Below are 115,343 nucleotides of genomic sequence, written 5' to 3' on the forward strand. Positions count from 1 at the left end.
GTACAGCCTGCCCCATATGACACAATCGTTGATTACATTGTCACAACAACAAAAGTGATTAAAACAGAAAAAACCCAAGAAAAGCCGACACTCGGCATTTTATGGGACAAGCTCGAAAAAGGCATGTTCGAAAACATCCCGCCATTACAAGAAGTTTATCAAGCAACAAAAGCATAAAAATGCAGACGGCGGGACAAAGGCTTGTCCTTTTCCACGCGGACACAGGGACAGGTTCATCGTCCTTTTCTGCGCGGACATAGGTTCCTTGTCCCGCGTTCTGTTACCAAGCGCTGAATGATCTTCGAGCATTTCAACAATTTCTACTTAATAAATCCACTTAGGTATTGATATAGTTCTTCTAACTCTTGCTCTTTTGCTACAATACAATTCGGGTACTGTTTAATCTCAGCTATACTTGATATCTTAAAATCATTTGGGGTAGGAAGCCCAGATGCACAAATTACCAAATAGTCTGCATTGAAAATTATTCCGGTCATTGCTGAAGTTTTAATAGACATTTGCCCCATCGTTCTTCCCGCAAATAATCCTTTTACTGCACTTTTTCCACCCGTTCTTTCAATGATAATTTTACTCTCATCAACCATTACCTTTGTTCCTGATTTTAATTCGAATGTTTTCACACCTCATACCTCCCAATGATATGTCCTTTGGTGTCTTTCCTATAGCAAAAAATAGGCGGGACTTAGGGTTTCTCATCTTTTTCCGGCAGACACAGCAACTGCCCTGGTCCCGCTTCTGAATGGATGATTTTTTTTATTCAGGAATATAAGGCAGCTCTAAGTTTTTCGGAATATTGATCACATGTGTTTCTACATATGATTGCAGTCCTTCTTTGCCGTATTCACGCCCCACGCCTGACTGCTTCACACCCCCAAATGGAAAACGGACATCCAGGCCTTGAACAGCAGCTGTATTGATCATGGTTGTACCCGCTTCAATCCGGCGGGCAACTTTTATGGCATGCTCTTCTTCTCCCCAAACCGAACTAGTCAATCCATAAATGCTTTCATTATGCAATTCGATGACTTGTTCTTCATCATCAAATGGCAAAATTGGCACTGTTGGTCCAAACTGTTCTTCAACCACAATCGGATCATGGAAATCAGCCCCTAACACTAAGGTCGGCTGTAAGAAATATCCATTATCCATAAGCTCAGGATTGAGAATTTTCCCCAGTTTAATCACTTTCGCCCCTTTGCTTTCTGCGTCTTTCACAAGACCTTGGACATACTTTACCTGATTTTTATTATTTACAGGACCTACTGTTACATCTGGATGAAATGGATCGCCTACCCTAATCCATTTATTTGCTGCTTCAATATATTTTTCGACGAATGCATCATAGATAGAGCGATGTACATAAATCCGCTTGGCAATCATACAAATTTGTCCGGCAGTCAGAAAGTTGGAGATGACCATTCTTCGCAGCGCCCGTTCATCATTCACATCAAAGTCATCAAGAACAATAGCGGCATCATTCCCGCCAAGCTCCAAAGTCATTTTCTTAATGGTTTCAGAAGCTGCTTTCATAATACTTTTGGCTGTCTTGGTTCCGCCGGTAAAGGCTATTTTTGCCACCTTCGGATTAGAAGTAAGCTCAACCCCCACATCCGCTTCCCCGTGAACAAGATTAAGCACGCCAGGCGGAAATTCATTGGCAATGATTTCGATGACACGGCTGACCGCTAGCGGAGCAAATGGGCTCGGTTTGAGTACCATTGTATTTCCAGTCAGCAAAGCCGGCGCAACCTTAATCGTCGACAGCGATATCGGATAATTCCAAGGGGTAATCGCTGAAACGACTCCTATCGGGTCATATGTAATGATGGTTCTCCCGTTGTCGTGCTCTTTTATTTGCGGCGTAACAACGTCCTTAACTGTATTACATGCAAACTCCATCCACATAATCGATATGGCTATTTCGCCCTCAGCATCGTATAAGGCTTTCCCGTGTTCTCGCGATAATAACCTGGCTATTTCAGGAGTTGCATCCTTTAATTTTTGAATGGCACGCTGCATTCTATTAATTCGATCATCTACATCACTCCAAGCCCAATCTTTTTGCACTGTGTATGCTGCATCAATCGCCTGTACAGCTTCTTCTTTCGTATTGATTGGTGCATATCCCACCACCTCATCAGGATGAGTTGGATTTTCACGGGGAAAATTATTTTCGGTTTTTACTTGTTTCCCATTGATTATGGCATGTACTGTAATAGGTTCATTGTTCATAATAAAGTGCCCCCAGCATATTATTTTCTACTTAGCTTAGTATGGTGCTGGAGACACGCCGGTATTCTTTGAACCAAGATCTATCTTCTTTTTAATAACCCTTAAAATCCGGGACTCTTTTTTCAGCAAAAGCAGATAGGCCTTCTTTAAAATCATGCGACCGGGTATGGTTTTTGATTGCTAACAGTTCTTGTCTTAATGCGATATCTAACGGCTGTTCTAAGCCATCATAGGCTAATCGCTTCATTTCTCTTAAGACCAATGGGCTTTTTAGAGAAATTTTATCAGTGATTGCCTGTACAGCCTCCTCCAGTTTTTCAGGCTCTGCCACTTCATGCACTAGCCCATATTCCATCATCTTTTGGGCAGAAATAAAATCACCGGTGAATAATAGGTACATCGCCCTGTTCAGCCCTATTTTCCGCGGCAAGCGTACAGCTCCGCCTCCTCCAGGAATGACGCCGAAGTTGGAATGGGCATCTCCTATCTTTGCTTTTTCAGATGCAATAACGATATCAGCCGTCATGGCAAGCTCCAGCCCGCCTGCTAATGTATATCCGTTTAAAGCAGCAATTAGCGGCTTAGATAAATGGTTTAGCGTTGTAAATAGTTCCTCTACCATGTCTAGCAGCCCTTTTTGTCCATCCGGTTCTTTTTCCGTATCTGCCAGCAGCTCTTTTAGATCAGCCCCAGCACAAAACGCCCGGCCTTTTCCAGTCAAAACAGCTGCTCTCACTGATGGATCCTGATCAATCTCTTGAAAAGCGTGAATAAGCTCTTTCATTAAATTACATGATAAAGCATTCATATCCTCCGGCCGATTTAAATAGATCCAAGCCGTTTGGTTTCTTTTTTCGCAGATGATATGTTGATAGGTCATGATTAAACCCCTCTCATATTAATAGATATTTTTTAACTATTATGACAAATTTCTAGGGCTTATTACAGACTATATCTGATTTAATCCATTTTTTTATCAACTCTATCATTTTATATTATCTAATTAAAAATAAGGCTCTGTTAAATTTGACCGTTGATTTCCGATCACAGTGAAACAGTTATAACAAAGGCAAAAATTAAACATCTAATCTGTAACCAGGCCTTATTCTGTAAATTCCCAAGCTGGGTTCCAAACTACTTCCCACAAATGTCCGTCTGGGTCCTGGAAGTATCCAGAGTATCCTCCCCAAAAGGTATCGTGTGCTGGAACTGAAATAATTGCACCTGCCTTCTCTGCTTGTACCATTACCATATCGACCTCTTCTTTACTCCTCACATTATGACCAATCGTAAATTCCGTTGGACTTTTTGGCGTTTGGTTAATGCTTGTGTCATGTGCTATATCTTTTCGATTCCAAATGGCGAGTTTTAATCCTGATTGTAAATCAAAGAAGGCAACAGCACCATGCTCAAATTCTTGACCTACTATTCCTTCTGTTGGCAGCCCAAGTCCATCCTTGTAAAATTTTAAAGACCTCTCCAAGTCATCTACACCCAAGGTTATGACTGAAATTCGCGGTTTCATCTAATACCTCCTAAAGTTTACTCTTTATTTTAATATATTGGGGCTATATACCGATTTATTGAAGATGAATACTATCTTCCTTGGAATTTCTAGAATCAAATTTAGGGCACTTCCTAAAATGGGAAGCACCCTTTAAATATTTTCCTTTTTAATTCTTACTTCTTTACTACAGGAATCCACATCTCACCAAATACTAAGCCGTTTCGCTGTCCCATCTCAACCGAAGCATTCGGCCCGCCAACATAGGCAAAATTCTTTTCCTGTGGTAAGGCTTGACCAAAGGCAATCCCAGTAAGCATATTACTCAACTCTTCAGCCGAATTCGCTTCTCCTTTAACAACCAGGTATTCTCCCTTAGGAAATTGGATCACTCTTGATTCTTCTTCTGGTAATGTCGCCTTTGTCATCACGCCAGCATAATGCATCATCTTGTTATTCACCGCTTCGTTCACTGCAAAAATATAGTCATTTTCAGCCAGGGCTTTTAATGTGTCAAGCCTTCCATCTTGTTTCACAGCTTGCCAAAAGTCTGACTTTTCTTTGTTTATCCCAGCATAGTCCGTATAATCGCTCTTAAGTTCAATTCCCAAGCCTAAAACGGTAAAACTGTCTTTTACTTCTATTGTATAATCTGCCATATTCAAAACCTTCCTTTTTTAAAAAATTAATCAAATGATTTGTCTTTTCACTTGATAGATTTATAATAGCCTTAAATCATGTCAAAAAATGATACTGTTTTGGAGACCACGATGAAAAAAGTTGAACGGATTAATATCATCATGCGGTATATCAATAACCGCGCCCACTTTACAATTTCTGAAATCATGCGTGAATTTAATATTTCTCGTTCAACAGCAATTAGAGATATTAGAGAAATTGAAGCCATGGGGATGCCGCTTGTCGCTGAAGTTGGAAGGGATGGGGGTTATTTTGTCATGAACAATTCTGTCCTTCCCACTGTCCGTTTTACCGATAATGAGATTAAAGCTCTTTTTATTGCCTTTATGGCCACTAGAAATCAGCAGCTCCCTTTTTTAAAAAGCCGCCAGTCTTTAGCTGAAAAATTATTAGGCCTCATCTCAGAAAACCAGCAAGAGGACCTTGTCCTTTTGAATCAACTCTTGCTTTTTGAAGGGACCAATCCTAATAATCCCGATCTGCTAGATCTTTCAGACCTTCCTCATCCCATGTTAGAAAAACTCATCCAACTTCTGCTTTTGGATCGCTTTTTATTGATTACCATTAAAGAAGACAAGGAAATTAAGGCTTATCCCATTTATCTTTTGCACCTTTATCGTGAAAAAAGCCTGTGGCTAATCGAGGGATTTGACCTAAAGGAGGAAAAGAAGAAGATCTTTCCTGTCGACCACCTCACCAATATTGAGCCATATCTTACGGAAAAAAGCGTAAGCAGGAAAAAGATTTTAGAAAAGATCAGTAAGCAGGAAGAAGAAATCAACCTAGTCATTGAATTTGGTCCAAAGGCCATTGCCCAGTTCAAAAAATACCATCCTTTAAAATTTTCCATTTCCTATACAAGTCCTTACCAAACCACAGCCATCCTAAAGACATTTATCAATGTTAATATGCCCGAAGAATTGACCGAAATTACAAATTGGCTGCTTTTTCTAGGTGAGGATATCATGTTAAGGGAAGTTCCAGAAGAGGTTTTAAAAAGTTTGCAAAAGAGATTAAACTTATACTGCCAATAAGCTTTAAATATATATTATTTCTTAACACAAGCTCTAATAAAAGAGAACCATCCGAAAATGGTTCTTTTAAAATGCGGTTGTTTATTATGCGGTATATCCACCGTCAACAAGTATAGTCGCTCCTGTTGTGAAGTCATTTTCAGCTAAGAAAACAAAAGCATGAGCGATCTCTTCAGGTTTCCCAAGTCTTTTGATGGGGTGTCTCGCTACAAGTCCATCATAGAACCCACCTAAGGCTTCTTTGTTGACAAGAGCCGTTTCAATATAACCAGGAGCTACAGCGTTCACTCGCTAAAGTATTCTTGGATATCTTTCCACTTTCATAGGCTTCTTTATCCATTGCATAGAGTATAGCTTTAAACAGTAATTGAGTTGAGAGGTTGGGAATCATGCTTAAACCTATTAATATCCCCCTAATTTTTTTCTTGATAATTTAGCATCATTTATTTCTTGGATCATTTTTTCTCGGTCTGTAGTTGTCATTTTCAGCCTCCAAATCAAAGTGGAAATTAAATGTTAAAGTTATTTCTTTAATGAGCCTTTCAACATAGATAATTTTCCAATCTTATATTTATGTAGTTACCAGATTGCACGACCACATGTATGAGCTGTTTGAGCATGAGTCTCTTCATCTACTAACTGCAAAACACGCGGTTCTTCATGATGATGCCAAGTATATCCTTCTGGTGTTTGTCCATTTGCAAGAGCCTGAATATCACTTTGGGATAAGCCTAATTCTTGTGCAAGAATTGCATCTGCTTGAATGGCTTGATACAGCGTATCATTAGCTATATTAAAATGAACAGCATCACTTTCTAAATACAACTCTTCTGCAATAAAGACTTTAAACATAAAAATGGGATCATTAGAACCACCCGTGAAAACGGGTGGTTTGATCAACGATTTATATCGCACAAACTTTGCTTTTCTATATAGCAGTCCATCCTCCATCAACTTTGATGGTTTCACCTGTGACGAAATTGGCAAGGTCGGAAGCCAAATATAACACAGCACCTGATATATCTTTTGGTTTTGGCATCCCATCCAAAAGAATCCTGCTTTTTACGTCTTTCAGAAACTCTTCATCTTCAAACATTTTGGCAGTCAGATCTGTTTCAACAAATGTTGGAGCGACAGCGTTCACATTTATATGATATTTAGCCCACTCAACAGCTAGCGCCTTTGTCATCTGTACAACTCCCCCTTTGCTTGAGCAATAGGCGGATCTATTTATGTAGCCGACAAATGACATTTGCGAAGCTATATTAATAATTTTCCCCTTATTTTGCTTTACCATATATTTAGCAGCAGCTTGGCTGAAGAAAAAGGACGCTTTTAAATTCGTGTCAAGAATTGTATCCCAATCTTCTTCTGTCACTTCAAGTGCAGGCTTTGGAATATTTACACCTGCATTATTGACCAGCACGTCAATGGTACCGTATTCTCGAACTACTCTATCGGTTAATTCCCTAACTTGATTAATGTGATTCACATCTGCTTGAAATGCTTTATTATTGCTATGGATCGCGTTGAGCTCGGACAGAGTATCATCTAAAGCCTCTTTATTTCGCCCAATAATAATGACGTTAGCTCCTAATCTTGCAAAGGATAAAGCAATATCCTTCCCAATTCCCTTGCTGCCGCCTGTCACAATGATTGTTTTATTTTTCAACTCGGAGAAATACATTTCCATCACCATCCTCGTTATTTGTTTTTATCATTATTTTTTAAAAAGTAAATGAGTGTTTGTTCACGTTCCTTGTTGAGTTTTTCGGAAGTTTCTTTATCCCATTCATAGAATCCTTCCCCGCTTTTATCCCCTAGCTTTCCCTCATCAACTAAACCAGTTAATATTCTTCCGGATCTTTTAGCAGTACTTAGATCTTCAAACAAGTAATTTGAAATAGCTGAAAATACATCCAGTCCACCCATATCTGCTGTCATTAGCGGACCCGTAATTGGCAATCTGCGTCCGATACTATATGTAACCGCTGCATCGATATCTTCTTTTGAAGCCACACCAGTATCGAGTAAAGACTGCGCTTCACGGAACAGCGCATACTGAAGGCGGTTTCCAATGAAGCCTGGAATTTCCTTGTGGATAAGAATTGGCTTTTTATTCATTTGTTTCATTAATTCCATTGAACGATTAACTATCTCTTGATCGGTCTTTTCCCCTTTTACCACTTCAACTAGAGGGATCAAATGTGCTGGGTTCCAAAAATGGGTGACGATAAAACGATTGGGACGAATAGCTCCCTCTGCTAATGATGTTGGAGTAAACCCTGAAGTATTACTTGCTACAATTACCTGATCATCAATTAATGGTTCAAGCTCTTTATACAAATCATGCTTCATGTCAATATCTTCAGGAATCGCTTCGATTATATATGTAGCATCGCTAACAACCTTTTGAAGAGAGGTTTGCAGCGTTATTCGTTCCCGAATTTCCTTTCCTTCAGCTTCATCAAATAAACCATTAGCAGCCATTACGTTTATTTTATTCTTTAATCCAGCGTCCGCATGATCAATATCCCGTGTGGTTACTCCTGACACTTTTACAGATATACCTGCCCAAGCAGCAGATAAAGCAATGGAGTGGCCCATTGTACCACAGCCGATAATTGATAACTTTTCCATTGGTAATCACCCTTTCATTTACCTTTTTTCTGAAAAATTTATATGAAAAATCCCAACAAACGAAAACGAGTTTGTTGGGAAATATCGACTTATAAACCTAAGCCAATTGAAAAAAGAATAACTGCCAAGATTGTACCAAGAGCTGGAACTACTACTGTTAATGCACCAAACATTGGATATGCATCCTTATGTGTTTCTCCAGCAATAGAACGAATCGTAGTTACAACATATCCGCCTTGCGGCATTGAATCAAGAGATCCTGAAGCGATGGCCACAGAACGGTGCAAGGCTTCTGGATTTACACCTAAATCTAGATAGTGTGGAGCAAGCAGTGGCAATGCAATAGCTTGTCCACCTGAAGATGAACCAGTTAATCCCGCAATGACCGCTACGGCGAGGGCCCCGCCAATCAATGGGCTTCCAGGAATATTCGTCATAAAGGCAACAGCTTGTTCAAAGGCAGGTGTGGCTTTTACAACCCCGCCAAAACCAACAACCGCTGATGTATTGGCAATCGCAATAATAGCTCCAACGGTTCCTTCTGAAATCGCTTTCCCGAAGCTCCTGAAATATTTACGATTAATAAGATAAGTAGCAATAATACCACTTGTTAAAGCAATAATTAAGGCAGATGTTCCTAATGAATTATGGAAAATAAATGAAATTACTAATACACAGGCTAATGGGATAAGACTTAGCATTGGATTAGGCAAATCCGCACGTTCTTCAAAATGATCGGATTCTCTTGCAACGAACTTTTCACCATTACTTACAGCTTTCTTAATCACTTTTGTTATCCACCAGTAACCGAAGATCATCATAAATACAGCTACAATTAAACTAACTTCCCAGCCAGCATACGCATTTGTTCCTAAAAATTCAATTGGAATCCAGTTTTGAATTTCCGGTGATCCAGCTGATGTCATCGTAAACGTTGTTGAACCAAAGCCTAATGCTGCTGGAATAAAGCGTCTTGGCAAATTAGCTTCTTTAAATAAGCTTACAGCCATTGGATAAACAGAGAATGCTACAACAAACAAACTTACACCGCCGTATGTCAGCACAGCACAAGCAAGGATAACAGCCAGAACAGCACGCTTCATCCCAAGCTTTCCAACAATCCACTTGGATACGCTGTCGGCAGCTCCACTATCTTCCATTACCTTACCAAAGATAGCTCCAGTTAAAAACATTAAATACCATGAAGCAATAAACCCTGAAAAACCTGTCATATAGTTGGTTAAAAAGTTTGGCGCACCCTCAGCGGCTAACTGTGGAAGCAAAGGCAAACCGCTCAAAACTGCAACGAATAAGGCCGAAAGCGGTGCTGCAATAAGCAAATCCATACCACGCATTGTCAGGTAGATTAGCAATGCTAACCCACCAAACAAGCCTATAAATCCCAGAACCATACCATCACCTTTCCTTTCATGTTTAATTTAGTTATTGTTTATTGCCATATCTGCGAACACGTAAATTAGCTTGTTCCGCATGTCCAGCGAAGTTTTCTAGCATACAAAGGCGAGATGCGTATTCACCCATATGTGCACTTGCCTCAGGAGTAACTATTTTTTGGTAAGTGACTGTTTTGATGAATTTACCAACCCAAAGCCCTCCAGTATAACGAGCAGCACCTTTTGTAGGTAATGTATGGTTTGTACCAATTACTTTGTCTCCATAAGCAACGTTTGTTTCAGGTCCTAAGAATAAGCATCCGTAGTTTGTCATGTTTTGCAGGAAGTAATCAGGATCTTCTGTTAAAACTTCCACATGCTCAAAAGCAAGGCGATCAGCTTCCACAACAGCCTCTTCAATGCTATCTACTAATAAAATTTGACCGTAATCTCTCCAAGATACGCTTGCAACATCTGCAGTAGGCAATACTTCTAGTTGTCTAGCAATCTCGTCAATTGTTTCATGAGCAAGTTTTTCAGAAGTTGTAATTAAAGCACCTGGTGAAGTAGGACCATGTTCTCCCTGGCCTAAAAGGTCAGTTGCAATCATTTCCGCATCTGCCGTTTCATCAGCAATTACTAATGTTTCAGTTGGTCCAGCAAATAAATCGATACCAACACGTCCGTATAATTGGCGTTTCGTTTCAGCAACAAAGGCATTACCAGGTCCAACGATCATATCCACGGAGTCAATGGTTTCCGTACCAATTGCCATGGCAGCCATTGCCTGAATGCCTCCTAGAAGATAAATTTCGTCAGCACCGGCTAAATACATTGCAGCAACCGTTGCATTCGGTACCTCTCCTCTAATTGGCGGGGTGCATGCGATTACACGTTTAACCCCAGCAACTTTTGCAGTTAACACACTCATATGTGCTGATGCAACCATTGGGTAGCGTCCACCTGGAATATAACATCCAACACTATTAACTGGGATATTTTTATGTCCTAGAATTACACCAGGGCTGTTTTCAACTTCTACATCATGCAAGGAAGCAAGCTGTGCTTCTGCAAATCTGCGAATATTTGCTTGTGCAAATTTAATATCCTCAATCACTTCTGCTGGAACATTGGAAACGATTTCTTTTATTTGCTCTTCAGATAAGCGAAAAGATTTTGGCGACCACTTATCAAATTTCTCTGAGAATTCTCGAACTGCTGCATCTCCTCGGGTTTCTATATCCTTAATTGCCTCTGAAACTATTTTTGATACTTCTAAGTCGTTCTTCGATACCTCTTCTTTTGATTTACCTGCTTTAATAACTTTAGCCATTCTTTTTTCCTCCTATGATTGCATACGTATGCAGAAAATAATAAAAAAATAAAAATGAATACGTATGCAGAAAAATTGAAAATAAAATCTATCGTTGAATACGTATGCAAAAAATGTTAAAAATAATAACTTTCATTGAATACGCTTTCAAGATAGTTGGTGAGTATAGAATATTCTAATAAGTATTAAAAGTCAAGTGGTTTTTCTCTCAATTAATTTTCCTTCAATTTCAATATTATCCACTCTGCCTGTGTATTCCTCAACTTCAGCCATAATATATTTTACTGTTTCGGCAACCATTTCCTTGATTGGCTGTTCCCATGTAGTTAAATTATAAGTTGGCCATGCTGACATGACGATATTATCAAATCCAATTACTTTCGTTTGTAAAGGAACATGAATATTATACTCACGCAAGGCATCTAAAACTCCTAAAGCCATGATGTCGTTTGCAGCAAAAAACGCGTGAGGAATATTATTATTATTATTTTTTATAATATCCTTTGCTGTATGATAGCCTCCCTCATAAGAGAAGTCTGAGACATACTTTCTATATGGAATTTGATGCTCCTTTAACACATCGATAAACCCTTTTTCGCGTTCTTTGTTCGTTGAAGTATCGCTGTTTCCTGATATATATGCCATGTTCGAACAGCCTTTTTCTAATAAAAACTGCGCAATATGACGGCTTGCCTTTAGATTATTTGTGCTTACAGAAAATAATTCTTTTTTTTCCAGTTTACGATTAAATAAAACTAGCGGTATGTGATTCTTTCTAAAATCTTCTGATACCTTTAAAGAAAGGGAAGCATCAGTAATAACGACACCAGCTACATTGTAGTTTAACAAAGTTTCAATATCATCTTTTTGAATTTCGTCATTATTTGTATGAACGAATAAAATACTATATCCAAGCTTTTTAAAAGATGAAGTAAATTCCTTTAGAACTTGAGGATAGAACGGGTTATCCACTCTTTTCATGACTAGACCAATAATTTTTGTTTTATTTGTAATTAAACTGCGCGCAAACTCATTTGGCCTGTATCCAATCTGCTTAGCAGCGTTTAAAACCTTCTCTCTTGTTTTTTCGGAGACTCCTGCGCCGCCGAAGAATACTCTTGAAACGGAGGATTGGGAAACTCCCGCCAATTTTGCCACGTCTTTTGCATTTACTCCATTACTCATAATCCACACAACCTTTTTTAAACAATTATCCTAAATATTACTATACATTTGTTCTGCAAATATTGGAATAGCAAGAGAAACCTCTCAGCTTATATTTAAATAATAGGTAATAACCATCCTTGGTTAAATTAGTATGAACAGATAGTGGTGATCTTCCCTATTTTTGCAGGAAGAAATCCTTGTCCTATCTATATTAAAATAATATAATAGACATATTGATACGGGGCCGAGTGGGGTACTGGTGTCCTCCACGGTCTTCAAAACCGCTCGTGACCTGCGTGCCAGGTCAGCTGGGTTCGATTCCCAGGCGGTCCCGCCAAATTTATTATTAATCCGCACGGTCATGCCGTGGGGTTTTTTTAGTCTGTGACCTCGACGTTAATCTTGTCTCTTTTCCCCCAATTCCTTATAATAATGGATGAATGGAATATTGATTTGTAGGTGAGAGAATTGCTTCAAGGCTGGTTTTTATGGTTTATCCTGTTTTGGGTTGTGGTACTTGTAACATTGATGTTTATTGGCGGTTTCTTTATGTTTCGGAAGTTCCTTAAGAAGATGCCGAAAGAAGACGGAAAGTCGGATATGGATTGGGAAGAGTATTATGTTGACCAAACCAAGCATCTTTGGCAACAGGAGGAAAAGGATCTTCTGGAGGATTTAGTTAGCCCGGTACCTGAATTGTTTCGGGATGTGGCGCGCCAAAAGATTGCCGGAAAGATTGGCGAGCTTGCGGTAAAGGAAAAAGCTGCTGCCATTACTCAGGATTTGCTAATTCGCGGATATATCCTTGCAACGCCGAAAAGAGATCATAAATTTTTAAGAAAAAAATTAGAACAAAAAGAAATTAGTGCCGCTCCATATGAGCATTTATTTTAAACCATTCCTGCTTTTTTGGAATGGTTTTTTTATTAGGCGGTGTTAATGTTAAAAAACAAAATAAGGCTGCACCACGGCAGCCTTATAATTAACGTGTTTATGCTGTTTTTTGAAGCTCGTTTTCCAATTTACGAAAGTTCATATACATGGCCACACGCCATGGAACAATCATTGCAAAAGCCAAGAGCCAGAACATGCCGCTCAGCTGGCCAACATCTATCGATGAACTTAAAACAAGCTTGGCAGCTATTCTTATTACAAGCAAGCCAATTAGGATAAATACGAATGCTTTTGAGCGCTTTAGATAGATCTGCTGATCCTTAATTTCGAACTTGGAAGTTTTAATTAACAGGATTGAAAAAAGCATTCCAACAATAATCGCTTCAATAATTTCTAAAGGTGTCAGCCGAAAATATGGGGATACAAACATGAGTGCACCCGTGCTCATAAAAACTGGCGGCAAGATGATCTTTTTTGCATTTGCCGGCTTTTTAGAAGCCTTCATACGGAGGAACATGGCAAATATCGCCATACAAATAGCACCGATGGATGAAGCTATAACTAGGTTCATAACGGTTCAATCCTTTTTTCTAGAATTTTCACATCCATCATTATATATGAAAATAATAAATTTAGAAATGATGATTGTTGGAAAAAATACTAATCTTAACTTAATACCCTATTCACTGCTTCAAGGACGCGCACTTCATCAAAGGGCTTTACAATAAAATCCTTTGCGCCCATTTCGATCGCTTCTAGCACCATCTTCTGCTGCCCCATCGCAGAACACATAATAATCTTTGCATCGGGGTATTTCTTTTTGATTTCTTTTACCGCATCTAGCCCGTTCATTTCAGGCATCGTTATATCCATTGTCACTAAATCAGGCTGAAGCTGTTCATATAACTGAACAGCCTCCAGCCCATTCTCGCCTTCACCGACAATGTCATGTTCTTTTTTTAATATACTGGTTAAGGTAACTCTCATAAACTTTGCATCATCAATAATTAAAATTCTTGCCATATTATTACCTCCAAAAAGCAACAACCTCTGAGCTAAATCAAATTAGAAGCCAGTAAATCCGCCAAATAATGGCGATAGAATAGCAATAATTTTTGTCATCCAGTCAAAGAAGAGCACTACACCCATGACCATCATAATATAGCCGCCAATTTTCATAATTTTTCCGCTGTTTTTGCGGATCCATTTTAATTTTCCAATGAAGAAAGACAAGATAAAGAACGGTACGGCAAACCCAATAATATAGGCGATCATATAAACCATTGCGGAATTTGGGTTAGATACCGCTAGAGAAAATACAGCACCCAGAATTGGACCAGTGCATGGCGTCCACCCCGCAGCAAAGGCCATTCCGATTAAACCAGATCCTAAAAATCCTGACGGACGGTTTTTAAACTCAAATCTTCTTTCTTTCATTAAAAATTCGGGCTTAAGAAACCCAACTACAACTAATCCAAACGCAAAAATAAAAATGGCACCAATCTGCCTAATTAAGTCCTGATAATCCATAAAAAAGTTTCCCAGGAGTGTTGAACCAAACCCTAGGGCGATAAATATGAGTGAGAAGCCTATGAGAAAGAATAAAGTATGCAGCATGCTTCTTTTTTGCAGCATGGCATTCTCTTCTTTCAATTCCCCGACAGACATCCCTGTAATATAAGATAAAAATGCAGGATACAACGGTAAACAGCAAGGAGAGATAAAGCTCAAGAATCCGGCTCCTAATGCTAGGAATACATTTAAATCAGTCATTTTTGCCAACTCCTGTTCAGCGCGATTCACCCTTCATTCTAACAAAGCTTGGATAAAAATGATAATAAATTGTTATGAACACTTTGTGTCTGTTCGATGACAAAACACAACCGGAATCAGAAATAACCTCTGTTAAAAAATTTTTTCCATTAATCGGAATTAGGTAGAAAAACTTAACATTTTTTGATATAATCGTAAAATGTTTTACATTTACTATTTTTGGGTAAACAATATAGTAAATACAGAAATCTGAAAGGGTTACTTGGCTGTGACTAAAAAGGATCTGCTAACATTAATAGAACAGAAAAGGCTAGAATTGATTGAAATAGCTATGAAAAATGGATTATCCTCCTCATCAGCCGTAAAATACAGCCAGGAATTGGATAATTTATTAAATGAGTACCATAATCGTAAAAAAACTAAAAATAAAATAGCTCCATAATCACACCAGCAGGGGTTCTTCCCTGCTGGTATTTTTTTTAATCAGCTGCTCACAGCATCTTCAGCTTTCTCAGCAGCGTTATTTTGCAATAGATACATTTTATGGTAAAGGCCGCGTGCAGCAAGCAATTCTTGATGACTGCCTCTTTCAACAATTTCACCTTGATGGAGGACGAGAATTAATTCCGCATCCTGAATGGTTGACAATCGGTGGGCAATCGCGATCGTTGTTCTCCCTTTGCGCATTTTCTCCAATGCGATTTGGATAGCCTCTTCTGTTTGGGTATCAATGTTAGCTGTTGCTTCATCAAGGACCAATATTTTTGGATTGGCTGCAATCGTCCGGGCAAAGGCGATCAGCTGTCTCTGGCCGCTAGAGAAGGTAGACCCCCTCTCTACCACTTGATGACTGTACCCATCCTCTAATTTATCAATAAAAACATGTGCCTGGACAAATTCAGCAGCCTCTTGAATTTCTTTATCTGTTAACTCCTCATTAAAAAGACGGATATTGTCTTTAATGGTTCCATAAAACAGGAAAGGATCCTGCAGAACCAAGCCCATCTTTCTCCTTAGCTCTTCCTTTGGATAATCTTTAATAGATTTCCCGTCAATGAAAATATCCCCGCGATCAAACTCATAAAAACGCATCATTAGGTTAATAATGGAGCTTTTTCCGCTTCCCGTATGGCCGACAAGGGCTACTGTTTCACCCGGCTTTGCTGTAAAAGAGATGGTTTTCAGCACATCTCTCTTGCCGTCATAAGAAAAACTTACATTTCTAAACTCAATTTCTCCATTATTGATGATAATGTTATCAGCTTCTTTTTGAGAAGGAGCAAGCTCTGTTTCATCCAGCAATTTAAATGCTCTTGAAGCAGCCACAATAGCCTGCTGGTACATCGATAGCCTCATCATAATTTGTGCAATCGGTTCAAATAGGCGATCTAAATAATTTACAAATGCGTAAATGACACCAATTTCGATTGGACTATTAAATGAATGGATTCCAAAAAAGCTAAGCACGATGAGTAAGGCAAAAACATAAACAAGATCAATTGCTGGCCGTAATAGCAGGCCATCCATTTTGATATTCCGCATCCCCGCTTTATAATGCCTATCATTTATATCTTCAAATTCTTTTCTTAGCCGCTTTTCCTGACGAAATACTTGGATAATCGCCATCCCCTGGAGTGATTCACTTAACTTTGCATTGAGCTGGCTAAGCCGTTCTCTTAAGTCCTGATAAAAAATCGAACTATATTTCCGATAGATAGACATGATCATTACGAGCAATGGCAATATAAGCAAGCAAAATAAGGCCAGTTTCACATTAAGGATAAACATGGCAATGAAAATACCAATAAGCAAAAACGCCCCCTGGATAAACGTTGCCAGCACACTGACAAACATGTCCTTAATGGCCTCGGTATCATTCGTCACCCTTGAGACAATGCTCCCAGCAGGTGTCTGATCAAAATACCTAAGTCCCAGAGCCTGTACTTTGGTAAAAACATCAACCCGGAGCTGCTGAATAATCTTTAAAGCAATTTCCTGAAATTTAAGCAGCTGAAAGTAGGAGACAAGCATATTCATAATCTGAATGCCAAGATAGGCTGCTCCCAATGCAAATAATGGCTCAAATAACAGATTTCTAGGTGTCAAATAATCGTCGATAAAAATTTTAATCAAAATTGGCCCAAGTATATCGCCAATCGTAGTTAACAGCAGCAAACTAAACGCCAGCACAATCGTTTTCAAATGCGGTTTTGTATAGGATAGCAGACGAAAAAGAATCTTACGCTGTTCTTTTCCTTTAATGACCTGATTCTTCTCCATCATTCTATCCCCCCTGCTCCACCAATTCTTCAAGCTGCTGTTGTACATACATTTTCCTATACCAGCCAGCTTCCTTCATTAACTGTTCATGGGTACCCCGCTGAATAATTCTTCCTTCATCCAGAACAATAATGAGATTTGCGTGCTGAATCGCACTAAGGCGATGTGCTGTTATGATGGTCGATTTTCCGATGCGATTTTCTCTTAATGAAGCTAAGATTTCTTCCTCTGTTTTTGCATCAACCGCAGAAAGCGAATCGTCTAAAATTAATAATTCAGGATCCATTAATAAGGCTCGGGCAATGGAAATCCGCTGCTTTTGCCCGCCTGAAAGCGAAACTCCTCTTTCGCCAACAACCGTTTGATAGGCGTCCGTGAACTGCAGAATGTCTTCGTGGATGCTCGCCAATTTTGCTGCAGCATAAATATCCTCCGTTTTCGCATCAGCCTTGGCAAAAGCAATATTCTCTGCCACTGTTGCCGAAAATAAAAAGTGATCCTGCGGCACATACCCAATCGCTTCTCTTAATCTTTCAATCTTGTATTGTGTGATGGGTCTGCCGGCAAATAAAATATCCCCTTTATACCCTTCAAATTCACGTATCATCAGTTTTAAAAGCGTTGTTTTTCCCGCACCAGTCTTCCCGACAATGCCAAGAGTTTCCCCTCTTTTTAGGGTAAAATAAATATCCTTTAAGAGAGGGTTCAAATCCCCCGGATAGGTAAAATTTGAGATTTTATACTGTATTTCTCCGCTGGGAATGGTATCAAGGGCATCTGGCGAATCTGTAATTTCAGCTTTTTCTGCTAAAAGCGCTGTTACACGGTCATTCGAGGCGCGCCCGCGTTCCATAATATTAAACAGCCAGCCAAAGGCAAGCATCGGCCAAATGAGAAGTCCTAAATAAGCGGTAAAGGAGACGAGCTGACCAATCGTTAATTCCCCGCTGATGACATATTTCGCCCCAAAGGCAATCGATAAAAAATAGGAAATCCCCACAATAATGGAAATGGTCGGATCAAACAGAGAATCAACCTTGGCAACGGTTACATTTTTCTTCACTACATCCTCAGACAGTTTTCTAAAATCCTCAATATCCTCTTTTTCCTGGCCAAATGTTTTGATTACTTTAATTCCTGTCACACTTTCCTGTGTCTTATCATTCAGTGAGGAAAAAGCTTCCTGTGCCGTATAAAATCGTTTATGAAGCATTGTTCCATACCAGCTGGTCAGGAGCGCCATCAATGGCATCGGAATCAGTGCGATCAGTGTAAGCTTCCAGCTAATAGTAACTGCCATTGTAATAATAACGAAGCCGCCAGTGGCAAGCGAATCGACAAAGGTCAGAACCCCCTGGCCTGCTGTTTGCTGAATAGCCTGCAAATCATTCGTTGCATGTGCCATCAAGTCACCGACACGTTTTTTCTGGTAGAAAGAGGGCGACATATTGGTAAAGTGCTGATATAGCTTCGATCGGAGCTCTCTGGAAAGCTTGACGGCTGAGCCGAAAATCATAATCCGCCAATAATAGCGAAGGATATACATCAATAAAGCAGCAGCTATGATCATTCCAAGCCATTGCAGCATAATCCCCGTGGTTAAGGTATTGTTTTTGATATGATCGACAAAGACCCCAACTGCCTTCGGCGGAATCAGCTGCAGCAAGGCAACTAGAAGCAAAATCAGTATCCCGCCCAGATAAGCCTTTTTCTCTTTCTTAAAAAACCACATTAAATCTAAAAATACCTTCATTAAAAATATCCCCCATGACAGTCATCACAGCCACATTAGTTTATCAAAAATTTCAAAAATAAGGAAGATATTTCTAAAGACAATCACACTAATGTGAAACCTTATTAGTTCTTTGCAAAAATATTATAATATCTCAAGGATCTTAGCTTTTTTAAGCTTCCATATCATTTAAATGTTTCAATCCTATTATAAATAAATTAAAAAAGGCTTATTATTTTTCTTTTCGGTTAGATTTCCTTTATAATGCCACTATGTGAGATTATACTTTTAGTCTCAGGAAGGAGATCGATTATGAAAAAATTAATGCTTATATTTTTAACTGGTATAATGGCCGTTGTTTTAACGGCATGCGGGGGAAATGAAGAAAGTAAAGATGCTAAAAATGATCAAAAAGCAAAAACAGCCCAAACTGATCAGCAGAAGGAACAGCAAAAGCAAATGGAAGAAATACAGAAGAAATTGGACGCTCAGAAAATAGATGAAAAGAAGACTGTTGTCATAGTCAATGATAAAGAAATTGCAGGCAAAGACTATAATAATGTTTTAGCATCTATTCAAGGACAAATGCAGCAAATGGGACAAGATCCTGCTTCTAAAGAAGGGGCTGAGCAGGTGAAAAACCAAACAATTGATATCTTAGTCGGACAAACTCTTCTTCTTCAAGAGGCGGATAAAAAAGGCTATAAAGCTTCAGAGGCAGATATTAATAAGCAGCTTGACGATATGAAAAAACAATTTAAATCAGAAAAAGAATTAAAAGATGCTCTAAAACAAGCGGGCATTGATATCAAAACACTTGAGACTCAAATAGCTGACGATATTAAACTTAATCAGTACATTGAGAAAGAAGTGCCGGTTGATAAAATAACCGATAAGGAAATTCAAAGCATGTATGATCAATATGCTGAACAAGGAAAAAGTTCTGGACAAGAAGTGCCAAAGCTTGACGAAGTGAAATCGCAAATCGAACAATCTCTTCAACAGCAAAAACAGCAGGAAAAACTCGTACAGAAGGTTGATGAATTAAAGAAAAATGCAAAGATTGATATCAAGATTTAAGATATTTCACATAAAAAAGGTCAGCCGGTTTTTACAGGCTGACCTTTTTTCATTAGGCTGATGATGGACAGTCCTAATTAGGACGCCATTCTGACTGGATGAGCTAGGTTTCCCTCTCTCTTGTCAGAATCATAGCGCCATTCTGACTAGATGAACTGGATTCTCCCTTCTCCTGTCAGAATCATAGGGCCATTCTGACTAGATGAACTGAATTCTCCCTTCTCCTGTCAAAATCAAACCGCCTTTTCTGACTAGATAAACTGAATTCTCCCCTCTCCTGTCAGAATCAGACCTCCATTCTGACTGGATGAGCTAGGTTCCCCCATCTCCTGTCAGAATCAATTTTAATTAGCTAGGGCAATAAGATCGTATCATTTATATCAAGGGACAATTTCAAAAATCGTGCCTTGGTTTAAATCAGTCACTTTCATAGAGCCATAAACCCCTAAAAATAGTCTTGTTTGATCCAGATTTGTTCCCAAACTAACATAATAAGCTAATTGGGACCCAAAATCATAATCGGTTTCAATCACACTAAAATCATTTAGTTTACCATCTGTTCTTACCCTTGTGTAAGCCAAAACCCCTTTAACCGGCGTTTGTGATTCCTTTCGGGCAAGATCGGTAAACAAAACGCTTCCCGTTAAAGCGGGGATTCCTTTCCCCATATAGGCTTGCACTCCCGTAAGTGCCGTTCCTCCAAACTTATCGGGTCGAGGATCTTTATGAAAATAACTAGTTAAAGGGTGAATCCGCTTCACTGAAGAACTTATCGCTTCATTGTAATAAGCGATTGTCTTCTCATCTAAAGATGGATTTGCATCGCATCTCCTAATAAAAGAAGTAGGAAAAACACCTTCCCACCCTCGCCAGCCAAAGTTAATAAATCCTTCTTGGTTAGGTTCGGTATTCATTGAAAAGGCTTGAACTAGCCTGGTAACCGGAATTGGCTGATAATGTACGAAAGAAAAAATTGACTCTGCTACGTCCTGTCCGACATTTCCCACATATTTAATATACCCATTATTAAACCTTTGAAATGAAATGCCTGTTATATTGCGAACCCCTTTGGCCATTACCGTAAGCGTTTCTTGAATAGATGCGGAAAGTTCATTAAAACGTGTGACGACGGGTGGATGATTGATAAATGTATTTTTATCTATATCGATTTCAATTATTTTACCGGCGATTTCCATATCATCCTGGCTTAAATTAAATGGATCATAACCAGCTCCGCCATCTCCTGTTGTTAAAATAAGTTTCCCGGTTTCAGGGGAAAAGTTTAAGCTGTTAACACCATTATGATTAAAAAATGGCCTTCTTATGTTAAGCAATGTTCGCCGTTTTTGCGGCTGACCATTTGCCTGTAAAATCCATTCTTCAACGGTATCGATATGATCATATTGAGTTTCTCTATTTCCCCATTTTAGATTTAAAGTTTTGGGATTACACGGTTCAGGGGAAAAAGGTTCAGAAAGGGCACCTGGGCCTTGTGTTCCAGCTGCTGAATAATGAAGATAAAACAGACCGTTATAATAAAACCGGGGATGAAACGCTAGTCCAATCAAACCTCTTTCGTCATATCCGCCTCTAGAAACGCCTGGCTCAGAAGTACCCAGCTTTAAGATTTGGGGACGAATATCCAAAAAAGTTCTTATATATCCGTTTCCTATGTAAAAAATCTCTCCTGCCTGGGTAGCAATAAATAATCTTTCTACGGAGTCTCCCGGAAGTATCGCTGTTTTCAAAACAGTGGGTAAATTTATTTTACTTACAATGGGCAGTAAACGAACCTTAACGTTTGCCAACTAACTTCACACCCCTTTTCATTCTTTTCTTTTATAACAATATGATTAAAAGTGTGCTATTAGTATTCAATTAGGTCCAGAGGTTACGCCCATCCTCTGGGACTGTTATTCCAACTCCTTTGTTATGAAAAAGTATAGATTTTTCTTAATGGTTAAAAATACATAAAAACACATTCATTTAGGGGTGTCTTTATGGAACTCTTTCCAACCATACATACTAATTTTTGGGATGCCGTCATTGCTGTCCCTGTTGTCATGATCCTTACGCAGCTGTTAAAAAAGTTCTTCCACATTAAACCTGTTTGGGTTCCCACAATAGCTTTATTTCTCGGTTTGCTTATTTCTGTTTTTATTAGTCACAAAGGCCATTTACTTGCTGGTTTATTTATGGGATGGTTTTACGGATATGCGGCCATCGGAAGTTTTGCATCTTTAAAAACCACAATTATTGCTTACAAAAAAAGAAAAGCCAAGAAAGGGAAGACTTAATTTCCTTTATTCTCTTTTTCCTAAAATTAGCCTCTCCCCCTAAATCGTAATTATCAATCAAATCAATCAAACCAATCGATATAATTCGTTTTATAGTTTTTGAGTCGTATTATAAAATAGTAATTAGTAAATAACAATCAACTATAAAACGGAGGAATGACTGATGACCATTGCAGTAATTTACGGCGGAACCCGTCCAGACGGGAATACGGAAGCGCTAACAAAGGCAGCGACTCAGGGATTAGTGGCGAAAGAGATATATCTGAAGGATTATTCCATTGAACCTATCTTAGATAAACGGCATGCGGAGGAGGGATTTTCTGAAGTCAATGATGATTATAACCAGATCATTGATCGTATTCTTCCACATGATGTTCTTATTTTTTCTACACCGATTTATTGGTATAGCATGACAGGAATCATGAAAAATTTTATTGATCGTTGGTCCCAGACTTTACGAGACTCAAAGTATCCCGATTTTAAAAAGCAAATATCTCAAAAAAGAGCATATGTGATTGCTGTGGGCGGAGATAATCCATACACGAAAGGTTTACCAATGATTCAGCAGTTTCAGCATATCTTTGACTTTGTAGGGATCACATTTGAAGGATATATTATTGGAGAAGGAAACAGACCGGGTGATATAGATAAAGACTTGAAAGCACTGTTTGCAGCTGAGCAACTTCGAAAAAAATTACAATAAACCATTGTTGAAATAAATCGTTTCACATTCAAATGAACCAGGAATAGCCGAATACATGATGTATCGGCTATTTCTAATTTCAATAGTCCTCACAGTTTTGAAACTTGTTCTTTTGTTTTTCAAAATCCTTGCTGGGATCACTGAAAAATATCTGCATGAAAACAAGTTACCAAACTTTTGCCTACACATACGCTGAATTAAAGTTAAAAATAGCGAGGTTGATTTCATATGAGCAATTTTAATACACTTTGTCAGCAGTATGCTCAGGTGTTCAATAAAAAACCGAAAATGAAAAACGGCGTTTGTTCTGTTGAAATAAGACGCAATCTTCAGGTTACTATTCAAGGGCGCCCGAGTCATGGCGAACTTCATGCTGAATTAATGTTTGAATCACTGGATCATTTAGGTAACGCACTAAATTTGGGAGAAACTGTCCTTCTTGAAGAAGAAGTCCCTTTATTTACAAAGGCTCTTCTCAACAATGGAATAATAGTAAGTGCTGTGCATAATCACTGGCTTTACACGAATCCTACTATCCTATATGTTCATTTTCAATCTATTGAACCCCCGCTAGCATTTGCAAATAAAGTAGCAAACGCTTTTAGATTATTAAAAGAATAGAGTTTTAGTCATTTATATATTTTTGTAAAGGTCAATTTCATCTTTTAAAGAAGGAACTTTATTAACACTGACATAAATGTAAAAAGAACAAATATCGTTGCAGTAAAAATTACAGCCCCGTTAATATTCTCTTTCTTTTGAAGCATTTTATATTCTTTATAAGTGATTTCTCTTTTTGCAAACCTTAGTCCATTATCATTCGGTTCTACAGAATAAAGTTTTCCTTCTGAACTTTCCAAAACGATCTTTGTAATTAAGACAGTCGTATGAGCCATTTCTTTGTTAAAACTATCCCAGTAATTCGGCTGGTTTTTGAGATCAAGACTGGTGCCACCTGCGAATTCAAGCTTAATTGGTTTGTATGCGGAATTTTCCCATATCCTTTTGGACATTTCATAAGCATGTTGTTCAATATAATTATGGGAAGAACACAAAATGTTTCACCCCTTTTTCCATTTGTATTATTTATATTTCTGATATCCCCAAAATTTCTTTTTCAAAAATTTAGTTCTCCTTTATCATATGAAAATATTTTAAACTGTTAATTAATTTATGCTGATAAGGCTAAAAACAGGATATTTAGTGTACTTTGCCGTCAAGTTCGTGGTACATTCAAAGGAAGAATGATAATAAAATATAAATTTTGGAATAAGGCTTCCTTAACAGTATTAAAAAGAGGGAAAAAATGAAGAATTACGATATTATCTTTTTTGATATAGATGACACACTTTTTGATTTTACTAAAGCAGAGCAAGTGGCTTTTAATAAAGTCTTTGATCAATATCATTTATTTAATAGCTTGAAGCTATATAAAAAGAGTTACCAAGAAATTAGCAAAGGGTTATGGACAGATTTAGAAAATGGAAAAATGAACCTAGATGAACTTGGTTCAGAGAGGTTTAGGAGATTATTTTTAAAACATGAGCTTAAACTTGACGCCGTTGTATTCAATGAGGATTATTTAGGCTTTCTTGGAGAGCAAACTCACCTCGTTCAAGGAGCTGAAAAAGTCATTAGTGATCTTTCGCATAAACGCTTAGCCATTATAACGAACGGCTACACAGACGTACAAACAGCACGAATTAATAATTCCCCGTTAGAAGGTATATTTGAACATATTATTATCTCTGAATCTACTGGATTCCAAAAACCACACACAGGAATTTTTGATTATGCTTTTGATAAGCTGCAGATTAAAGATAAATCCACCGTACTAATGGTGGGCGATTCGTTGACTTCTGATATTCAGGGCGGAAATAACTATGGTATTGATACATGCTGGTTCAATCCCAAATACAAGGAGAATAATACATCTTTAAAACCTACTTACGAAATAAGTAAATTAGAAAGCCTGTTAGAGATTATAGAATAAGTGCATGATTCCTTTTTTCCAATTCACTATCGGATAAATAAATTATTGAAGTAAAATTATGAAGTATTTTGGGTTGATGCATTTGCAGAAAAAGTGTTTGAAAGGAATTCTGCTGGAGTTTGCATTATGACTGAATGGCTGGAAAAGCAGCACTCAACTTAATAGGAGTTATTTAGTGACAAGAAAAAGAAAAGCTTGCAATCGATGGAGACACATGATACTGCTCTAAGAAGACAAAATTCGGTACAAATAGCACTCTAATCCACAGTGGAAATCGCACGCTAAATTACGAATAAAACACATATAAAGTTATAGTCCTCTGAGCGTTTTTAATTATTTATTAAATATTTGGTAATCATCAATATAGAAAGCTACATTCCCGCAATTTGGACATACAGCTGCTTTAGTCTTTGCAGAAACATTTTTGAAAAGTCCTTTACGCTTTTGACTAATCGTAATTCCAGACAGGTCATATTCAACATGAACTTTACAATCTTTTATCATTTCAGTTTGGCATTGATTACAAATCCTTTTCATTATATAGCCCCCTTTTAACTTGCATGCCACGAAATATTCAGCAGAAATAGAAATGATTTGCAGTGGTCAAGCTACACAACAAATAGAGAACGTCACCCACATTCTCTTTTGCTGTGTAACAGGCCACAATATGTTACAGCATCTTTTCGTATACTTTTAAATTTTGATAAATAACTTTTAAGATTGGTGCTTCTATTTGAAATTGCTTTGCTAATTCCAACAAATTTCCTTGTAAATGCTCCCCTTCAATAAGTAAACCTTTTTCCATATCCCGCTGCATAGAAGTTTTAAAATCATATGATAGTTTATCTATTGACTTCATTTGTTCTTCTTCAATATTATCAGCAATTGGAGCATTGCACGCTCTCATAATCTTTGTTGCTTCAGTATACAAATCTCTAATAAAGGCTCTGCCGCCCTCGCTATCACGAATCGGTCCCATTGGTGCACGCATAAGTGTCGTAACACCTGACATAACGGTAATAAATAAATATTTATGCCACATGTCTTGCATAATTTTATTACTCAAAACAAATCTGGCTTTTGTTCCACTGAATGTATCAGCAATTTGATGTATTCGATCTGTTTCTTGATGTTCAAGTTCACCAAATACAAGCTGATCAAAAGCACTCGACTGCACAACTTCGCCTGAATTATTTAATGTTGTTTCTATAGTACATAAGCCGCCAATCACTTTTTTACCAAATGCCTCTTTTAGTGGAGAAAGGTGAGATACACCATTTAATAATGGAATAATGACCGTGTTATCACCGACAAATGGGCCCAAATCGTTTATTGCTTCTTCTAAATGATAAGCTTTTGTTGAAAGTAACACGATATCAAATGGATCGGTTTTATCCGATTTTGTTATTAATTTTGGTACAAAAGAGAAATCACCCTTGACACTGTGAATAACTAAACCAGTTTTTTCAAGCTGCTGTTTTCGTTTCGAACGAACGAGAAAAGTAACGTCTTCTCCTTTTTCTGCTAAACGGCCGCCAAAATAGCCGCCAATTCCTCCCGCTCCTAAAACCAAAATACGCATAGACAAAACTCCTCTTAACAGAATTTTAACAATATTATATCACTATTAAATAGTTCTTGGCGGCCATTTCGGACTTGCATGATCAATTAAATGAAATTATTACAAAATGTAAATAGATTAACAATCAGATTAAGGTCAGGTTAATATTTACATAGTCGACAATTTTTTCAAAATAGCTTGTATATAATAGTTTTAGATTTGAAAGGAAGGAGTTGAAAATACTCTCTGTCGTGATCTTAGATGGCGATTCAAAACATATGAAGGAGGAATAGAAATGAATTTTAAAACGATTTTGATCCCAGCGGTTTCAGTACTTTCCCTAATGCTTTTTTCTGCTTGTGGCAATGGTCAAGAGATGAACCCTGAAGAGGAACCGGCAAATATGGAAATGACTCCTGAAGATGAACCAGTGAATAGTGATATGACGCCTGAGGAAGAGCCCATGGATGAAATGAGTCCTGAAGAACCGGCAGATAGTGAAATGACTCCCGAGGAAGAGCCAATGGATGAAATGACTCCCGAAGAACCAGCAGAAAGTGAAATGGCGCCTGATGATGATCCGGCAAGCGGCGATGAGGATACAGAGGAATCTAGTAAATAATATTCAGCTTAACAGGATGTTCAAGTGTACAATCTAAATAAAGATGTTAATTATAAAGGACCTTCACCTAAAAATCGGGTAAAGGTTCTTTATGTTATTTTATCTTGCAGAAACACCTCTTTCTGATTCCCAATAAACTTTACTTAATCTATACACTAAGTTTACTGGTGATTAATATTAAGATGATAGGATTGGGTTAGGCAACAAAAGAGGAGGCAGAATTAATGAATGTGCGTGCAATGTTTATTGATATGGATGGTACACTGTTAAAAGCTTCAAACTCCATTTCCCGCAGAAATATCGTGGCCATTCAAAGACTCATGAATCAAGGTGTTAAGGTTTTTCTAGCCACTGGCCGACACTATGAAGTAACCGCTCCTTACCATAAAGAAATTGGTTTACGAACCCCGATGATCTGTTTGAATGGTGCTGCCATTCACGAAGCAGGGTCAGGAAGACTGTTGCAAATGAAAACCGTCCAAGTAAATGAAGAGCGATTTCATCATCTAACCACTAAAAGTCGTTGTAATGTTTTGATCCATACAGCTAATGGGCTCTATTGTAAGGAAACAAATGAAGAAATTGATTATTGGACAAAAGTTGGGAAAATTCCGCCACGGTATATTGGCGATTTAAGACATGCAAATTATCAAGATGTACTTAAATATAGTGTTCGAACAGGTGTACCAAGCCCTAAACTGTCTGCAATGTTTAAAAAGGAAGCAGAAGTCATCGATTGGGAGGATGGATTTGAGCTAGTTGCACCTTATGTTTCTAAATGGTCTGCCATACAAGGCTTGCTTACCGATATTCGAATGAGTCCTAAAGAAGTCGCAGCCATTGGCGACGGACCTAATGATATAGAGATGCTTCATCATGTCGGTATAGGTGTCGCAATGGGGAACGCCAGCGAAAAGATAAAGGCAGCAGCTGATTTTGTTACAGGACACCACGAAAATGATGGATTAGCTGAGTTTATAGAACGTTATCTTCTTAAATCATATGAATCAAAAGTTATTTAAAGGTTTTTTTATAAACCGATAACAAAAAATAGAAGTTGAAATTATTAAAAGAGTTATTTTAAAACGTTTATTTCTCATTTTTTTCGTTCTTCGTTATAAAGATTTTCTTCTCCTTCTATAATATATTACAAATTAATCAACTAGTATTTTTATTAAATCCCAAGTCAATTAAAATGCAAAAATCCCCTGCTTTCTCTCCTAAAGCTGGGGATATTTTGAGTAAGAAAGAACCTATTGGCCTCTGATTGCTATTTGACGATTACTTTTCCAACCATTCCTTCTTGGTAATGGTACTTGCATATCAGTTCATATGTTCCGGGCTGTTTTGGTTCCACCGTAATAATTTTTTCTTTTCCTGGCTGAACCTCGGTGTCAATTCCCAGCTTACTCACTGTGAAGGTGTGGACTTTCACCCCTTTGTTTTTCAATATCAGCTTTGTAGTTGTTCCAGCCGGGATCGTTATGTCTTTCGGATTAAAGTAATCATCGTTTAATTCAACCTCCGTCGATTTCACCGTCTCCATAGGCGCAGTGACAGCGCCGGATTCAGCAAAGACGTCTAGTGAGCCTGCCGTGCTCACAAATACAATCATCGCTAGAAAAACTGCCAATCCTGTTAAACACTTTTTCACAAACAATCGTAATCCCTCCTTTCTTATACTTTATTTTTTCCAATTCATAAGGTCTTATCACTTAAATGGGAATTTAATGTACCAATTAATATATCTAAATTAACTGTAATATCAGATGAAACCTGATTACTAAATGAATCAACATCTGTTTTTTCTGCGTTCCAAGAAAGAGGTGACATTTGAACTAAATTAATTCGTTCTGCTTTATTCAATCTTTTTGTATAACATAGATTAAGAACATCTATTAACTTGAAATGTCTTTTAAATAGCTCTACCGTATCGTCATTTTTGTAAGTTACTTTTGCTGTGTCTTCGAAAAATACTTCTCGTATTTCTTTCAAATAGCCCGGGCGCGGGACCACCTTGATGACAAGGCCATTCGGTACTAATATTCTTTTAAATTCCTTGTAATTTGATGGCGATAAAATATTTAGAATGAGATGAAACGATTGATCTTCTAATGGTGATTTAGCTAAATCACCTACAAGCCAAATGGGTTCTTGATATTTCTTGGCGGCCATTACAATGCCATCCTTTGAAATATCCAATCCAACCCCTGTTATTGCTGTATTCCTGCATTCATCTAGAATCTTGTGTAAGTGTGAACCTTCACCGCATCCCGCATCAAGAATTAAAAAGGGAAATGTTGGATGCTCATCAAAATATCCCTTTATAACTTTAGAAATTTTGTTATGAAGTAATGTGTATAAGTTACTTTCCATAATGATTTTCTGCCTTGCATCAAATAACTTTTTATCATAGTGACTTTTAGAAGGATGAGTCATTAAGTTTACATATCCTTGCTTAGCAAAATCGAAAGTATGATTTTTTGTACATTTCAAGCTTTTTGAATCAATAACCTGAAGAGGACCCTTACAGTGTGGACATCTAAATGCTTCTACAAATTCTTTAAAAACTTCGATGCTCTTTATTTTTTTAGTCATGTTTTTCTTCCTTTCAGATAATAAAAAAATCACAGGCGATCTGCCTGTGATTTCAGAGTAAAGGGAAGAAGACCCATCCTTATTGGGTTTGAGCTGATAGAAGCCGTCCTCAAATAAACCTTCCTTTTGAGAAACAATAGAAGGTAAATTAGACAAAAATAAAGAAAGGCAGAGTTATCAGCCTTTCTTAACATTACATATTTTTACTATCACTGCACGACGATAGTTTAAGAAAACACATGGTAAATTTGCTGATTAGGCAAAAAATGTGTTTTTATAATATGAAATGAAGATTATTAAAAAAGGACAGACTAATCCCGTTTACTCTGTATACACAAAACAGAGTCTTTGAACGTATTTAATTACTGGTTCAAAGTTGGGAATCGTAGTCTCATATAATGTGTCATTTTTTAATAATCCTCCTATAAATATCAAAGTACAGTGATTATTATAGATTCTCTCTTAAAAAAAGTCAAAGTTAATAATACTAATTAACACATCCTAAAAATAAATATTCATAGAAAAAAGCACCTATATAGGTGCCTTTAAGTTAACTGCATGGTTGTAATACAAGTACCGTCATCCTTAGAAGTTGAGATTTCTGATTCTGATACTTTTCCATCGTACGTAATCTTTACTTGGTATGATTTATCTCTTGGGAGCCATAAATCGAAAAACCCATTAGCTTGTGATTTCACTTTTTCGTCTAAAATCACATTACCTTCCGTATCTTCAATATATACATCAAATTCTTTATCAGCTAATTCACCTTGACAACCTGTCAAGCTATGATTCGTTCAAGGGTGAGTTTGGTCAACATATGGTGCAATAGAAACGAAAAATTCTTCGTCTGATAGGTCATAGACTAATTCGTCTGCATCCTCTTTTTTCACTATCAGTTCATGAGAAGTAATGGAAGCAGTATCACTCTTATTGTTCCCTGCACTGTAATCACTCACTAATTCTTTGATATTATCAATTTCTAACGCGGCCTCGTCATTTGAACCTGTTTGTCCGCAGCCAGCTAATACAATAGAAATAAGTGAAACAGATAAAATCGTTGTTTTTATATTCATCCTTGTTCCACCTCCTTATTTTTAATGACAAACAGAAGTCTATCAAATAAATAAGGAGAAATTATGGAGAAGTAATATGCAAAAACTTAAATTACATTTTTAATAGCCAAAAAGCACCCTAAAGCGCATAATACACCACAGAATCAACTTTTCCCTTTAAAATATACCCTTTTTACCTATTTAACCAACTTATACATTAAGACATCATCTACGTATTCATGATCACTAAATTTAAACTCTTTTACTTTACGCCCTTCTTCGACAAACCCCAGTTTTTTATATAAGTCTATGGCTCTGGAGTTTGTGGAAAATGTGGCTAATGAGACCTTTTCGATTACTGGATGCTGTGTGGCCCATGAAAGGATCTCATTGATTAAAAGCTTGCCGATTCCCTTATTTCGATGGTCTTTCTGAAGCATGATGGCGATGGAACCTGTATGGTGCATCCTCTTCCTCTCTTGTGACAGGAACACAATCCAGCCTGCAACTTTTCCATTTATGTCTGCAACAAACATCGTTTCCCTTTCATGCTCGATTATCTTTTTTATCCATTCCTCGTGCTCTTTTACTGTTTTATTGAACTCTTCTGAAACCGCTATAAAATAATTCTTTTCACGAATGACTTCACGATGAATATCAAGTACCGCTTGGGCATCTTTAATTAGAGCCTTCCGAATCATCACTTTTTCCTGTGCTGACATGCTTTCACCCCTCTACCTTATAGGGTTCATATTATACTACCATTTCACGGATGATAAGAATTTTTTACATTTTTCTCATTCCTAAAAGATAATAATGTTTAAAATCATAACCCCATTAATGCGCAAAAGCTGCCATCAATATGGCAGCTTTCAAAATATATTAATAGTTTTTAGTTTCCTATATATAGACAGAAGGTCTGACAAAAGATTGGTTATTGGGGCCTCAAAAAATGCTCCATTTTTTTAACTACATAGTCACTAATAAAGATTCCTATATTTTTCACTTCTTGTTCGACATATTCATCCTCTATACCAAACATTCGATAGACTTGAACAAGTATGTCGGGCTTTTCAGCTAATTTTTTCCCTTTAGCGATTCCCATTTCGGTCATGGTAATAATGCCATAGCGCTCAAATAGGATCAGGTTTCTTTCATCGAGTCTTTTCGCCATTTTTGACACAGAGGATGCCGTGACATTCATTAATTTAGCTAATTCTAAAATTCGGGCATACCCATTTTTCATCACCGAATGATAAATTTCATATAGGTATCTTTCCTCAACTGGTGAGTTCATCGGTTAAGTCACTCTACCTTCGTATTGATCTTTTCCTTTACAAGGAAGCATTTTTTAATGCGAATATATTCGTCATTATCAATAATCCCAAGAACTTTAAACAGAAAAGAGTAGGTGAGAATTTTCCTTTGGATGCGTATACTTGGCTTCATGTTTTGACCTCCTCTTTCTTAACAACTGATGGCCGAAGCCGATTGGCCAGCATTCCATGTTTGGGGGAAAAGATAAAGCTGAGCAAAAACACAATCCCTGTTGAAAATGCCATCGATCCAGAAATGGAAGAATCAATCCAAAGAGCAAAGTAATAGCCCATGACCGCTGACAATATTCCGAAAAAGCTACTTAATACCAGCATTAGGGAAAGCCGGTCTGTCCAGAGGTAGGCAGAAGCTGCTGGTACAATCAGCATAGCAACCACCATGATGGCCCCTACAGCATCAAACGCAGCGACGGTTGTAACGGAAACAAGCGTCATAAATACATAGTGCAGCAGCAGGACAGGAATCCCAAGACTAGCCGCTAAGGCAGGGTCAAAAGAAGTGATTTTCCATTCCTTATAAAATAGTCCAAGGACCAGAATAACTAAAAGCAGGACAAACAGTAAGATGAAAGTGGCAATAGGGGCCTCTCCAATAACGGGGATAATCATCACATTTAATGGAATAAAAGAAATTTCCCCCATTAAGGCGTGCTGGACATCCAGATGGACATTTCCTGTCTTGGTGGCAATTAAGATGACGCCAATGGCGAAAAGAGTTGTAAATACTACACCAATTGAGGCATCCTGCGGGACATTCCTTGAATGAAACCATTGAACAAGAAATGTAGTCAAAATCCCTGTTAAAACAGCTCCAATCAGCATGTAAATTCCACTTAAAGTATGTGTCAGTAAATAGGCGACTACAATTCCAAGGAGGACAGTATGACTAATAGCATCAGCCATCATGGCCATTTTTCTTAGAATTAAGAAAACACCAGCCAAACCACATGATACGCCAACAAGGGCAGCTGTAAGGAGTATCCATAACGTATAGGTCATTGCTTTCCCTCCTTTGCCACAAAAGGTTCGACCAGTTTTTGATTGATCTCTGTTTTCTTGTTCCGAAGCATCAAATATTCTATGACAAGACCTTTTTTCAAGCCGAAAAACAAGGAAATCAAGAATATGACCGCTGATGTCGTGACAATAAACGGACCCGTTGGCCAGCCTGAACCAAGCGAACTAATCGTGGTGCCAATTGCCCCTGAACCGCCGCCAAATATAGCAGATAGCCACATCATCCTCTTAAACGAATGTGTCCAATAACGGGCACTTACTGGAGGAATAATAATTAAGGCCGACATCAGGATGACACCAGCTGCCTGAATGCCAATCACGATAGTAAGCACAAGAAGACTTAAATAAAGGATATTCATCCCTTTTAGGGGAAGATTTAGCCCTTTAGCAAATTCAGGATCAAACAAAAACAGCTTCCATTCTTTAAATCCCAAAAAGACAATGAAAATGATTAGTAAAGCAAGGAGTGACATCAGTGTTACATCTTTTTCAACCATAGAGGCTGCCTGACCAAAGATAAAACTGTCCAGCCCTGCCTGATTTCCATTGCCGCTTCGATTTACCATCGTCAATAGAACAATGCCGCCTCCAAAAAAAACCGCTAAAATCATGCCCATCGCAGTATCTTCAGTAATTCTTGAAGACGATTTAATCGTTTGAATGAGAAAAGCTCCAAAAAGGGCACTTAGACCGGCTCCAACAATTAAAACAAAGAAGTTTTTTTCCTGAAAAATCATAAAAGCGATAACGATGCCAGGAAGGGCGGCATGGGATAGGGCATCACTCATTAGGCTTTGACGTTTCCAATAGGCCAAGCACCCAATGAATCCTGAAGCCATACCAAGCAGCATCGTACTTAATAATACCCACTGAAAGTTACTGCTTAATAGGATTGGCATATCCGATTCCCTCCTTCAGCCAGCGAATAGTTCCTCCATACGTTTTTTCAATATTTTCGGCTGTAAATTCTGAGTCCGTCTTGCCATGTGCAATAACTGTACGGTTTAAAAATAAGACATGATCAAAATAATCCATTACAGTCTGCAAATCATGGTGCACAACCAATACAGTTTTCCCTTCTGTTTTTAATTGTCTTAATATAGCCATTATGGCACGTTCTGTTGAGGCATCAACACCTGCAAGGGGTTCATCCATGAAATATAAATCTGCCTCCTGGATAAGTGCTCTCGCCAAAAAGACACGCTGCTGCTGTCCACCCGAAAGTTCACTGATTTGCCTTTGAGCATAGGCAGCCATCCCCACTTTTTCAAGCGCCTCCAAAGCTTTTTGCCGATGAATTTTATTCGGCCACTTTAGCCAGCCAATTTGGCCGTACATTCCCATCATGACGACATCTAATGCATTTGTCGGGAAATCCCAATCAACAGACCCTCGCTGCGGAACATATCCTACCCGTGTTTTCACCTGTTTCAAAGGTGAACCAAAGAATGATATCGAACCAGATAAGCTTGGATGTAATCCAAGTAATGCTTTTATTAATGTTGATTTTCCCGCCCCATTAGGTCCAACGATACTCGTAAGCGATCCTGGCTGAATAGAAAACGATACATCATTAAGAACTGTATTTTTCCGATAGGATGCACACATTCCTTTCACATCCAACACATTCATTGTTTTTTAGCCCCTCCTGTCAGTGCCTGATAAACTGTATTGACATTGTGACGGTACATTCCAAGATATGTCCCTTCTTCAGTTCCTTTTGTACCCATAGCATCAGAAAATAGCTCTCCGCCTAAAGTGACCTCGAGTCCTTCTTTAGATGCACCATCAATCACTGCTTGAATCGAATTTTGATTAATACTGCTTTCAACAAACACAGCTGGAACCTGTTTTTCAATAAGTAATTTTACTGTGGATTGAATATCAGAAAGTCCGACTTCATCTTCGGTGCTCAAGCCTTGTAAACCAATCACCTCAATATCATACATCCGGCCAAAATACCCAAATGCATCATGCGCTGTAACAAGCACACGCTGCTTTTCTGGAATACTCGTAATTTTTTCAACAGCTTCGTTTTTCAACTCATCTAACTTAGAAAAATACACCTGTTTGTTTTCATCAAAATAATCAGCATTCTCTGGTGAAAGTTTCTTTAACTCCTCTACTGCAACATTTAGCGCCTCTTTCCATAGATCAATATCAAACCAGATATGCGGATCAATGGCACCATCTTCATCCATCAATAATTTTTCTTTGTCCAAGGACTCACCAAGACCCATTGTTGTCTTGGTTTCACTCATTTTTGCAAAGATCTCCCCCATATTCCCTTCAAGATGAAGACCACTGTAAAGAATGATGTCTGCATTCTGTAATTTGTTAATGTCTCCCTGTGTCGCTTTGTATAAATGAGGATCAACCCCTGGACCCATCAAGCTTTTCACTTCAACCCGGTCTCCACCAATCACTTCAATAGGCTCACCGATTTGGGAAATTGTTGTTACAATTTGTATGCGATCTGAATCAATGTCACTAGTCATCGTATCTGAGCTGCAAGCCCCCAATAAAAATATCGCCGCGGCAATCACCACAATACAAGTTTTTTTAATCCACCTTTTCATTTTCTTCCTCCACTTTTTAAAAATTGGACTAAGGACAACCTTTTTACTTAATATAAAAAAGTTTCCTTAATGCAAATTTAATGGTCTGGGAGAAAATTGTCAAGATAGTTTTCTGTATTTTTAAAATTTTAGGCTTTAAGTCTTTCCAGCTGGTTAATGCCATATGAAACCATGGATAAGCTGGAATATATTGGTCTTGCATTTTCACTTTAAAAAACGATTTTCCGTTTATGAAACAGAAAAAATCCTGCATATTTAATACACAGGATTTTTATTCTGACTTATTTATAAATGTGGAGATTATATTTAAACTCAATTAATTTATTTCCATGCCAGCCCTTCGTATATTGAAATCAGCTTTTACCTTGATCTCCATTTCCTTAAAGACATTTGACCATTGTTCGTCTGTATTGACTTCCCTTTCCCAATAGCCCGCGTATTTTGCTTTTACTCTTGCTCCAAGCCCAAATATATCTGAACCTTTTTCTTGAAGTTTTTTCACTAATTCGCTGCAGATTTCTTCTGCCTTTTTATTAGCCGCTAGTTCGACCTTTTTTAAAGTATCACTATCAAGCTTGCTGTCATTTGTCTTTTCCTCAATGGCCGCTTCCACCTTTATATTAATAAAGGCCATCGGCTTGCCATCTCTAATTTCTACAGCCGTTTTTGACTTTCTTTTTAGAGATTTAATCAAATATACTCCTTCTTCATCTTCTATAGAAACAATAATGGAATAACCGCCTGGACTTTTTTCCTTCATACCCATGTAGGCACCGATCTCACCCGGTGTAGTCCTCCCTACCATCTTATCTCCCTTAAAAAAAGCCATCCCATCGATCAAAAGCCTGTCATTACCCATTACCTTTACCGCTGGGAGCGTTGCATCAACTCCGTCATCCGATAGATCAATCCAAAACTTTCCCATGTATTCTCTTGGCAATTTGCCAAAACGTACAGCGTTATCTAATGTATCCGAAAGATAAAGAGAAGGGACTGTTTCAATAGGTGGGGCTGCTTTTAATACCTTAGAAGCATCTTTATCATCAATAATCATCCACGCTGTTCTTCGCACTTCAGGATCTCGTCTCAGAAAGTCATTAATTTCCGATACACCTTTTTCCGATACCTCTCTGGAAACTACAATAATTTGCAAATGACCTAAATAGAGTTTTTCAGCAAGCTGCTGCTGCAGGTTTGCCATGGCATCATTCATCGTATGTCCGAATGTTTTAATAATCCATGCCGTTTTTTCTGATCCTTCTCCACCCCCGCCCTCGGGCCCTAACTTAATCTTGCCTGGGACGGCAACTTGAGCTGTTATCTTGTAAAATTGGCCTGTTTTCCCCCCAGGAAAGTGGTTTAGCCGATGTGTAACCTCGGGCTCTTTCTCTATCTCATCCTCATCTGCTAAATCAATGGCCAATCCTAAAATATTGGCTCTCTCTTCTAATTCATACCGATCCCAGCAGCCAGTTAATATTAGTGAGGAGATAATCATGTACAAATAAACACAAGATTTTCTCACACTGATACCCCTCCCTTATTGCGGATTTTGGCTACGACCAATAGAAGAACAGGGTAAAAAACGGTTAAGAAAATCCCATAGAACGTTACCTGTAAAATAAAATCATACATCTGGTAAATATCCTGCGGGAATATTGCAATGATAAAAGTTACGGGAAATCCAACTAGGGAGATGATCCGATCATGCCTGAACCGAAAAAGCTCACCAATGCCTCTAACAAATACAAAGTAATAGGACAGAAGGGTAGTGAATACCCCATAAATCCATGATATAAGCAAAAGGGCATCAATTCGGGCTAAAATTTCCAAAGGAACCTGAATCATTCTTCCAAGAACTAAAGTTGGCCAAAACATTTGCTTCATTTCTTCTTCTCCAAAAACGCCTAGGGACATGATGACGATAACTACCACAAAGAAACTGCCAATCCAAAATCCGAAAATGCCACTTTTTATACACTTTTTCGGGTCCTTCATAAAGGGAATGACCATCGAGATGACAAAAAAGTTTAAAATGGCCTGTGTAACCACTAGTCCCCCACTCATAAATTCCTTAAATGAAGAATTATGTCCAATTATCGGAAATAAATGATAGGTCTCAATATCCCAAAAGGCAGAAATCAAGACGATTGTTATAGGAAGCAAAATGAGTGGCATATAGAAAAAATGAATATATGCAAATGTAGCCACATTTTGCAAGCTTGCCGCGGCACAGAGCAAGATCATCATGGAGATAGTTATTTGTATAGGCGTATTCGGAAGAAGCGCACCTGCTACCACTTCTGCGAATTGGCGTGTTTCAAGTCCCATTAGAATAGCAAAAAAGAGGATGATGAGCACATTTATGAATCTTCCCAAAGGCTTTCCTAAAATGGTTTCATTGTACCCGATGATTGTCTTTTCAGGAAATCTCTTTCCTAATAGAACAACTGCCAGCAGCCCAATAAAGGCAATGATTGCTCCAACGAGACTTGCCAGTGGTGAACCTGAGCCGGATCCGTCTACAACAAATTTAGAAAAAGCTAACATGGACACACCAAGCATCGTGCTTATAATAATAGATGCTAGTTGGATAGGTGTTATATGTTCTCTATGTTTATGCATCAGACTTTCCTCCTTCATTATCTTGAAGGGTGTTAGCTGATCCCTTTTTCACCCCGCTAGCTACTCTTGTTACATCTTGTGGATGTAATTGGGCAGGCCGTTCCTTTAACCATCGAAGGGGTGCACGAATGACGGAATCTTTAAATCCCTGCAAGTTCCCCGGTGAAACGGGAGCCAGGTAAGGAATGCCAAAAGAACGCAATGACAGCATGTGATTGATGATAAACATAAGTCCTACAGAAAGACCTAAAAGTCCAAACATCCCTGATAGGATAATAAGAGGGAAGCGTAACATTCGAAAGGCTGTTGCTGCGTTGTAAGAGGGTGTAGCAAATGAGCCTATCGTAGACATCGCAATAATAACCACCGTAATAGGGCTAACAAAACCTGCCATAACCGCGGCTTGACCAATGACTAGGACACCAACGATAGACAAAGCGCCACCAACCTGCTGCGGCATTCGTACGGTTGCTTCCCGTAAGATCTCCATTGAAACTTCCATAACCAATACTTCAACCACAACAGGGAACGGTACGCCCGCCCGTCCACTAGAAGCAGCCACCACAAATTTCGCAGGAATCAGCTCTGGATGAAACGACAAAATGGTTATGTAAAAGGATGAAAAGGTCAAAGCAAAAATAAGGGCAACAAATCGAATGATACGGACTAGTGAAGCTACCAGCCAGCGATCATTATAATCTTCACTTGTATGATAAAACTGATTAAAGATAGCGGGAACAATTAATGCAAAAGGCGAGCCATCGACTAAAATCACGACCCTGCCTTCTAAAAGGTTGCCAACTGCTTTATCAGGCCGTTCCGTGTTTTGTATTTGCGGGAATGGAGAGCGAGGATTATCTTGAATAAGCTGTTCAATGTACCCAGCATCTAAAATACGATCAATGCAGATGTCATTAACTCTTCTTTTAACCTCATTGACCAATTCTTTACTTGCAAGATTATCCAAGTAACAAACCGATATTTTCGTTTTTGTTGTCTTCCCGGCCACCATTGGTTCCACTCTGAATTCAGGCACTGGCAGCCGATAACGAAGAAGGTAGATATTTGTTTGTATTTGTTCGATAAATCCTTCTCTTGGTCCACGAACGACCCGTTCTGTTTCAGGCTGTTCAATTCCCCGTTTTTCCGGCTTGTAGGTATCAAGAAGTAAAGCTTCTTCTGCCCCATCGATGAAAATTACCGTTTTTCCCCGCAGCAGCGCATTTATTACTGATTGCATTTCTTCTGCTGTTTCACCGGCACAATGATATAAGACATCATCAAGCAGCCATTGCAGGAAATCTTTCTTCCTACTTTCTTGTTTTTTATCTAATGTGAGGGGCGTGAAATCTGCTATTGGATCTTGCCTTTTTTCCTGCAAAGGACGAATAATATCCCTATTGATTTTATCTGTATCCACTATAGTACTAATAAATAAAGCCTCAGCAGTGATTGTTCCACAGAGCTGAAACTTTCTTGAAATAAAATCAGAGTCGTTTTGAAAAATATTCTTCACATCAGCTACATTATCATTGATGCCTTTCTTGAGTTTCTTATTGTTTAAGCTGTCCCTGGCATCGTTTAAAGGCCATTTCCCTTTTTGATTTTCATTTTTTATATGCTTTTTCCTGAAAATCAAAGCTCCCCCTCCTTTTTTAGAGTGAATGTCTATTATGTATTTTGAATTTTTTTTACGTGCATTGATTTGTTTGTTAAAAACTAATATTTGCGAAGCTAAGTATTTTTATTTAATACCCGTGCCCAAAATATAGAAAATAGGAAAAAGGATGGTGCGGTGAGTAAAATGGACTATTTTTTAAAGGAAGTCTGCAATTGAGGAGTCTTGCAGAGAATTATTTGTTAAAGGTTATTTAGGGATTTTAGAGGATTGAATTTTGGATTTGTGCTTATGTGCAAGTGTGATAGGAATAGGTGATACTTAATTTTTTTTGTGGGAAGATAACGGGGATTAAGCCTGTGGAAGATCTCATTAAAGTGTCCGAATCAGCCCTCGTTTCTGACTCGATCGAGGGTTTTTCAGCTTGTCCTGTCAGAAGCAATTCTCGATTTAACTACATCCATACATTATTCAAGCCAAGCTGATTCCCTTTCTCTTAGCAATTTACTTTTTAAACTGATTCATAGTAATGTTAATCATCCAAATAATAACAGATAAAACCATGATGTATGTGGTTAAATAACTGACAATCTCCATATCATTTCTCCCCATCCCTTTTTTCTTCAAATCCACTTTGGGATTCATTTCTTTGTTATTGCCATTATAGACAAGCATTTTTTAAAAAGTTGTCGATTTATTGGGGAATGAACCATTCTTAATTAAATTGTTAACTTTCTATTAAAAATGTAATCAAAAATTTTTATAGATTTAGCTAAGATCATTTGCTAGAGAGGAAATTGGCGCAAAGGCATAAAAAAGAAGACAACCCTTTTTTATTTTATTAAAATTGTGATAATATATGCTTTGGGCAAATTTTACGAAAGTAAAAGACGCAAAGCCACGGGCCTAAAACGTTCAAGTCATGGCAGCCGGGTTGCCAAGAGCTATCTTGTATATGGGAACAGCATTCTCTTTCTAATTTGCCTACTATCTAATTAAGAGGGAGAAATAATGATTTATTTACCGACCGTTTTCGATGATGAAACAAAGAAAAGACACATTGTAATGGATCAAAATCGGTGCTTATGCGGAATTAAATATAATGCATTTGCTACATTTACCCGAAATGACCTTAAAAAAATTCGATTTAAACCTGAAGTTGATATTAATTGCCCCACATGCAGATCCATCATTGAATAATTGATGGATCTTTATGTATTTGTACTTACATATTACTAACTGCACTATTGTCTAGTCCCACACCTGTATATATTCTTCTTCTGCCCAAAGTAAGATAGTCAGGCCCCTAATTCTGATTCCTGGAATAAACTGCATTGAAGTTTGATTTCAGGGAGATGAATAGGGATTGGAAAAGATGAGCAGCATGGAGCCAGGGGAGTTATGCCAGGAGTTCGCTGATATTCTTGGGGCCACTCCGGGAGTTGTAAATGGTGTGTGTACAGCAACAAGATCACGGACAAATCTTCACCCAACAGTCTTAGGCAGAAGAGCAGAATCCTTCATGTTTGTCCCGCAGGCGTTTTCTTTTGAGAATCAGGACAAAGATGGGAAAGCCTTATGCCTTGGTGAAACCGTCATTCTGCAGGATGAGATTAACCCATTTCTAACCTGTCTAAGGGAAAATGATATTATTGTGACGGCGATTCATAATCACTGGCTGTTTGATGACCCGCGCCTGATGTACATGCATTTTGAAAAAATAGAAGAACCGCTCGAATTTGCCAGGAAGGTTAAAAGGGCTTTAGACTTGCTGACAACAAGAACCATTGGACGTCCGGGCCGGTCAAATCGTATGGCAAACAGACGCGGCGGGGATGTTTGTGAGGAGTTTAATAGAATACTAGATGGAGAAATGCATACCTTTGATAATGGCGTTTGCACCGTCATGAAATCACGGCATAATATCATGCCCCGTGTACTTGGAAGACGAGGAAAGTCATTTTTGTTAATCCCGCAAATGTTTGTTTTTGAATCGATGACATCAGATGGAAGAGCTCTTTGCAGCGGAGAATCAGTTATATTAGAAGAGGAATTTAACCCATTAGCCAGCAGGCTGCGCGAGCATGATATTTTTGTAACTGCATTCCATAATCACTGGCTATTTGATAAGCCTAAATTAATGTATATACACTTTGTAAAAATAGATCAGCCTCTGCAATTTGCTGAAGATGTGGCTGATTCCTTTCAAGTGCTGCAAAAAAATAAGATCAGACCATAATTCTGCGGGGCTATCCAGAAACAGTTTTGACTATTCTTCTGGAGCCCCTTTTTCATTATATTACCGGAAGTGCAGCGAAATTAAACCTCGTATTCTATCATGGTTGCAGACGGTTTCTTAAGCAGCTCCAGCAGCTGATCGAGCACCTTTCGTCTTGTCTCAAAATCAAATGGTTCCCCGCAAGGTCTGCCCAGCTTAAAGGGGACATGTAAAACTCTTGGGACACCCACCTTTTCTGTAATTTCAGGTAATATGGTAACCATTGCTGTGACAATTCCCGCATTCTCTAAAGCCCGAGCATACAGCCCGAGTACATTGTGGCAGGCTCCTCAGCCAGGCACCAGCAGGGCGGCATCCACATTCTCCATTTTCAATCGTTCGATCACCTTTGGAATAGATTCGGCTTCAACAAGAGCTGTATTCAAAATGCCTCCGTTCAATCCAATGTTCGCGTCTGCAACCGAACCGATAACCCCTTCTTCCGCCAAGGAGTTTAGCTGTTTGAGCGGAAAAACAATAGAAGGGTCGATCTTTGCAGATTTTGTATCATAATAAATATGTGTAACCGTAAGATCCTCTTCCTCCGTGTTAGAAGGAATGATTCGGATCGTATGATCTCCCGCAGGATTATCGACATTAAAGGGTGTATCCGATTTTAAATGAACCCCTGCTGTTGTAAGCAAGGCAACATTACATTCACTGAGGGGCTTTGTTAATGTCGTTTCAGGACAATCTTCATGCTGATTCACATGCTTTAAGGTGAAATGATTATATGCTTTTAGGAAATAACTTGAAAAGGCAACCGCTAGTTTTGACTTTATTCTTGTCGTTCGCTTCATTAAATTCCACCTCCTTTTTGCACGAGTCATTTGGATTCCATCCTTTTTAAATCAAAAGCATTCAACATTTATCGCGCCATACTAATAGGTATTATCGACTTCACTCTGGGATACCTTTTTTAGTTCATGTTCCTTCTTTTATTCTTGTGTGATACAAAAATAAATCAAAGATGCTCCAATAATGGCGGCCAGTACCAAAACCATTACTTAGGGAGTAGCAGACTACAGTTACTTTATCCCCTGTATGCATTCTGTAATTCTGCAAGATTAAGTTTCTTCATTTTAAGTGTGGCCTGACTAACACAAGCAATTTGTTCTGGTGTGCTCTTGCTGCTCATCATATCGTTCATTTCTCTTGGCACAATCTGCCAGGACAAACCATACTTATCCTTCATCCATCCGCATTGCTCGGACTCAGGAACTGCAGAAAGATTATCCCAGTATTCATCAATCTCCTCTTGTGTGTCGCAATATAGCATAAATGAGATGGCTTCATTAAAATCGAACTTATGATCTCTTGCGCTATCCATGGCGGTAAACCACTGATTCTCTAAGCAGAATTCAGAAAACATTATGGTTCCTTCTTTGTCAGGTTCCATGCCTTGAGGGTAACGGGCAATCATACCTAGCTTCGAGTTGTTAAATACGGATACATAAAATTGAATAGCCTCTTCCGCTTTGCCGGATTTATCACCGACAAACATTAGCGACGGTATGATCGCAGGCCGCTCTTCCCCTTCTGGATTGGTCAGAATCAACTGCCACGACAAACCAAATTTATCTTGAATCCACCCGTATTTTTCACTAAAAGGATACTGGCCAAATGGCATGATTACAGTGCCACCCTCAGACAATTTGTTCCAAACCTCTTTTATTTTTTCACTCGCGTCTTTTTCCCGCGATGGGTCAAAATTAACCATGAAAGACACTGATGGATTAAATGTGAAAAAAGGTCCTGCATTGATCGCCATAAACTTCTGACCGCACAATTCAAAAGAAACTAATTCTGCATCACCTGATGGTGTGTTCTGCAGTGTTATTACATCCGTAATTCTTGAATCTGGAAATATGGAAGCATAAAAATCTGCTGCTTCATTAGCTTCCTTATCAAACCATAAGTGTGGAACGATGTTCTGATTGGTTTTTATCACCCTAATTCCTCCTTGGAATACTTTTCATTTATTTTATTGTCTATCCTGCTTTATTCCATTCAACAATTAATTCAAGAATTCCTTTTGCTGTTGCTGCTTAAAATTACAAAAGTATAAGTGCAGCCTGTCCTGATAAAAAAGGGCTGTATTAGAAAGTCATTTTGCTAACTTCCTAAACAGCCCTTTTCATCTTATCTCTACTGTCTTGTTCTTGCTTGCCGTTTATTCTTCATATAAGTGATAATGGCTGGAAGTACAGAAACAAAGATAATCAATAAGATCACAGTTGAAAAATTTTCCTTAATTATTGGGATATTGCCGAACAAATAGCCTAACATTGTACATAGGCCAACCCAAAGAATGGCACCAGCAATATTGTAAGTAAGGAAATATCGATAATGCATTCGACTAGCACCAGCAACAAATGGAACAAACGTCCGAATAAAAGGCATAAAACGAGCTATGACAATTGTTTTAGCTCCATGTTTATTGAAGAAGGCCTCTGCTTTCTCCATTTTTTCTTGATTAATCATTTTGCCAATCCAGCTATTATGCGGAATGGATGTCCCAATCTTCTTCCCAATATGATAATTCACCGTATCACCTAACACGGCAGCTGCAAAAAAAACTACAAGTAATAAAGGTAAATTGAACGCTCCTACTGCAGCAAAGGCACCACTGGCAAATAATAGGGAATCACCTGGTAAAAACGGAAATATGACAACACCAGTTTCTACAAAGACGATTAAAAATAATATCGCATATGACCAGCCGCCAAATTTATCAATAATCTCGGCAAGATGTTCATCAATATGTAGAATAAAGCTAATGAGTCCTTGAATAATGTCCATAGATATACTCCTCTGCTTTCAACGATAAAAAACCGTTTTGATGCGGATTCTTTTTATATGATCCCATTCAGTCATTATAAAAAAGAGCGAATAGGATCATCCCAGAAATATATTTCCTATTTTATTGTAACTAAAGAGATCATATCTTGCTAATTTAAATAGCTTTTATCTGCCATTATCTTTACTTACAATAGGTCTTTCCGATATGCTTTCCATTTATTAAATTGATAAAGTATTAGCTAGTTTATTGTAAGTCCACTGTATGTTTCTTCTGGAAGGAGGGCTTCAATTCGGCTATTAAGATGGCCACCAAAATGAGCGTTGCCCCGATGATCATTCTCCCGGTCAGTAATTCATGCAAGAAGATGACAGATAAAAGCATCCCGAAAAAGGATTCCATTGATAAAATAATGGCTGCCTTTGTTGCCGTTGTATATTGCATAGCTAGATTTTGGAAAACATAGGCAATGGTTGTTGAAAATAATGCTAAATAAATGATAGAATACCATGCTTCTTTTTCTAAAGCTGCTGGTATATCCCCCTGAATGGCTACTGTCAGGACACTCAGCAAGGAGGCTGTTATGAATTGCATAATTGTCAGGGAAAGGGCATCTTCCTTTTTGACAAACTTATTCGTATAAAATATATCAAAAGCAAAAGCGACTGCACACGCTAGTGATAAGGCATCCCCAATATTGATGGTCATAGAGCCCTTTAATGATAAAAATCCGATGCCAATGATAGCCAGTACTGAGCCGATTATTTCATATCGATCAATTCTTCGCTTATAAATAAAATAAGCAATAATAGGAACAATCACCACATTAACCGCGGTCAAAAAGGCATTCTTAGATGGTGTTGTATACTGCAAACCGACTGTCTGCAGGGCAAAACCGATATATAAAAAGGTACCTAGAAGGGCTCCTTTCCAAACAATTGATTTATTAAACTTTTTAAATTTATAGCCAAATAATATGGAAAGCAGAAGTGTAGCCAAAACAAATCTGCCGGCCATTACTTGAAAAGCGGTTAAATACTCGAGCGCAATGGCTGTAACTACAAATCCGCTCCCCCATACAATTGCTGTAATAAGCAGCATGCCATCGCCGATGTAATGTTTCATTTGTTCTCCTCCTGACTCTCTCTCTAACACACAATAAGATGATTATAAGGCACCGAATGATTTTTTGTTAACATTTTTTTGAATATCACCGTTATTTACATACAAAAAACCGCTTTTTCACTATGAAAAAGCGGTTTACTAATCTAATAACCTTTAAAGTAATCATTCTTTTCTTTTCAAAAAAGAAGCACTCAAAATAAGAATGTCTTATTAAGATTAATGTATTTCACCATATTTTCCTGTTTAAATCGTCTATTTCCTTATGCAAGCTTCCAACTTGATCATTAATCTGTGAAGATATTTGCCTTGCCATTTCTTGTTGATATAGCATGTTTTGTTCCAATTGTTCTGAGACTCTGCTTTGTGCCTGCAGCATTTCATTATGCCGCTTTTTCTCTTCTAAAACTTGAATAGCTTCTTTTAAGGTGCTAGCCTGTCCATAATAAGACAGAATAGTTGTTAATTGACCCAAATCCTTTTCATTTACATATGCTTGAGGAATACGTAAATTTTTATAGATATCGTAAGTTGCATGTTGAATAGACAATTGTAATTTTCTTATTTTTTCCTTATTTTCCTCAATCTGATTTAACTGTTTGTTTCTTTTTAATATACTTGATTCAACTTTTCTTTTGTAGGCATTACTATCACTAATCAATATATAAATTATACCAATTGTTGCTAAACAACTCAGAACAAGAGAGATGTATTTAATAATTGAAATACTTTCCACTTGAAATATCCCTAAAATTTCTAATACCAATAAGATAATAAATATTGCAACATACGAAACAAGATATCCCCCTATAAAAGTCCCCACTACAATCATAAAGATAAATAAATAATCCTTTATTCCAGATTGCACTTCTTTGATTTCGGGATCTACATGATTTAAGGAACGTAACTCCGATTCAGTTCTAGATCTTTTCCTGAGAAGGAATAGAATACGTTCAATTTCCCTTAAAGTCTCTTCTTTAGACAAATCCTCTGACATGTGTTCACCTCTTATATGTAATAAATGGATAATAATACTAATATACTATATTTTATAAAATTTTGTTAAGAATTTCTATATTTATTAAACCTTATCCCTAAGTATAATGAACTAAAAGGTATATTTAAAAAGTCTAGTTCGAATACAAATAACTATTTGTTATTACCTTCCAGTTCTGCAACATAAAAAAGCACCCAACTTAATGGATGCCATGTTTTTTCTCAACTAACTGTATGATTTGTAAGTTTTGTCTCTTTGTTTAACTAATTTTAACTCTAATGTTATATTACCTTTGGGATTTAACTTATTACTTCTTAAAACATTAAAAAAGGACCACCTTTACAAGATAGTTCCCATTGTAAAAGTAGCCTTGATTTGAAATGATGAAAGTAGACCAGATTTGATAAATTTTCCGAGAAAAAGATTCACTTTTCTATAAATAGGTCTTATTAGTTTTCATCAAAGAAAATCAATCTAAAAACATTGATAAATCAACGTTTCATTATTTCATCTGCTTATTCATAGCCTGCATCATTTGATTGATTTTCTTTTGCGATGGCTTCATGCCCATTTGCATCATCATCATTTTTAACATTTGTTCATTAATTGGCGGATTTTTCTTTAGGTAGCTCATCATGTATTTACGAGCAATGAAAAATCCTAGTGCTACACCGGCAAGCAAAGCCAGAATACCAACTAGAATATAAGTCCACATTCAATTTTTCCTCCTTCGTGTTGTCTATCATTCAGTGTACTAGACCAAAGGATATTATACAATATTTGCTTTGAAAAAAATCTCTCATTTTTATACGAATTTCCTTTCTTTGATTGGTTTTAGCCACCCGTAGCGATGATGCTTTAAATCAATGGCCAGAAAGGAAGATTCTGCTTTTCTTAAGACCTCAAAAAAGATCGTTTCTGCTTCATAACTGCCCGAGGCCTCTAAGATGAGACATTTATCTTTTATTTCAAGCCTAGCTCTGCTTCTTTTTCCCATTTCTATATAGTATGTCCCATTTTCGTACAAAAAACCTTTTTGATGATATAGCTGCTGATTTATATATTGATGAAGTCTCAATGCTGGTATCGGTTTAGTAATAAATTGAATTTGTTTTAATAGAATGTTTTTCAAATAGCCATTTGATTTTTCAAATTCATCGAATAACTGAAAAAACATTCTTTCCCTGCCAAAGTAATGGGTAGCGAATTCTTCTTCAATTAAGTATAACTGATAGGCCCTCATTCAAACCTCTCCTCTTTGGACAAACCCCTTTCTTCCCATTATAAAGAAGCGGATTTAAAGATTGTGTCTGAAGGTGTCAAAAACTTTCGCTAATTTTGTCGAAAAATAGAAGTATGACCAATAGGAGGATTCAGTTTTATGTTAGCCTAACAAAAGGGAGAGTCCCTTTTTAGACTCTCCCCTGAAAAGTATCTTAGTTATTCAACAATTGTTTTACACGGTTCACTACATTAGCAACGGTAAAGCCGTATTCTTCGATGATTTTTTCGCCTGGAGCAGATGCACCGAATTGATCGATCGCTAACACATCTCCCTCATCTCCGGCATACCGATGCCAGCCAAGGGAAGAACCCATTTCAATAGCCAAGCGTTTTTTCACAGTTTTCGGAAGAACACTTTCTTTATATTCTTTCGATTGTGCCTCAAAACGATCCCATGACGGCATGCTAACAACCGATGCTTGAATACCTTCTGCTTCTAAAGCCTTCTGTGCAGCAACAGCTAAATTAACCTCAGAGCCGGAAGCAATTAATAAAGCATCAGCTTCTCCGCTGCTTGCCGGTGAAACCACATATGCACCTTTTGAAACACCTTCATAGGCTCTTGCATCAGTACCGCTAAGTGTTGGCAAGTTCTGACGTGTTAATACTAAAGCAGTTGGTTTGTCTGTTGATTCAACTGCTAATTTCCAAGCTGCTGCTGTTTCATTTCCGTCAGCCGGACGAATGACGGAAAGATTCGGCATTGCACGAAGAGAGGCAATCTGCTCAATTGGTTCATGTGTCGGTCCGTCTTCACCAACAGCGATACTATCATGTGTAAATACATAAGTAACTGGAAGTCCCATTAACGCAGCAAGTCTTACAGCTGGACGCAAATAATCAGAGAAGACAAAGAATGTTCCGCCAAATACTTTTAACCCGCCATGCAGCGCCATTCCATTAAGGGCTGCTCCCATGGCAAATTCACGCACACCAAACCAAATATTTTTGCCATCAAAGGCTTCAGGTGAATAATCTCCCCCGCCTTTAATGGTTGTTTTGTTGGAGCCAGCAAGATCTGCAGATCCCCCAATGAAGAAAGGAAGATTCTTGGCGATTGCATTTAGTGCTTCACCGGAAGATGCACGGGAAGCAAGGCTTTTTCCTTCTTCATATACTGGAATGTCCTTATCCCAGCCTTCTGGAAGGCTGCCATTGATTGCAAGTTCTAGCTGGGAAGCAAGTTCCGGGTGCTTATCCTTATATTGCGAGAATAAGTCGTTCCACTCTTGTTCCGTCTTAGCACCTTTTTCTGCCACATGTTTCCTAAATTGCTCGTATACTTCTTCAGGCACATGGAAGTCTTGATCGAAGGTCCAATTATAAGATTCCTTGGTTAACTTTAATTCGTCTGCACCAAGCGGAGCACCGTGTACATCAGATTTACCAGATTTATTCGGTGAGCCATAGCCAATAATCGTTCTTACTTCAATCATCGCAGGACGATTTTCATCTGCTTTGGCCTCTTCAATGGCTTTTGAGATTTCGGATAGATCATTTCCATCCTCAACACGCAAGTATTGCCATCCGTAAGACTTAAAACGCTGTTCAACACTTTCAGAGAAGGATTTATTTAAATCGCCATCAAGTGAGATATCATTTGAATCATATAGAACGATTAATCTGCCAAGCTTTAAATGCCCTGCAAGTGATGCAGCTTCTGCAGATACCCCTTCCATCAAATCTCCATCTCCGCAAATGCTGTATGTATAGTGGTCAACTAGCGGAAAGCCTTCTTTATTATAAACGGCTGCTAAATGACGTTCAGCCATCGCCATTCCCACTGACATGGCAATGCCTTGTCCAAGGGGACCTGTTGTAGCATCAACGCCTGGTGTATGGCCGTACTCTGGGTGTCCCGGTGTTTTGCTTCCCCACTGTCTGAATTCCTTAATATCTTCCATTGAAACATCATAACCAGAAAGATGAAGAAGGCTGTATAATAGCATGGAACCATGACCAGCTGAAAGTACAAAACGATCACGGTTAAACCACTTAGGATTTTTCGGATTATGGTTCATAAACCTTGTCCAAAGTGCATATGCCATCGGCGCTGCACCCATAGGCATTCCAGGATGACCGGAATTTGCCTTTTCAATTGCATCAATAGATAATGTCCTAATAGAACTTATCGATAAAGCATCATTTTGATCAAACATTTTGTCCAATCCCTCCGCGAGTAATAATTACTCTTTAATATTATAGGCAGCCTTTGCCTAATACAACAAATTGTATCAAATTTTGCAAAAAAAGTCGGTTTGTCTAGTAATATTATCTAAAAGGTATCTAAATATGTAAAAAGGGCATACAAATGCATGTATCCCTTCTATTAATTAATGTAAATTTTTCTTTTGGATATTTTTTAACTTTTGAGGTGTAACATCTTGTCCATTTGGATCAATTATGGTTACCCCTTTTAAGGTGGTTAGCATGGAGGAACGAAATGTTTCTAAATATTCTCTGCGCAGGGCAGATTGCTCTTTCGCTTCTTCTTTTGTTAGCCCTGATTCCTTAGCCTTCTTTGCCAGAAAATTAATACGATCAAGTTTGGTTTTTGGCAGCATTTTCAAGCTCCTTATTCTAGAATTACTTAGAGCAAATCGTTCTCGCAGATTTACTCAAGGTCATGTTACTAGAAAAGAGTGATATTTACAAGAAACTTAACCTGATTTGAAGAGAATGATCTGCTTTTATTCTATAGATGAAGCTGTATATTCCTGATATCTTCTATGTACAGTTGCTTTGGATATCACATATCCAAAACCTCTTAGTGTAGCGGCTATTTCAGCGAATGTCAGACCATTCTGCCGGAGCCTGATGATTTCTTCGATAGGTGCTTCAATCCTTTCACGTCCAGAGTGAATACCTAAATTGGAAAGGTTTCTTTCAGGTTTATAGCCATTTCTGACAGCTCTTTTCATCCCTCGTTTAATTTTTATATTATGCAGCTTTCTTTGATACTCCTCTACCATACTAACTATATTTAATACCATGGAATCAGAATCGGAAAGCAGCAGCTCGCCATGATGAGAAATGGTATATAGCTGTACACCTTCTTTTAAAATACAGTGGAGAATGGCGATTTTTGCATTTCCCCTGCCAAGTCTCGTTTCATCTTGTATTAGTACTGCATTAATTTTCTGTTCCTTTATTATCGAGAGAAGCTCAAGTATTCCTTCCCGTTCTAAATCATAGCCGCTTGCCTGTTCGCGGATAATTTTAATGATTTGAAAGTCCATTTGGCTGGCCAATTTGTTTAACTCTTCTTCCTGCCTAGCTAATGATGTTTCTTGTGATTCTTTTGTTGTGCTGACACGGCAGTAAATAATTGCTTTCATGTAGTCCCCTTCTATAAATTATTATTTTAAGCTTGCCAGTTCTGTCCGGGTCTCATTTACTTGAATTACCGGTATAATGATCTCTTCGCCTGGATAAATTCTTCCATCTGCAATACCATTATTGTTTTGAACCCAGTGAATAAAGTCATTAATGGCTAATGTATGTTCATTTGAATATTCTTCAGCAATTTTCCAAAGAGAATCGCCTTCGTTAACAGTAATTTTAATATAATTTTCACTCTCCGGGCTATCTATTTGAAGGGAAAGCATAAATGCAGCTAATAGACTGATGGCAAATAAAACAATAGTATAAGAGTATTTGTTCCATAAATATTTCATTATCTTCACCTCATACGGAATATACGTTCGCTTTTTATATTTTTATTTTAACCAGAACATTTGTTTTGTGTCAAGAAAAATTCGAACTTATGTTTGTACTGTTTGGTAAAAGATGCTATACTTATGGTAAGAAAAACAGCCGAGGTGTAATGCGATGGTTAAGTTATCTAAAAGGCAGCAGGATATATTAGATTTTATTAAAGAAGAGGTTAAGCTAAAGGGCTATCCGCCTTCTGTCAGAGAAATTGGGGAAGCTGTCGGACTTGCCTCTAGCTCCACGGTTCACGGTCATCTTTCAAGACTTGAAAGCAAAGGATTAATCCGCAGGGACCCCACGAAGCCGCGGGCAATTGAAATACTAGATTTAGAAGATCCTCAGCAAATACCAGATTATCGTGTAATTAATGTCCCGATCGTAGGAAAAGTAACAGCTGGACAGCCTATTACAGCAATTGAAAATGTCGAGGAGTACTTCCCGCTTCCGGAAAGATTCGCTCCATCGGACGAACAAATTTTCATGCTTGAAGTCATGGGTGAAAGTATGATTGAAGCAGGAATACTAGATGGAGATTATGTTATAGTCAAGCAGCAAAGCACGGCCAATAACGGAGAAATCATCGTTGCAATGACCGAGGACGATGAAGCTACGGTCAAGCGTTTTTTCAAAGAAAAGGAGTGGATCAGACTTCAGCCTGAAAACTCCACAATGGAACCTATTATTCTTCGGAATGTCTCCATTTTAGGGAAGGTTATCGGGGTATATCGTCATATTCACTAGAAAAAAGGGATGCATCTAGCATCCCTTTTTTTATATCCAATTTTACAAAAGGCTTGCTTATCATGCTAATCCTTCCACCTGGAGTATAGGTATTATTACTGCCGTTTAATGAATTATATGCCCCTCTATTAAAGCAAAAGCAAAATAGTCCTATTCTATTCAGATCCCTTTTATATGTAAATGACATGGATGAACTTGATTATCTTAATCAAACTTTAACAAACCATTTTTAAAATAACTATAGAAGGAGTGAGGACTATGAATGATATTGGAATATATTTTGCATTAGCTGGCGGAGTGCTGTCTTTTTTCTCTCCCTGTGTGTTTCCCCTCTTGCCTGCCTATATCACCCATTTAACAGGCGGAAAAATTGAGGACTCAAAGCTTGAAATCAACCGTTCAAAACTTTATTTTCGATCTATGGGCTTTATCATTGGTTTTAGTATTATTTTTATTGCACTTGGAGCTTCTGCCAGTTTTATTGGAAAGTTATTAATGGAGTATCGGTTAATAATTATGCAGATTGCGGGTTTACTAATTATCGTATTTGGTCTGCAGATGGCTGGATTGCTGAAATTTAAGTTTCTCATGAAAGAAAAAAGATTTCAGCCTAAACAAAAATCCAAAAGCATATTTAGTTCAATATTACTTGGGATGGCTTTTGCCAGCGGGTGGTCTCCTTGTGTGGGACTTGCTTTATCATCCATACTATTATTAGCAAGTTCATCGGATACTCTTACTCAAGGGATCTTTCTTTTAGCTGCCTATTCAATTGGAATGGCTATTCCATTTCTTATCATATCAGTTGTTATATCCTATTCTTTAAAGACAATGAGAAAAATTAATAAATTACTATCAAAATTAGCTTTTATTAATGGGATGGTCATGATTATGCTTGGTTTCCTAGTGTTAAGCGGGCAAATGCAAAAAATAAGTGCTTGGTTATCAGCTTATAGTTTATTTCAGCTTTAGAAAAGGGTGATTACTTGATTAACACTAACCTTATCGGCAAATCAGTATTAGTAGTTGAAGACGATGCAAAAATCCGTAATCTCGTTAGAATCTACCTAGAAAAGGAAGGATACGAAGTCATTGAAGCTAAAGATGGGTATGAGGCAAAAGAAAAAATTGAAATACTTGATCCCTGTATTTTAATATTAGATCTTATGTTACCTGGTATTAGCGGTGAAGAAATTTGCACTTGGGTGCGTGAAGATTTAAAAAGTCTAATGCCAATCATTATGCTCACTGCTAAAGTAACGGAAAAAGACCGTATAAAAGGGTTTAAATTAGGCGCAGATGATTACGTAGTCAAACCATTTAGTCCTGCTGAATTGATGGTACGCATTGAAGCAGTATTGAGAAGAACTGCCAGCCGATGCGGAAAGCTTACTTTTACAGGTTTCACTATTAAGCCTGCAAAAGGAGAAGCTTTGATTAATGGTGAACAAATAAACTTAACTCAGTTTGAGTTTAAACTTCTTCACACCTTCATGCAGCATGCAAATCAGATCTTATCAAGGGAACAAATTTTGCAGTATATTTACGAAAATAATGAAAAAGCCGTATCTGACCGCACCATTGATGTTCATATTAAGCATCTACGTGAAAAAATTAAGGAAAAGACACCTAAAGATTATATTCAAACTGTAAGAGGAATGGGGTATAAATTTGTGGGCCATTAAAAAAGTTTCCAAGTCAAACCTTCTATTAAAGTTAGTGTTTTTAAATAGTATTGTAATCCTTCTCGTGATCCTTTTTGCCGGCTTATCAGTTAAAAATTATGCCTGTTTTTTGGTTAATTCAGAAGATATGACTGGACAGGTCCTTGTTCATACCTTAGATGGCTATTTATTTAAAGTTAGTGTCCTTGCATTTTTTATCGCGGGTTTATTTCACTATATTACCGTAAAAAAAATCATCAAGCCGATTAAGCAATTGTCCTCAGCAGCCAAAGAAATTAAAGAAAGAAATCACCCCACAAAAGTCCATATAGCTGCCTCAGGTGAAATGAAGGACCTTATTGAGAACTTTAATTCCATGGCCGATACACTCCATAAGGTACAAGAACAGCGAGAAGAAATGCTTCGAGATATTGCCCATGAGCTTCGCACACCATTAACAAATATAAATGGCTATCTCGAAGCTCTCCAAAATAAGGTGATTGAAGGAAACTCAGAATTATTTGGCTCACTTTTAGAGGAATCTCGGCGAATTACAGGAATTGTTGAACTAATTACTGAACTCAATTCTTGGAATAATGGCGTCTATTTTTTAGAAAAACCCTTTGAACATGTCGAAATCGATAAAACACTATCAGAATCAATAAAAGTTTTTCATTTGAGAATGGAAGATAAGTTTTCAGAAACAAGCTTTCAGATAGAATCTGGAATTATTGAGGGTAATAAAAACGGCCTGATGCAAGTTTTTACAAATATTTTTCAAAATATCCTTGATTATAACGCTGGAGATAAACTTGAAGTTACCGGTCAAATTAATAATGATCAATATTTAATTACCTTTTCTCATATCGGTCAATCCATAGATCCTGAGAAAAAGGATCTAATCTTTGAACGTTTTTACCGCCTCGACGAATCCAGAAGTACAAGGTCAAGTGGCGCTGGCCTTGGACTTGCCATTGCCAAAAGCATAATAAGTGCTCACAGAGGACATTTAGGACTGGACACAGATGGAACCTCCCATACTTTTTGGATCAAGCTTCCCTTAATAAAAAAATAACTCGCAAGTTACTTTTCTAAATTAATTCTTAATCATTCCTTAACATACTGGATTCATAATCCAATTGAAAGGGAGTGTTTATATGAGGTTCACAATTGATAAAGATGGTGTCATTGGCCATTTAGACTTTGACCAGCTGCAAATTTCTACTAATGAAAAAGTGGGGTTTCGTCCATTTGAGCTTTTTGTCTCCTCTTTAATTGGATGCAGCGGGATGTTGCTAGAAAAGATTCTCGTAAAAAAAAGGCATGCTTACATGAATATAGAGATGGAAGTTTCCGCTGTCAGAAACCCTGATCAGACCAATCGAATCGAACAAATAACTATTATTGCTTATGTTCAATCAGAAAAGATCATTTCTCCTCAGCAAGGCGAACAATTAGCTGCGCTGGTAGTTCGAAATTGCGGAATGATTCAGTCAGTCATTGAATCCATTGATATCACTTTTACGATTAAACATTCAACACCGAATGACGATCAATGACCTATCTGAATGTTGGCAGCATTACCATTCCTGCCGTTTGGATAGCCATATTTATTACACTTTTTATTACTCCACTCATTTATAGAATTTTATATAAAAAAAAGGTTGAAGATTGGTATTGGAATGGGTTTTTCTTTTATATTCTTGTTTGGAAATTAAGCTATATCGTGTTTAATCTAAAAATGTTTTTAGACATGCCCCTGTCCATTATCTATTTTAATGGAGGGACAAAAGGCAATATTCTTGGCTTGGCCGTTCTTTCATTTTATCTGTTTTTTATTGCAGCAAAAAAATACCGTTCATTTTATGAACACTCGGCTCAAATATTCCTCCTTTACTATATCATCTATGAAGCTGTTGTTTCTTTACTAGAACAAAAAGCCATTGAAGGGTTATGCCACTCCATTCTATTAATAGGGTATTTGCTCTTACTCTATTATTTAAAAAAGAACAAGCTGCGTCTATCAGCTCAGCTCTTTATAGTCGTTTTCTTATCAGAACTAATGATTATGAGCATATTCAGTTCTTTTTCCTCAAAGGTGGTATTAACCTTTTCATGGATCGGCTGCACCATTCTAATTGCATTTATAAAAAGTAATGAGGAGGACACTAAACTTGATTAAAAATCTATTATCCATCGTTATTATTATCCTAGCAGCAGCGATTTTCATCCTGAACATATGGAATCCGTTTCAAGAAGAAACAAATAATAATGATCCTGTTAATCCTGCAGAAGACATTTCTGCCAATGAAAACATTCCAGGGGCTGATCTTTCTGAGGTACAGGAAGGAAAAGCTGCTCCAGACTTTAAATTAGGATCTTTAAATGGTGAGACAGTAAGCCTTTCTGATTATAGAGGAAAAAAAGTAATTTTAAATTTTTGGGCTACATGGTGTCCGCCGTGTAAAGCCGAGATGCCGCATATGCAAAACTTCTATGAAAAAAATGCAAATGAAGGTATTGAGATTGTTGCTGTAAACCTTACTAATATTGATAATGGTCAGGAGGCCATTGAGTCCTTTGTCGCCGATTACGGGCTTACCTTCCCTATTCTTCTTGACAAGGAAGGTATGATTGGCCCACAATACCAAGCGTTCACGATTCCTACCAGCTATATCATCGACTCTAATGGAATCATTACAAAGAAAGTAGTTGGCCCAATGAATGAAGACACGATGATCAATTTAACGAAGGATATTGAATAAAAAAGAAAAATATAAAAAGAAGAAGACGTATTCCAGTCTTCTTCTTTTTTCTACCTTTGCTATGTTGTTATACATTGTTGATTTTCGTGAAGGTATGAGATTTCAATTAAAACGGAATTTTACCGTTTATTTTTCCGAACACAGTGTAAATCAGGATTCAGTAATACCAGATCCTATAATTTAAACTAATAGAACTTCCATTAGCCCTTTTTAATCCAAAATTTTAAAACTCCATTTTCTTCTTCATGTTTGATAAGTTCATGGCCGCCAGATTTTGCCCATGCAGCCAGGTCATTTTTTGCCCCTTTATCTGTCGCATAAATTTCTAGAACATCACCTGAAGCTAATTCATTTATTGCCTTTTTTGTTCTCACGATTGGCATTGGACATGCTAAGCCTTTTGCATCTAAAATTTTTGCTGCTTCCATTATTTCTATTCCTCCTTAAATATGTTAATTATCTAACAGCGCAACGGTTTGGTCCGATTTCCATTTCCCGTTGTTTTTCCTCATCCGGGCTGATTTTCCCCATATTCGTTTGGCGAATTTCTTGGTATGCATTTGGCTGTGGCGGCAGATTCTCAGTCACCAATTTTCTAAATTCGTTTTCATCTTCAATATTTAAACCGTGATTTTTAGCAAATAATGTACCTAATTTTTCTGATACACTGCCATCATCGTTTAATTCATCGATGATCATAAAGTGAGCAGGAAGAACCACTAGTTCTTCTGAAAGCTCTCTGTAACGAGAATAAAGGCTTTCACGCAGATCCGCTACCCAGTCTTCAGCCATTCCTGCTAAATCAGGTCTTCCAATCGAATCGATAAATAAGATATCTCCTGAAAGAAGAAACTTGCCATCCACAACAAATGATGTAGAACCAATTGTGTGTCCTGGTGAGTATAAAGCGTGAATATCAATGGCTGTATTGCCGATAGTTACCACGTTACCACCCTCTAATGGGCTATATTCGAATGTTACCTCAGTTGCATCCTTTGGCGGCAGCCAATATGTTGCCCCAGTATTCTCAGCAATAACTCTTCCGCCAGAAATGTGGTCAGCATGCAGGTGAGTATCAAATACATGGGTAATTTGCGCCCCAATTTCTTTTGCAAAATCAACATAAATATCAGTCATTCGAGTGGCATCAATGATAGCTGCCTCGCCGTTGGAAACCACCATATAGGATAGACATCCTTTTCCGATTCGGACGAATTGATAAATTTCACCGCCATCAGTTAACTCTCCTACTTTTACAGGCTCAAGGTGTTCACTCCATGCTTTCATGCCGCCTTGTAAATAGGACACTGTTAAGTCTTGTTCAGATAGCATTTCTGCCACCATGACAGAAGATCCTTCCTTTGCACATACCACTAATATTTCCTTATCGGCTGGAAGCTTATCCAATATGCCTTCTACCCCATCCAGCAATTCAAAATATGGGATATTTAAGTAATCAAAATTTTCCCCTTCAATTTTCCAATCATTAAAATCACTTTCATTACGAACATCAAGAATAAATAATTTTTCTTTATTAAAAACTTTTTTTGTCACTTGTTTTGAAGTCATTACTTTTACAGTCATCAACTTTTACCCCCTATGGTATATTTTAAATTAAAAAAATAATGTTTTTACTTGTTCAAAGAAACCGTTTTTCCTGTCCACTCACTCATACCTGGTACGACATTTATTACTTTAGCAAAACCTTTATCTGCTAGTTTTTGAGCCGCAAGGTCGCTGCGGTTTCCTGTTCGGCACACCACATAGATCTCATCATTTTTGTTTAATTCATCTAAGCGATCTTCTAATTCTCCTAAAGGAATGGAAATAGCGTTAGGTATATGGTTAAAGGCGTATTCTGCTGCTTCTCTTACATCTATAAGCACAATGTTAGTATTCGTTTCTAACTTTTGATTAAGTTCTTCATTATCGATGACATTAAGATGTTTTCTTTCCACTGAACCATCATTGGAAGATTTTCTTAGGTAATGCTTTAGGACTTCTCCCTCTTCGATGGTCCCAAGATACTGATGACCTGAACTTTTTGCCCAAGCCTGAATATCAGCTTTTGATCCCTTATCTGTTGCCTGAACTTCCAAAACCTGACCAGATTCAAGATTATTCATTGCCTTTTTTGTTTTAACAATCGGCATTGGGCAGGCAAGCCCTTTTGCGTCCAATAAAAAGTCTGTTTTTAATGATTCCATTTTTTAAAAAACCTCCTATTATTACTCATACAGGTATTAAAAGCTTCCCAGCAGCAAAAATTACTCCTTGTTTCCTTCCCAATGAAGCATCCCGCCAGCCATATTAATGACATTAAACCCATGACTTTCAAGAAGCTGACATGCGCGGCCGCTTCTTCCTCCAGAACGGCAAACCATGATGTATTCTTTAGATTTATCTAATTCATGCATACGGAATTCTAATAATCCAAGTGGAATATGAATGGCTCCTGGAATTTTTCCTGTTTCTACCTCATCCACTTCTCTAACATCGATAAGATTTAAGTTTTTTCCTTCCTTTAAAAAATTTTCAACTTCCTTAGCTGTAAATTGTTTCATTTTAAATTCCTCCCTTTATGATCTCCAGGCGCTCAATCCGCCCTTTACATTTGTCACTTTTGAAAACCCTAATTTTTTTAATATTTTAGTGGCCTTTTGACTTCTCATGCCGCTTTGACAAATAACAATGACTTCTTTGTCTTTTGACAGTTCCTTTTCTGCCTTTTGCGAAAGATGATGGAGCGGAAGATTTTTAAATCCTCCAATGCTATTTCCCTTGAATTCTCCCGGAGTTCTAACATCAATAAATTGCTTGCTGTGATCTTTCAGTTCACTTTTTAATTCTGCTGTTGAAATCTGTCTGACTCCTTTAGTAGGAACCATCCGTTTTATGATGAGAAATAGGAAAAGAGCGATGATTATATAATTTAGATATTCCAAACCTAGACCCTCCTTATTTAGGGGAAATTCTGTATTTAGATAAACAGGTTCACATTGCCTTCTTCAGCATCGGCTAAATAGGCTGCGACACCGGCGTATTCTATATTATCCAGCAGTTCTTCTTGCTGAAGGCCTAACAAATCCATTGTCATTGTACATGCCACTAATTTAATTTCCTGTTCTTGCGCCATTTCAATTAATTGCGGCAGCGGCACAGCATTATGCTTTTTCATCACATCTTTAATCATTTTAGGACCGAAGCCCGCAAAGTTCATTTTGGAAAGCCCCATTTTATCTGCACCCTTAGGCATCATTTTTCCAAACATTTTTTCCATGAAACTTTTTTTCACTTGGATATTCTCATCTTTTCGCAAAGCATTTAATCCCCAAAATGTATGGAAAATCGTTACTTCATGGTCATAAGCAGCTGCACCATTTGCAATAATGTAAGCCGCCATTGCTTTGTCATAATCCCCGCTAAATAAAATGATTGTTGTCTTTTTCTTTTCCGACATTTTATGCCTCCTGTTTTTACCCTGTAGGGTATGTTAAATTCTAAAAAAATTATCCTTTTTTGATCCAAAACCTTAATACATCATTTTCTTCTTCATAATTCAAAAGCTCATGCCCGCTTGATTTAGCCCATGCAGCAAGGTCATTTTTTGCACCTTTATCTGTTGTAAGAATCTCTAGCACTTGACCAGATTCAAGTTCATTCATGGCTTTTTTTGTTTTTACGATTGGCATTGGACATGCTAATCCTTTTGCGTCTAATATTTTATCAGAAGTCATTTATATTACCTCCACGTTTTTATTTCTTACCATTACCCCTATGGGTATATTACTAAATAAAAAAAAGAATGTCAACCGTTATTTTTATCTGCTTTTTACAAGCAAATTAACAGCTTCTTTAATCAATTCATCCGCTTGTTCTCCCTTTTTTTCCGCATCAAGGACACATTCAACCAAATTTGAACTTACGACCACGCCTACAGTTCGATCAACCGCCGATCGAACGGCTGACAACTGTGTGATCACCTCTTTACAATCTTTATTTTCTTCCATCATTTTCAAAATTCCTCTGAGCTGGCCTTCCATTCGCTTTACCCTATTTTTAATTTGATCATTATATTCCATGAGAATACTCCTCTCCATTCCTCGTTTGCTCTTTACATTTTTTACAGTCTGTTAACATATAGCCTGTTACTTGAAATCCTTTTTTTCTAAGGAATCGAATGCTTATATTTTTTTCGAGATTGTCGGAAGCTACAACAAATATTTTCACACGGGATATTTCCTGATAATATCTTTTCATATATCCTACTGGAATGTTCATCGCCTTTAATACCGGGTCCTTATATGACTGGTTGTAATCTCTAACATCTACAATTTGTATAGAATCGTCGTTGACCTTTAATGTGTTAAAACACTGAACTCCCCTGACAGGAAAATATCTATAATATGTTAATACAATAATGATGATTAGTGCTATAATAAAAAATATCATTTTTATACCTCATTTAATTTTTGATAAGAAAATTACTGACAAGCACAATGTTATACCCTTATAGGTATATTGTCAACACCTTTCCTTCCGATTCACAGGAGTAAGTTTACTCTTAAGTTTCAGTTAATTTTATAATTGCAACAAAAAAACCCTCAACACCATTGGTATTGAGGGTTTTCATTTTAGTACATGCTCATATATTGTTCTCTTTCCCAAGGATGGACTTGGGTACGGAACATGTCCCATTCGATTTCTTTTGCTTCAACAAAGTGTTCGAAAATATGCTCCCCTAATGCAGAAACAATGACTTCATTTTGTTTTAGTAATTCTAAAGCTTCTGCTAATGTGGAAGGAAGATCAATAATTCCTTCTGCCATTCTTTCAGCCTTACTCATCACGTAGATATTGCGGTCAACAGATGCTGGCGGCGTTGATTGGTTCTTAATGCCATCTAATCCTGCTTTTAGCAGAACAGCCAGTGCTAAGTATGGATTTGCTGCTGGATCTACACTTCTTACTTCCACGCGTGTGCTGACTCCTCTAGATGAAGGAATACGGACAAGCGGTGAGCGGTTTTGTCCAGACCATGCTACATAGCAAGGGGCTTCGTACCCTGGAACTAACCGTTTATAGGAGTTAACTGTCGGATTGGTTACAGCTGTAAAACTAGTTGCATGCTTTAGAATCCCAGCAATAAACTGGCGGGCAGTGTCACTCATCTGCAGATCCCCTGTTTCATCAAAGAACGCATTTTTTCCATTTTTGAATAAGGACACATTGCAGTGCATCCCAGATCCAGCTACACCGAATAATGGCTTAGGCATAAATGTCGCATGCAGGCCATGCTTGCGGGCAATTGTTTTAACCACTAATTTGAATGTCTGAATTTGGTCACATGCTGTTACTGCATCAGCATATTTGAAATCAATTTCATGCTGGCCTGGTGCCACTTCATGGTGTGAAGCTTCAATTTCAAAACCCATTTCCTCAAGCTCTAACACGATATCACGGCGGCAGTTCTCACCTAAGTCTGTTGGGGCAAGGTCAAAGTATCCTCCATTATCATTCAGATCAAGCGTTGGCTCTCCATATTGATCTAATTTGAAAAGGAAGAATTCTGGTTCAGGTCCAAGATTGAAATCAGTGAATCCCATGTCTTCCATTTCTTTTAAAACTCTTTTCAAATTGCTGCGCGGATCGCCTTGGAAAGGTGTGCCGTCTGCATTATAAACATCACAGATCAAGCGGGCAACTTTGCCCTTTTCAGCTGTCCATGGAAAAACAACCCATGTATCTAGATCAGGAAATAAGTACATATCTGATTCTTCAATGCGGACAAACCCTTCAATGGAGGAGCCGTCAAACATCATTTTATTGTCTAATGCTTTTTCAAGCTGACTGATCGGAATTTCCACATTCTTAATCGTTCCTAAAATATCAGTAAACTGTAAACGAATGAATTTTACATTTTCTTCTTCCGAAATTCGTATAATATCGTCTTTTGTATACTTTGACATATCTTATGCCCTCCTAGGATGAAAGTTTTAATGATAAAAACGGCTGATTCCTGATTGCTGCTGGGAATGCAAGTTGAACCTCCCAGCCTGTACCAATTCTTTCCTTAGAATTTTCCTAAGTTTGTCATTGGTTACTTCCTTAAATTCTTTTTCTTCTTCCTGTATACTTGCTAGCTCATGTGAATATTTTTCGGCAAAGATCTGTTTGATGCCGGCTATATTCACACCCTGGTCCAGCAAGTCTTTAATCTCAAGAAGCTTATCAATATCATTTAAGGAAAACATTCGACGATTACCTTCTGTTCTTGCTGGTGAAATTAGTTGATGCTCTTCGTAATATCGAATTTGTCTTGCTGACAGTTCTGTTAACTGCATAACCGGTCCAATTGGAAAAAGCGGCATGGAACGCCTAATGTTGCTCCCAGTCACTTATTTCCCCCCTTAAACCAATCTTTCTTTTTATTTTTCTACTATAAAGCAATGTTAGGTTTGTTGTCAACCTCATGTTAGGTTTTCTGACATAGGATTTTTAAACAAGTTTTAATTAAGGTTTAAATACGATGTATCTCCACATAATATTAAAAACTCCATTATACAGAGGGGATTTATGCGATGATATTCAGAAAAAGGATATCGAAAAAGGAACATGAAAATTTGCCATTGAACAATTGGGAAAATCTGCAGCCCTTTTCTATCGAAAATATTAAAAAACAAATGAATCATACTGAAGATTTAAAAGATCGGGAAATTCATATCAATGGTGTTTCTTATATTATTCTTTACCTGTCTCCTTTGGTGGATCAAGAAAAGTTGGAATCAAAAGTAATTAAGCCACTTATAAAAATGGAGAACAATGATATTTTGAACGAATTATACAGCAAGGATATCAAGAATATTTCTAATAATGAGAAAGCGGTAAGAGGGTTATTAGATGGGAATTGTTTGCTCATTAAAAAAGAAGACTCTCAGGAAGGTTTCTTATTGGATGTAAAAGCATCAATGGGAAGAGAAGTTTCCGAAGCTCTTATAGAAAAAGCGATGCTTGGCGCACATGAAGGGTTTGTTGAAAGCCTTAACAAGAACATCTATTTGCTGCGGAACCGGGTTAAAATGCCCGGGTTTACAGTTAAAAAGTATAGCTTAGGCACAAAATCCCCTACGGATGCATGCTTATTGTATGTGGATCAATTGGTGGATCCTGAAATTTTAAATACAGTTGAAAAACGATTAACAAGCATAAGTCTTGATTTTATCCGGTCGCCAGGTGATATACAGGACTGTATTGAAGAACAAACATTCTCTCCATTCCCCCAACTTTTAGACACGGAGCTTCCGGAACGCGCTGCTTGCAATCTGAAGGATGGGAAAATAGCCATAGTGATCGATGGAAGTCCCAAAGCATATATTTTACCAGCTACTTTTACTATATTTTTCCAATCCCCCGATGATTATGCAAGCCGATGGGAATTAGGTTCTTTTTTCAGGCTCCTTCGATTAACTGGTTATATTAACGCTTTAATATTGCCAGCTCTTTATGTAGCGATTGTTACATTTCATTACGAGGTCATTCCTACAGAGCTTGTTTATTCATTTCAATCAACTTTAAGCTTTGTACCTGTAAAGCCAATCATAGAATTGCTGGGCATGCAATTCACCTTCGAATTATTAAGAGAGGCATCCATCCGTTTACCGGCTTCTATTGCCTCTACATTTGGAATTGTTGGTGCTTTAGTTGTTGGAACATCAATGGTTGAAGCAGGATTTGTTTCCTATGGAGGCTTAATTGTTGTAGCATTAACTGCCGTCTCTTCTTTTGTTCAGCCTAATATAGAGATGAGCAGTTCTATACGTGTCCTTGGATTTCCTTTAATGATCTTAGCAGGAATCTTCGGCTTTCTCGGAATTATGGTGGGCGTTTTATTAATCTTAATCCATCTTTCCCGTCTCACTTCTTTTGGTGTTCCCTATTTTTCGCCTTTTGCCCCCCTTAATGTACATGAATTGAAAGATACAATCATCCGTGCCCCTGTATGGATGAAGGGGGATCGGCCAAAAAGCTCATCTCGAATTCATAAGGTGAAAATGGAAAGAGAGTGGAAATTAAATGATGGTGAAGACCCGTATTAATCAATCGGAATTATTTTTTTTATTGGTGCAAACTATGGTGGGGATAGGGATATTATCCTTACCCTTCCATACCTATAAAAGTGCACAACATGATGGCTGGATCGCTGTTTTGATTTCAGGATTTGCTTTTCAGCTAGTTATATTGCTTTTGTGGCTTTTATGTAAACGCTTCCCCCATCTTACTTTATTTGATTTTAGCAAAATTATTTTGGGCAGGACATTCGGTAACTTCATTAATATCCTTTATATTGTCTATCTGCTTATCATTGTTAGTTATACCTTTATCGTCATTGATGATATTTTCGTTCGATGGATTTTCCCCGGTACACCAAAGATTGTATTGCTTTTCTTAGGTATGGTTGTTCTCATTTATGGATGTATTGGGTCGATAAGAAGCATGGTGTATTTATTTTCTTTCCTGTTTATATTCATTTTATTTTTATTTTTTATTACCCTTCTTACTTTTCAGGATCCACACTTTGATTTTCGTTATCTTTTTCCTATTGGATCAAGTGGCGTCTGGAAGATTCTTAAGGGCATGAGAGAAACCTTTCCAGCCTTTACAGGATATGAAACATTGCTTATTTATTTTGCTTTTGTCAAACACCCTAAAAGCTTCTCAGCAATGAAAGGAGCACTTTTTGCTATTTTTTTTGTAACCGTGCTTTATACCTATATTGTTATTATCGCTACGATCATGTTTAGCCCTGCCGAAATAAAAATTATTCCCGAACCTGTTCTCTACATGCTTAGAACGATTGATATACATGTATTACAACGTTTAGATTTAATATTTTTATCGATTTGGGGGATCATCATTGCAACTACTTTTCTAAGTTACGCCTATTTGGGAAGTATGGGAATTAGCAAATTATTATGCGTGAAACATAGTATTGCTGTTATTTTTTCTAGCGCAGTGGTTCTTATCGTATCTATTACTTTTCATTATTACATAGAAATTATCAATTTTAGAAAATGGGCGGAGATATTAAACTTGACCTTTGGCATTCTAATTCCTGCACTTCTTCTTCTCATTGCTATTATCTTTAAACGGGAGGCATCATACGGCTATGAAGAAAAGTAAACTGGTCCTGCTCCTCTTTTCTCTAACACTATTAACAGGCTGCTGGGATGAAAGATTACTGAAAGATGTTCGAACCGTTTACTTATCAGGCTTCGACTTGGATGAGAAAGGAGAATATCTGACTACTGTAGTGATCCGAAATTTAAATATTAGCAAGTCTAGCAGAGGAGAAATGTCTATCACGAATGAAGTAGTATCTGGAAAAGGAAAAAATATAAGGGAAACAAGTTTAAAAATTGATCAAAGTGTACCTGGCATATTTGATCCGGCTAAAGGAAGAACGGTCATTTTAGGGAATGATATTGCAAAAGCTGATATTTTCAATGTTTTAGATTCGTTTTATCGGGACCCAAGAATCAATGTAAACTCTAAAGTGGCTGTTACTTCCGGCAGTGCCAATAAACTAATTCAGCACTTGAGTGAAAAGGAAATGGAAAAAGCAGAATACTTTTTTGAAATGATTAAAAGCAGTGAAGTTATGACTGAGATTCCATCAGTAACAGCTGAAACGATTTGCACTTATATGCTTGATGAAGGAAAGGATTTCTTTCTTCCCTACTTAGAAATAGATGAGGTAGATCAAACGGTAAAAGTGAAGGGAACTGCACTTTTTCATGACCGGAGCTTTACAGGTGAATATCTTTCCGTTGATGAAAGTAAGTTATTATTACTTTTTATGGATAAAAAGTCCAGAAAAACTATATTTACACATATTATTGAACAGCCAACAGACACAGCCTTGAGTTATGATGTGAAAAGAGTGTCAAGAGATCTAAAAATTAGGAAAAGGGATAAAGTCAGTGTTGATTTATCTCTTCAACTCGATGTAGAGGTTGTTGATTTCCCAGAAGATCATTTAAATAATCAGAAAATGATAAAAGATCTAAATCGGCAATTATCAAGACAAGTTTCGAAAAATGCAGAGGCTCTTTTTAAGAAACTTGCAAACCACCAGAGCGATATTCTTGGATTAGGCAGAGAATTAATCGCCTATCATCCATCGATTTGGAAAGAAATAAAAGGAAAAAATTATTATGAAAATATTGAGGTGAACCCTAAGGTAAAAATTAATATTATCGGCAGCGGTATTACTTTATAATAGCTAAAAAAACAGCAGCTCAGACCTTGTAAATAAAAAGTTTAGCTGCTGTTTTTATTAATTTTTTTATACTAATCCTTTTTCTAATAAATGGTTTAATGCTGTGCAGATAGCTATTTTTACGTGGGAGTATGTGAGTCCCCCTTGTACGTAAGCGACGTATGGCGGGCGGATTGGGCCGTCTGCGGATAACTCGATGCTGGCGCCCTGGATGAAGGCGCCGGCAGCCATGATGACGTCATCTTCATAGCCAGGCATTGGGCTTGGATATGGAGTCACATGGGAGTTGATCGGTGCTGCATATTGAATCGCCTGGCAGAAGGCAATCATTTTCTCACGGTCATCAAATTGTACGGACTGGATTAAATCCGTTCGTTTATCATTCCATTTGGGCGATGAATTCATTCCCATCTGATCGAGCATGGCTGCAGTAAAGACTGCACCCTTTAAAGCCTGGCCGGTAATATGTGGAGCCATGAAGAATCCCTGATACATTTCCTGCAGGCTGTAAAGACTTGCCCCCGCTTCCGCTCCTATACCAGGAGAAGTCATCCGGTAAGAACAGGCCTCTACCCATTTTTGGCTGCCTACAATATATCCGCCCGTTTTCGCAAGGCCGCCGCCAGGATTTTTAATCAATGAGCCTGCCATTAGATCTGCTCCGACATGGCATGGTTCCTGGTTCTCCACGAATTCTCCATAGCAGTTATCAACAAAAACCACTACATCGTCCTTTACCTCTTTGACGAATTGGATCATCTCTTCAATTTGTGAAATCGTAAAAGATGGTCTTGTCGCATAACCTTTTGAACGCTGAATGCCAATCATTTTCGTATTTGGTTTGATTGCCTTTGCTATCGCTTGAAAATCCACATTTCCCTCTTCAGTCAGTGCCACACTGTTATACGAAATGCCAAATTCCTTTAATGAGCCAACCCCTGTGCCCCGAATGCCCACGATTTCTTCCAATGTGTCATAGGGTTTTCCTGTTATGTACAAAAGCTCATCACCTGGGCGAAGAACGCCGAATAAGGCAATGGAAATGGCATGTGTGCCGGAAATAATTTGCGGTCTTACAAGTCCTGCTTCACCGCCAAATACTTCTGCATAAATTTCCTCCAATGTATCTCTGCCCATATCATCATATCCATAACCTGTGGTCGGAATGAAATGTGCATCACTCACTCGATGATTTTGAAAGCTCTTTAACACTCGATATTGATTTTCATCTATTCGTTCATCGATTTCTGTTAGTACGGGTGCAATTTGCTGCTCCACCTCTTTAACTATCGGCTGCAGCTTTTCCCCATTTGATAATTGTTGAATCATGGTGTTCTCCTATCTAATTCATGTAATTTCTTAACGGACCAGATATTTGATGATCCTCTAAATAATAGCCTTTACAATTATACACCTGATTTTCTTCCTCGAAGCTAAGTTCACGCAAGATTGTTTCATTTTTTAGCTGAGAAATCAGTTTTCCTTCCGTAGAAGGCACCCGAACATTGTAGTAGCTCATCATTTCCAGCACGACTCCTTCAATGAATTGCTTTAGCTGACTGCGGTCATTTTCATTAAGCGCGCTGATTTGCATGGATTTCGTTTTTGCCGTTGGAACAAAATCCGGATGTTTTTCATCCCGCTTGTTATAAACCGTGATTTGCGGAATTTTTTCGATTTCCAGTTCTTCAAGCAGTTTATTTACAGTCTGTTCATGCTGAAAATAATCAGGATTTGAACTGTCGACAAGGTGAAGCAGCAGATCCGCTTCCTTTACCTCTTCAAGAGTTGAACGGAAGGCAGCAATTAATGTTGTTGGCAAGTCCTGAATAAACCCAACCGTGTCTGTTAAAAGAGCTAAAAATCCGCTTGGCAGAATGATTTTTCTCGTCATGGGGTCTAGGGTAGCAAATAGCTGGTTTTCTTCAAATGAGTCTGCTTCAGTCAGCCGATTAAATAAAGTCGACTTACCCGCATTTGTGTAACCGACAAGGGCAATTTGAAAGGCCTTATTTTTCTTTCTTCGTTCCCGGTACCTGTCGCGATGCTGGACGATCACAGAGAGCTGATTTTTAATTTCGTGAATCCGATTGCGGATATGCCGGCGGTCTGTTTCAAGCTTTGTTTCACCTGGACCTCTTGTCCCAATTCCGCCTCCAAGTCTTGATAATTGAATCCCTTGGCCGCCAAGGCGCGGTAGCAGGTATTGCAGCTGGGCAAGCTCAACCTGCAGCTTTCCTTCTTTAGAGCGTGCTCTTTGTGCAAATATATCTAATATTAATTGTGTACGATCAATGATCTTTGCGTCGAGCTCGGCTGCCAGATTCCTTGACTGGCTTGGTGACAGTTCGTCATTAAATATAATGAGGTCTGCGTCTAATTCCTCCTGCAAGGCTTTTAGTTCCTCAACTTTTCCTTTTCCTATGTATGTAGCAGAAGAGACGCGCTCCCTTTTTTGCGTAAGGGTCGCTACTGGATTACCTTTTGCTGTTTTCGTTAACGAGGCAAGCTCGTCCAAGGAATATTCAAAATGAAGATCATCCTCGCTCGTCTGACACCCAACAAGAATAACCTTTTCCATGTTTTCTTTTTGTTCCAAACAGCATCCTTCTTTCACTATTGTATTTTAATCTATGATATCAAAATAGACGAGCGAACTCCAAACATGAAAAGCACAAGGCCCCCTATCGATTAACTGCTGGACATTTCTTGAAGCAGAGTGAAGACATGCCTATCTAACAGAAAAGGAAGCAGAGATTTTGCCGCTGCTTCCTTAGTCATCTTCAATGACGATATCAATACTTCTGATTGTGATGAGTTCTTGGCGGTCATAGGTGTTTTGCATAAGCAGCCTCATCGCTTGAGCGCGGATGCACTTTTCAATTAAATTGCGAATGTAGCGGCCATTGGAGAAGCTTACAGGATTCAGCTGTTTGACCCATATTAGATGTTCGCGGATTTTCCTTTCTGCATCTTGGCTCAACGTGTACTCCCGCTCCTTCAGCATTCTATCTCCAATTTGCATCAGCTGGTCAATCGAGTAATCCGGAAAGTCAATCACAAGCGGAAATCTTGAGTGCAGGCCAGGATTTAAGGTAAGAAAGTAATCCATTTCCCTAGAATAGCCTGCCAAAATTAAAATAAATTCGTGCTGTTTATCCTCCATATGCTTAACAAGTGTATCGATCGCTTCTTTGCCAAAATCCTTTTCTCCGCCGCGGCCAAGTGAGTAGGCTTCGTCAATAAAAAGAATACCGCCGAGCGCCTTTTTGATTAAGTCCCGTGTCTTTTGAGCCGTGTGCCCAATATATTCTCCGACTAAATCTGCCCGTTCCGCTTCAATTAAATGTCCCTTTGACAGTACGTTCATCTTTTGAAACAGCTTGCCAATCAGACGTGCGACCGTCGTCTTTCCCGTTCCCGGATTTCCTTTGAACATCATGTGAAGAGCCTGTTTTCCTGCCTTAAGGCCTGCTTCCTCACGTTTTTTATTCACATAGATCCAAGCATAAATTTCCTTTATCATCTTTTTCATTTCTTCCATCCCGACGAGTGCACACAATTCTTCTTCAATCTCTTTTAACGCTTCGTGCTCTGGCGGAATTTCTTTTGGCATTGCCTTAGTTTCCGGCAATTCTTTTGTAATGCTTTTACGTTTTTGTGAATTTAGAACAATGCTGATCTGTCCATTATTTTTCAAACGAATTGGCTGGTCCAAAAGCTTTCACCTCACGTTCTAAAACAGTATACGCTGGGATGTTAAGTTTGTGACAAAAGCCCATTTTTTACTGTAAATTTATCTTCAGCCTTATTTATATGTATTCAGCCTAAATGGACTTCATTAAGGATTTTTGCAATTGTCCATCTTGTTTATAGACGAAAATAGCCCGCTTCAATTGAAGCGGGCTGGTCAAGTATATATAAAGAAATGAAATTATTGGTTATCCATGTCCAGCTGCACATTACGCTGAGGAGCAAACGTAGAGATTGCGTGCTTATAAACAAGCTGCTGCTTTCCCTCTGATTCAAAAAGAACGGTAAAATTATCAAAGCCTTTGATCTGGCCTCTGATTTGAAAACCATTTAATAAAAATACCGTGACATTTGTATTATCTTTCCGTAGCTGATTTAAAAATTGGTCTTGAATATTGATTGTCGTTTTCATCCTATTTCCTCCTCTTTTATCTCTACTAATATGTATTCGATTTTATTTTGAGCTTTCCTTCAATATATGTGGAAATTTCAGCAAGTTTTTTTTGGAAATCCTGTGAATGTAAGACTTCTGACATATCAAACCACTTGACATCCATTTTATTGCGAAACCAGGTGAGCTGCCTTTTAGCGTAGCGTCTGGAATTTTGCTTTAGCTGGCAGATGGCGTCTTCAAGGGATACGCGGGCGTCAAAAAAATCATAAAGCTCTTTGTATCCAATTGCCTGGATGGATTGACAATCGCGCAAACCTGAATGATATAACCGTTCAACTTCAGAAAGCAGTCCTTCTTCCATCATTAGGTCTACCCGCTGATTGATTCGGTCATATAATTTTTCCCTTTCCATTGTTAGCCCAATAAGCGCTAAATTATACATGGATTCAGGGATTTGTGTTTCCTGAAAATCGCTCATTGTCTTCCCCGTGCAATGGAAAACTTCTAATGCACGGATGACTCGGCGTATATTATTTGGATGGATTTTCTCCGCACTTTTTGGATCAATCTCTTCTAACTGGGCATATAGGCCATCTATCCCTTCTTCTGCTGCCTGTTTTTCGAGCCTTTCTCGGAAATCCTCGTCTGAAGGAGCATCGGAAAATTGATAATCATAAATAACCGATTGAATATAAAGCCCCGTGCCTCCTGCGATAATCGGGATTTTCCCGCGGCTGGTGATCTTTGTGATTTCATCACGTACAAGACTTTGAAACTCCGCAGCAGAAAAGGATTCATCGGGAGATTTGATATCAATTAAGTGGTGCGGAATTCCTTCCATTTCATGTTCTTTAATTTTAGCTGTTCCAATATCCATCCCCTTATATATTTGCATTGAATCACCGCTAATAATTTCCCCATTATATCTCTTGGCTAATTCGATGCTTAATTTTGTTTTTCCTACCGCTGTAGGTCCGATGATTACGATTAGCTTTTCTTTCAAGTTGTTCACACTGCCTTTTTACAGACTATAAAAGCCCTTTGCCCTTATTTCCCCTCTATCGTACCATAGTTCATAAGTGTTTTTAAGCGGCTTTTAGTCTTACAGATCCCCTGTCTAATCACATTTAACCATTATTAACAGAATACTGTGTTCCTATTCAGCTTCAATCAGCCATCACATCGAATTTTTAATATTAAATATACTGGAGAATTTTTCATCTTTCTTTACATTTTAGTAACGTTTCGATAACAAATTAAAAGCGACCCCCGCATTCGTGTTAATTTATTAGAAGAATATTTATGTTAGATTAAGTGTAATAGATTAGGTGGGAAAAAAAATGATTACAGCATCTGAAATTGGAATTGATCTTGGTACAGCTAACATTCTTGTATATTGTAAAAATAAAGGAATCACATTTAATGAACCGTCCGTTGTTGCGATTGATACGGTAACCAATAAAGTGCTTGCCGTTGGAAAAGAAGCGAAAGAAATGATTGGAAAAACACCCGGGCGGATTGTCGCCATTCGTCCGTTAAAGGATGGTGTCATTGCTGATTATCAGACGACAACCGATATGCTTAAAACTGTTATGGTGAAAGCAACTAAAAATGCCGGCTTTTCAATCCGAAAGCCAAATGTCGTCATCTGCACGCCTTCAGGCTCCACAAGTGTAGAGAGAAGGGCGATTCTTGATGCCGTCCGAAATGCAGGCGCTAAGCATGTCCACTTAATTGAAGAACCAGTGGCAGCAGCAATTGGTGCCGGCCTGCCTGTTGATGAACCAGTGGCCAATGTTGTCGTTGACATCGGCGGCGGCTCAACAGAGGTTGCCATTATTTCCTATGGCGGTGTGGTAACCTGCCATTCTATCCGCGTGGGCGGCGATAAGCTTGATGAGGACATTATTCAGTATGTCCGCAAAGATTTTAATGTGCTAATTGGGGAAAGAACTGCCGAGCAGATAAAGATTGAAATTGGCTATGCGCTTATCGATCATGAGGAAATGAGCATGGATGTCCGCGGCCGAGACCTTGTGACAGGTCTTCCAAAAACAATCACGTTATCATCCTATAAAGTTCGCGATTGCCTAAAAGAATCTTTGCTTGATATCCTGGAAGCGATCCGCGCGACATTAGAGGAAAGCCCTGCTGAACTAAGCGGAGACATCGTGGACAGAGGGGTTATTTTATCTGGAGGCGGCGCCTTGCTAAACGGAATGCAGGACTGGATTTCCAAAGAGATTTCTGTTCCTGTTCATCTGGCGCCAAGCCCGCTGGAATCCGTGGCTGTGGGAACCGGAAAAGCATTGAAATATATTCATAAGCTGCAATCAGCTGTAAAATAAATAAAAACAGGCCATCTCCAAATTCAATGGAGGAGGCCTGTTTTTTATTTGGCTCTTTATTTTACCTTATTGAGATATTCTTTTGACCTATCATTCGGTTATATTTTTTATAACTGCCATTTCCTTACCGAACCTATCACCATTATCAATAAATCCCAAACTCGAGTATAGATTATGTGCTCCCAAATTTTCGGGATGATACCCTACAACAATTTTTTTCGCATTAGGTAATTTAACCATTTCTGAAATCATTAACTTAGTTGCGGCTTTTCCTATTCCCTGTCCTTGGAATTCCTTATCCACCATTATTCTATATACCCAATAACCATTAAGTTCTTCTGGAACAGAATTGAACATCAAAAAGCCGACTACTTTCTCATCAGCATAGATTGCATATGGTTTTAATGTAGGCTCAAACTTTGATTGAGCTATTGATATAGCATTGGGCTCAATATATTCTTTTTGGTCTTTTGATACTTCTAATAGACAACAGTCATACCAGTTGTCAGCATTTAACTCTACGATTTTCACATTTTCTGTTTTCATAATTTTCCCCTTTCAATATTCGGGGAAACGCTAAACAATTCTTAATTAGCCGTAATCCCCTTGTTGTCATTAAAAATAAAAAAACTATTGTTTGTCATAATGAACGCCTCCTCTAACAACTATTGCCTAATAATTATTCAATTAGTTTTTAGACTTTTAAATTATACCATTTTTTCGCAACATTCCTTATTTATAATAATATAATAATTTTCCTTCCTGCTTGAACAACCTGCTCCGTTGCACAAGAAGGAATATGAAAGATGCATCAGCTGAAATTTTTCATAGACCTTACCAAAAACTAGCTCTGAGCAATGAATGTGGTCGAATGGTGGTCAACTAAGAAAAAAACCATTAAGGAATCCTTGATATATAAGGATTCTTTAATGGTTATAAATTACATCACGCGTTTGAACATCTTTTCCATTTCATAGGTAGAGTAATGGATGATGATTGGCCGGCCGTGGGGGCAGGTGAATGGGTCAGATGTTTGTCTTAGCTTATCTAGCAAGCTTTGGATTTCATCGTTTCTTAGATGGTGATTGGCTTTAATGGAAGCTTTGCAGCTCATCATGATGGCTGCTTCCTCTCTGAGCTTCTTAATATCTACTTTTTTCATTGAAAGCAGCTGTTCAATCATTTCCTCAATGATTTCTTTTTCCTCCCCCTTTGGGAGCCACTGCGGATGAGAGCGAATAATATAGCTGTTGTGCCCAAAAGGCTCAAGGAAGACGCCGACCTTTTCAAGTTCCTCTTTATACTCATTGATTTTTATGCATTCATCTGTGGAATAATCAAAGGTCATCGGCATGAGCATTTCCTGCAGCTCACTTTCTACTTGACCGACCTTTTCTTTAAAGTATTCATACTTAATTCTTTCCTGGGCCGCATGCTGGTCAATAATATATAAACCTTTCTCGTTTTGAGCAAAAATATAGGTTCCATGCATTTGCCCAATCGGATATAACGGCGGAACCCGTGCAGGCTGCACAGCCTCTGTTACATGCGTTTGGGCAACATTCTCCTCTAAAGACCCGGCCATCCATTCCTCCGGCGGAAAAGACTGGGGTTCCACCTCATTAAATGTGCGGACAGGGTCATCGATGACTTCAACGGTTTCTTCAGGATCCTGCTCAGGAATCATGTGCTGGCTTTCTTTTATAAAACCCGGGCTTGAAAAGTTTTCCCTGACAGGGGCAGTCAGATTAGCAGGCTGCACAACATGATCCAATGTCAGTGAAATTTGTTCCTCTTTAGGCTTTACCGCTTTTGGCTGGGTATAACCCGCCGGAATTAATTCCTGTGCTTTAAAGGCAGCCTTTATCGTATTTGTAACCAGTTCATTAAGCTCCTGTTCCTTGCTGAACCGCACTTCCATTTTTGAAGGATGAACATTGACGTCCACCAGAATCGGGTCCATTTTCACATTCAATAGGACTATCGGATATCTTCCAATAGGCAGTAAGGTATGGTAGCCTTCCAGGATTGCTTTGGCAAGAGGATAGTTTTTAATGAACCTTCCATTAATCATGGTTGAAATATAGTTTCTTGACGCCCTTGTGATTTCAGGCAATGCCACATACCCGCTTATTTCAAAATCAAGTGAGCCTGCTTGAATCGGGATCATCTTTTTCACAATGTTAAGTCCGTAGATCGCCGCCAAGACTTGGCGGACATCACCATTACCGTTTGTATGCAGCAGCTTGCGTTCATTATGAATCAGACGAAACGATACTTCCGGATGCGATAGGGCAAGACGATTGACGACATCCGTAATATTGCCGAGCTCAGTATGAATCGTTTTCATATATTTCAGGCGTGCCGGCGTATTGAAAAATAAATCGGTTACTGTCAAATCTGTTCCCCTTCTGGCAGGAACCTTTTCAACCTTTACAGCCTCTCCGCCTTCAAGCTCAACACGGGTGCCAATCTCCCCTGTTGATGTTTTCATTTCAATTCGCGAAACCGAAGCGATACTTGGAAGGGCTTCTCCGCGAAATCCTAGCGTGCGGATGCGGAAAAGATCATTTTCATCCTTGATCTTACTTGTGGCATGGCGCAAAAAGGCGGTTAAGACATCCTCTTCTTCAATGCCTTGTCCGTTATCCGTGACGCGAATTTTGGCCAGACCCGCTTCTTCTGTTTCGATTTCGATAATTGTGCTGCCTGCGTCAATCGCGTTTTCAACTAATTCCTTTACAACAGAGGCTGGCCTTTCAACAACCTCCCCTGCAGCTATTTTATTGGAAAGTGCATCAGTTAGCTGGATAATGTTTTTCAATGCTAAGCACCTCCTTGAAGATTAGCTTTTTAATTTTTTATGAAGCTCATAAAGTGTATTTAAAGCCTGCATTGGCGTCATATCTAAAATATCAAGGGATTTGACCTTGTCTAAAATTTGTTTTTCCTTTTTATTAAAATCTTTGCTTGCCGCTTCTGGCTCTTGTTCAGTAAAAAAGCTAAGCTGTTCATCATGATCGGCAGGTGCCGGGTTTTCCAGCCTTTCAGGATTCGGCCTTGCCATCGGGTCGTTTTGTTCTAGACCCGTCAGAATTTCATTCGCTCGATCGATCAGTTCTTCCGGCAGTTCAGCTAATTTAGCTACATGAATCCCATAGCTTTTATCGGCTGCTCCTTCTTTAATTTTATGGAGAAAGACGACCTTGCCGTTTTGCTCGATCGCGCTGACATGGACATTTTTCACTTTTTCCAGCTGTTCTTCTAAAATGGTTAATTCGTGATAGTGAGTTGAAAATAATGTTTTGGCACCAATTCTGTTATGAATGTACTCAATCATTGCCTGTGCCAGCGCCATTCCGTCATAAGTTGATGTTCCGCGGCCAATTTCATCAAATAAAATCAGGCTGTTTTGTGTCGCGTTAACAATGGCATTTTTTGCTTCAAGCATTTCTACCATAAACGTACTCTGGCCAGAAATTAGATCATCCGCCGCACCAATCCGGGTGAAGACTTGATCAAAGACGGGAAGGACTGCTTCCGATGCAGGCACATAGCAGCCAATTTGCGCCAAAATGGCCGTTAGCGCAACCTGACGCATGAATGTACTTTTACCTGACATATTAGGTCCTGTTATCAAGAGAATTTCCCTGTCTCCATCCATATAGCAATCATTTGGAATATAGCGGTCGGCTGTCATTACTTTTTCCACAACTGGATGACGTCCTTCTTTGATGACGATCCGGTTTTCGCTTGAAAAATCAGGCTTTACATAATGGCGCTCTTCACTGATTGTTGCAAAACATTGAAGAACATCAAGCTCACTGACAGATTTAGCTAATGCCTGAAGCCGCGGAATAAATTCTTTTATATATTCTCTCACTTCGGCAAATAATTGATATTCAAGCTCAACGCTTTTTTCTTCCGCCTGCAGAATAAGGGCTTCTTTTTCCTTTAATTCTGGCGTGATAAACCGCTCAGCATTTGTTAAGGTTTGCTTTCTTTCATACTGGCCTTCCTGCAATAAATGAAGGTTAGCTCTGGTCACTTCAATATAATAGCCAAATACACGGTTATAGCCAATTTTCAGGGATTTGATGCCTGTTTTTTCCCGTTCCTGCTTTTCAAGCTGGGCAATCCAGCTTTTTCCGTTCCTCATGGCATCGCGATATTGATCGAGTTCACTATTGTAGCCGTCTTTTATAATATTGCCGTCTTTTATCGAGAGCGGCGGATTGTCTTCAATGGCCCGTTCAATTAAATCAACAACCTCTTCACAGGAATCCAGCTGTTCTGCATGCCTTAGAGCTTCCTCACTTGGAAGCTTTCTGAGAATTTCTTTTAAAAACGGTACCTGAAGCAGTGATGATTTGAGCTGTATTAAATCCCGGGCATTCACATTTCCGAAGGCTACCCTTCCAGAAAGGCGTTCAAGGTCATAGACTTCTTTCAGTTTTTCCCTCAGCTCCTGCCGTTCAAAAAACGAATCAATGAACGCTTCAACCAGCCTTTGCCTGCGGGTGATTTCTGTTACGTTAACAAGGGGCCTGTCAACCCACTGCTTTAACAGCCGGCCGCCCATCGCTGTTTTTGTTTCATCTAACAGCCAAATGAGCGAACCTTTTTTCCCTTTAGAGCGGATCGTTTCTGTTAATTCAAGGTTTCTCTTAGAAAAGTAATCTATTTTCATAAATTGCTCAGGCTGATAGATGGCTGGCTTCTGCAAATGGTCTAAGCTTCTTTTTTGTGTCTGATAGAGGTAATTCAATAATCTCGCGACTGTTTGTTTAAGCTTGTCTTGCATAAGATCTTCTAACAGATGATGGTAGCTGTCTTTTTGCTTGGTGTCATCTTCAATTGAAATCGCCATGACCGAACGCTCTCGCATCTGCTGCTTCCAATCATCAGCAAAATCGGATGAAACAACGACCTCTTTTGCTCCAGACATGGAAAGTTCATTTAAAACCTCATCGAATTTAGAACCGAGCAGCGTTACCTTTGTTTCTCCTGTAGATAAATCATTGTAGGCAAAGCCAAAGGTTTGATCCTCAAAATAGCTGATGGAGGCGATATAGTTATTTTCCTTCTCGTGCAATCCTTTGCCTTCCATCATGGTCCCGGGTGTAATTAACTGTACAACCTCTCTCCTAACTACCCCCTTTGCCTGTTTTGGGTCCTCCGTCTGCTCGCAAATAGCTACTTTATAGCCGCGTTCAATGAGCTGTTCGATATATTGGGCGGCAGAATGATAGGGAACCCCGCACATCGGAATGCGATCTGCGGTCCCGCCTTCTCTGCTTGTTAAAGTAATTTCAAGCTCCTGTGATGCTTTGATCGCATCATCAAAAAACATCTCGTAAAAATCACCGAGGCGAAAAAATAAAAAGGCATCTTGGTAGTCTGCCTTTACACTAAGATATTGCTGTATCATAGGCGTATACGCTGCCATAATTTCCTCCAAATTTCTGTTCTTTTTTTCAGCATTCGACACTGAAAAACTTGTAGTCTCATTATAACATAATCGCTTGGAGGCAATAATCTGATTAATTATAGAAATGTGGAAGGCGCTAGGAGCTTTTTCAAAAAAAGGCAGCATCTGCTAAAGAGATGCCGCCTTACTGCATTAATTATTTATATATTTTTCAAAAACAAATCCAAAGTCTTTTACGTTGTATTTTTTTCTGCTATTCATCAGCCAGTTAAAGGCTGTTTCATTCAATACGCGGAAGTTATCTACAAAATTATTATCTTGAGGAACAGCTGAACGGCTAAAAGTGTTTGATGTAAGTGTGAGGCTTCTTTCGGCGTATTCCATGGATACTTCGTTTTCATGACAAATCTCAGAAATTCTAATGAGTGCCTTATACAAATCCTTTAATTCCTCAATATGCTTTTTATGAACATCAATCGAGAAATGCTGCGAGCCTAGGACAAACTTAATTTCAACATCAAGATCCACAGTACCTGCTGTTTCTAGTGAGACATTAGAAATGGAATGTTCTTTGTAGTTATAGCGCTTTAACGTGCGTTTTTTGCTGATTGCGCTTGTTCCATCCAAATGAATTAAAGAACGGTTGGTAAAGCAATATTCGTCCGATTTTGATTTAATTAGAAAATAAATTTTTTCATTATCTTCATGAAGAACATAATCATCTGCATCCACTTTATCATAATCGACCGGCTTAATGACGCTGCCCACATCACTTAGGCCCAAAACATCGGAAGCTACCTTTTTAAACATTCTTCTCATCACCCTTTTTTTCATATATTTACAGTTTTTAATTTTAGCATGAAATTAGGAAGGAACTCCCAAGAAAGAGGATCTTTTTGAAAAAGAGGAAAAAAGTCATGGGTGGCTTGGTAACTTGTATCTCATGGGTGGCCAGATGATGTGGGTTATGTTGTGGTGATGCTGTGGTGACACTGTGGTAATGCTGTACTGTGACTGGTTTAGACAGCTTGGGCGGAAAAATGGATCTGGCTGTCTGAAGTGTGACCGGTTTTGGACATTCTTAGCGGGACTGCGTGTCTGTTAGTCTGAAGTGGGGGCAGGTTCGGACTTCGCATCCGCTGCATTCGTGCATGCAGTCCAAAGTTGAACCACCTTTAGACTCTGTGAGCGTACACTTACATCGTATTGTCCTCAGCTCACTCGGCTTTAGACTCTTCCCGCACTCCTTTGCATCATTTTGTCCGAAGCTGAACCTCCTTTAGACTCTGTGAGCGTATACTTACTTCGTATTGTCCGAAGTTCGCTCGGCTTTAGACTCTGCGCACAATCCTTTACACCAAACTGTCCAAAGTTGAACCTCCTTTAGACTCAGCGAGCATATACTTACATCATATTGTCCGAAGCTCGCTCGGCTTTAGACTCTGCCCGCACTCCTTTGCATCATTTTGTCCGAAGCTGAACCTCCTTTAGACTCTGCTCGCACTCCTTCGCATCATCTTGTCCAAAGTTGAACCTCCTTTAGACTCAGCGAGCATATACTTACATCATATTGTCCGAAGTTCGCTCGGCTTCAGACTCTTCCCGCACTCCTTTGCATCATTTTGTCCGAAGCTGAACCTCCTTTAGACTCTGCTTGCACTCCTTCGCATCATCTTGTCCAAAGTTGAACCACCTTTAGACTCAGCGAGCATATACTTACATCATATTGTCCGAAGTTCGCTCGGCTTTAGACTCTGCCCGCACTCCTTTGCATCATTTTGTCCGAAGCTGAACCTCCTTTAGACTCTGTGAGCGTATACTTACTTCGTATTGTCCGAAGTTCCCTCGGCTTTAGACTCTTCCCGCACTCCTTTGCATCATTTTGTCCGAAGCTGAACCTCCTTTAGACTCTGCGAACATATACTTATATCATATTGTCCGAAGCTCACTCGGCTTTAAACTCTGCGCACAATCCTTTACACCAAACTGTCCAAAGTTGAACCACCTTTAGACTCAGCGAGCATATACTTACATCATATTGTCCGAAGTTCGCTCGGCTTCAGACTCTGCCCGCACTCCTTCGCATCATTTTGTCCGAAGCTGAACCTCCTTTAGACTCAGCTTGCACTCCTTCGCATCATCTTGTCCAAAGTTAAACCTCCTTTAGACTCAGCGAGCATATACTTACATCATATGTCCGAAGCTCACTCGGCTTTAGACTCTGCCCGCACTCCTTTGCATCATTTTGTCCGAAGCTGAACCTCCTTTAGACTCTGCTCGCACTCCTTCGCATCATTTTGTCCGAAGCTGAACCTCCTTTAGACTCAGCGAGCATATACTTACATCATATTGTCCGAAGTTCGCTCGGCTTTAGACTCTGCCCGCACTCCTTTGCATCATTTTGTCCGAAGCTGACCAGTTTTTAGACTCTGCAAGTACAAGTTCAGCCTAAGCTGTCCGATGTCGCATCATCTTAAGACCATTCAGTCATCAAGCCACTCATTACTGTCTAAACACTATCTCCCTGCAAACAAAAGAAAAACTAGGAAGTAAAAACCTCCTAGTTGTTGTTTATTCTTCTTCATCCCCTACTAAGAAGTCTGGGTTAAGGTCTTCAAATTCTTCGTCTTCTACTTCAAATCCCCAATCCTCATCGTCACAGTCGCACTTCCCAGGGTGAACAGCTACGCATACTGTTGTTTCACCGATCACTTCAACAAGGAATTCTCTTTCGACGTGGACAATGATTTTATTTCCGTTAGGGGAAATGACGCATTCACTGCAGTTAGGCTGCTGAAGAACGCGGGCGATTACTTCTTGGTCATCCATAACCTCTGGATCACGGTATTTTAATTTAATGACATCTTTATATTCTACACGTTCGGTAACCACTTCTGTTTTTGTGTTATTGTCATAAGAATACCAAACATTAATGTCATAAGTGCCGCAAACTTCGACTGTTTTTCCGACCTTTTTCGCCTCGTACTTATGGTTTATAATCCAGCAGCCAAGAATGCTTGATGGATTGTGTTTAGGGCAAATCGTATGATTGGACTGCGTGAATTTACGTCCTTTCGCTACGACCGCTTTGGTAATAATCTCTCTGTAGTCTCCCATTGCGAGCGAACCTCCTCATTCATTTTCAATTCATCCTATGCGAGATATTAGACTAGTGTGCGATATTTATTGATGAATGTTGGGTAAAAGTATAGGCATAATTCATAGTATGCTTTAGCTTAAGGAATGTGCCCGTTTGGGTAAAGTCATGAGAAATCCTGAGAGATCATTTTATGAAAAAATATGTGTTTGTCCTAAATCAATAGCGGAGACAGCTTGGCCACTTTAACAATATAATACATTAGAAATACAAATTAGCCTCCACAACCAACACTCTGGCTAAACCTCCTTATGCTAAAAAGAAAAACCCCTGGCAGCACCAGGGGTCTTTCTCTTGCCACAAATGTGGCGCTATTCTTAATGATGATGTGAACAGTCGCTGTTTTTAATAGCTGATCCTGTTTCTCCTGCTAAAAGGTCCCCGCCAGTTGAAATAATAATTTCATCTGTTACTGTATTTGAAATGGCAGCAGCAACCAATTGAAGCAGCTCGTTTACTTCTATTTGAGACTGCTTGAATTCCTGCACAACAGGGATTTGATCTAACTCATCTTGTAATGCCTCTAATTTATCTTCGGTCTTCTTCAATGCTTCTTTTTTTCCAAAATGCTGCAAATTAACTGCTTGTTTTTGCAATCCCTTTATAGATGAGATTGTAAAACGAACTTTTTCATTCTCATTAATTTGTGCTTCCGCACGTTTGAAAAATTCTACTTCTTCTGTATCCGCAATCATTCTTGCCAATTCCTTTGCACGGGCAACAATATCATCTTTTGTGTATTTAGCCATCTTATTCCACCTCAACCGCGTCTAATTCTTCAACCATTTCTCCGTTTAATGACCAAGTTCTTACATCTGTAATTTTAACCTTTACAAGCTTGCCAATGGCAGATTTTGGACCAATAAAGTTAACAAGCTTATTTTTTCTTGTGTATCCTGCTAAAACATCAGGGTTATTTTTACTTTCACCCTCAACAAGAACTTCAACAATCTGATCCTGATATTTCTTCATCGCTTCAGCTGACAATTCATTCACAACTGCATTTAAGCGCTGAAGGCGTTCTTTCTTAACCTCCAATGGAACATTATCCTGCATTTTTGCTGCTGGAGTTCCTTCACGAGGTGAATAAATGAACGTATAAGCTGATTCATAGCCAACTTCACGATAAAGGGAAAGTGTCTCCTCGAATTGCTCTTCCGTTTCATTTGGATAGCCTACGATAATATCAGTAGTAAAGGTAGCATTTGGAATAGCCGCTTTAATTTTTCGTACTAGCTCCAAATATGACTCTCTTGTATATTTACGGGCCATAATCTTAAGCACATCATTCGAACCAGATTGAACTGGCAGATGAATATGTTCAACAAGATTGCCGCGTTTCGCCAAAACTTCAATTAAGTGGTCATCGAAATCACGCGGATGGCTCGTGGTAAAACGAATACGAGGGATGTCAATCTTACGGATTTCATCCATTAAATCGCCAAGACCATATTTCATATCAGTAAAGTCTTTTCCGTACGCATTAACGTTTTGGCCAAGAAGGGTAATTTCTTTATAGCCTTGGGCCGCAAGCTGTCTAACCTCTTGAATAATATCCTCTGGGCGGCGGCTTCTTTCTTTACCGCGTGTAAATGGAACAATGCAATACGTACAGAACTTATCACAGCCGTACATAATGTTAACCCATGCCTTGATATTTCCTTGACGCACTTTTGGAAGGTTTTCGATCACGTCGCCTTCTTTAGACCATACTTCAACAACCATTTCCTTTGACATATAGGCCTCAGCCAAGATATTTGGCAGGCGGTGAATATTGTGAGTACCAAAAATGATGTCAACTTGGTTATACGTTTTTAAGATTTTATTAACAACTGATTCTTCCTGGGACATACATCCGCAAACACCAAGCAGAAGATCCGGCTTTTCTCTTTTTAAATGCTTTAAATGGCCAAGTTCACCAAACACCTTGTTTTCCGCATTTTCACGAATTGCACAGGTATTTAATAGGATAACATTAGCATCTTCAACCGTTTCTGTAGGCTCATAGCCTAAAGCAAGGAAAATACCCGCCATGACTTCTGTATCATGTTCGTTCATTTGACAGCCATACGTACGGATATAGAACTTACGGCCATTGCCCATTCCGCGGAATTCTTCAGAGATATTAAAATCGTTATGATATTTTACTTCTTCTTTTCCGCGTTTTTTGGCATCCTTTAAGGATGGCGGTGTATAAACCGCTTCGAAGTATTTGCTGTAGTCCTTTTCGGATTTTTTGTCCGAAGGATTAGCAGTCTGCACTTGTTGTCCTTCTACTCTTTGTTTTTCGTTCATATAAATCCCCTTTCTCTATTACTTGGGTAAAATAGGCATTATATTTGATTTTAAAGGAATATGCATGTAACTGCACATTATTATAGTATAAGGCCTTTATAGTATGAAAACAACAGAAATTGTCTAATAGACGGGAGCATCCGTTACTGACAACATGACCAAGAAATGCAGTATGTAAACATTTTCACAATTAATTATAGTAAACGATTAGGACAAATTTGTACGTGACAACTATCACTTTATGACTTTATTTTTCCCATAAAAAAAGAAGCATAGGACAAGTCCTAGGCTTCTTTATACTGGTATTACATAAACTCAGCTGCTAGTTTATCAAAATGAGCTTGATCTAACTGAAGATCAGCCTCTGTTAAAGGTGCTTCAGAATAGCCGGTTAAAAGATCCTGGTAAGATTTGCGGCTAGTATCCTGGTAAATTAGCCCTGTTACTAAACCATTGTTTTTCATTAATGTTTGCATCGCTAATTCTTTATTTGATGGGTCGTACCCTTCAACATCAGCTAATTTGGTCAAGTTCTCCTTAAACCAGTCATATGTGTTGACTTTATTGTAAGTTACACATGGACTAAATACGTTAATTAAAGAGAAGCCATCATGCTGAATTCCTGCTTCAATTAAAGCTGTCAGATCCTTCAGGTCGGTTGAAAAACTCTGGGCAACAAACGTTGCACCTGCAGTTAATGCCATTTCCATTGGAGCGATTGCCTGTTCAATGGAGCCTTCAGGTGTTGACTTTGTCTTAAAACCGGTTGCAGATCTTGGTGAGGTCTGACCCTTTGTTAAACCATAGATCTGATTATCCATGACAATATAAGTAATATTAACATTACGGCGAATCGCATGGATCGTATGGCTCATACCAATAGCATATCCGTCGCCGTCACCGCCGGAAGCAATAACGGTTAAATCACGGTTTGCCATTTTTACACCTTGAGCAATTGGCAGTGACCGTCCATGAATTCCGTGTAATCCGTATGAATTGATGTAACCTGAAATACGGCCAGAACAGCCAATACCAGAAATAACTGCAAGGTTTTCAGGTTCAAGTCCAACATTCGCAGCCGCACGCTGAATGGCAGCCTGAACAGAGAAATCTCCGCATCCTGGGCACCAGTTTGGTTTTACACTATTTCGAAAGTCTTTAAATGTAGACATTTAGACCAACTCCTTGCATCTTGTATGAACTTCATGCGGCAAGAATGGATTTCCATCATATTTTAATACTTTATGAATCTTTTCAGCATGACCAACGTTCATCTTAATCAGATTGGCCAACTGTCCAGTAGCGTTATTTTCCACAACAGCTACTTGCTTCGCAGATTTTACAAGCGGCAATAATTCGTCAGTTGGGAAAGGATAAACTAAACGCACATGTGCATGATTAACTTTAATTCCATCCTTTTCAAGGCGGCCCACTGCTTCTTCAATTGCACCGCGTGTTGAGTTAAACCCAACAATTAGCAGATCCGCTTCCTCATGAGGAGCATTTTTGTAAACAGGTGTGTTAAATTTGATATTCTCAAGCTTACGGAAACGCTTGTCCATTTGAGCTACTCGGTTTGCAGCAGATTCTGACGGTTTACCTGTCTCATCATGCTCAACACCAGTCACGTGGTGAATACCATTTTTCATACCTGGAATAGGTCTTGGAGAAATACCATCTTCTGTTACTTCATAGCGCTTAAAGTATTCTTTATTCTCTAATTCTGGCAATTCTTCAGACACAAGCTTGCCTCGGCGAATTTCTACCTGATCATAATCAAGCGGCTCAACCGTTTGCTTTCCTAGTGACAGCTGTAGATCTGAAAGGACAATAACAGGAACCTGGTATTCTTCTGCAAGGTTAAATGCTTCAGCTGTATCATAGAATGCTTCCTGTACTGTACTTGGAGCCAAAACAATCTTTGGAATTTCACCGTGTGTTCCATAGATCATGGCCATTAGGTCAGAATGCTCCTGCTTTGTTGGAAGACCTGTTGATGGACCGCCGCGCTGTGTATCAACAATAACTAACGGAGTTTCAGTAATCCCTGATAGTCCGATTGCTTCCATTTTCAATGAAAGTCCTGGTCCTGATGAAGCTGTTAGAGCACGAACGCCTCCATAGCCAGCACCAATGGCCATTGTACAAGCAGCTATTTCATCTTCTGTCTGAATAACAGAACCGCCAAGAGCAGGAAGTTTCTTAATTAGATATTCCATAATATCAGATGCTGGTGTAATTGGATAAGCAGCCATAAAACGGCATCCGCCTGCAAGTGCTCCAAGAGCAATGGCATCGTTTCCAATCATGAACATGCGTTTTTTGCCATCTGCTTTTTCAAGTTCCCTTTGCTCTATTTGCCCTAGGTTTTCATTCATATAGTCATAGCCTGCTTTGATAGCTTCCATATTTTTTTCAACTACCTGCTGGCCTTTACGTCCAAATATCTCTTGAACTACGTCTTCAAATACGCCGACTTCAAGATTTAACACTGCACATGTTGCACCAATGGCAACCATGTTTTTCATAAGGGATGTTCCTAATTCTGTGGCAATTTCAGTAAATGGCACAGCAACCATCGATGCATTCGTATCTGCTGGCTTATTAGGATTGAATTTTGCATCCGCAATGATAACTCCCTTGTCATGGAGTTCCTTATAGTTAAGATCAATCGTTTCTTGATCAAATGCTACTAAAATATCAAGATCGTCAGAAATAGTACGAACTTGTGTAGTGCTTACACGGATTTTGTTATTTGTATGTCCGCCCTTGATACGTGATGAAAAATGGCGGTATCCATACAAGTAGTAGCCTAACCGATTTAAAGCAATGGAAAAAATTTCTCCGGTACTTTCAATACCTTCCCCTTGCTGCCCTCCAACTTTCCATGAAAGTTGATTGATCATGTCTGACACCCCTTTGGATACATAAAAGAATATATGAGAACGTTAGATTTATTATCGCATAGCACTCTTTCGAAGCAGTCCATTAACGTGTTAAAGGTTTTGGCATGAACGACTTGAAATCAGTACTAAACGCTTACAATTCTAGACCTAAGTAGAGAAAAAAGCAACCCTTTCAGCCCTAATTATCACTAAAATTTGAGAATATTGCGTTTTTACCAAAAATAATGTGTAAATATTGTTTAATATAAAAAAATCTCCTTGAACGAACGTTTTTTCGGTGACAAAATATTCCGAAATTTAGTCGAGCACGGAATATGTATTATAAATAATGAATATAGTAACAATGGAATGACTTTATTACCTGATATGTTCATTCTCGCGGCGCACAACACATACAGTCACCCAGGGCATCTGTTATATACAGATGCAAGAATCTTTCTGGCAGCTTAATAGATTTACGCTTGGATTGAACATACGGGAGGGGGAAAACAAGGAGGAGCTAGGAATGGAAATATTAAAAGTTTCAGCAAAATCTAATCCTAATTCTGTAGCAGGTGCGCTTGCAGGCGTTCTGCGCGAAAGAGGCGGCGCGGAAATCCAAGCGATTGGTGCGGGTGCATTAAACCAGGCGGTAAAGGCTGTAGCGATCGCAAGAGGATTTGTGGCACCTAGCGGAGTGGATTTGATTTGTATTCCCGCATTCACAGATATAAAAATTGATGGGGAAGAACGTACCGCCATTAAGTTAATTGTCGAGCCTAGATAAGGATCTCTTACCTGTCTGCATTTGCAGCAGGTTTTTTTTATGGGTTTTGATCAATGTTTGCCATTTTTTAAGGGGAATGGACTTCATCAGAGCTATGAAGACCTTTCTCACACTTTTTCCTAAGGGAAATGGCCTTCATCAAGGCGATGAAGGCCATTCTCACACTTTTTTCCATGGAAGATATCCTTCATTAAGAGTATGAAGGACATCTCCCCATTTTTTTAATTAAACTGTCCGAATCAGCTTACAGAAAGTTTATGAAAAAAACGGGTGATCGTCATTTATTAAAATCCGGTCTATTTTGCTTGCTTTGCCTGTTTTGTTATCGACTTCGATTAAGACAGCGCTCAGCTGGGTTCTGCCTTCTTTTGGGACTTCGAACCGGACTGGGAGGCTGGTTAGGAACCTTTTTAGGACCGCTTCTTTTTCAACCCCAAGAATGCCGTCATATGGGCCCGTCATGCCGACGTCAGAAATATACGCGGTACCGCCAGGCAAAATGCGGTTATCCGCTGTTTGCACATGCGTATGGGTGCCAACAACAGCGGTCACCTTGCCGTCTAAATACCAGCCAATCGCTTGCTTTTCACTTGTAGCTTCCCCGTGAAAATCGACAAAGATAAGGGGGGTTTTCTTTCTTGCTTCACTAATTAATTCATCGGCCTTTCGAAATGGACAATCGATATCAGGCATAAAGGTTCTGCCTTGCAGATTTATTACCGCTAGCAGCTCGCTGTTGAATTTAACATACGTAAGCCCCTTGCCAGGATTCCCTTCAGGAAAGTTAGCCGGCCGGATTAAATATTGGGCATCATCAATAAAGTCAAATATCTCTTTATTATCCCATGTATGATTTCCAAGGGTTACAGCTTGTGCACCGACCTCTAAAAAACCACGGTAAATCTTTTCCGTGATCCCCTTGCCTCCAGCAGCATTTTCCCCGTTAATGATGGTGATTTGCGGATGGTACTTTTCTTTCAGCTTGGGAACGTATTCCTTAATCATGTCTCTGCCCAGCGAGCCGACAACGTCTCCTACGAATAATATTTTCATTTATTTAGTTGTCCTTTCTAAACGGTATTTCTTCTTTAAGTGTAGCAAAAGCATAAGGATCTTATTCCTTTATCCACTCTCCGAGTAGGATAAAGTCTTTGCTTTGCTCTTAATAAAAAATAAAGCGATGCATAGCTGCACCGCTTTATTTTGCATATTCAACGGCCCGTGTTTCACGGATGACCGTTACTTTAATATGTCCTGGATAATCAAGCTCTTCCTCAATCTGCTTGCGTATATCTCTAGCCAGACGATGAGCTTCTAAATCATCAACTTGTTCCGGCTTTACGATAATTCTTATTTCACGTCCAGCTTGAATGGCAAAGGACTTTTCTACGCCATCATAAGATTCAGAAATTTCTTCGAGTTTTTCCAGACGGCGGATGTAGTTTTCGAGCGTTTCTCTTCTTGCACCAGGTCTTGCTGCTGACAATGCATCAGCTGCTGCAACAAGAACGGCAATAATTGATGTTGGTTCAGTGTCTCCATGGTGAGAGGCAATACTGTTGATAACCACTGGATGCTCTTTATATTTTGTCGCGAGCTCCACGCCTATTTCTACATGGCTTCCTTCGACTTCATGGTCAATCGCCTTACCAATATCATGCAGCAAACCTGCACGGCGGGCAAGCGTCTCATCCTGTCCCAGCTCTGCAGCCAAGATACCAGATAACTGTGCCACTTCGATCGAATGTTTGAGCACATTTTGGCCATAGCTTGTACGGAATTTAAGCCGGCCGAGAATTTTGATTAGATCTGGATGAAGTCCATGAACACCAACTTCAAACGTCGTCTGTTCACCGATTTCACGAATATGCTCATCAACTTCACGGCGGGCTTTGTCGACCATTTCTTCAATCCTTGCAGGATGTATACGTCCGTCTTGTACAAGTTTGTCTAATGCCAAGCGGGCTGTCTCCCGGCGGATCGGATCAAATCCTGATAGTATTACCGCTTCTGGCGTGTCATCTATAATGAGATCAATACCAGTAAGCGTTTCAAGCGTACGAATATTTCTTCCTTCACGTCCGATAATCCGTCCCTTCATTTCATCGTTAGGAAGGTTAACAACAGAAACCGTTGTTTCGGCAACGTGATCGGCCGCGCAGCGCTGGATAGCCAATGACAAGACTTCTTTTGCTTTCTTGTCTGCTTCCTCTTTCGCTTTCGATTCGCTTTCTTTGATCATTATTGCGACATCATGAGCTACTTCTTGTTCGACTCGCTCTAAAATGATGGATTTTGCCTCTTCACGAGTTAAGCCTGATATGCGTTCCAGCTCAAGCTCTTGGGTTCGCACAATCTCGTCCACTTTGCTTTCCATCTCTTCAATATGCTGTTGTCTTTTGTTAAGAGAATCGTCCCTCTTCTCTAAAATGTTTTCACGTTTATCTAACGTTTCATCTTTGCGATCAAGATTTTCCTCTTTTTGCAGTAAACGATTTTCTTGTTTTTGAAGTTCATTTCTTCGGTCACGAATTTCACGTTCCGCTTCGGTACGAAGCTTGTGAATTTCATCCTTCGCTTCAAGCAGTGCTTCCTTCTTTAGAGCATCTGCCCCACGCTTTGCGTCTTCTAAAATCTGCTCTGCAGCATCTTTTGCCCCTGCGATTTTTGCCTGAGCAATGGACTTACAAACAAAATAGCTAACAACTGCACCGACGAATAGGCCAAGCAAACTGGAGATGATGATTGCAGGTAGAAGTTCCATCATTTCACCTCCTCTTGCTATGAACTTTTTGTGTTACGTTTCTAAAGTGTCGGCATGTACATTGTCATCTCAATATACAGCACTAAGGCTTTCAAACGTTTTTATTCATCAAAAAATGTAAAATATACACTTTAATTGTAAAGGTGTGGATTTTCATTGTCAAGGTTTTGTCCAATCTGCTTGTTCACATTATTGACATATATTAAAAAGCCCATGGCATCAAGAGCTAGACAACTTTCAAAGCTGAAAACTTAACATTCTTTATAACAAAACAAAGCTGCACATACGGCAGCTTTGCAGTGGGTTATTAGTCGATTAAATCCAATTCCTCTTGCTCAATATCAGCATCTGCGCTGACTGTTTTTTCGCCCTCTAGACCATAATGTTCGCGAATTTGCATGTAGATCTCGTTTTTAATTTCCGGATTTTCTTTTATGAATTGCTTAGCATTTTCACGGCCTTGACCGAGACGCTCGTCATTATAGGCATACCATGAACCGCTCTTTTGAACGATATCGAGTTCTGCGCCGATATCAATGATCTCGCCTTCAATGGAAATTCCCTCTCCATACATGATATCTACTTCAGCCACTCGGAATGGCGGAGCAACTTTGTTCTTAACTACTTTGATTTTTGTTTTATTTCCGACCATCTCATTGCCTTGCTTTAATGTTTCAGCACGGCGCACTTCCAAGCGGACTGTTGAATAAAATTTCAGTGCGCGTCCTCCTGGAGTTGTTTCTGGATTACCGAACATAACGCCAACCTTTTCGCGGATTTGGTTTATGAAAACAGCAATTGTTTTAGATTTATTTATAGCCCCTGATAGTTTACGAAGTGCTTGAGACATCAAACGTGCCTGAAGACCAACATGTGCGTCTCCCATTTCCCCTTCAATCTCAGCTTTTGGCACAAGAGCTGCCACTGAGTCAATAACAAGAATATCAACGGCGCCGCTTCGCACCAATGCTTCAGCGATTTCAAGCGCCTGTTCGCCTGTATCCGGCTGGGATAAAAGAAGTTCATCTATATTAACACCAAGATTCTGTGCATAGACAGGGTCTAGTGCATGTTCTGCATCGATAAACGCCGCTTGTCCGCCTCTTGCCTGCACTTCTGCGATGGCGTGCAATGCTACGGTTGTTTTACCGGAGCTTTCTGGTCCATATATTTCAATAATACGGCCTCTTGGATAGCCGCCTACACCTAATGCTATATCTAATGCCAGCGAACCGCTGGGAACGGTGGAAATTCTTCGGTCTGTCTGCTCCCCAAGCTTCATAATGGAGCCTTTTCCGAATTGCTTTTCTATTTGTTTCAACGCCATCTCAAGTGCGGCCTGACGATCGCTCATTCATTCTTCCTCCTATTAATTCAAATCCATACTAGTTTTTGTTTCTCTCAAACCCTTTATATTTAATATATATGTTTTTCATCCATTTGTCGAGGAAAAAATCGAACATTCATTCGTCTATTTTCATAGCCCTAATTTTAAGAAAACTAGTGATCGTCCCCTAGAAAACGTAAACTTTTCGATATTCTATCTGTTGAAAATCAAGAAATAACAAGATATCTGAAAAAAAGAATGCATCAATTTGCATTCTTTTTTTCTAATAGCCTCTTTATTAAAAAGTAGCATCCATATTTTACTGTTCGCAGCCGAATCTGTTCTCTCGTTCCTCCCAAATTCAGCTTTTCAGCGTGTACGGGCTGTCCATTCAAATAGACACCGATATAAACAGTGCCCGGCGGTTTACCCTCCAGATCATCAGGGCCTGCAACACCTGTAAAGCTTATTCCAATATCCGTATCCATGATCTGCGATACGTTTTGCGCAAGCTCAGCAGCACATTCAGCGCTGACAACCCCTTTTTCATCAATGGTTTGCTGGCGGACATTTAATACCTTGGCTTTTATCTCGCTTGCATAGCAGACAACTCCGCCTTTTAAGAGATCGCCAGCACCAGGAATGGCTGTCAGCTGTTCCTGAAACATACCGCCTGTCAGGCTTTCTGCACAGGCAATAGTGAGGTTGTTTTCCTTAATTAGCTTAATCATCTCATGCATTAAAGATGTATCATCATAGCCATAGAAATATTCGCCAACACGATCAAGGATTTTCTTCTCTGTTTCATCTATTAAGCTTAAAATTGTTTCCATTTGTTTATGTTTGGCAGTAACTCGTAAGGTGACCTCGCCGTCAGAAGCAAGCGGTGCTATCGTAGGATTGGTCTGTGCATCAATGAGGTCTTCAATGACCGTCTCAAGCATGGATTCGCCGATGCCAAAAAATCGTAAAACACGTGAGAAAATAATATCGTCACCCTGCACTCTCGAACGAAGGGCAGGATAGCCATACTTTAGAAACATTGGCTCCATTTCCCTTGGCGGACCTGGGAGAAGCATATATACATGATCCCCACTATCCAGGAGCATGCCTGGAGCCATCCCATGCTCATTTGGCAAGACTTGTGAGTCCTCTAAGATAAGAGCCTGTTTTTTATTATTTTCCGACATTTTTCTCTTTGAACGCTCAAAATAGAGCACAATGGACTCAAGGGCCTGCTGATCCATGACAAGCTGTTTATTTACATGTTTGGCAATCGTCTCTTTTGTTAAATCATCTTTAGTGGGCCCGAGTCCCCCGGTAAAAATTATCAGTTCGGAACGTTTTTCGGCAATGTCTATGGCTGATTTCAGCCTATTAGGATTGTCGCCAACAACCGTATGATAGTACACATTTATGCCCAATTCAGCAAGCTGCTGAGAAATGAATCGCGCATTTGTATTAACAATTTGCCCGAGCAGCAGCTCCGAACCAACTGCAATAATTTCTGCATTCATCCAATCGCCACCTTATGATAGATTTAAATACTGCGGTCAGTATTAGTTCGATTCCTTAAAGGCATGTTTATTTTTCGCAAAATAATCCCAGCCGGACCAGACAGTGAAGAATAATGCCACCCATAGAGCAAGATCAGCAAATGGGAATGAGAACATTTCAAAAATAATATTATGCAGGAGCAAGGCGGAAATTGCGACAATTTGTGTCCAGGTTTTTATTTTCCCAAGCATATTAGCTGCCACTACTTCTCCGCCGCCGGCTAGAATGAGCCTTAGGCCCGTAACAGCAAATTCCCGGCTGATAATGACAATCACTATCCAGGAAGGAGCGTAACCTAGTTCTACAAGCACAATGAGCGCTGCTGACACTAATAATTTATCCGCAAGCGGGTCCAAAAACTTTCCAAGATTAGTTACAAGATTGTACTTTCTGGCATAGTGTCCATCTACCCAATCTGTAGATGAAGCAAAGATAAAAATAAGAGCTCCAACTAAATGTGTAACAGGAAGCGTTGTGCCAAGAAGGGCCACTTCTCCCCAAGAGAATGGAACAAGCATAATAATTAAGAAGACTGGGATTAAGAAAATTCTTGAGATTGTAATTTTATTAGGCAGATTCATAATTTTCCTCCATATTAATAATAAAGCGAAAAATAGTCATCTTAGAGATGACTATTCATTGTTCGGCAAATAACGAATGGTAATATTTTGAGTAACAACATCTTTGGGAGCAACAGCATATTCTACCTTTTGATCATTGATGTAGATTTCAGTTTCTGTTGATTTCCCAATAATTAGCACGGCTTCGGTTTCTTTTGAAAAATCAATGGTCTGACTTTCAGTTTCACCTTTTTTCAGCGTCCCCTGGAAAAAGTTTGATCCTTTGCCATTTGATATACTAACCCAAGTCGCACCAGTTGATACAAGTTTTAATTGGAATTGGTCTGCATTTTTCAACTCATAGACTGTATTCTTGCCGCTGGACTGTGCAACAGTAATTTCCTGTGCAGGAGCTGCAGGCTCCTCTTCTGCTTCCTCAACAGGCTTGCTTTCTTCTTCGGTTTCTTCAGCAGGAGCTTTTTGGTCATCCTTATTTTTCTCCGTCTCGGTAAAATCTTTCGCTTCTTCAACTACGGTTGTATTTCCTTGTGCATCTTCGGGCTCATCAGCCATATTATCATTATTATTTTGCGAAAGGAAATAATAAACAACAGCAGCAGCACCGATGATAAAAACAGCAATTAATACCTTGGGAAGAATTTCAAATAATTTTGAACCCCCAGAAGGAATACTTTTTCTTGTTTGAACTCTTGAGAGTTTTTCCGGAATATCATCAATCACCGGGATATCTGATTTATACTGTTCAAATATTTCTTCCGCATGCAAGCCCACGGCTTCACAATATTGTTTGATAAAAGCTCGTACATAAAAAGGGCCAGGTATCATGCTGTAATTTCCTTCTTCAATACCTGTTAAATATCGTTTTTGGATTTTAGTAGCCACTTGTAAATCATCAATGCTCATGCCTTTTTCCAGGCGAGCTTCTTTTAGCCGATTCCCTAGTTCTGTCAATTTTTAACACCTTCCAACTTACGAAAAATCAAAGCCTCCAAAATCGGCTTCGGAAAACATACCATTTCTTTCAACTAGGTCATATTTAATTTCTTCATCAGGATGATGGCGCAATTCAATAATCGAATCGAAATCGTCCAAGGTGTATTCCGTATTCTGAATAAAAATATCTGGATGTTCAACAACCTTGACTGCATTCATATTCATAATTTCCCGAATGAGCTGCCAATGGCGTTCATTGGAATGTCTCGCTGATACTACCCCATCAATAATAAAAAGATTGTTCTCGTTATACTCGTCATGGATCAGCTGATTTCTGACTGTTTGCTTTAAGAGAGTTGATGAAACAAAAAGCCATCGTTTATTTGCACAAACGCTTGCAGCAACGATTGATTCCGTTTTCCCTACTCGGGGCATTCCCCGTATTCCTATTAGCTTGTGTCCTTCCTGCTTAAATAATTCTGCCATGAAGTCGACTAAAAGCCCAAGCTCATCCCTGACAAATCGGAATGTCTTTTTATCATCGGCATCTCTTTGTATGTACCTTCCGTGCCGCACAGCTAAACGGTCTCTTAGCTTTGGCTCACGAAGTTTAATTAAATTAATTGTATCCATCGTATGTAAAATAGACTCTAATCGAACAATTTGTTCGTTATCCTCAGCCAAAATTAAAAGACCTCTTCGGCCCTCATCAACCCCGTTAATGGTGACAATATTGATGGAGAGCATGCCTAAAAGAGAAGAAATATCACCAAGCAAGCCTGGCCGGTTCTTTTGTATCTCATATTCTAAATACCACTCTGTTTTACCCATAAAAAAACCTCCACGCAAGACAACTTTGATTATTCCTCTATAGGCAGCTTAAAAACGCATTCTATTATTTATTAATGGCATATGCACTACTATAATAAATGATTTCGTATAAAGATGAAAGGAAAAACCATGTGAATAAAGGAAATTTTGCCGCTTCATACAAAATGAAACTAAAAAAAGAGAGGAGACCTCTCTTTTTTTAGCGTTAAAATTATTACTGCATGCCTGTTCCATTGTTTTCAACAAGCTTTACCATCATATTGGCAATTGCTTTTTGTTCTTCTTGACTTGCAACAGACCAGAGATCTGATAAAACTCTTTGCTGTTCATTTTTTGGATCAACTTGCTTTGCCAAGTAATCGCCGATTTGGTAGGCAAGATTTGTAATCGTTTCTTGGTTCATTCCCTGTTCATGACCCTGATCCAAACGATCACCTAGGAAATCTTTCCACTGCTGCCAATTTTCAAGTACAGACATGAAATTTCCTCCTTTTAAAACATGAGTTGTACATGAAGCGTACAATGTTATTGTGTTAAATCAGGAGAGAAAATATTCATTTTTAAAAACCAAATGAACAAGCCCAGTGACTATGTATACCATCCCCCGTTAACTGCAAGAACTTGGCCTGTTATGTAGGAAGCCTTTTCGGATAAAAGGAATGAAACCGAATTTGCGATATCATCTGGTGCAGCAAGTTTTCCCATCGGAATTTCTTGTTTTATTTCTTCAAGCTCCTGAAAAGAGAACCCTTCCATCATGGCTGTTTTTACGGCTCCTGGGGCTACTGCATTTACTCTTATACCGTTTAAGGCTAATTCCTTACTAAGAGCCTTAACAAAGGCAATTTGCGCCCCTTTAACGGTGGAATAGGCAACTTCACATGCGGCTCCTGTCTGGCCCCAGATGGATGATATGACGACAATGTTACCAGTTTCTTTTGCTAATAATTTGGACAGCAATTCTTTGGTCAAAAGCATGGGTGTAAAGACATGAAGGTTGATAAGTCTTTGCGCATCTTCTTCCTGCAGATCGTACAAAAGTCCATATTGGCTGATTCCGCTATTGTGAACGATAGCATCCAGCGAGAATATATTTTTTGCGACTTTTTTATACCCTTTTTTCGAAGACAAATCCGCCTGTATTGGGATATATTCGCCGCCAAAGCTTTGCAGCTGATCCATCAGCCTTTCTATTGCTTTTTTATTCTGGTTATAGTGCAAGTATAACGAGTAACCTTCTTCGGCAAGCTTTAAGGCAATGGCAGCACCGATCCCTCCGCTTGCTCCTGTTATTAATGCAAATTTCTTCATCATTTTCACTCCAGCGGAAAAAAAAGCGCCATACATGTACAGGCGCTTTTTTTCCTTATTTATTTCTTCGGCACTACCTGACAAACGGTGAACCGTTCTTCGGAAATAAATTCGCTTGCTGTTTGTTCAATGTCCGCTAAAGTAATGCTTTCAAGAACCGGAACAACTTCGAATAAGTTCATTTCATTAAAGGAATATCTTGTAAACTGATTGGCGATAAACTCCGGCGAGTTAATGGCTCTTAAGAATGAACCAATCTTTTTCTTTTTGGCCCGTTCCAGGCCTTCTTCGGAAATGGCCCCTTTTTCCTTTGCCTTTAGCAGCATGGAAGATAAGGTTTCCGCCAATCGATCCGGTTCCCTTGTATCCCCTCCGACCATGGCAAATCCAAATCCGTTTTCCTGCGTATAGTCATAAGAGAAGGAATCATCGATCAGCCCTTCATTATATAATGAACTATAGTACTCTGAGCTTTTGCCAAATAAGACATCTAGGAGCACATTCATGCTCATTTCTCTTTTAAGCATTTCTTTCCCCTGCTGATCTGTGTTCACTGCTTTTATACCCACGAGGCATTTTGGAGTCTGTACATTCATTTCCAGTATCTGTTTTTTCTCAGCAACAGTGTCAGGCTCTTCTTCAAACTTCCTGTTTATTTCCGGAAGCTCTTTATAATCCTTGCGTGATTGATTTTCTTTTACAAACGCCATAATTTTCTCAGGTTCCACCGAGCCCACAATAAATAATAGCATATTGCTTGGATGGTAAAATGTATAATAACACTCATAAAGCATGTCTTTTGTAATATGGGAGATGGATTCAATCGTTCCGGCAATGTCGATGCTGACTGGATGATTCTTATACATATTTTGGATTAATCCAAAATACAAGCGCCAGTCCGGATTATCGTCATACATCGTAATTTCCTGGCCAATGATCCCCTTTTCTTTCTCCACCGTTTTTTCGGAAAAATAGGGCTCCTGGACAAAATCAATCAAGGTTTCCAAATTCCTCTCCACATTGGAAGTACTGGAGAATAAATAGGCCGTCCTCGTAAAAGATGTAAAGGCATTGGCAGAAGCTCCCTGTTTGCTGAACTGCTGAAATACATCCCCATCTTCTTTTTCAAACAGCTTATGCTCAAGGAAGTGTGCAATCCCATCCGGCACCTTAACAAATTCATTTTTTTCCGGAGGCTGGAAATGATTATCAATCGAACCATACTTGGTTGTAAAGGTAGCATATGTTTTATTAAAGCCTTTCTTCGGTAAAATGTATACATCCAGTCCATTATCCAGCTTTTCATAGTAGAGTTCTTCTTGAAGCTGATCAAAAGCAATCTTCTCCATAATTATTGTGCCTCCTTTCCTGTCAAAAAGTAAATAGTATCAAGTGATACCTTATCCGCCACCGCCACAATTTCTTCCTTCGAGACGGCATCCATTTTATCAATCCAGTCATTTAGAGTTATCGCTTTATGGGCTACAACATTATGATAAAGAATTTCAATCACACCTCTAGCCGTATCAATCGTTTCCAGCAGCTGGTTTTTGATGACCGCTTTCGTCTGTACGATTTCATCCTCAGTAAAATCCCCTTTTCTCATCGCTTCCATTTGATCGTGGATGATGCCGACTGCCTGATCATAGTTTTTCTTGTCGATGCCGGACATGACCATCAGCAATCCTTTATGGCTTTCCAGTCTGCTCGCTGCGTAGTAAGCCAAGCTTGCCTTTTCACGGACATTAATAAATAGCTTGGAGTGAGAAAATCCGCCGAAAATCCCGTTAAACACCTGAAGGGGATAATATTCCTCATCACCATATACAATATTTGTGCGATAGCCAAGATTGAGTTTGCCCTGCTTGACATCCTGTTCCTCTATGACTTCATGTACATCATTTTTCTTTTCATAGCTGGATGAACGAATGGACGCTGGTTTTCGGTCAGGAAACTGCAACAGTTCAGAAGCGAGTGACTGTACCTCTTCCTCGTTCACATCTCCGACAACATACAGATCCATTTCGTCCTGATTTAGGGCCTCTTGGTAGTATTTATAGAGGTCTTCAGGAGTAATCTGGTCTACTGAATCCATCTCACCATGGACATGCAAGGAATATGGTTCATCCCCGCACATCTCCTGCACAAGACGAAAGCTTGAATAACGCATCTTATCATCATAGACAGATTGGATTCTCTGCTTTAATGTTCTTTTTTCCTTTTCGACAGTTTCCTGATCAAAGGATTGATTGGCGGCATTTGGCTTAGTTAGTATTTCGGTTAAAAATTGAAAAGCCTTTTTTAACAGAGGCGTATTATCCGATAAAAACTTCTCATTGGCAATTTCCATAGAAAAGCTAATAATATGATATTCGCCTTTCTTTGCCAAATCTACAAAAAGTGAGGCGCCATATAGTTCATCTAAGTAGGAGCGGAGCTTGCCTGTTGTTGGATAAGCTTCACTGCTGCTTTGCAGGACGTATGGGAGAAGGGCTCTTGTGGTTACTGATGCTTTATTTAAAGGCGCCTTCATTTTCCATACTAATGTGTTTGTTTTGTACTTTTCGGTTTTCAGGATATGAAGATTGTAGCCATTCATTGGCTTAATTTTTTCCGAGATAATATCCATCTTTTTCCTCCTTATGGGTTTATACAAAAAAATCTATCTTTATAGCTGTACATTGATTATTTTCCTTAAAGGTCTTTGAATTTAATCATATTCTAACTATAACTTGCCCTATTTCCAAATTTCAACTTTTATGGAAGGCTGTATTTAGATTTCTGACGCTTTCGGGCGCTTTGATTTCCTCTGCAATCTTCACTAGACAAAAAAGACCCCATTCCAAAGAATGAGGTCTTAAAGGTTATCGTGTTCCCTTAATATATGGTACACCGGATGCTTTTGGTGCGTCAGCACGTCCAATGAAGCCTGTTAAAGCGAGAATGGTCAGTACGTATGGAGCTATTAATAAATAGACATTTGGGATGTTCTGTAAAAACGGCAAGCTTGAGCCGATAATACTTAAGCTTTGAGCAAACCCAAAGAAAAGGGCTGCCCCCATGGCGCCAAGCGGATGCCATTTACCAAATATCATAGCGGCCAATGCCATAAATCCCTGTCCGCTAATGGTCGCATGACTGAAATCAGATGTAATCGATTGAGAGTAAATCCCCCCGCCGATGCCGCCAAGGGCTCCAGAAAGGATGACTGCAATATAGCGAATTTTGGTAACATTGATCCCCATCGTATCAGCTGCTGCCGGATGTTCCCCAACCGCACGAATCCTTAAACCAAATGGCGTCTTAAAGATGACATACCAGGCAATGATTGCAACAATAATGGCTACATAAGAAGTGTAGTACGTATTAGAGAAAAACAATCTCCCGATGATTGGAATATCGCTTAGAAATGGTATATCAACCTTGGCAAAACCTTTGCGGATGACATCGGTTTGACCTTTGTCATACATAAATTTCACAAGGAACAAGGCGCCGCCTAATGCCAGCAAGTTGATCGCTACCCCAGAAACAACCTGGTCTGCTCTAAATGTAATTGAGGCAACAGCATGAAAAATGGACAGTATTGCCCCTGCCGCCATAGCAGCAATCAAAGAAACCCATGGGGTCATATTTCCAAATACATCTGCAAACGCAAGATTAAACACAATAGCTGTAAATGCACCGATGACCATTAACCCTTCTAGCCCAATGTTAACAACACCGGAACGTTCGGAAAAGGTTCCGCCTAATGCAGTGAAAATAAGTGGTGCTGCCCAGAGCATGGATGAAGGAATAATAATAGCCAGCATATCTAAGATGTCCACTTACTTCACCCCCTTTTTGCTGAATCGGTCAATCAAGATACGGATCATGTAACTTGCAGCCACAAAGAAAACAATTAAGGCAATAATGATATCTACTAATTCGTTAGGTACCCCCGCTTCAAGCGGCATATTCAGTGCACCTACTTTTAAAGAGCCCAACAGCAAGGCTGCCAAGACGATTCCTATCGGGGTATTTGCCCCAAGCAGTGCAACGGCAATGCCATCAAATCCTATACCGGTGAACCCGCTCCTTGTTGCCGCATAGCCGAAGGTACCGAGTGCCTCCATCGAACCGGCAAGTCCAGCAAATGCTCCTGAAATCACCATTGATAGGATAATGTTTGACCGTACACTCATTCCCGCATATTCAGAAGCATGCTGGTTAAAGCCGACAGCTCTTAATTCATAGCCTCTGGTTGTTTTTTCTAGAATAAACCACATGAGAATCACACATAGGATTGCCACAACAATTCCCCAATGAAGACGAGAATAGTCCGTTATGTTTTCAAAAAAAGGAGACCTGAGCGAAGCTGTTTCGGGAATATCCGGTGTCCTGTCGCCGTTATCCGTAATGACATACCTAATAAAATAATTCGTAATATGCAAGGCCACATAGTTAAGCATAATCGTGACAATAACTTCATGGACATGGAACCTGGCTTTTAAGTACCCTGGGATAAATGCCCATAAAGCACCTGCTGCCGCAGCTGCCAGGATCGCTAATGGCAGGTGAATCACTTTTGGCAGATCAAAAGCAACCCCTACCCATACGGCGGCAAGCCAGCCAACAATCAGCTGTCCTTCAACGCCAATATTAAATAATCCAGTCTTATAGGCAAACCCTACAGCCAAGCCGGCCAAAATATAAGGGGTAACCTGACGAATCGTTTCACCTGTATAATAAATATCTCCAAAGGCCCCATCCCATAAAGCATAAAAAGCCTGTCCAGCATTATAGCCCGTAGCAATAATGATAATCGTTCCAGCGAGCATTCCTAAAATGACTGCAAGAATAGGGACGATGAAGTTTTTCAAGCGTTCAGACATGTGTTATTCACCCGCTTCCTTTTGTTTCGAGCCAGCCATTAATAAACCTAATTCCTGCTCAGTTGTCTGTTTTGGATCGACAACCGCAACAATTTGCCCTTCATAGATTACTGCTATCAGGTCACTGACATTCATAATCTCATCAAGCTCAAATGAAAGCAGCAGAACGGCTTTTCCCTTGTCACGCTGTTCGATTAGGCGTTTGTGAATGAATTCGATCGCCCCAACATCAAGGCCCCGTGTTGGCTGAGCGGCAATCAAGAGGTCAGGATCACGGTCCACCTCGCGTCCGATGATCGCCTTCTGCTGGTTTCCTCCTGACAAGGCCCTTGCTAAAGTAAATTCACTTGGTGTGCGAACATCGAATTCCTTTATTAAATGATTGGCCTTCTTGTAAATTTCTTTATAATTTAGGACGCCGCCATTCGAATAAGGTCTTCTGTAATAAGTTTGCAGCACCATATTCTCCCCTATTGGAAAATCTAGCACAAGCCCATGCTTATGGCGGTCCTGTGGGATATGGCCGACGCCGGATTCAGTTACCTTTCTAGGCGGAAGGTTCTTAACCTCTTTGCCATTAATCAAAATTGAACCATTTTCTGACTTTCTCAGCCCAGTTATCGCCTCTAGAAGTTCGGTCTGCCCGTTGCCGTCTACACCGGCAATTCCAACAATTTCTCCTGCTCTTATCTCAAGATTTAATCCATTAACGGCTGGAATGCCGCGGGCATCCTTGACATGGAGATCCTTGATTTCAAGAACTGCCTGCTTTGGAACTGCTGGTTTTTTTTCTGTTTTAAAAACAACCTCGCGCCCGACCATTAGGCTAGCAAGTTCGTTTGGATTTGTTTCATTGACATTCACAGTGCCAATCCCTACGCCTTTGCGAATAACCGTTACCCGATCACAGACTTCCATAATTTCTTTTAATTTATGGGTAATCAGGATAATAGATTTTCCTTCTTTGATTAATGTTTTCATGATTTGGATCAATTCTTGAATTTCCTGGGGTGTTAGCACAGCGGTCGGCTCGTCAAAAATAAGAATTTCTGCCCCGCGATAAAGTGTTTTTAAGATTTCCACCCTCTGCTGCATCCCAACAGAAATATCAGCAATTTTCGCCTGCGGGTCAACTGCCAGACCATAACGTTCTGAAATTTCCTGTACCTCTTTTTCTGCCTGTTTTAAATCAATTTTCCCGCGAACGGTTTTTTCTTTTCCCAAAATAATATTTTCGGTTACGGTGAAAGGCTCAACCAGCATAAAGTGCTGATGTACCATTCCGATGCCCAAATCATTGGCGATATTTGGATTCGTTATTTTAACCGGCTTGCCTTTGACATGTATTTCTCCTTGTTCCGGCTGATATAATCCGAAAAGGACGTTCATTAGTGTAGACTTTCCGGCGCCATTTTCACCTAACAGTGCATGAATTTCTCCTTTTCTTAACTGCAGGGTGATATTATCGTTTGCAACAATTCCGGGGAATTCTTTGCGGATATTGAGCATTTCAATGATATATTCCAACCTTTGTCACTCCTTAATCGATATCAGGGGAATACCTAATGTTTTAAAAATGTAAAAAAATCCATATTGCTTATGTATTTATCATACCCTTTCACATGAAAACCTAAGTGAAAGACAGAAAGGGTTTTTCTGTGTTTCAATTAAGCTTCATGAGTTCGGATTAAAAAAAGGAATAAGGGGCCGGTTTAAAACCCGCTTATTCCTATGAATTTTTCTTTACTGTGCTTTAAAGTTTTTAAGGTCAGCTACTGTTTCAGGAACAGTAATTTCACCGCTTTTGATTTTTTCTACCCATTCATTAACAGCGGCTTCAATTTCTGCCTTATTGGCCACTTCGTCATTAATAGGAGCTAATTCTACCCCTTCTTCAGCTAAACCATAACGAAGTATTTCTCCGCCAGGGAATTCCCCATTCATTGACTTCTGAGAAACGTCAATAATAGCTGTTTTTACACCCTTCATCGCGGAAGTTAAAACAACATTATGCTCTTCTCCATTTACCTCGACAACACCTTCGTTAGACTGATCCATGTCAACACCGATTGCCCAAATTTCTCTTTGTGGATCTTTCTTTTTAAGGTCTTTTGCTTCTGTAAATAGGCCGACTCCTGTTTGTCCAGCTGCATGGATAATAATGTCAGCACCTGAAGAGTACATTTGGGCCGCAGTTGCTTTGCCAAGCTCTGCTTTATCAAACGCACCAGTATAATGAACATCTACTTTAATATCAGGATTTACTGTTTGAATACCTGCGCGGAATCCAGCTTCAAAGCGCTCAATAACTGGGCTTTCCATCCCGCCAATAAATCCAACATGGTTCGATTTTGTTGCTTTTGCTGCTGCAACCCCTGCTAAGAAGGAAGCTTCCTGCTCTTTAAACATGACGCTGACAACGTTTGGCTGTTCAACGATATCATCAACAATCCCAAAGTGTGTATCTTTTTGCTGCTGAGCAATTTTATCAATATCAGCTTTTAGCTTATAGCCAATTCCAAAAATCAGGGAGAAACCTTCACGGGCAAGCTTATTTAAGTTTGTTGCATAGTCTGCATCTGATTTGGATTGAAGGTAATCATATCCGCCCTTGCCTTGTTCAAATCCATTATCTTTACCGAATTCCTTTAAACCTTCCCATGCGGATTGGTTAAAGGATTTATCATCTACACCGCCAACGTCGGTTACCATTGCAACGGAAAATTTATTTCCTTTTTCATCTCCGGCGCCAGTCTTTTCATTTTCATTCTTATCTGCACTTCCACATGCTCCTAAGATCGTTCCTGCTGCTAGAACAAGAGAAAGTGTTAAGCCAAATTTACGCTTTTTCAAGGTTTTTTACCCCCTAAGATTTTGTTGTAGATTACTATCACCGCTAGTTAGTCAGTTCTTATTAGGTTAGGTTCTTTTTCGGACCACCTGAAAGCTGAACTTATCGGCTCGAAAGTAATTGACTGAATACAGAATGGGCTCATCCTTTTCATCGAAATGCATTTGTTTTAGTACAAGCAGTGATGTTTCAGGATCACATTCCAAAATGGGTGAAACTTTTTCATGGTAGCCAATGGGAACAATTTGAGCAACTGCGTATGTAATCTTTCGTTCTGCATTCGTTTCCAATATTTCAAATATGGACTCTTGTTCATATGAAAACGACCCTGCTATAATTTTTCCGGGAATTTTATCAATGCAATATACCACTGGCTCCCCATTTGCCGTTCTTACCCGCTCAATGACCACAATCTCTTCATCCTGCGAACAATGGAAACGGCGAATATCATCCTCTGTGGGCCCAATAAGATTTGAGCTTAAGAAAATTGTTCCGGGTTTCATCCCTGCTTCAACAATCATGTCAGTCACACTATTCAATTGTTCGATTCCAGATAAAAATAATGGCTTGGCATTTACAAACGTACCGACTCCATGGCGGCGAATGATAACGTTTTCTTCCTCGAGAATACGAAGAGCCTCCCTGAGTGTTGCTCTGCTTACCCCCAGATGCTTAGCAAGCTCAAATTCTGAAGGGAGTTTTTCTTTTTCTTTATAAACTCCAGCCTCTATGTCATGCTTTAAACGATCAATCACCTGTAAATATAAATGCCGGTTATCTGACTTAATGGACATGCAGGGTTCCTCCAACAAATTTTCTCAAGACATCAGACCTCTGATGTTCAATCTTTCCTACTAGCCGAAAATACTATATCATTTTTTGTCGAATAATGAAATAGAATTTCTCTAATTCTCGGAAAAAGAAAGCCGTGTTATGATTACAACCCTATACGCAGTGCATTTGGGAAGGAGCCATAGCTGGATTCCTTTTATTTTTAACCATAGTAGGTTTATTTATTACAAATGAAAAAGGACTGGACCCATGAGGTACTTGTTGCCGTACACGGATCCAGACCTTTTTGTATTTATGAACTCGCTTCTTCAGGAGGTTTTGCAGCTAAAACGGCTCTTGGCTTGCTTCCTTCGTATGGACCGACAATTCCTCTAGCTTCCATTTCATCTATCAGTCTGGCAGCTCTCGTATAGCCGATTCTAAACCGGCGCTGGAGCATTGATACAGAGGCTGTCTGCATTTCCAGGACAAGATCAACAGCTTCTCCATATAGATCGTCTTCGACCTCTGATGTGTTTTCAGGAACGTCATCAGGAATCATTTCTTCCTGATACTGTGCTTTTTGCTGGCCAATGACAAAATTGACTACTTCCTCAACCTCATCATCTGAGAGGAAAGCACCTTGAATACGGACAGGCTTAGAAGCACCAACTGGAAGGAAAAGCATATCCCCTCTGCCAAGCAGTTTCTCAGCTCCGCCCATATCAAGAATCGTTCTTGAGTCAGTAGCAGAAGAAACAGCAAAGGCAATTCGTGATGGAATATTGGCTTTAATCACCCCTGTAATGACATCAACAGAAGGACGCTGGGTAGCAATGATTAAATGAATCCCTGCCGCTCGGGCCATTTGCGCTAATCTTGTAATGGCATCCTCGACGTCTGATGAAGCAACCATCATTAAATCAGCAAGCTCGTCCACGATTACCACGATATAAGGCAGAAGGGGCTGCTTTGCCTCTTGTTCAGCACTGTGTTTCTTCACATGATCATTGTATCCTTCAATATTTCTTGTGCCCGTATGGGAAAATAATTCATAACGGCGTTCCATTTCGTTTACGACTTTTTTCAGTGCCTGCGAAGCTTTTTTCGGATCGGTCACAACCGGGGCAAGCAAATGCGGAACTCCGTTGTAGACATTTAATTCAACCATCTTTGGATCGATCATCATCAGCTTGACTTCATGTGGCTTTGCCCGCATTAAAATACTGGTGATAATGCCATTAATACAGACACTCTTCCCGCTTCCTGTCGCACCTGCAACAAGAAGATGGGGCATTTTATTTAATTCAGCCAGGACAGAATCTCCTGTAATATCTCTGCCTAGTCCGATTAATAGTTTGGCATCTGGTTTGTCATACTGGCTGGCTTCAATAACCTCTCTAAGCGATACAACAGCTACTTCGGAATTAGGTACCTCAATGCCGATCGCTGATTTCCCCGGTATAGGCGCTTCAATACGAATGTCCTTAGCAGCCAAGGCTAATGCCAGATCATCGTGCAGGCTGACGATCTTACTCACTTTAACGCCGACATCAGGATGAACCTCGTACTTCGTTACAGCCGGCCCAAGATGAACCTGTGTGACCCTGGCTTTCACGCCAAAGCTCTGAAAGGTTCTTTCGAGCTTAGCAGCATTTGCATGAATCAATTCGTATTCTCCGCTTTGATCCGTTTTCCGAGGCAGATTTAATAGATTGATCGGAGGCAGCTCGTAATCAACATTTTCCACTTCGGTAAAAGTGATTGGCGGAGCTGATTCCGCATCTGACTCATCTTCCGCTTGCCGGGATTTGCTCTTTCTGACTGGTTCCGGTCTTTCATAATTCGAATCCTTATAGGCTTTTTCAGCAAAGCTTGAAATAATAGGCTCAGGCTGAATTTCTTCTTCATGGGTCCCAGCCGCACTGTTAATCGTAATAACCGGCTCTGGCTGGGGAGCCTCAGCTTGCTGATTTCGCCGTTCTTCGAGCTGTGCCCGCCTTGATTCCCTTTTTTCCCTTCTTTCCTCATTCCACTGGGATAAATCTTGTTTAAAGGCATCCCACTGCCTTTTAGCAAAGTTCCAGCACCCGACAACCATTTTTCCCGCGGCTTCACCGAAAGTCTTTCCGGTTAATAGAATAAAGCCAATAATAATCAGCAATGCTGCTATCATTTTTGTTCCTGGTTCATCGAATAGGAAATAAAACATGGCAAAAAGAATCGCACCAATCATACCGCCGCCAAGGTCTGTTGTACTGGTTTCGCCTGCGGCTTCCATCCAAAATAATTCCCATGTATTGGCGATGACACTAGGGTTTTCAAACTTTCCGCCATTTGACAGAAGCTGAAAAAGTGTCACGTGGCTTAACAGTAACAGTGCTCCGAAAATTAGATAAACACCAAGCAGCTTAATATTAAATAAAAATGGAGCGGTTCTTTTCCACATTAAATAGCCGGCAAAGAGGAAAAGGCCAAGCAGACACACCATATACCATTCTCCTGTAAAGAAGCGGAAGAAAAGGACAGAAGATCTTCCGACAGCCCCCAGCTTTGCCATAGAAATTGCTGCAAGTGCAATTAATAAAAGAGCAATTAATTCATATTTAATCGTTGATTTGATATTTTCCTTTTTCCTGGATTGTCTTCTCTTTTTCTTGGCCATTCGATCACCTTTTAGGATTGGTTAATTTCCCTTTACCGCTTTAACGTACCGGGGGCCTGACCCCCAATGCGTTAAAGCGATAAAGTCTTTTAAAGAAGAAAGCAGCCATATTTTGGCTGCCTTGTTTATTTTCTCTATTATACCACATTGCCTAATTTTGCAGTGATGATAAAGTGATTTTTGATCCTGGGGTGCACTTTTCATTCATAAAGTGGTTCGGGTCACTGCTCATGACACGCAGTACAGTGCAGTTTTGCCCTTCGTCCATAGAAACAAGCAGCGGGATTCCTTCATATTGAACAATCTTTTGTTTCTCATATTCACTCGGGTCTGTCTGAAATACAAGTTCCTGCGGCATGGTCGTATAAAGAATCATTGAACCAATCCCTCGTTTTCTGACTTTTTAATATCAATTAGTTCATTCAGCTTTTTCATTGCCGCGCCAATTCCGCCTACTTCATCAATCAAGCCATACTCCACTGCGTCTCTTCCGATTACATTGGTTCCGATATCCCTTGTCAGGTTCCCCTTAGCAAACATTAGTTCCTTAAATAGTTCTTCAGTGATATTTGAATGCTGGGTAACAAAATTAATGACCCGCTCCTGCATTTTATCTAAATACTCAAAGGTTTGCGGGACACCAATGACCAGGCCGGTTAATCGAATCGGATGAATCGTCATTGTCGCCGTCTCTGCGATAATGGAATAGTTACAAGAAACAGCAATCGGCACGCCAATGGAATGTCCCCCGCCAAGAACCAAGGAAACTGTCGGCTTTGATAAAGAGCCAAGCATTTCAGAAATCGCTAGCCCAGCCTCCACATCTCCGCCTACGGTATTTAATATAACTAATAGACCTTCAATTTTTGGATTTTGTTCAATCGCCACGATTTGCGGGATTAAATGTTCATATTTAGTTGTTTTGTTTTGCGGGGGCAATTGGATATGACCCTCAATTTGCCCAACAATCGTTAAACAATGTATTTTTGAATCTTGTGAAAGCTGTGGAACATTCGTTTGTCCAAGCTGCTGTATTTTTTCTACCAGGCTTGGTGCTTGCTCTTTCGGCAGCTCCTGTTCTGGGGTTTCCGAGCCGTTTTGTTTTACATCATTATTCATCTTTTTTCTCCCTTCACGCCTATTTTTTCTGAAATAGCACATGAGTTTAGTATGTTCAAAAGTAAAATATTTCATGCCAGCATAAAAAATAGCACAGCTTTTAGCGCTGTGCTATTTAACCATTATACTTCCATAATAATCGGCAGGATCATTGGTCTGCGCTTTGTTTTTTCAAATAAATATTGATTAAGGGAATCCCTCATATCCTGCTTAATTTCAGACCAGTCAAATGTATCCTTTGAAATATTTTTCTCAACAATGTCTTTTACTCTTTTGGTTGCTTCAACTAGAAGTTCTTCAGATTCCCTGACATACACGAATCCTCTTGAAATGATTTCCGGGCCAGCAGAAATTCGTTTTTCTTTTTTATTTAAGGTCACAACAACAAGCAAAATACCATCCTGCGAAAGCAGCTTTCTGTCTCTTAACACAATATTCCCAACATCGCCGACACCGCTGCCATCAATTAAAACGTTTCCTGACGGGATTCGGCCCGCTGAGCGAATGAAATCTTCATCAAATTCCAGGACCTCGCCTTTTTCAGGTATATGGATTTGAAACTTATTGAGTCCGCATTCCTTTGCTAGATTCGCATGCGCTTTTAGCAAGCGGTATTCACCATGGACTGGAATGAAAAATTTAGGCTTTAGCAAATTAATCATAAATTTAAGCTCTTCCTGGCTGCCATGGCTTGAAGTATGAAATGTTCCCTTGCCGGAAATGACTGTTGCCCCGGCACGGAAAAGCATATCGACTGTCTTAAAGATGAATACCTCTGTGCCGCGAAGCGGGGATGCAGCCATTAGGACGGTATCACCATTCTTAATATTCACATGCTTATGGGTCTGTTTTGCCATTTTCTGAAGGACTTCGATTGGCTCTCCCTGGGAACCCGTCGCAAGGATAACCAATTCGTGATCGGCATATTGGCCAATTTCTGAGATTGGAATAATCAAATCCTCATATGCCTGAAGGTAGCCGTGTGAAAGGGCAATTCCGCAGGCAGACTGAGAAAACCTTCCTAATACCGCAACCTTTCGCCCGCATTTATAGGCTGCATCAAATATGTGCTGGATTCTGATTAAATCTGAGGCAAATGATGCTGCAATAATTCTCCCTGATGCATGAAAGAATGTATCTGTTACCTTGCCGCCAACCTTTGCTTCTGACTGGGTGTAGCCTGGCTTGTCCGCCTCTGTGCTATCGGACAGCAGACAAAGAACTCCTTCATCGCCTATTTGCGCCATTTTTCCAATTTCAGGTTTATAAAGATCCAGTGCAGCCTGATCAAATTTGAAATCCCCCGTATAGACAATGCTTCCCTCAGACGTGTGTACACAGATTCCTACACTGTCCGGTATGCTATGCGTTGTCCGGAAAAAAGAAACATCCGCAGAGCGGAATTCAATCCTCGTATCTGATTGCACCTCAATGAAATTTGCCTTGCCTTTGAATTCCTGTTCCTTCATTTTCGCCTTAGCAAGGGCAAGGGTTAGCTTTGTTCCGTACACTGGGACATTTATTTCCCTTAAAATGTAGGATAATGCCCCGATATGGTCTTCATGTCCATGTGTTAAAAAGATTCCCTGAACTCTGTCCTGATTTTGCGACAAATAGGTAAAATCAGGGATGACAATATCAATGCCGAGCATTTCATTTTCCGGTATCATTAATCCGGCATCTAGAACAAATATGTCTCCGTCGGTTTCCACTAGATACATATTCTTTCCGAACTCCCCCACTCCTCCTAGTGCCATTACCTTGATGTTTTCGTTCTTTCTCATTTCCAATGTATATATCCTCCTACAGTATGTTGGCCCGATCGAGATCAGTTACCAATATTATACTTGAAGGATGAAAACCATGACAACCACAAAAGAGAAAGGCGCAAATTTCCCTGACAAAACAAAAGAGTCGGGCCCCCTAGGATTCTTGAGCCCGACCTATCATTCAGAACTATTCTTCACTATCAAACAATGCTGCTAAAGTGTCTCTTTCCTCTGCGGTTAATGGGATTAATGGGAGTCTGACAGAACCTACATCTAAACCTTTTAGCTGAAGCGCTGTTTTTACAGGAACTGGACTTGGCGCCTTAAAAAGGCCTTCCATCACTGGAAGCAGCTTCCTATGCATCTCTGATGCCTTCGTACAATTGCCATCAAGAAAGCATTTAACCATCTCCTGCATTTCATTGCCAATAACATGTGCAGCAACTGAAACAACTCCATGCCCGCCAATTGCCATACATGGCAGGGTGATTCCATCATCACCGCTGTATAGCCTGAAGTCACTATCTGTGCCCGCAATGATCTTCGCCATGGCACCCAAATCCCCGCTGGCCTCTTTTACTGCAATAATATTAGGGATTTTTGCCAGGCGAATAATGGTTTCTGGTAAAATATTAACAGACGAACGTCCCGGTATATTATAGACCATGATCGGCAAGTCCGTATTCTCAGCAATGGCCTTGAAATGCTGATAAAGGCCTTCCTGATTTGGCTTATTATAATAAGGAGCCACAGCCATGACGGCATCTACACCAATTTTTCGAGCTTTTTCTGTCAGCTGAATGGACTCGTAAGTGTTATTGCTTCCCGTTCCGGCAATCACAGGTACCCTGCCATTGACGGTATCTACCACATGTTTAAATAATGCGAGTTTCTCTTCTTTTGTCAATGTCGGCGATTCACCGGTTGTTCCTGCAATAACAAGAGAATCAGTGCCATTGTCGATTAAATGATGAATGAGCTGTGTCGTTTTTGGAAAATCAATATGCCCTTTCTTATCGAACGGAGTAACCATTGCTGTTGAAACTCTTCCAAAATCAATCATCTTTTCGTTCACTCCTCTAGTTTAAGGGCTCCAAATTCGCTGGAGGCTCACTCCTCCTAGAGAGCACCCTATTGATCTCAAAGAAATGATCCTTCGTTTCCTCGGAAGCATTCTTTTCTAAATGGAAGGCGTCATGTAACGAGTTAACCGCCTTTGATAAATCAGTCTGCTTGACAAGCACCCAAATGGTCGTGTGACTATCAGCTGATTGCAGAATTCTAATTTCCTCTTCAGAAAGGGCTGTTACAATTTTTGACGCTACACCGGGAACTCCCTGCATGCCGGCACCGACAACAGAAACCTTGGCACATCCCCTTTCGACTAAAGGGTCATACCCGAGAGCCTTTAACGCTGCAATTGCCTTATCAGTCATATCCTCCGTTACGGTATATATAACCCCATTCGGATAAATATTGATAAAATCGACGCTGATTTCTTCCTTAGCCATGGCTTTAAAGACTTCTGCCTGTAAATTATATTGATTTTTTTTTGCAAGAACTTTGATTTGTGTAACATTGGATAAATGAGCGATGCCTGTTACTAAACGTTCCTTAATGTCTGTGCCTTTTGCTTCTTTATCAGGTGCAGTCACAAGGGTTCCTAAAGTATTGGAATAATTGGAGCGAATTCTTATGGGGATTTTTGCTTGCATGGCTATTTCAACGGCGCGGGGATGGATTACCTTTGCCCCCTGGTAGGCCAAATTACATACTTCTGTATAGGTTATATTGGATAATGGCCGAGCATTCTTTACAATCCTCGGGTCTGCGGTCATAATTCCATCTACATCTGTAAAAATATCAATCCACTCTGCATTAAGGGCTGCCCCTAATGCTGCAGCTGATGTATCACTTCCGCCTCTGCCAATGGTTGTTACATCGCCATTTTTTGCTGCGCCCTGGAAGCCCGCAACAACAATGACATCATGTGTTTCAAGCTCTTTTTGTAATCGATCGCATTTCATATCAATGATCTTTGCATTCATATGGTCATCATTGGTTAAAAATCCTGCCTGTGCACCGGTTAAGGCTGTTGCACTAATACCTTCTTCGAGCAGCATATTTGTAAAAACAATACTCGAGATAATTTCACCGCAGGATAATAATAAATCATTCTCACGTTTGTTGATGAATGCGTGATTTGAATCTACCAGTGACAGCAATGTATCAGTGGCATATGGGTCGCCTCTGCGACCCATAGCCGATACAACTGCGACAACTTTAAATCCGTCAGAAAGTGCATTCTTGATGTGCTGCATTGCATATGAACGGCTCGATGCATCACGAACAGATGTGCCTCCATACTTTTGCACGATTATTTTCATTGTCACACCTCTGTACTTCTATATAAATATTACTTAACTAATTCAAGTCTAACCAAGCTTTCTGCGATTTGCACTGAGTTCCAAGCTGCACCCTTCAGCAGATTGTCGGAAACTACCCACATATGGAAGCCTTTTGATTCATCCAAGTCCTTGCGAATTCTGCCGACAAATACATCGTTCTTGCCAACACAGTCAGCAGGCATTGGATAAATCTGATTTTCAGGGTCATCCTGCAGAGTGACACCTGGCGCATTTCCTAACAGCCCTTTTAGTTCCTCAACGCTTACACCATCCTGGCCCACTTCAAAATAGACAGATTCAGAATGGCCTACGGCTACAGGAAGACGAACGCATGTTGCAGCTACATGAAGATCTGGCAGGTGCATAATCTTTTTGGTTTCATTGATCATTTTCATTTCTTCGTAGGTAAAACCATTTTCTGTGAACACGTCAATTTGCGGAATCGCATTAAAAGCAATCTGGTAATGCTTCTTATCGCCTTTTACCGGCAAAATTTTGGGTTCATATGGTTCTTCATTCAAAATAGCTTTTGTTTGATCATACAATTCTTCAACAGCTGCTGCACCTGATCCGGAGACAGCCTGATAAGTGGATACAATAACTTTATTTAAACCGAACTTTTGTCTCACAGGTTCTAGAGCAACCACCATTTGGATAGTGGAACAATTCGGGTTAGCAATAATCCCATTGTGTTTGTGAAGGTCAGCTTCGTTTACCTCAGGAACTACTAGCGGAACATTCTCATCCATTCTATATGCGCTGGTGTTATCTACTACAATAGCACCATGTTCTACTGCATGCGGAGCAAATTTCTTCGATACGCTTCCGCCTGCACTGAATAATGCAATATCAACGCTCTTGAAGCTTTCTGGAGTCGCTTCTTGAACAGTAATTTCTTCTCCCTTGAATTGTACCTTCGTGCCGGCAGAACGGGCGGATGATAACAAAGTTAGTTTTGAAATAGGAAAATTTCTTTTCTCTAATGTTTGAAGCATTTGCTGCCCTACTGCGCCAGTGGCACCTAATACTGCTACATGAAAACCAGTTTTCTGAACCATTATTTTTTCTTCCCCTTTTCAAACATGTTGTATTTTCTAGCAAAA

Annotated in this window: 119 protein-coding genes, 1 tRNA gene, 1 pseudogene and 1 riboswitch (1 of these 122 running past the window's edge); of the genes and pseudogenes, 26 read left to right on the top strand and 95 right to left on the bottom strand. The window is 39.2% G+C overall.

Features of this window, described 5'->3' with window-relative positions; genetic code table 11:
* Positions 1–177, top strand: partial view of a 5-formyltetrahydrofolate cyclo-ligase gene (locus AC1Q59_RS06360; protein ID WP_492364961.1) — the final stretch only. It extends 567 nt beyond the left edge of the window; 177 of the gene's 744 nt are visible here — the last part of the coding sequence; the start codon falls outside the window, past its left edge; it ends in the stop codon at positions 175–177.
* Between the two features lie 143 nt (positions 178–320).
* Here the strand turns inward: AC1Q59_RS06360 and AC1Q59_RS06365 are convergent, their stop codons facing one another.
* From AC1Q59_RS06365 to AC1Q59_RS06385, 5 genes are all read right to left on the bottom strand, one after another.
* Positions 321–641: a hypothetical protein gene (locus AC1Q59_RS06365; protein WP_492364962.1), complete on the bottom strand. Its 321-nt coding sequence runs from the start codon at positions 639–641 to the stop codon at positions 321–323.
* Between the two features lie 133 nt (positions 642–774).
* Positions 775–2,253 carry an aldehyde dehydrogenase family protein gene (locus AC1Q59_RS06370; protein WP_492364963.1) on the bottom strand — a complete coding sequence of 493 codons (1,479 nt, stop codon included), beginning with the start codon at positions 2,251–2,253 and terminating at the stop codon, positions 775–777.
* Positions 2,254–2,344: 91 nt separating this feature from the next.
* Positions 2,345–3,133 (bottom strand): enoyl-CoA hydratase/isomerase family protein, encoded by a 789-nt coding sequence (locus tag AC1Q59_RS06375; protein WP_492364964.1) that lies wholly within the window; start codon positions 3,131–3,133, stop codon positions 2,345–2,347.
* A 222-nt stretch (positions 3,134–3,355) separates the two neighbouring features.
* Positions 3,356–3,778 carry a VOC family protein gene (locus AC1Q59_RS06380; protein ID WP_492364965.1) on the bottom strand — a complete coding sequence of 141 codons (423 nt, stop codon included), beginning with the start codon at positions 3,776–3,778 and terminating at the stop codon, positions 3,356–3,358.
* Between the two features lie 155 nt (positions 3,779–3,933).
* Entirely contained in the window at positions 3,934–4,416 is a 483-nt protein-coding gene (locus AC1Q59_RS06385) for a GyrI-like domain-containing protein (protein ID WP_492364966.1), read from the bottom strand.
* A gap of 111 nt (positions 4,417–4,527) precedes the next feature.
* Here AC1Q59_RS06385 and AC1Q59_RS06390 point away from each other — a divergent pair, with 111 nt between their 5' ends.
* A complete protein-coding gene (locus tag AC1Q59_RS06390; RefSeq protein ID WP_492364967.1) occupies positions 4,528–5,490 on the top strand; it encodes a helix-turn-helix transcriptional regulator in 963 nt (320 codons plus the stop codon).
* A gap of 84 nt (positions 5,491–5,574) precedes the next feature.
* On the opposite strand, the pseudogene AC1Q59_RS06395 reads toward AC1Q59_RS06390, so the two are convergent.
* The 7 genes and pseudogenes from AC1Q59_RS06395 to AC1Q59_RS06425 all read right to left on the bottom strand — a co-directional run.
* Positions 5,575–5,781 (bottom strand): annotated as a pseudogene (locus AC1Q59_RS06395) (SDR family oxidoreductase); the annotation flags it as partial.
* Positions 5,782–6,069: 288 nt separating this feature from the next.
* Positions 6,070–6,441 (bottom strand): HNH endonuclease, encoded by a 372-nt coding sequence (locus AC1Q59_RS06400; RefSeq protein WP_492365357.1) that lies wholly within the window; start codon positions 6,439–6,441, stop codon positions 6,070–6,072.
* Positions 6,419–7,183: an SDR family NAD(P)-dependent oxidoreductase gene (locus AC1Q59_RS06405; RefSeq protein WP_492364968.1), complete on the bottom strand. Its 765-nt coding sequence runs from the start codon at positions 7,181–7,183 to the stop codon at positions 6,419–6,421. The genes AC1Q59_RS06400 and AC1Q59_RS06405 overlap by 23 nt, the downstream gene beginning before the upstream one ends.
* 11 nt (positions 7,184–7,194) lie before the next feature.
* Positions 7,195–8,130: a 3-hydroxyacyl-CoA dehydrogenase family protein gene (locus AC1Q59_RS06410; RefSeq protein WP_492364969.1), complete on the bottom strand. Its 936-nt coding sequence runs from the start codon at positions 8,128–8,130 to the stop codon at positions 7,195–7,197.
* A gap of 89 nt (positions 8,131–8,219) precedes the next feature.
* Entirely contained in the window at positions 8,220–9,542 is a 1,323-nt protein-coding gene (locus AC1Q59_RS06415; RefSeq protein ID WP_492364970.1) for a GntP family permease, read from the bottom strand.
* A 31-nt stretch (positions 9,543–9,573) separates the two neighbouring features.
* Positions 9,574–10,857: a histidinol dehydrogenase gene (hisD, locus tag AC1Q59_RS06420; protein WP_492364971.1), complete on the bottom strand. Its 1,284-nt coding sequence runs from the start codon at positions 10,855–10,857 to the stop codon at positions 9,574–9,576.
* 192 nt (positions 10,858–11,049) lie between these two features.
* On the bottom strand, positions 11,050–12,042 hold the full coding sequence (locus AC1Q59_RS06425) for a LacI family DNA-binding transcriptional regulator (RefSeq protein ID WP_492364972.1): 993 nt from the start codon (positions 12,040–12,042) through the stop codon (positions 11,050–11,052).
* A 222-nt stretch (positions 12,043–12,264) separates the two neighbouring features.
* Here AC1Q59_RS06425 and AC1Q59_RS06430 point away from each other — a divergent pair.
* Together AC1Q59_RS06430 and AC1Q59_RS06435 are read left to right on the top strand one after the other, a co-directional pair.
* Positions 12,265–12,361: transfer RNA gene (locus AC1Q59_RS06430), tRNA-Sec, on the top strand.
* 131 nt (positions 12,362–12,492) lie between these two features.
* Positions 12,493–12,918 carry a DUF2621 domain-containing protein gene (locus AC1Q59_RS06435; protein ID WP_492364973.1) on the top strand — a complete coding sequence of 142 codons (426 nt, stop codon included), beginning with the start codon at positions 12,493–12,495 and terminating at the stop codon, positions 12,916–12,918.
* Positions 12,919–13,015: 97 nt separating this feature from the next.
* Here AC1Q59_RS06435 and AC1Q59_RS06440 read toward each other — a convergent pair whose 3' ends face one another.
* The 3 genes from AC1Q59_RS06440 to AC1Q59_RS06450 form a co-directional block, all read right to left on the bottom strand.
* Positions 13,016–13,489 (bottom strand): CcdC family protein, encoded by a 474-nt coding sequence (locus AC1Q59_RS06440; RefSeq protein ID WP_492364974.1) that lies wholly within the window; start codon positions 13,487–13,489, stop codon positions 13,016–13,018.
* A gap of 95 nt (positions 13,490–13,584) precedes the next feature.
* Positions 13,585–13,941, bottom strand: a complete 357-nt coding sequence (locus AC1Q59_RS06445) for a response regulator (RefSeq protein ID WP_492364975.1) — start codon at positions 13,939–13,941, stop codon at positions 13,585–13,587.
* A 42-nt stretch (positions 13,942–13,983) separates the two neighbouring features.
* Complete coding sequence (locus AC1Q59_RS06450) at positions 13,984–14,691, bottom strand: cytochrome c biogenesis CcdA family protein (RefSeq protein ID WP_492364976.1); 708 nt, start codon at positions 14,689–14,691, stop codon at positions 13,984–13,986.
* Between the two features lie 268 nt (positions 14,692–14,959).
* Here AC1Q59_RS06450 and AC1Q59_RS06455 point away from each other — a divergent pair, with 268 nt between their 5' ends.
* Positions 14,960–15,133 carry a Spo0E family sporulation regulatory protein-aspartic acid phosphatase gene (locus tag AC1Q59_RS06455; protein ID WP_492364977.1) on the top strand — a complete coding sequence of 58 codons (174 nt, stop codon included), beginning with the start codon at positions 14,960–14,962 and terminating at the stop codon, positions 15,131–15,133.
* A gap of 41 nt (positions 15,134–15,174) precedes the next feature.
* On the opposite strand, the gene AC1Q59_RS06460 is transcribed toward AC1Q59_RS06455, so the two are convergent.
* Positions 15,175–16,971: an ABC transporter ATP-binding protein gene (locus tag AC1Q59_RS06460; protein ID WP_492365358.1), complete on the bottom strand. Its 1,797-nt coding sequence runs from the start codon at positions 16,969–16,971 to the stop codon at positions 15,175–15,177.
* 4 nt (positions 16,972–16,975) lie between these two features.
* Positions 16,976–18,724, bottom strand: coding sequence for an ABC transporter transmembrane domain-containing protein (locus AC1Q59_RS06465; protein WP_492364978.1), 1,749 nt, complete (start codon positions 18,722–18,724; stop codon positions 16,976–16,978).
* Positions 18,725–19,015: 291 nt separating this feature from the next.
* Here AC1Q59_RS06465 and AC1Q59_RS06470 point away from each other — a divergent pair, with 291 nt between their 5' ends.
* Positions 19,016–19,783: a SurA N-terminal domain-containing protein gene (locus AC1Q59_RS06470; protein ID WP_492364979.1), complete on the top strand. Its 768-nt coding sequence runs from the start codon at positions 19,016–19,018 to the stop codon at positions 19,781–19,783.
* A gap of 380 nt (positions 19,784–20,163) precedes the next feature.
* Here AC1Q59_RS06470 and AC1Q59_RS06475 read toward each other — a convergent pair whose 3' ends face one another.
* Entirely contained in the window at positions 20,164–21,591 is a 1,428-nt protein-coding gene (locus tag AC1Q59_RS06475) for a PQQ-dependent sugar dehydrogenase (RefSeq protein WP_492364980.1), read from the bottom strand.
* Positions 21,592–21,783: 192 nt separating this feature from the next.
* On the opposite strand from AC1Q59_RS06475, the gene AC1Q59_RS06480 reads away from it, so the two are divergent.
* The 3 genes from AC1Q59_RS06480 to AC1Q59_RS06490 all read left to right on the top strand — a co-directional run bounded on the left by AC1Q59_RS06480 (position 21,784) and on the right by AC1Q59_RS06490 (position 23,404).
* Positions 21,784–22,080: a hypothetical protein gene (locus AC1Q59_RS06480; RefSeq protein WP_492364981.1), complete on the top strand. Its 297-nt coding sequence runs from the start codon at positions 21,784–21,786 to the stop codon at positions 22,078–22,080.
* A gap of 163 nt (positions 22,081–22,243) precedes the next feature.
* Positions 22,244–22,783: a flavodoxin family protein gene (locus AC1Q59_RS06485; RefSeq protein WP_492364982.1), complete on the top strand. Its 540-nt coding sequence runs from the start codon at positions 22,244–22,246 to the stop codon at positions 22,781–22,783.
* A 228-nt stretch (positions 22,784–23,011) separates the two neighbouring features.
* Positions 23,012–23,404: a DUF1259 domain-containing protein gene (locus AC1Q59_RS06490; RefSeq protein WP_492364983.1), complete on the top strand. Its 393-nt coding sequence runs from the start codon at positions 23,012–23,014 to the stop codon at positions 23,402–23,404.
* A gap of 44 nt (positions 23,405–23,448) precedes the next feature.
* On the opposite strand, the gene AC1Q59_RS06495 is transcribed toward AC1Q59_RS06490, so the two are convergent.
* Positions 23,449–23,838: a hypothetical protein gene (locus AC1Q59_RS06495; protein WP_492364984.1), complete on the bottom strand. Its 390-nt coding sequence runs from the start codon at positions 23,836–23,838 to the stop codon at positions 23,449–23,451.
* Positions 23,839–24,089: 251 nt separating this feature from the next.
* Here AC1Q59_RS06495 and AC1Q59_RS06500 point away from each other — a divergent pair, with 251 nt between their 5' ends.
* Positions 24,090–24,776 (top strand): YjjG family noncanonical pyrimidine nucleotidase, encoded by a 687-nt coding sequence (locus AC1Q59_RS06500; protein WP_492364985.1) that lies wholly within the window; start codon positions 24,090–24,092, stop codon positions 24,774–24,776.
* A gap of 333 nt (positions 24,777–25,109) precedes the next feature.
* Here AC1Q59_RS06500 and AC1Q59_RS06505 read toward each other — a convergent pair whose 3' ends face one another.
* Both AC1Q59_RS06505 and panE read right to left on the bottom strand, forming a co-directional pair.
* Entirely contained in the window at positions 25,110–25,313 is a 204-nt protein-coding gene (locus tag AC1Q59_RS06505) for a hypothetical protein (protein ID WP_492364986.1), read from the bottom strand.
* Positions 25,314–25,446: 133 nt separating this feature from the next.
* Positions 25,447–26,358 (bottom strand): 2-dehydropantoate 2-reductase, encoded by a 912-nt coding sequence (panE, locus tag AC1Q59_RS06510; protein ID WP_492364987.1) that lies wholly within the window; start codon positions 26,356–26,358, stop codon positions 25,447–25,449.
* Between the two features lie 274 nt (positions 26,359–26,632).
* On the opposite strand from panE, the gene AC1Q59_RS06515 reads away from it, so the two are divergent.
* Together AC1Q59_RS06515 and AC1Q59_RS06520 are read left to right on the top strand one after the other, a co-directional pair.
* Entirely contained in the window at positions 26,633–26,959 is a 327-nt protein-coding gene (locus AC1Q59_RS06515) for a hypothetical protein (RefSeq protein WP_492364988.1), read from the top strand.
* A gap of 224 nt (positions 26,960–27,183) precedes the next feature.
* Positions 27,184–27,981 carry an HAD family hydrolase gene (locus AC1Q59_RS06520; RefSeq protein ID WP_492364989.1) on the top strand — a complete coding sequence of 266 codons (798 nt, stop codon included), beginning with the start codon at positions 27,184–27,186 and terminating at the stop codon, positions 27,979–27,981.
* A 248-nt stretch (positions 27,982–28,229) separates the two neighbouring features.
* On the opposite strand, the gene AC1Q59_RS06525 is transcribed toward AC1Q59_RS06520, so the two are convergent.
* From AC1Q59_RS06525 to AC1Q59_RS06590, 14 genes are all read right to left on the bottom strand, one after another.
* On the bottom strand, positions 28,230–28,619 hold the full coding sequence (locus AC1Q59_RS06525; protein ID WP_492364990.1) for a cupredoxin domain-containing protein: 390 nt from the start codon (positions 28,617–28,619) through the stop codon (positions 28,230–28,232).
* A 38-nt stretch (positions 28,620–28,657) separates the two neighbouring features.
* A complete protein-coding gene (locus AC1Q59_RS06530; RefSeq protein WP_492364991.1) occupies positions 28,658–29,557 on the bottom strand; it encodes a putative RNA methyltransferase in 900 nt (299 codons plus the stop codon).
* A 362-nt stretch (positions 29,558–29,919) separates the two neighbouring features.
* Positions 29,920–29,964: an erythromycin resistance leader peptide gene (locus tag AC1Q59_RS06535; protein ID WP_139251780.1), complete on the bottom strand. Its 45-nt coding sequence runs from the start codon at positions 29,962–29,964 to the stop codon at positions 29,920–29,922.
* Positions 29,965–30,102: 138 nt separating this feature from the next.
* Positions 30,103–30,633, bottom strand: coding sequence for a CueP family metal-binding protein (locus AC1Q59_RS06540; RefSeq protein ID WP_492364992.1), 531 nt, complete (start codon positions 30,631–30,633; stop codon positions 30,103–30,105).
* Positions 30,634–30,809: 176 nt separating this feature from the next.
* Positions 30,810–31,334 carry a GNAT family N-acetyltransferase gene (locus AC1Q59_RS06545; RefSeq protein WP_492364993.1) on the bottom strand — a complete coding sequence of 175 codons (525 nt, stop codon included), beginning with the start codon at positions 31,332–31,334 and terminating at the stop codon, positions 30,810–30,812.
* A gap of 212 nt (positions 31,335–31,546) precedes the next feature.
* Complete coding sequence (locus AC1Q59_RS06550; RefSeq protein WP_492364994.1) at positions 31,547–31,909, bottom strand: metal-dependent transcriptional regulator; 363 nt, start codon at positions 31,907–31,909, stop codon at positions 31,547–31,549.
* 8 nt (positions 31,910–31,917) lie between these two features.
* Complete coding sequence (locus tag AC1Q59_RS06555) at positions 31,918–32,061, bottom strand: hypothetical protein (protein WP_492364995.1); 144 nt, start codon at positions 32,059–32,061, stop codon at positions 31,918–31,920.
* Entirely contained in the window at positions 32,058–32,948 is an 891-nt protein-coding gene (locus AC1Q59_RS06560; protein WP_492364996.1) for a metal ABC transporter permease, read from the bottom strand. The genes AC1Q59_RS06555 and AC1Q59_RS06560 overlap by 4 nt, the downstream gene beginning before the upstream one ends.
* A complete protein-coding gene (locus tag AC1Q59_RS06565; protein WP_492364997.1) occupies positions 32,945–33,865 on the bottom strand; it encodes a metal ABC transporter permease in 921 nt (306 codons plus the stop codon). Before AC1Q59_RS06565 ends, AC1Q59_RS06560 begins: the two co-directional genes overlap by 4 nt.
* Positions 33,843–34,598, bottom strand: a complete 756-nt coding sequence (locus AC1Q59_RS06570; protein ID WP_492364998.1) for a metal ABC transporter ATP-binding protein — start codon at positions 34,596–34,598, stop codon at positions 33,843–33,845. The genes AC1Q59_RS06565 and AC1Q59_RS06570 overlap by 23 nt, the downstream gene beginning before the upstream one ends.
* The gene (locus AC1Q59_RS06575) at positions 34,595–35,545 is read right to left on the bottom strand and encodes a metal ABC transporter solute-binding protein, Zn/Mn family (protein WP_492364999.1); all 951 of its coding nucleotides are present in this window, start codon (positions 35,543–35,545) and stop codon (positions 34,595–34,597) included. The genes AC1Q59_RS06570 and AC1Q59_RS06575 overlap by 4 nt, the downstream gene beginning before the upstream one ends.
* Positions 35,546–35,861: 316 nt before the next feature.
* Complete coding sequence (locus AC1Q59_RS06580) at positions 35,862–37,070, bottom strand: Ger(x)C family spore germination protein (RefSeq protein ID WP_492365000.1); 1,209 nt, start codon at positions 37,068–37,070, stop codon at positions 35,862–35,864.
* A complete protein-coding gene (locus AC1Q59_RS06585) occupies positions 37,067–38,170 on the bottom strand; it encodes a GerAB/ArcD/ProY family transporter (RefSeq protein WP_492365001.1) in 1,104 nt (367 codons plus the stop codon). The genes AC1Q59_RS06580 and AC1Q59_RS06585 overlap by 4 nt, the downstream gene beginning before the upstream one ends.
* The gene (locus AC1Q59_RS06590) at positions 38,163–39,809 is read right to left on the bottom strand and encodes a spore germination protein (protein ID WP_492365002.1); all 1,647 of its coding nucleotides are present in this window, start codon (positions 39,807–39,809) and stop codon (positions 38,163–38,165) included. The genes AC1Q59_RS06585 and AC1Q59_RS06590 overlap by 8 nt, the downstream gene beginning before the upstream one ends.
* Before the next feature lie 836 nt (positions 39,810–40,645).
* Positions 40,646–40,730, top strand: a riboswitch (cyclic di-GMP riboswitch).
* A gap of 69 nt (positions 40,731–40,799) precedes the next feature.
* Between AC1Q59_RS06590 and AC1Q59_RS06595 the strand changes: the two genes are divergently transcribed.
* Entirely contained in the window at positions 40,800–40,988 is a 189-nt protein-coding gene (locus AC1Q59_RS06595; RefSeq protein ID WP_492365003.1) for a hypothetical protein, read from the top strand.
* A gap of 175 nt (positions 40,989–41,163) precedes the next feature.
* Positions 41,164–42,027, top strand: a complete 864-nt coding sequence (locus AC1Q59_RS06600; RefSeq protein ID WP_492365359.1) for an LppY/LpqO family protein — start codon at positions 41,164–41,166, stop codon at positions 42,025–42,027.
* Between the two features lie 80 nt (positions 42,028–42,107).
* Here the strand turns inward: AC1Q59_RS06600 and AC1Q59_RS06605 are convergent, their stop codons facing one another.
* From AC1Q59_RS06605 to yneA, 12 genes are all read right to left on the bottom strand, one after another.
* Positions 42,108–42,290: a hypothetical protein gene (locus AC1Q59_RS06605; protein WP_492365004.1), complete on the bottom strand. Its 183-nt coding sequence runs from the start codon at positions 42,288–42,290 to the stop codon at positions 42,108–42,110.
* Positions 42,291–42,356: 66 nt separating this feature from the next.
* The gene (locus tag AC1Q59_RS06610; protein ID WP_492365005.1) at positions 42,357–42,866 is read right to left on the bottom strand and encodes a glycine/sarcosine/betaine reductase selenoprotein B family protein; all 510 of its coding nucleotides are present in this window, start codon (positions 42,864–42,866) and stop codon (positions 42,357–42,359) included.
* Between the two features lie 233 nt (positions 42,867–43,099).
* Positions 43,100–44,017: a VOC family protein gene (locus tag AC1Q59_RS06615; RefSeq protein ID WP_492365006.1), complete on the bottom strand. Its 918-nt coding sequence runs from the start codon at positions 44,015–44,017 to the stop codon at positions 43,100–43,102.
* 197 nt (positions 44,018–44,214) lie between these two features.
* On the bottom strand, positions 44,215–44,868 hold the full coding sequence (locus tag AC1Q59_RS06620) for a DedA family protein (RefSeq protein WP_492365007.1): 654 nt from the start codon (positions 44,866–44,868) through the stop codon (positions 44,215–44,217).
* A gap of 244 nt (positions 44,869–45,112) precedes the next feature.
* Positions 45,113–45,991 carry a DMT family transporter gene (locus AC1Q59_RS06625; RefSeq protein ID WP_492365008.1) on the bottom strand — a complete coding sequence of 293 codons (879 nt, stop codon included), beginning with the start codon at positions 45,989–45,991 and terminating at the stop codon, positions 45,113–45,115.
* A gap of 226 nt (positions 45,992–46,217) precedes the next feature.
* Positions 46,218–46,985 carry a hypothetical protein gene (locus AC1Q59_RS06630; RefSeq protein ID WP_492365009.1) on the bottom strand — a complete coding sequence of 256 codons (768 nt, stop codon included), beginning with the start codon at positions 46,983–46,985 and terminating at the stop codon, positions 46,218–46,220.
* Positions 46,986–47,487: 502 nt separating this feature from the next.
* Entirely contained in the window at positions 47,488–47,700 is a 213-nt protein-coding gene (locus tag AC1Q59_RS06635) for a YneF family protein (RefSeq protein ID WP_492365010.1), read from the bottom strand.
* 90 nt (positions 47,701–47,790) lie between these two features.
* Positions 47,791–48,228, bottom strand: coding sequence for a sporulation inhibitor of replication protein SirA (gene sirA, locus AC1Q59_RS06640; RefSeq protein ID WP_492365011.1), 438 nt, complete (start codon positions 48,226–48,228; stop codon positions 47,791–47,793).
* Positions 48,229–48,421: 193 nt separating this feature from the next.
* A complete protein-coding gene (tkt, locus tag AC1Q59_RS06645; RefSeq protein WP_492365012.1) occupies positions 48,422–50,428 on the bottom strand; it encodes a transketolase in 2,007 nt (668 codons plus the stop codon).
* 174 nt (positions 50,429–50,602) lie between these two features.
* Positions 50,603–50,833, bottom strand: coding sequence for a DUF896 domain-containing protein (locus tag AC1Q59_RS06650; protein WP_492365013.1), 231 nt, complete (start codon positions 50,831–50,833; stop codon positions 50,603–50,605).
* Positions 50,834–50,959: 126 nt separating this feature from the next.
* Entirely contained in the window at positions 50,960–51,607 is a 648-nt protein-coding gene (locus tag AC1Q59_RS06655) for a YneB family resolvase-like protein (RefSeq protein ID WP_492365014.1), read from the bottom strand.
* A 21-nt stretch (positions 51,608–51,628) separates the two neighbouring features.
* Entirely contained in the window at positions 51,629–51,946 is a 318-nt protein-coding gene (gene yneA / locus AC1Q59_RS06660) for a cell division suppressor protein YneA (RefSeq protein ID WP_492365015.1), read from the bottom strand.
* Positions 51,947–52,100: 154 nt separating this feature from the next.
* On the opposite strand from yneA, the gene lexA reads away from it, so the two are divergent.
* The 7 genes from lexA to AC1Q59_RS06695 all read left to right on the top strand — a co-directional run bounded on the left by lexA (position 52,101) and on the right by AC1Q59_RS06695 (position 57,153).
* Complete coding sequence (gene lexA / locus AC1Q59_RS06665; RefSeq protein ID WP_492365016.1) at positions 52,101–52,724, top strand: transcriptional repressor LexA; 624 nt, start codon at positions 52,101–52,103, stop codon at positions 52,722–52,724.
* A gap of 258 nt (positions 52,725–52,982) precedes the next feature.
* Positions 52,983–53,696: a cytochrome c biogenesis CcdA family protein gene (locus tag AC1Q59_RS06670; RefSeq protein ID WP_492365017.1), complete on the top strand. Its 714-nt coding sequence runs from the start codon at positions 52,983–52,985 to the stop codon at positions 53,694–53,696.
* A 14-nt stretch (positions 53,697–53,710) separates the two neighbouring features.
* Entirely contained in the window at positions 53,711–54,409 is a 699-nt protein-coding gene (locus AC1Q59_RS06675; RefSeq protein WP_492365018.1) for a response regulator transcription factor, read from the top strand.
* On the top strand, positions 54,396–55,463 hold the full coding sequence (locus AC1Q59_RS06680) for a HAMP domain-containing sensor histidine kinase (protein WP_492365019.1): 1,068 nt from the start codon (positions 54,396–54,398) through the stop codon (positions 55,461–55,463). Before AC1Q59_RS06675 ends, AC1Q59_RS06680 begins: the two co-directional genes overlap by 14 nt.
* 82 nt (positions 55,464–55,545) lie before the next feature.
* Positions 55,546–55,947 carry an OsmC family protein gene (locus AC1Q59_RS06685; protein ID WP_492365020.1) on the top strand — a complete coding sequence of 134 codons (402 nt, stop codon included), beginning with the start codon at positions 55,546–55,548 and terminating at the stop codon, positions 55,945–55,947.
* Entirely contained in the window at positions 55,944–56,570 is a 627-nt protein-coding gene (locus AC1Q59_RS06690; RefSeq protein ID WP_492365021.1) for a hypothetical protein, read from the top strand. Before AC1Q59_RS06685 ends, AC1Q59_RS06690 begins: the two co-directional genes overlap by 4 nt.
* Positions 56,563–57,153, top strand: a complete 591-nt coding sequence (locus AC1Q59_RS06695) for a peroxiredoxin family protein (RefSeq protein WP_492365022.1) — start codon at positions 56,563–56,565, stop codon at positions 57,151–57,153. The genes AC1Q59_RS06690 and AC1Q59_RS06695 overlap by 8 nt, the downstream gene beginning before the upstream one ends.
* 200 nt (positions 57,154–57,353) lie before the next feature.
* Here the strand turns inward: AC1Q59_RS06695 and AC1Q59_RS06700 are convergent, their stop codons facing one another.
* The 11 genes from AC1Q59_RS06700 to AC1Q59_RS06750 all read right to left on the bottom strand — a co-directional run bounded on the left by AC1Q59_RS06700 (position 57,354) and on the right by AC1Q59_RS06750 (position 63,551).
* The gene (locus AC1Q59_RS06700) at positions 57,354–57,581 is read right to left on the bottom strand and encodes a sulfurtransferase TusA family protein (RefSeq protein ID WP_492365023.1); all 228 of its coding nucleotides are present in this window, start codon (positions 57,579–57,581) and stop codon (positions 57,354–57,356) included.
* 28 nt (positions 57,582–57,609) lie between these two features.
* Positions 57,610–58,737 (bottom strand): MBL fold metallo-hydrolase, encoded by a 1,128-nt coding sequence (locus AC1Q59_RS06705; protein ID WP_492365024.1) that lies wholly within the window; start codon positions 58,735–58,737, stop codon positions 57,610–57,612.
* A gap of 47 nt (positions 58,738–58,784) precedes the next feature.
* Positions 58,785–59,360 carry a sulfurtransferase TusA family protein gene (locus tag AC1Q59_RS06710; RefSeq protein WP_492365025.1) on the bottom strand — a complete coding sequence of 192 codons (576 nt, stop codon included), beginning with the start codon at positions 59,358–59,360 and terminating at the stop codon, positions 58,785–58,787.
* Between the two features lie 60 nt (positions 59,361–59,420).
* Entirely contained in the window at positions 59,421–59,717 is a 297-nt protein-coding gene (locus tag AC1Q59_RS06715; RefSeq protein ID WP_492365026.1) for a rhodanese-like domain-containing protein, read from the bottom strand.
* 15 nt (positions 59,718–59,732) lie between these two features.
* Complete coding sequence (locus AC1Q59_RS06720; RefSeq protein WP_492365027.1) at positions 59,733–60,098, bottom strand: rhodanese-like domain-containing protein; 366 nt, start codon at positions 60,096–60,098, stop codon at positions 59,733–59,735.
* Positions 60,099–60,133: 35 nt separating this feature from the next.
* Complete coding sequence (locus AC1Q59_RS06725) at positions 60,134–60,613, bottom strand: DsrE/DsrF/DrsH-like family protein (protein WP_492365028.1); 480 nt, start codon at positions 60,611–60,613, stop codon at positions 60,134–60,136.
* 49 nt (positions 60,614–60,662) lie between these two features.
* Positions 60,663–60,890 carry a sulfurtransferase TusA family protein gene (locus AC1Q59_RS06730; RefSeq protein ID WP_492365029.1) on the bottom strand — a complete coding sequence of 76 codons (228 nt, stop codon included), beginning with the start codon at positions 60,888–60,890 and terminating at the stop codon, positions 60,663–60,665.
* Positions 60,891–60,974: 84 nt separating this feature from the next.
* The gene (locus AC1Q59_RS06735; protein WP_492365030.1) at positions 60,975–61,235 is read right to left on the bottom strand and encodes a metal-sensitive transcriptional regulator; all 261 of its coding nucleotides are present in this window, start codon (positions 61,233–61,235) and stop codon (positions 60,975–60,977) included.
* On the bottom strand, positions 61,225–61,605 hold the full coding sequence (locus tag AC1Q59_RS06740; RefSeq protein ID WP_492365031.1) for a rhodanese-like domain-containing protein: 381 nt from the start codon (positions 61,603–61,605) through the stop codon (positions 61,225–61,227). The genes AC1Q59_RS06735 and AC1Q59_RS06740 overlap by 11 nt, the downstream gene beginning before the upstream one ends.
* 182 nt (positions 61,606–61,787) lie before the next feature.
* Positions 61,788–63,122, bottom strand: a complete 1,335-nt coding sequence (glnA, locus tag AC1Q59_RS06745; RefSeq protein WP_492365032.1) for a type I glutamate--ammonia ligase — start codon at positions 63,120–63,122, stop codon at positions 61,788–61,790.
* 27 nt (positions 63,123–63,149) lie between these two features.
* Positions 63,150–63,551: a MerR family transcriptional regulator gene (locus AC1Q59_RS06750; protein WP_492365033.1), complete on the bottom strand. Its 402-nt coding sequence runs from the start codon at positions 63,549–63,551 to the stop codon at positions 63,150–63,152.
* A 183-nt stretch (positions 63,552–63,734) separates the two neighbouring features.
* Between AC1Q59_RS06750 and AC1Q59_RS06755 the strand changes: the two genes are divergently transcribed.
* From AC1Q59_RS06755 to AC1Q59_RS06765, 3 genes are read left to right on the top strand one after another with little or no spacing between them, the layout of a single operon-like run.
* The gene (locus AC1Q59_RS06755; protein ID WP_492365034.1) at positions 63,735–65,249 is read left to right on the top strand and encodes a spore germination protein; all 1,515 of its coding nucleotides are present in this window, start codon (positions 63,735–63,737) and stop codon (positions 65,247–65,249) included.
* Entirely contained in the window at positions 65,227–66,333 is a 1,107-nt protein-coding gene (locus AC1Q59_RS06760) for a GerAB/ArcD/ProY family transporter (RefSeq protein ID WP_492365035.1), read from the top strand. The genes AC1Q59_RS06755 and AC1Q59_RS06760 overlap by 23 nt, the downstream gene beginning before the upstream one ends.
* Complete coding sequence (locus AC1Q59_RS06765; protein WP_492365036.1) at positions 66,320–67,432, top strand: Ger(x)C family spore germination protein; 1,113 nt, start codon at positions 66,320–66,322, stop codon at positions 67,430–67,432. Before AC1Q59_RS06760 ends, AC1Q59_RS06765 begins: the two co-directional genes overlap by 14 nt.
* Before the next feature lie 66 nt (positions 67,433–67,498).
* On the opposite strand, the gene AC1Q59_RS06770 is transcribed toward AC1Q59_RS06765, so the two are convergent.
* The 5 genes from AC1Q59_RS06770 to miaA all read right to left on the bottom strand — a co-directional run bounded on the left by AC1Q59_RS06770 (position 67,499) and on the right by miaA (position 72,582).
* Positions 67,499–68,761, bottom strand: coding sequence for a methionine gamma-lyase family protein (locus AC1Q59_RS06770; protein WP_492365037.1), 1,263 nt, complete (start codon positions 68,759–68,761; stop codon positions 67,499–67,501).
* Positions 68,762–68,774: 13 nt separating this feature from the next.
* Positions 68,775–70,013, bottom strand: coding sequence for a GTPase HflX (gene hflX / locus AC1Q59_RS06775; protein WP_492365360.1), 1,239 nt, complete (start codon positions 70,011–70,013; stop codon positions 68,775–68,777).
* Between the two features lie 192 nt (positions 70,014–70,205).
* A complete protein-coding gene (gene spoVK, locus AC1Q59_RS06780) occupies positions 70,206–71,150 on the bottom strand; it encodes a stage V sporulation protein K (RefSeq protein ID WP_492365038.1) in 945 nt (314 codons plus the stop codon).
* Positions 71,151–71,366: 216 nt separating this feature from the next.
* Positions 71,367–71,597 (bottom strand): RNA chaperone Hfq, encoded by a 231-nt coding sequence (gene hfq / locus AC1Q59_RS06785; RefSeq protein ID WP_492365039.1) that lies wholly within the window; start codon positions 71,595–71,597, stop codon positions 71,367–71,369.
* 25 nt (positions 71,598–71,622) lie between these two features.
* Positions 71,623–72,582: a tRNA (adenosine(37)-N6)-dimethylallyltransferase MiaA gene (gene miaA, locus AC1Q59_RS06790; protein WP_492365040.1), complete on the bottom strand. Its 960-nt coding sequence runs from the start codon at positions 72,580–72,582 to the stop codon at positions 71,623–71,625.
* 337 nt (positions 72,583–72,919) lie between these two features.
* On the opposite strand from miaA, the gene mreBH reads away from it, so the two are divergent.
* Positions 72,920–73,927 (top strand): rod-share determining protein MreBH, encoded by a 1,008-nt coding sequence (gene mreBH, locus AC1Q59_RS06795; protein WP_492365041.1) that lies wholly within the window; start codon positions 72,920–72,922, stop codon positions 73,925–73,927.
* 90 nt (positions 73,928–74,017) lie between these two features.
* On the opposite strand, the gene AC1Q59_RS06800 is transcribed toward mreBH, so the two are convergent.
* From AC1Q59_RS06800 to AC1Q59_RS06840, 9 genes are all read right to left on the bottom strand, one after another.
* Complete coding sequence (locus AC1Q59_RS06800) at positions 74,018–74,473, bottom strand: GNAT family N-acetyltransferase (RefSeq protein ID WP_492365042.1); 456 nt, start codon at positions 74,471–74,473, stop codon at positions 74,018–74,020.
* A 394-nt stretch (positions 74,474–74,867) separates the two neighbouring features.
* Complete coding sequence (mutL, locus tag AC1Q59_RS06805; RefSeq protein ID WP_492365043.1) at positions 74,868–76,751, bottom strand: DNA mismatch repair endonuclease MutL; 1,884 nt, start codon at positions 76,749–76,751, stop codon at positions 74,868–74,870.
* Between the two features lie 21 nt (positions 76,752–76,772).
* On the bottom strand, positions 76,773–79,376 hold the full coding sequence (mutS, locus tag AC1Q59_RS06810) for a DNA mismatch repair protein MutS (protein ID WP_492365044.1): 2,604 nt from the start codon (positions 79,374–79,376) through the stop codon (positions 76,773–76,775).
* 174 nt (positions 79,377–79,550) lie between these two features.
* Positions 79,551–80,168 carry a PH domain-containing protein gene (locus AC1Q59_RS06815; RefSeq protein ID WP_492365045.1) on the bottom strand — a complete coding sequence of 206 codons (618 nt, stop codon included), beginning with the start codon at positions 80,166–80,168 and terminating at the stop codon, positions 79,551–79,553.
* 1,761 nt (positions 80,169–81,929) lie between these two features.
* Positions 81,930–82,475, bottom strand: a complete 546-nt coding sequence (locus AC1Q59_RS06820) for an outer spore coat protein CotE (RefSeq protein WP_492365046.1) — start codon at positions 82,473–82,475, stop codon at positions 81,930–81,932.
* Between the two features lie 357 nt (positions 82,476–82,832).
* Positions 82,833–83,264, bottom strand: coding sequence for a YlbF/YmcA family competence regulator (locus tag AC1Q59_RS06825; protein WP_492365047.1), 432 nt, complete (start codon positions 83,262–83,264; stop codon positions 82,833–82,835).
* Position 83,265: 1 nt separating this feature from the next.
* A complete protein-coding gene (miaB, locus tag AC1Q59_RS06830) occupies positions 83,266–84,810 on the bottom strand; it encodes a tRNA (N6-isopentenyl adenosine(37)-C2)-methylthiotransferase MiaB (RefSeq protein ID WP_492365048.1) in 1,545 nt (514 codons plus the stop codon).
* A 305-nt stretch (positions 84,811–85,115) separates the two neighbouring features.
* Positions 85,116–85,982: a 2-oxoacid:ferredoxin oxidoreductase subunit beta gene (locus tag AC1Q59_RS06835; RefSeq protein ID WP_492365049.1), complete on the bottom strand. Its 867-nt coding sequence runs from the start codon at positions 85,980–85,982 to the stop codon at positions 85,116–85,118.
* Complete coding sequence (locus AC1Q59_RS06840; protein WP_492365050.1) at positions 85,983–87,716, bottom strand: 2-oxoacid:acceptor oxidoreductase subunit alpha; 1,734 nt, start codon at positions 87,714–87,716, stop codon at positions 85,983–85,985.
* A 505-nt stretch (positions 87,717–88,221) separates the two neighbouring features.
* Between AC1Q59_RS06840 and spoVS the strand changes: the two genes are divergently transcribed.
* Positions 88,222–88,482, top strand: a complete 261-nt coding sequence (spoVS, locus tag AC1Q59_RS06845) for a stage V sporulation protein SpoVS (protein ID WP_009791522.1) — start codon at positions 88,222–88,224, stop codon at positions 88,480–88,482.
* Between the two features lie 255 nt (positions 88,483–88,737).
* Here the strand turns inward: spoVS and AC1Q59_RS06850 are convergent, their stop codons facing one another.
* The 23 genes from AC1Q59_RS06850 to asd form a co-directional block, all read right to left on the bottom strand.
* Positions 88,738–89,535, bottom strand: coding sequence for a TIGR00282 family metallophosphoesterase (locus AC1Q59_RS06850; RefSeq protein WP_492365051.1), 798 nt, complete (start codon positions 89,533–89,535; stop codon positions 88,738–88,740).
* A gap of 145 nt (positions 89,536–89,680) precedes the next feature.
* A complete protein-coding gene (gene rny / locus AC1Q59_RS06855; RefSeq protein WP_492365361.1) occupies positions 89,681–91,246 on the bottom strand; it encodes a ribonuclease Y in 1,566 nt (521 codons plus the stop codon).
* Positions 91,247–91,553: 307 nt separating this feature from the next.
* On the bottom strand, positions 91,554–92,600 hold the full coding sequence (recA, locus tag AC1Q59_RS06860) for a recombinase RecA (RefSeq protein WP_492365052.1): 1,047 nt from the start codon (positions 92,598–92,600) through the stop codon (positions 91,554–91,556).
* Positions 92,601–92,836: 236 nt separating this feature from the next.
* On the bottom strand, positions 92,837–94,090 hold the full coding sequence (locus AC1Q59_RS06865; RefSeq protein ID WP_492365053.1) for a competence/damage-inducible protein A: 1,254 nt from the start codon (positions 94,088–94,090) through the stop codon (positions 92,837–92,839).
* 42 nt (positions 94,091–94,132) lie between these two features.
* Positions 94,133–94,711, bottom strand: coding sequence for a CDP-diacylglycerol--glycerol-3-phosphate 3-phosphatidyltransferase (pgsA, locus tag AC1Q59_RS06870; protein ID WP_492365054.1), 579 nt, complete (start codon positions 94,709–94,711; stop codon positions 94,133–94,135).
* 51 nt (positions 94,712–94,762) lie between these two features.
* Positions 94,763–95,662 (bottom strand): helix-turn-helix domain-containing protein, encoded by a 900-nt coding sequence (locus tag AC1Q59_RS06875; RefSeq protein WP_492365055.1) that lies wholly within the window; start codon positions 95,660–95,662, stop codon positions 94,763–94,765.
* Between the two features lie 18 nt (positions 95,663–95,680).
* The gene (locus AC1Q59_RS06880; protein ID WP_492365056.1) at positions 95,681–96,475 is read right to left on the bottom strand and encodes a DUF3388 domain-containing protein; all 795 of its coding nucleotides are present in this window, start codon (positions 96,473–96,475) and stop codon (positions 95,681–95,683) included.
* A gap of 214 nt (positions 96,476–96,689) precedes the next feature.
* Complete coding sequence (locus tag AC1Q59_RS06885; RefSeq protein WP_492365057.1) at positions 96,690–96,953, bottom strand: DUF3243 domain-containing protein; 264 nt, start codon at positions 96,951–96,953, stop codon at positions 96,690–96,692.
* Positions 96,954–97,063: 110 nt separating this feature from the next.
* Positions 97,064–97,786: an elongation factor P 5-aminopentanone reductase gene (gene ymfI, locus AC1Q59_RS06890; RefSeq protein ID WP_492365362.1), complete on the bottom strand. Its 723-nt coding sequence runs from the start codon at positions 97,784–97,786 to the stop codon at positions 97,064–97,066.
* Positions 97,787–97,845: 59 nt separating this feature from the next.
* A complete protein-coding gene (gene yfmH, locus AC1Q59_RS06895; RefSeq protein ID WP_492365058.1) occupies positions 97,846–99,135 on the bottom strand; it encodes an EF-P 5-aminopentanol modification-associated protein YfmH in 1,290 nt (429 codons plus the stop codon).
* A 2-nt stretch (positions 99,136–99,137) separates the two neighbouring features.
* Complete coding sequence (gene yfmF / locus AC1Q59_RS06900; RefSeq protein ID WP_492365059.1) at positions 99,138–100,415, bottom strand: EF-P 5-aminopentanol modification-associated protein YfmF; 1,278 nt, start codon at positions 100,413–100,415, stop codon at positions 99,138–99,140.
* Positions 100,416–100,650: 235 nt separating this feature from the next.
* The gene (locus tag AC1Q59_RS06905) at positions 100,651–101,595 is read right to left on the bottom strand and encodes an ABC transporter permease (RefSeq protein WP_492365363.1); all 945 of its coding nucleotides are present in this window, start codon (positions 101,593–101,595) and stop codon (positions 100,651–100,653) included.
* A 15-nt stretch (positions 101,596–101,610) separates the two neighbouring features.
* Positions 101,611–102,657 (bottom strand): ABC transporter permease, encoded by a 1,047-nt coding sequence (locus tag AC1Q59_RS06910; protein ID WP_492365060.1) that lies wholly within the window; start codon positions 102,655–102,657, stop codon positions 101,611–101,613.
* A gap of 3 nt (positions 102,658–102,660) precedes the next feature.
* Positions 102,661–104,184 carry an ABC transporter ATP-binding protein gene (locus AC1Q59_RS06915; RefSeq protein ID WP_492365061.1) on the bottom strand — a complete coding sequence of 508 codons (1,524 nt, stop codon included), beginning with the start codon at positions 104,182–104,184 and terminating at the stop codon, positions 102,661–102,663.
* Positions 104,185–104,400: 216 nt separating this feature from the next.
* A complete protein-coding gene (locus AC1Q59_RS06920; protein ID WP_492365062.1) occupies positions 104,401–105,510 on the bottom strand; it encodes a BMP family lipoprotein in 1,110 nt (369 codons plus the stop codon).
* Positions 105,511–105,576: 66 nt separating this feature from the next.
* On the bottom strand, positions 105,577–106,302 hold the full coding sequence (locus tag AC1Q59_RS06925; protein ID WP_492365063.1) for a GntR family transcriptional regulator: 726 nt from the start codon (positions 106,300–106,302) through the stop codon (positions 105,577–105,579).
* 290 nt (positions 106,303–106,592) lie between these two features.
* Positions 106,593–108,944, bottom strand: a complete 2,352-nt coding sequence (locus AC1Q59_RS06930; protein WP_492365064.1) for a DNA translocase FtsK — start codon at positions 108,942–108,944, stop codon at positions 106,593–106,595.
* A gap of 151 nt (positions 108,945–109,095) precedes the next feature.
* Positions 109,096–109,320: a YlzJ-like family protein gene (locus AC1Q59_RS06935; RefSeq protein WP_492365065.1), complete on the bottom strand. Its 225-nt coding sequence runs from the start codon at positions 109,318–109,320 to the stop codon at positions 109,096–109,098.
* On the bottom strand, positions 109,317–110,063 hold the full coding sequence (locus AC1Q59_RS06940) for a ClpP family protease (protein ID WP_492365066.1): 747 nt from the start codon (positions 110,061–110,063) through the stop codon (positions 109,317–109,319). The genes AC1Q59_RS06935 and AC1Q59_RS06940 overlap by 4 nt, the downstream gene beginning before the upstream one ends.
* Positions 110,064–110,185: 122 nt before the next feature.
* Positions 110,186–111,853 (bottom strand): ribonuclease J, encoded by a 1,668-nt coding sequence (locus AC1Q59_RS06945; RefSeq protein WP_492365067.1) that lies wholly within the window; start codon positions 111,851–111,853, stop codon positions 110,186–110,188.
* Positions 111,854–112,019: 166 nt separating this feature from the next.
* The gene (gene dapA / locus AC1Q59_RS06950) at positions 112,020–112,895 is read right to left on the bottom strand and encodes a 4-hydroxy-tetrahydrodipicolinate synthase (RefSeq protein ID WP_492365068.1); all 876 of its coding nucleotides are present in this window, start codon (positions 112,893–112,895) and stop codon (positions 112,020–112,022) included.
* 16 nt (positions 112,896–112,911) lie between these two features.
* Positions 112,912–114,219, bottom strand: coding sequence for an aspartate kinase (gene dapG, locus AC1Q59_RS06955; protein ID WP_492365069.1), 1,308 nt, complete (start codon positions 114,217–114,219; stop codon positions 112,912–112,914).
* 29 nt (positions 114,220–114,248) lie between these two features.
* A complete protein-coding gene (gene asd / locus AC1Q59_RS06960) occupies positions 114,249–115,298 on the bottom strand; it encodes an aspartate-semialdehyde dehydrogenase (RefSeq protein ID WP_492365070.1) in 1,050 nt (349 codons plus the stop codon).
* Positions 115,299–115,343 lie beyond the last annotated feature (45 nt).

It is taken from the genome of Cytobacillus sp. MT66, assembly GCF_058792595.1.

Excerpts from the sequence above, each read along its gene's own strand:
- AC1Q59_RS06445 (WP_492364975.1), bottom strand. The coding sequence starts at position 13,941 with ATGGCAAGAATTTTAATTATTGATGATGCAAAGTTTATGAGAGTTACC.
- AC1Q59_RS06670 (WP_492365017.1), top strand. The coding sequence starts at position 52,983 with ATGAATGATATTGGAATATATTTTGCATTAGCTGGCGGAGTGCTGTCT.
- mreBH (WP_492365041.1), top strand. The coding sequence starts at position 72,920 with ATGATTACAGCATCTGAAATTGGAATTGATCTTGGTACAGCTAACATT.
- hflX (WP_492365360.1), bottom strand. The coding sequence starts at position 70,013 with ATGGAAAAGGTTATTCTTGTTGGGTGTCAGACGAGCGAGGATGATCTT.
- AC1Q59_RS06700 (WP_492365023.1), bottom strand. The coding sequence starts at position 57,581 with ATGGAAGCAGCAAAAATTTTAGATGCAAAAGGCTTAGCATGTCCAATG.
- AC1Q59_RS06610 (WP_492365005.1), bottom strand. The coding sequence starts at position 42,866 with ATGAAGCGAACGACAAGAATAAAGTCAAAACTAGCGGTTGCCTTTTCA.
- AC1Q59_RS06840 (WP_492365050.1), bottom strand. The coding sequence starts at position 87,716 with ATGATCAATCAACTTTCATGGAAAGTTGGAGGGCAGCAAGGGGAAGGT.
- ymfI (WP_492365362.1), bottom strand. The coding sequence starts at position 97,786 with ATGAAGAAATTTGCATTAATAACAGGAGCAAGCGGAGGGATCGGTGCT.
- AC1Q59_RS06370 (WP_492364963.1), bottom strand. The coding sequence starts at position 2,253 with ATGAACAATGAACCTATTACAGTACATGCCATAATCAATGGGAAACAA.
- dapG (WP_492365069.1), bottom strand. The coding sequence starts at position 114,219 with ATGAAAATAATCGTGCAAAAGTATGGAGGCACATCTGTTCGTGATGCA.
- AC1Q59_RS06740 (WP_492365031.1), bottom strand. The coding sequence starts at position 61,605 with ATGATATTTTTTATTATAGCACTAATCATCATTATTGTATTAACATAT.
- recA (WP_492365052.1), bottom strand. The coding sequence starts at position 92,600 with ATGAGCGATCGTCAGGCCGCACTTGAGATGGCGTTGAAACAAATAGAA.
- lexA (WP_492365016.1), top strand. The coding sequence starts at position 52,101 with ATGGTTAAGTTATCTAAAAGGCAGCAGGATATATTAGATTTTATTAAA.
- AC1Q59_RS06570 (WP_492364998.1), bottom strand. The coding sequence starts at position 34,598 with ATGAATGTGTTGGATGTGAAAGGAATGTGTGCATCCTATCGGAAAAAT.
- AC1Q59_RS06800 (WP_492365042.1), bottom strand. The coding sequence starts at position 74,473 with ATGAAAACAGAAAATGTGAAAATCGTAGAGTTAAATGCTGACAACTGG.
- AC1Q59_RS06600 (WP_492365359.1), top strand. The coding sequence starts at position 41,164 with ATGAGCAGCATGGAGCCAGGGGAGTTATGCCAGGAGTTCGCTGATATT.
- AC1Q59_RS06880 (WP_492365056.1), bottom strand. The coding sequence starts at position 96,475 with ATGGGTAAAACAGAGTGGTATTTAGAATATGAGATACAAAAGAACCGG.
- AC1Q59_RS06575 (WP_492364999.1), bottom strand. The coding sequence starts at position 35,545 with ATGAAAAGGTGGATTAAAAAAACTTGTATTGTGGTGATTGCCGCGGCG.
- AC1Q59_RS06730 (WP_492365029.1), bottom strand. The coding sequence starts at position 60,890 with ATGACTTCTGATAAAATATTAGACGCAAAAGGATTAGCATGTCCAATG.
- AC1Q59_RS06380 (WP_492364965.1), bottom strand. The coding sequence starts at position 3,778 with ATGAAACCGCGAATTTCAGTCATAACCTTGGGTGTAGATGACTTGGAG.
- hisD (WP_492364971.1), bottom strand. The coding sequence starts at position 10,857 with ATGGCTAAAGTTATTAAAGCAGGTAAATCAAAAGAAGAGGTATCGAAG.
- AC1Q59_RS06515 (WP_492364988.1), top strand. The coding sequence starts at position 26,633 with ATGAATTTTAAAACGATTTTGATCCCAGCGGTTTCAGTACTTTCCCTA.
- AC1Q59_RS06460 (WP_492365358.1), bottom strand. The coding sequence starts at position 16,971 with ATGGAGAAGAATCAGGTCATTAAAGGAAAAGAACAGCGTAAGATTCTT.
- yfmF (WP_492365059.1), bottom strand. The coding sequence starts at position 100,415 with ATGGATATTATCTCGGAAAAAATTAAGCCAATGAATGGCTACAATCTT.
- AC1Q59_RS06910 (WP_492365060.1), bottom strand. The coding sequence starts at position 102,657 with ATGTCTGAACGCTTGAAAAACTTCATCGTCCCTATTCTTGCAGTCATT.
- sirA (WP_492365011.1), bottom strand. The coding sequence starts at position 48,228 with ATGAGGGCCTATCAGTTATACTTAATTGAAGAAGAATTCGCTACCCAT.
- spoVS (WP_009791522.1), top strand. The coding sequence starts at position 88,222 with ATGGAAATATTAAAAGTTTCAGCAAAATCTAATCCTAATTCTGTAGCA.
- AC1Q59_RS06585 (WP_492365001.1), bottom strand. The coding sequence starts at position 38,170 with ATGCATAAACATAGAGAACATATAACACCTATCCAACTAGCATCTATT.
- AC1Q59_RS06440 (WP_492364974.1), bottom strand. The coding sequence starts at position 13,489 with ATGAACCTAGTTATAGCTTCATCCATCGGTGCTATTTGTATGGCGATA.
- AC1Q59_RS06825 (WP_492365047.1), bottom strand. The coding sequence starts at position 83,264 with ATGGCTAAATACACAAAAGATGATATTGTTGCCCGTGCAAAGGAATTG.
- AC1Q59_RS06415 (WP_492364970.1), bottom strand. The coding sequence starts at position 9,542 with ATGGTTCTGGGATTTATAGGCTTGTTTGGTGGGTTAGCATTGCTAATC.
- dapA (WP_492365068.1), bottom strand. The coding sequence starts at position 112,895 with ATGATTGATTTTGGAAGAGTTTCAACAGCAATGGTTACTCCGTTCGAT.
- AC1Q59_RS06850 (WP_492365051.1), bottom strand. The coding sequence starts at position 89,535 with ATGAAAATATTATTCGTAGGAGACGTTGTCGGCTCGCTGGGCAGAGAC.
- panE (WP_492364987.1), bottom strand. The coding sequence starts at position 26,358 with ATGCGTATTTTGGTTTTAGGAGCGGGAGGAATTGGCGGCTATTTTGGC.
- asd (WP_492365070.1), bottom strand. The coding sequence starts at position 115,298 with ATGGTTCAGAAAACTGGTTTTCATGTAGCAGTATTAGGTGCCACTGGC.
- AC1Q59_RS06940 (WP_492365066.1), bottom strand. The coding sequence starts at position 110,063 with ATGAATAATGATGTAAAACAAAACGGCTCGGAAACCCCAGAACAGGAG.
- AC1Q59_RS06485 (WP_492364982.1), top strand. The coding sequence starts at position 22,244 with ATGACCATTGCAGTAATTTACGGCGGAACCCGTCCAGACGGGAATACG.
- AC1Q59_RS06755 (WP_492365034.1), top strand. The coding sequence starts at position 63,735 with ATGATATTCAGAAAAAGGATATCGAAAAAGGAACATGAAAATTTGCCA.
- AC1Q59_RS06550 (WP_492364994.1), bottom strand. The coding sequence starts at position 31,909 with ATGAACTCACCAGTTGAGGAAAGATACCTATATGAAATTTATCATTCG.
- hfq (WP_492365039.1), bottom strand. The coding sequence starts at position 71,597 with ATGAAAACGACAATCAATATTCAAGACCAATTTTTAAATCAGCTACGG.
- AC1Q59_RS06405 (WP_492364968.1), bottom strand. The coding sequence starts at position 7,183 with ATGGAAATGTATTTCTCCGAGTTGAAAAATAAAACAATCATTGTGACA.
- miaB (WP_492365048.1), bottom strand. The coding sequence starts at position 84,810 with ATGAACGAAAAACAAAGAGTAGAAGGACAACAAGTGCAGACTGCTAAT.
- glnA (WP_492365032.1), bottom strand. The coding sequence starts at position 63,122 with ATGTCAAAGTATACAAAAGACGATATTATACGAATTTCGGAAGAAGAA.
- rny (WP_492365361.1), bottom strand. The coding sequence starts at position 91,246 with ATGGAACTTCTACCTGCAATCATCATCTCCAGTTTGCTTGGCCTATTC.
- AC1Q59_RS06520 (WP_492364989.1), top strand. The coding sequence starts at position 27,184 with ATGAATGTGCGTGCAATGTTTATTGATATGGATGGTACACTGTTAAAA.
- AC1Q59_RS06490 (WP_492364983.1), top strand. The coding sequence starts at position 23,012 with ATGAGCAATTTTAATACACTTTGTCAGCAGTATGCTCAGGTGTTCAAT.
- AC1Q59_RS06470 (WP_492364979.1), top strand. The coding sequence starts at position 19,016 with ATGAAAAAATTAATGCTTATATTTTTAACTGGTATAATGGCCGTTGTT.
- AC1Q59_RS06625 (WP_492365008.1), bottom strand. The coding sequence starts at position 45,991 with ATGAAACATTACATCGGCGATGGCATGCTGCTTATTACAGCAATTGTA.
- yneA (WP_492365015.1), bottom strand. The coding sequence starts at position 51,946 with ATGAAATATTTATGGAACAAATACTCTTATACTATTGTTTTATTTGCC.
- AC1Q59_RS06630 (WP_492365009.1), bottom strand. The coding sequence starts at position 46,985 with ATGTCAGAGGATTTGTCTAAAGAAGAGACTTTAAGGGAAATTGAACGT.
- AC1Q59_RS06655 (WP_492365014.1), bottom strand. The coding sequence starts at position 51,607 with ATGAAAGCAATTATTTACTGCCGTGTCAGCACAACAAAAGAATCACAA.
- AC1Q59_RS06885 (WP_492365057.1), bottom strand. The coding sequence starts at position 96,953 with ATGTCTGTACTTGAAAATTGGCAGCAGTGGAAAGATTTCCTAGGTGAT.
- AC1Q59_RS06735 (WP_492365030.1), bottom strand. The coding sequence starts at position 61,235 with ATGGAATATAATGATCAAATTAAAAATAGGGTAAAGCGAATGGAAGGC.
- AC1Q59_RS06530 (WP_492364991.1), bottom strand. The coding sequence starts at position 29,557 with ATGACTAAAAAAATAAAGAGCATCGAAGTTTTTAAAGAATTTGTAGAA.
- AC1Q59_RS06620 (WP_492365007.1), bottom strand. The coding sequence starts at position 44,868 with ATGGACATTATTCAAGGACTCATTAGCTTTATTCTACATATTGATGAA.
- AC1Q59_RS06865 (WP_492365053.1), bottom strand. The coding sequence starts at position 94,090 with ATGAATGCAGAAATTATTGCAGTTGGTTCGGAGCTGCTGCTCGGGCAA.
- AC1Q59_RS06555 (WP_492364995.1), bottom strand. The coding sequence starts at position 32,061 with ATGAAGCCAAGTATACGCATCCAAAGGAAAATTCTCACCTACTCTTTT.
- AC1Q59_RS06425 (WP_492364972.1), bottom strand. The coding sequence starts at position 12,042 with ATGAGTAATGGAGTAAATGCAAAAGACGTGGCAAAATTGGCGGGAGTT.
- AC1Q59_RS06725 (WP_492365028.1), bottom strand. The coding sequence starts at position 60,613 with ATGTCGGAAAAGAAAAAGACAACAATCATTTTATTTAGCGGGGATTAT.
- AC1Q59_RS06815 (WP_492365045.1), bottom strand. The coding sequence starts at position 80,168 with ATGTTTAAAAAGGTAGCTTCCGATGTTTTGGGCCTAAGTGATGTGGGC.
- AC1Q59_RS06935 (WP_492365065.1), bottom strand. The coding sequence starts at position 109,320 with ATGATTCTTTATACGACCATGCCGCAGGAACTTGTATTTCAGACAGAC.
- AC1Q59_RS06770 (WP_492365037.1), bottom strand. The coding sequence starts at position 68,761 with ATGATTCAACAATTATCAAATGGGGAAAAGCTGCAGCCGATAGTTAAA.
- AC1Q59_RS06820 (WP_492365046.1), bottom strand. The coding sequence starts at position 82,475 with ATGGGAGACTACAGAGAGATTATTACCAAAGCGGTCGTAGCGAAAGGA.
- AC1Q59_RS06400 (WP_492365357.1), bottom strand. The coding sequence starts at position 6,441 with ATGGAGGATGGACTGCTATATAGAAAAGCAAAGTTTGTGCGATATAAA.
- AC1Q59_RS06715 (WP_492365026.1), bottom strand. The coding sequence starts at position 59,717 with ATGAAACAATTTACAGCTAAGGAAGTTGAAAATTTTTTAAAGGAAGGA.
- AC1Q59_RS06835 (WP_492365049.1), bottom strand. The coding sequence starts at position 85,982 with ATGTCTACATTTAAAGACTTTCGAAATAGTGTAAAACCAAACTGGTGC.
- AC1Q59_RS06375 (WP_492364964.1), bottom strand. The coding sequence starts at position 3,133 with ATGACCTATCAACATATCATCTGCGAAAAAAGAAACCAAACGGCTTGG.
- AC1Q59_RS06905 (WP_492365363.1), bottom strand. The coding sequence starts at position 101,595 with ATGCTGGCTATTATTATTCCTTCATCCATGCTCTGGGCAGCACCACTT.
- AC1Q59_RS06705 (WP_492365024.1), bottom strand. The coding sequence starts at position 58,737 with ATGACTGTAAAAGTAATGACTTCAAAACAAGTGACAAAAAAAGTTTTT.
- AC1Q59_RS06560 (WP_492364996.1), bottom strand. The coding sequence starts at position 32,948 with ATGACCTATACGTTATGGATACTCCTTACAGCTGCCCTTGTTGGCGTA.
- AC1Q59_RS06450 (WP_492364976.1), bottom strand. The coding sequence starts at position 14,691 with ATGACTGATTTAAATGTATTCCTAGCATTAGGAGCCGGATTCTTGAGC.
- AC1Q59_RS06595 (WP_492365003.1), top strand. The coding sequence starts at position 40,800 with ATGATTTATTTACCGACCGTTTTCGATGATGAAACAAAGAAAAGACAC.
- tkt (WP_492365012.1), bottom strand. The coding sequence starts at position 50,428 with ATGTTTGATCAAAATGATGCTTTATCGATAAGTTCTATTAGGACATTA.
- AC1Q59_RS06710 (WP_492365025.1), bottom strand. The coding sequence starts at position 59,360 with ATGGAATCATTAAAAACAGACTTTTTATTGGACGCAAAAGGGCTTGCC.
- AC1Q59_RS06635 (WP_492365010.1), bottom strand. The coding sequence starts at position 47,700 with ATGTGGACTTATATTCTAGTTGGTATTCTGGCTTTGCTTGCCGGTGTA.
- AC1Q59_RS06500 (WP_492364985.1), top strand. The coding sequence starts at position 24,090 with ATGAAGAATTACGATATTATCTTTTTTGATATAGATGACACACTTTTT.
- AC1Q59_RS06410 (WP_492364969.1), bottom strand. The coding sequence starts at position 8,130 with ATGGAAAAGTTATCAATTATCGGCTGTGGTACAATGGGCCACTCCATT.
- AC1Q59_RS06465 (WP_492364978.1), bottom strand. The coding sequence starts at position 18,724 with ATGAAGGTATTTTTAGATTTAATGTGGTTTTTTAAGAAAGAGAAAAAG.
- AC1Q59_RS06690 (WP_492365021.1), top strand. The coding sequence starts at position 55,944 with ATGACCTATCTGAATGTTGGCAGCATTACCATTCCTGCCGTTTGGATA.
- yfmH (WP_492365058.1), bottom strand. The coding sequence starts at position 99,135 with ATGGAGAAGATTGCTTTTGATCAGCTTCAAGAAGAACTCTACTATGAA.
- AC1Q59_RS06765 (WP_492365036.1), top strand. The coding sequence starts at position 66,320 with ATGAAGAAAAGTAAACTGGTCCTGCTCCTCTTTTCTCTAACACTATTA.
- AC1Q59_RS06385 (WP_492364966.1), bottom strand. The coding sequence starts at position 4,416 with ATGGCAGATTATACAATAGAAGTAAAAGACAGTTTTACCGTTTTAGGC.
- AC1Q59_RS06480 (WP_492364981.1), top strand. The coding sequence starts at position 21,784 with ATGGAACTCTTTCCAACCATACATACTAATTTTTGGGATGCCGTCATT.
- AC1Q59_RS06650 (WP_492365013.1), bottom strand. The coding sequence starts at position 50,833 with ATGCTGCCAAAAACCAAACTTGATCGTATTAATTTTCTGGCAAAGAAG.
- AC1Q59_RS06545 (WP_492364993.1), bottom strand. The coding sequence starts at position 31,334 with ATGTCAGCACAGGAAAAAGTGATGATTCGGAAGGCTCTAATTAAAGAT.
- AC1Q59_RS06390 (WP_492364967.1), top strand. The coding sequence starts at position 4,528 with ATGAAAAAAGTTGAACGGATTAATATCATCATGCGGTATATCAATAAC.
- AC1Q59_RS06760 (WP_492365035.1), top strand. The coding sequence starts at position 65,227 with ATGATGGTGAAGACCCGTATTAATCAATCGGAATTATTTTTTTTATTG.
- AC1Q59_RS06605 (WP_492365004.1), bottom strand. The coding sequence starts at position 42,290 with ATGGTTACCATATTACCTGAAATTACAGAAAAGGTGGGTGTCCCAAGA.
- AC1Q59_RS06685 (WP_492365020.1), top strand. The coding sequence starts at position 55,546 with ATGAGGTTCACAATTGATAAAGATGGTGTCATTGGCCATTTAGACTTT.
- mutS (WP_492365044.1), bottom strand. The coding sequence starts at position 79,376 with ATGGCAGCGTATACGCCTATGATACAGCAATATCTTAGTGTAAAGGCA.
- AC1Q59_RS06565 (WP_492364997.1), bottom strand. The coding sequence starts at position 33,865 with ATGCCAATCCTATTAAGCAGTAACTTTCAGTGGGTATTATTAAGTACG.
- AC1Q59_RS06925 (WP_492365063.1), bottom strand. The coding sequence starts at position 106,302 with ATGTCCATTAAGTCAGATAACCGGCATTTATATTTACAGGTGATTGAT.
- pgsA (WP_492365054.1), bottom strand. The coding sequence starts at position 94,711 with ATGAATCTGCCTAATAAAATTACAATCTCAAGAATTTTCTTAATCCCA.
- AC1Q59_RS06930 (WP_492365064.1), bottom strand. The coding sequence starts at position 108,944 with ATGGCCAAGAAAAAGAGAAGACAATCCAGGAAAAAGGAAAATATCAAA.
- AC1Q59_RS06505 (WP_492364986.1), bottom strand. The coding sequence starts at position 25,313 with ATGAAAAGGATTTGTAATCAATGCCAAACTGAAATGATAAAAGATTGT.